This window comes from Asinibacterium sp. OR53, from assembly GCF_000515315.1.
Classification (GTDB): Bacteria; Bacteroidota; Bacteroidia; order Chitinophagales; family Chitinophagaceae; genus Sediminibacterium.
Genome location: NZ_KI911562.1, coordinates 1,153,430 through 1,268,031 on the forward strand (window position 1 = coordinate 1,153,430; position 114,602 = coordinate 1,268,031).

The 114,602-nt window shown below is 44.6% G+C and carries 114 protein-coding genes, 1 tRNA gene and 1 pseudogene (2 of these 116 running past the window's edge); 69 read left to right on the top strand and 47 right to left on the bottom strand.

Annotated elements, in window-relative coordinates; all coding sequences use genetic code 11:
- A protein-coding gene (locus SEDOR53_RS0105115; RefSeq protein ID WP_037360592.1) for a hypothetical protein crosses the window boundary here: on the bottom strand, positions 1-379 show its start. Its footprint begins 842 nt before the window's first position; 379 of the gene's 1,221 nt are visible here — the first part of the coding sequence; its start codon is at positions 377-379; the stop codon falls past the left edge of the window.
- A 164-nt stretch (positions 380-543) separates the two neighbouring features.
- On the opposite strand from SEDOR53_RS0105115, the gene ric reads away from it, so the two are divergent.
- The 5 genes from ric to SEDOR53_RS0105140 are packed head-to-tail and all read left to right on the top strand — an operon-like array spanning position 544 to position 4,319.
- Complete coding sequence (gene ric, locus SEDOR53_RS0105120; protein ID WP_026768756.1) at positions 544-1,524, top strand: iron-sulfur cluster repair di-iron protein; 981 nt, start codon at positions 544-546, stop codon at positions 1,522-1,524.
- Positions 1,502-2,296, top strand: a complete 795-nt coding sequence (locus SEDOR53_RS0105125; protein ID WP_026768757.1) for a DUF2249 domain-containing protein — start codon at positions 1,502-1,504, stop codon at positions 2,294-2,296. The genes ric and SEDOR53_RS0105125 overlap by 23 nt, the downstream gene beginning before the upstream one ends.
- Before the next feature lie 4 nt (positions 2,297-2,300).
- A complete protein-coding gene (locus SEDOR53_RS0105130) occupies positions 2,301-3,566 on the top strand; it encodes a hypothetical protein (protein WP_037360596.1) in 1,266 nt (421 codons plus the stop codon).
- Complete coding sequence (locus SEDOR53_RS0105135; RefSeq protein ID WP_026768759.1) at positions 3,563-3,886, top strand: metal-sulfur cluster assembly factor; 324 nt, start codon at positions 3,563-3,565, stop codon at positions 3,884-3,886. The genes SEDOR53_RS0105130 and SEDOR53_RS0105135 overlap by 4 nt, the downstream gene beginning before the upstream one ends.
- A gap of 4 nt (positions 3,887-3,890) precedes the next feature.
- A complete protein-coding gene (locus SEDOR53_RS0105140) occupies positions 3,891-4,319 on the top strand; it encodes an Rrf2 family transcriptional regulator (RefSeq protein ID WP_026768760.1) in 429 nt (142 codons plus the stop codon).
- A gap of 14 nt (positions 4,320-4,333) precedes the next feature.
- Here SEDOR53_RS0105140 and hemN read toward each other — a convergent pair whose 3' ends face one another.
- Positions 4,334-5,713 (bottom strand): oxygen-independent coproporphyrinogen III oxidase, encoded by a 1,380-nt coding sequence (gene hemN, locus SEDOR53_RS0105145; protein ID WP_026768761.1) that lies wholly within the window; start codon positions 5,711-5,713, stop codon positions 4,334-4,336.
- 199 nt (positions 5,714-5,912) lie between these two features.
- Between hemN and SEDOR53_RS19030 the strand changes: the two genes are divergently transcribed.
- The 5 genes from SEDOR53_RS19030 to SEDOR53_RS17190 are packed head-to-tail and all read left to right on the top strand — an operon-like array spanning position 5,913 to position 9,438.
- Entirely contained in the window at positions 5,913-6,035 is a 123-nt protein-coding gene (locus tag SEDOR53_RS19030; RefSeq protein ID WP_139173863.1) for a cytochrome c oxidase subunit 2A, read from the top strand.
- 11 nt (positions 6,036-6,046) lie between these two features.
- A complete protein-coding gene (locus SEDOR53_RS0105155; RefSeq protein WP_051347954.1) occupies positions 6,047-6,505 on the top strand; it encodes a cytochrome c oxidase subunit II in 459 nt (152 codons plus the stop codon).
- 10 nt (positions 6,506-6,515) lie between these two features.
- A complete protein-coding gene (locus SEDOR53_RS17185) occupies positions 6,516-8,198 on the top strand; it encodes a cbb3-type cytochrome c oxidase subunit I (protein ID WP_037327595.1) in 1,683 nt (560 codons plus the stop codon).
- Entirely contained in the window at positions 8,195-8,836 is a 642-nt protein-coding gene (locus SEDOR53_RS0105165) for an SCO family protein (RefSeq protein WP_026768763.1), read from the top strand. Before SEDOR53_RS17185 ends, SEDOR53_RS0105165 begins: the two co-directional genes overlap by 4 nt.
- 11 nt (positions 8,837-8,847) lie before the next feature.
- Positions 8,848-9,438 carry a c-type cytochrome gene (locus tag SEDOR53_RS17190; RefSeq protein WP_026768764.1) on the top strand — a complete coding sequence of 197 codons (591 nt, stop codon included), beginning with the start codon at positions 8,848-8,850 and terminating at the stop codon, positions 9,436-9,438.
- Here the strand turns inward: SEDOR53_RS17190 and SEDOR53_RS0105175 are convergent.
- Positions 9,401-9,610, bottom strand: coding sequence for a hypothetical protein (locus SEDOR53_RS0105175; protein ID WP_037360599.1), 210 nt, complete (start codon positions 9,608-9,610; stop codon positions 9,401-9,403). The genes SEDOR53_RS17190 and SEDOR53_RS0105175 overlap by 38 nt on opposite strands.
- Entirely contained in the window at positions 9,610-10,050 is a 441-nt protein-coding gene (locus SEDOR53_RS0105180; protein ID WP_026768766.1) for a VOC family protein, read from the bottom strand. Before SEDOR53_RS0105180 ends, SEDOR53_RS0105175 begins: the two co-directional genes overlap by 1 nt.
- A gap of 126 nt (positions 10,051-10,176) precedes the next feature.
- Here SEDOR53_RS0105180 and SEDOR53_RS0105185 point away from each other — a divergent pair, with 126 nt between their 5' ends.
- On the top strand, positions 10,177-11,157 hold the full coding sequence (locus SEDOR53_RS0105185; protein WP_026768767.1) for a GlxA family transcriptional regulator: 981 nt from the start codon (positions 10,177-10,179) through the stop codon (positions 11,155-11,157).
- Here SEDOR53_RS0105185 and SEDOR53_RS0105190 read toward each other — a convergent pair.
- The 3 genes from SEDOR53_RS0105190 to SEDOR53_RS0105200 form a co-directional block, all read right to left on the bottom strand.
- Positions 11,154-11,528, bottom strand: a complete 375-nt coding sequence (locus SEDOR53_RS0105190) for a DoxX family protein (protein WP_026768768.1) — start codon at positions 11,526-11,528, stop codon at positions 11,154-11,156. The two genes, SEDOR53_RS0105185 and SEDOR53_RS0105190, sit on opposite strands and share 4 nt — an antisense overlap.
- 94 nt (positions 11,529-11,622) lie before the next feature.
- Positions 11,623-12,120 (bottom strand): hypothetical protein, encoded by a 498-nt coding sequence (locus SEDOR53_RS0105195; protein ID WP_026768769.1) that lies wholly within the window; start codon positions 12,118-12,120, stop codon positions 11,623-11,625.
- Positions 12,107-12,550, bottom strand: a complete 444-nt coding sequence (locus SEDOR53_RS0105200) for a hypothetical protein (protein ID WP_026768770.1) — start codon at positions 12,548-12,550, stop codon at positions 12,107-12,109. The genes SEDOR53_RS0105195 and SEDOR53_RS0105200 overlap by 14 nt, the downstream gene beginning before the upstream one ends.
- A gap of 65 nt (positions 12,551-12,615) precedes the next feature.
- Here SEDOR53_RS0105200 and SEDOR53_RS0105205 point away from each other — a divergent pair, with 65 nt between their 5' ends.
- Genes SEDOR53_RS0105205 through SEDOR53_RS0105215 form a run of 3 tightly spaced genes read left to right on the top strand, consistent with a single transcriptional unit; the run spans position 12,616 to position 13,955 of the window.
- Positions 12,616-13,299 carry a GNAT family N-acetyltransferase gene (locus tag SEDOR53_RS0105205; RefSeq protein WP_026768771.1) on the top strand — a complete coding sequence of 228 codons (684 nt, stop codon included), beginning with the start codon at positions 12,616-12,618 and terminating at the stop codon, positions 13,297-13,299.
- A gap of 37 nt (positions 13,300-13,336) precedes the next feature.
- The gene (locus SEDOR53_RS0105210) at positions 13,337-13,561 is read left to right on the top strand and encodes a hypothetical protein (RefSeq protein WP_026768772.1); all 225 of its coding nucleotides are present in this window, start codon (positions 13,337-13,339) and stop codon (positions 13,559-13,561) included.
- A complete protein-coding gene (locus SEDOR53_RS0105215) occupies positions 13,542-13,955 on the top strand; it encodes a putative toxin-antitoxin system toxin component, PIN family (RefSeq protein ID WP_026768773.1) in 414 nt (137 codons plus the stop codon). Before SEDOR53_RS0105210 ends, SEDOR53_RS0105215 begins: the two co-directional genes overlap by 20 nt.
- Positions 13,956-14,115: 160 nt before the next feature.
- On the opposite strand, the gene hisC is transcribed toward SEDOR53_RS0105215, so the two are convergent.
- The 3 genes from hisC to SEDOR53_RS0105235 form a co-directional block, all read right to left on the bottom strand.
- Entirely contained in the window at positions 14,116-15,237 is a 1,122-nt protein-coding gene (hisC, locus tag SEDOR53_RS0105225) for a histidinol-phosphate transaminase (RefSeq protein ID WP_037360603.1), read from the bottom strand.
- Positions 15,238-15,301: 64 nt separating this feature from the next.
- On the bottom strand, positions 15,302-15,799 hold the full coding sequence (locus SEDOR53_RS0105230) for an SRPBCC domain-containing protein (RefSeq protein ID WP_026768775.1): 498 nt from the start codon (positions 15,797-15,799) through the stop codon (positions 15,302-15,304).
- The gene (locus tag SEDOR53_RS0105235; protein ID WP_026768776.1) at positions 15,792-16,121 is read right to left on the bottom strand and encodes a helix-turn-helix transcriptional regulator; all 330 of its coding nucleotides are present in this window, start codon (positions 16,119-16,121) and stop codon (positions 15,792-15,794) included. Before SEDOR53_RS0105235 ends, SEDOR53_RS0105230 begins: the two co-directional genes overlap by 8 nt.
- Positions 16,122-16,317: 196 nt before the next feature.
- On the opposite strand from SEDOR53_RS0105235, the gene SEDOR53_RS0105240 reads away from it, so the two are divergent.
- From SEDOR53_RS0105240 to SEDOR53_RS0105255, 4 genes are all read left to right on the top strand, one after another.
- Positions 16,318-17,361: a sensor histidine kinase gene (locus tag SEDOR53_RS0105240; RefSeq protein WP_026768777.1), complete on the top strand. Its 1,044-nt coding sequence runs from the start codon at positions 16,318-16,320 to the stop codon at positions 17,359-17,361.
- The gene (locus tag SEDOR53_RS0105245) at positions 17,361-18,071 is read left to right on the top strand and encodes a LytTR family DNA-binding domain-containing protein (RefSeq protein ID WP_037360606.1); all 711 of its coding nucleotides are present in this window, start codon (positions 17,361-17,363) and stop codon (positions 18,069-18,071) included. The genes SEDOR53_RS0105240 and SEDOR53_RS0105245 overlap by 1 nt, the downstream gene beginning before the upstream one ends.
- Positions 18,072-18,187: 116 nt before the next feature.
- Positions 18,188-20,809: a TonB-dependent receptor gene (locus tag SEDOR53_RS0105250; RefSeq protein ID WP_026768779.1), complete on the top strand. Its 2,622-nt coding sequence runs from the start codon at positions 18,188-18,190 to the stop codon at positions 20,807-20,809.
- An 88-nt stretch (positions 20,810-20,897) separates the two neighbouring features.
- Positions 20,898-21,476, top strand: a complete 579-nt coding sequence (locus tag SEDOR53_RS0105255; protein WP_026768780.1) for an O-methyltransferase — start codon at positions 20,898-20,900, stop codon at positions 21,474-21,476.
- 116 nt (positions 21,477-21,592) lie between these two features.
- Here the strand turns inward: SEDOR53_RS0105255 and SEDOR53_RS0105260 are convergent, their stop codons facing one another.
- The 5 genes from SEDOR53_RS0105260 to SEDOR53_RS0105280 form a co-directional block, all read right to left on the bottom strand.
- Positions 21,593-21,838, bottom strand: coding sequence for a helix-turn-helix domain-containing protein (locus tag SEDOR53_RS0105260; RefSeq protein WP_026768781.1), 246 nt, complete (start codon positions 21,836-21,838; stop codon positions 21,593-21,595).
- A 519-nt stretch (positions 21,839-22,357) separates the two neighbouring features.
- Positions 22,358-23,665 (bottom strand): hypothetical protein, encoded by a 1,308-nt coding sequence (locus SEDOR53_RS0105265; protein ID WP_157576711.1) that lies wholly within the window; start codon positions 23,663-23,665, stop codon positions 22,358-22,360.
- Between the two features lie 58 nt (positions 23,666-23,723).
- The gene (locus SEDOR53_RS0105270) at positions 23,724-24,818 is read right to left on the bottom strand and encodes a hypothetical protein (protein WP_026768783.1); all 1,095 of its coding nucleotides are present in this window, start codon (positions 24,816-24,818) and stop codon (positions 23,724-23,726) included.
- Complete coding sequence (locus SEDOR53_RS0105275; protein ID WP_026768784.1) at positions 24,815-25,189, bottom strand: hypothetical protein; 375 nt, start codon at positions 25,187-25,189, stop codon at positions 24,815-24,817. Before SEDOR53_RS0105275 ends, SEDOR53_RS0105270 begins: the two co-directional genes overlap by 4 nt.
- A 143-nt stretch (positions 25,190-25,332) precedes the next feature.
- A protein-coding gene (locus SEDOR53_RS0105280; RefSeq protein ID WP_369751278.1) for an IS3 family transposase occupies positions 25,333-26,453 on the bottom strand; the annotation gives its coding sequence in 2 pieces (ribosomal slippage) (positions 25,333-26,192 and positions 26,192-26,453; 1,122 coding nt in all).
- 262 nt (positions 26,454-26,715) lie between these two features.
- Here SEDOR53_RS0105280 and SEDOR53_RS0105290 point away from each other — a divergent pair.
- Positions 26,716-26,994, top strand: a complete 279-nt coding sequence (locus SEDOR53_RS0105290) for a hypothetical protein (protein ID WP_026768786.1) — start codon at positions 26,716-26,718, stop codon at positions 26,992-26,994.
- A gap of 113 nt (positions 26,995-27,107) precedes the next feature.
- Here SEDOR53_RS0105290 and SEDOR53_RS0105295 read toward each other — a convergent pair whose 3' ends face one another.
- Positions 27,108-27,422 carry a helix-turn-helix domain-containing protein gene (locus SEDOR53_RS0105295; RefSeq protein WP_051416502.1) on the bottom strand — a complete coding sequence of 105 codons (315 nt, stop codon included), beginning with the start codon at positions 27,420-27,422 and terminating at the stop codon, positions 27,108-27,110.
- Positions 27,423-28,123: 701 nt separating this feature from the next.
- Here SEDOR53_RS0105295 and SEDOR53_RS0105310 point away from each other — a divergent pair.
- The 3 genes from SEDOR53_RS0105310 to SEDOR53_RS0105320 are packed head-to-tail and all read left to right on the top strand — an operon-like array spanning position 28,124 to position 34,132.
- Complete coding sequence (locus SEDOR53_RS0105310; protein WP_198018810.1) at positions 28,124-31,186, top strand: SusC/RagA family TonB-linked outer membrane protein; 3,063 nt, start codon at positions 28,124-28,126, stop codon at positions 31,184-31,186.
- A gap of 17 nt (positions 31,187-31,203) precedes the next feature.
- The gene (locus SEDOR53_RS0105315) at positions 31,204-32,586 is read left to right on the top strand and encodes a RagB/SusD family nutrient uptake outer membrane protein (protein WP_026768790.1); all 1,383 of its coding nucleotides are present in this window, start codon (positions 31,204-31,206) and stop codon (positions 32,584-32,586) included.
- 22 nt (positions 32,587-32,608) lie between these two features.
- On the top strand, positions 32,609-34,132 hold the full coding sequence (locus SEDOR53_RS0105320) for a TlpA disulfide reductase family protein (protein ID WP_026768791.1): 1,524 nt from the start codon (positions 32,609-32,611) through the stop codon (positions 34,130-34,132).
- A 47-nt stretch (positions 34,133-34,179) separates the two neighbouring features.
- On the opposite strand, the gene SEDOR53_RS0105325 is transcribed toward SEDOR53_RS0105320, so the two are convergent.
- From SEDOR53_RS0105325 to SEDOR53_RS0105335, 3 genes are all read right to left on the bottom strand, one after another.
- Positions 34,180-34,434, bottom strand: a complete 255-nt coding sequence (locus SEDOR53_RS0105325; protein WP_026768792.1) for a DUF6520 family protein — start codon at positions 34,432-34,434, stop codon at positions 34,180-34,182.
- 47 nt (positions 34,435-34,481) lie between these two features.
- Positions 34,482-34,913, bottom strand: a complete 432-nt coding sequence (locus tag SEDOR53_RS17195; protein WP_051416504.1) for a MauE/DoxX family redox-associated membrane protein — start codon at positions 34,911-34,913, stop codon at positions 34,482-34,484.
- A gap of 111 nt (positions 34,914-35,024) precedes the next feature.
- Entirely contained in the window at positions 35,025-35,990 is a 966-nt protein-coding gene (locus tag SEDOR53_RS0105335) for an AraC family transcriptional regulator (protein WP_026768793.1), read from the bottom strand.
- 327 nt (positions 35,991-36,317) lie between these two features.
- On the opposite strand from SEDOR53_RS0105335, the gene SEDOR53_RS0105340 reads away from it, so the two are divergent.
- From SEDOR53_RS0105340 to SEDOR53_RS0105370, 7 genes are all read left to right on the top strand, one after another.
- The gene (locus tag SEDOR53_RS0105340) at positions 36,318-36,542 is read left to right on the top strand and encodes a hypothetical protein (RefSeq protein ID WP_037360611.1); all 225 of its coding nucleotides are present in this window, start codon (positions 36,318-36,320) and stop codon (positions 36,540-36,542) included.
- A 173-nt stretch (positions 36,543-36,715) separates the two neighbouring features.
- The gene (locus tag SEDOR53_RS17200) at positions 36,716-37,297 is read left to right on the top strand and encodes an RNA polymerase sigma factor (RefSeq protein WP_051416505.1); all 582 of its coding nucleotides are present in this window, start codon (positions 36,716-36,718) and stop codon (positions 37,295-37,297) included.
- Between the two features lie 77 nt (positions 37,298-37,374).
- Positions 37,375-38,565, top strand: coding sequence for a FecR family protein (locus SEDOR53_RS0105350; RefSeq protein WP_037360614.1), 1,191 nt, complete (start codon positions 37,375-37,377; stop codon positions 38,563-38,565).
- 201 nt (positions 38,566-38,766) lie between these two features.
- Positions 38,767-42,201 (top strand): TonB-dependent receptor, encoded by a 3,435-nt coding sequence (locus tag SEDOR53_RS0105355; RefSeq protein WP_198018811.1) that lies wholly within the window; start codon positions 38,767-38,769, stop codon positions 42,199-42,201.
- Between the two features lie 18 nt (positions 42,202-42,219).
- A complete protein-coding gene (locus tag SEDOR53_RS0105360) occupies positions 42,220-44,010 on the top strand; it encodes a RagB/SusD family nutrient uptake outer membrane protein (RefSeq protein ID WP_037360617.1) in 1,791 nt (596 codons plus the stop codon).
- 66 nt (positions 44,011-44,076) lie between these two features.
- Positions 44,077-44,985 (top strand): metallophosphoesterase, encoded by a 909-nt coding sequence (locus SEDOR53_RS0105365; RefSeq protein WP_026768798.1) that lies wholly within the window; start codon positions 44,077-44,079, stop codon positions 44,983-44,985.
- A gap of 65 nt (positions 44,986-45,050) precedes the next feature.
- Positions 45,051-45,998: a DUF1259 domain-containing protein gene (locus tag SEDOR53_RS0105370; protein ID WP_026768799.1), complete on the top strand. Its 948-nt coding sequence runs from the start codon at positions 45,051-45,053 to the stop codon at positions 45,996-45,998.
- A gap of 31 nt (positions 45,999-46,029) precedes the next feature.
- On the opposite strand, the gene SEDOR53_RS0105375 is transcribed toward SEDOR53_RS0105370, so the two are convergent.
- From SEDOR53_RS0105375 to SEDOR53_RS0105395, 5 genes are all read right to left on the bottom strand, one after another.
- Positions 46,030-46,638, bottom strand: a complete 609-nt coding sequence (locus tag SEDOR53_RS0105375; RefSeq protein WP_198018813.1) for an NTP transferase domain-containing protein — start codon at positions 46,636-46,638, stop codon at positions 46,030-46,032.
- Between the two features lie 11 nt (positions 46,639-46,649).
- The gene (locus tag SEDOR53_RS0105380; protein ID WP_037360619.1) at positions 46,650-47,807 is read right to left on the bottom strand and encodes an XdhC family protein; all 1,158 of its coding nucleotides are present in this window, start codon (positions 47,805-47,807) and stop codon (positions 46,650-46,652) included.
- Between the two features lie 16 nt (positions 47,808-47,823).
- Complete coding sequence (locus SEDOR53_RS0105385) at positions 47,824-49,986, bottom strand: molybdopterin cofactor-binding domain-containing protein (protein ID WP_026768802.1); 2,163 nt, start codon at positions 49,984-49,986, stop codon at positions 47,824-47,826.
- A gap of 32 nt (positions 49,987-50,018) precedes the next feature.
- Positions 50,019-50,651 carry a hypothetical protein gene (locus SEDOR53_RS0105390; protein ID WP_026768803.1) on the bottom strand — a complete coding sequence of 211 codons (633 nt, stop codon included), beginning with the start codon at positions 50,649-50,651 and terminating at the stop codon, positions 50,019-50,021.
- A 65-nt stretch (positions 50,652-50,716) separates the two neighbouring features.
- Entirely contained in the window at positions 50,717-51,181 is a 465-nt protein-coding gene (locus tag SEDOR53_RS0105395; RefSeq protein ID WP_026768804.1) for a (2Fe-2S)-binding protein, read from the bottom strand.
- A gap of 100 nt (positions 51,182-51,281) precedes the next feature.
- Here SEDOR53_RS0105395 and SEDOR53_RS0105400 point away from each other — a divergent pair, with 100 nt between their 5' ends.
- The gene (locus tag SEDOR53_RS0105400; protein ID WP_026768805.1) at positions 51,282-52,466 is read left to right on the top strand and encodes an acyltransferase; all 1,185 of its coding nucleotides are present in this window, start codon (positions 51,282-51,284) and stop codon (positions 52,464-52,466) included.
- Between the two features lie 69 nt (positions 52,467-52,535).
- On the opposite strand, the gene SEDOR53_RS0105405 is transcribed toward SEDOR53_RS0105400, so the two are convergent.
- Positions 52,536-52,841: a type II toxin-antitoxin system RelE/ParE family toxin gene (locus SEDOR53_RS0105405; protein ID WP_026768806.1), complete on the bottom strand. Its 306-nt coding sequence runs from the start codon at positions 52,839-52,841 to the stop codon at positions 52,536-52,538.
- Positions 52,834-53,085, bottom strand: coding sequence for a type II toxin-antitoxin system ParD family antitoxin (locus SEDOR53_RS0105410; RefSeq protein ID WP_026768807.1), 252 nt, complete (start codon positions 53,083-53,085; stop codon positions 52,834-52,836). The genes SEDOR53_RS0105405 and SEDOR53_RS0105410 overlap by 8 nt, the downstream gene beginning before the upstream one ends.
- Before the next feature lie 132 nt (positions 53,086-53,217).
- Here SEDOR53_RS0105410 and SEDOR53_RS0105415 point away from each other — a divergent pair, with 132 nt between their 5' ends.
- The 9 genes and pseudogenes from SEDOR53_RS0105415 (at position 53,218) to SEDOR53_RS0105455 (ending at position 60,628) form a co-directional block, all read left to right on the top strand.
- A complete protein-coding gene (locus tag SEDOR53_RS0105415; protein ID WP_026768808.1) occupies positions 53,218-54,030 on the top strand; it encodes a helix-turn-helix transcriptional regulator in 813 nt (270 codons plus the stop codon).
- A 65-nt stretch (positions 54,031-54,095) separates the two neighbouring features.
- Positions 54,096-54,869: an isocitrate lyase/phosphoenolpyruvate mutase family protein gene (locus SEDOR53_RS0105420; protein ID WP_037360621.1), complete on the top strand. Its 774-nt coding sequence runs from the start codon at positions 54,096-54,098 to the stop codon at positions 54,867-54,869.
- A gap of 20 nt (positions 54,870-54,889) precedes the next feature.
- Complete coding sequence (locus SEDOR53_RS0105425; RefSeq protein WP_026768810.1) at positions 54,890-55,270, top strand: nuclear transport factor 2 family protein; 381 nt, start codon at positions 54,890-54,892, stop codon at positions 55,268-55,270.
- A gap of 154 nt (positions 55,271-55,424) precedes the next feature.
- The gene (locus SEDOR53_RS0105430; protein ID WP_037360623.1) at positions 55,425-55,856 is read left to right on the top strand and encodes a DoxX family protein; all 432 of its coding nucleotides are present in this window, start codon (positions 55,425-55,427) and stop codon (positions 55,854-55,856) included.
- 338 nt (positions 55,857-56,194) lie between these two features.
- Positions 56,195-57,379 (top strand): ATP-binding protein, encoded by a 1,185-nt coding sequence (locus tag SEDOR53_RS0105440; RefSeq protein ID WP_026768812.1) that lies wholly within the window; start codon positions 56,195-56,197, stop codon positions 57,377-57,379.
- A 243-nt stretch (positions 57,380-57,622) separates the two neighbouring features.
- Positions 57,623-58,060, top strand: coding sequence for a VOC family protein (locus SEDOR53_RS0105445; protein ID WP_026768813.1), 438 nt, complete (start codon positions 57,623-57,625; stop codon positions 58,058-58,060).
- 619 nt (positions 58,061-58,679) lie between these two features.
- A pseudogene (locus SEDOR53_RS19445) lies at positions 58,680-58,838 on the top strand (hypothetical protein); the annotation flags it as partial.
- Positions 58,839-58,922: 84 nt separating this feature from the next.
- A complete protein-coding gene (locus SEDOR53_RS0105450; protein ID WP_232214723.1) occupies positions 58,923-59,783 on the top strand; it encodes a DUF488 domain-containing protein in 861 nt (286 codons plus the stop codon).
- Positions 59,783-60,628 (top strand): hypothetical protein, encoded by an 846-nt coding sequence (locus tag SEDOR53_RS0105455; RefSeq protein WP_026768815.1) that lies wholly within the window; start codon positions 59,783-59,785, stop codon positions 60,626-60,628. Before SEDOR53_RS0105450 ends, SEDOR53_RS0105455 begins: the two co-directional genes overlap by 1 nt.
- A gap of 134 nt (positions 60,629-60,762) precedes the next feature.
- On the opposite strand, the gene SEDOR53_RS0105460 is transcribed toward SEDOR53_RS0105455, so the two are convergent.
- Positions 60,763-60,966 (bottom strand): helix-turn-helix transcriptional regulator, encoded by a 204-nt coding sequence (locus SEDOR53_RS0105460; RefSeq protein WP_026768816.1) that lies wholly within the window; start codon positions 60,964-60,966, stop codon positions 60,763-60,765.
- A gap of 161 nt (positions 60,967-61,127) precedes the next feature.
- On the opposite strand from SEDOR53_RS0105460, the gene SEDOR53_RS0105465 reads away from it, so the two are divergent.
- Entirely contained in the window at positions 61,128-61,442 is a 315-nt protein-coding gene (locus SEDOR53_RS0105465) for a hypothetical protein (protein ID WP_026768817.1), read from the top strand.
- 168 nt (positions 61,443-61,610) lie between these two features.
- Here SEDOR53_RS0105465 and SEDOR53_RS17205 read toward each other — a convergent pair whose 3' ends face one another.
- Genes SEDOR53_RS17205 through SEDOR53_RS17210 form a run of 4 tightly spaced genes read right to left on the bottom strand, consistent with a single transcriptional unit; the run spans position 61,611 to position 65,158 of the window.
- Positions 61,611-61,793, bottom strand: coding sequence for a hypothetical protein (locus SEDOR53_RS17205; protein WP_037360626.1), 183 nt, complete (start codon positions 61,791-61,793; stop codon positions 61,611-61,613).
- Between the two features lie 31 nt (positions 61,794-61,824).
- Positions 61,825-63,648 carry an AAA family ATPase gene (locus tag SEDOR53_RS0105475; protein WP_026768818.1) on the bottom strand — a complete coding sequence of 608 codons (1,824 nt, stop codon included), beginning with the start codon at positions 63,646-63,648 and terminating at the stop codon, positions 61,825-61,827.
- The gene (locus SEDOR53_RS19450) at positions 63,648-64,118 is read right to left on the bottom strand and encodes an ABC-three component system middle component 2 (RefSeq protein ID WP_026768819.1); all 471 of its coding nucleotides are present in this window, start codon (positions 64,116-64,118) and stop codon (positions 63,648-63,650) included. Before SEDOR53_RS19450 ends, SEDOR53_RS0105475 begins: the two co-directional genes overlap by 1 nt.
- Positions 64,106-65,158 carry an ABC-three component system protein gene (locus tag SEDOR53_RS17210; protein ID WP_051416506.1) on the bottom strand — a complete coding sequence of 351 codons (1,053 nt, stop codon included), beginning with the start codon at positions 65,156-65,158 and terminating at the stop codon, positions 64,106-64,108. Before SEDOR53_RS17210 ends, SEDOR53_RS19450 begins: the two co-directional genes overlap by 13 nt.
- 229 nt (positions 65,159-65,387) lie before the next feature.
- Here SEDOR53_RS17210 and SEDOR53_RS17215 point away from each other — a divergent pair, with 229 nt between their 5' ends.
- Positions 65,388-66,983: an anti-phage dCTP deaminase gene (locus tag SEDOR53_RS17215; protein ID WP_084220356.1), complete on the top strand. Its 1,596-nt coding sequence runs from the start codon at positions 65,388-65,390 to the stop codon at positions 66,981-66,983.
- Positions 66,984-67,269: 286 nt separating this feature from the next.
- Here SEDOR53_RS17215 and SEDOR53_RS0105500 read toward each other — a convergent pair.
- A tRNA-Arg gene (locus SEDOR53_RS0105500) sits at positions 67,270-67,341 on the bottom strand.
- Between the two features lie 125 nt (positions 67,342-67,466).
- Here SEDOR53_RS0105500 and SEDOR53_RS0105505 point away from each other — a divergent pair.
- From SEDOR53_RS0105505 to SEDOR53_RS0105530, 6 genes are all read left to right on the top strand, one after another.
- On the top strand, positions 67,467-67,937 hold the full coding sequence (locus SEDOR53_RS0105505) for a VOC family protein (protein ID WP_026768820.1): 471 nt from the start codon (positions 67,467-67,469) through the stop codon (positions 67,935-67,937).
- Between the two features lie 119 nt (positions 67,938-68,056).
- Positions 68,057-68,710 (top strand): M48 family metallopeptidase, encoded by a 654-nt coding sequence (locus SEDOR53_RS0105510; RefSeq protein ID WP_026768821.1) that lies wholly within the window; start codon positions 68,057-68,059, stop codon positions 68,708-68,710.
- A gap of 24 nt (positions 68,711-68,734) precedes the next feature.
- The gene (locus SEDOR53_RS0105515) at positions 68,735-69,136 is read left to right on the top strand and encodes a hypothetical protein (protein WP_026768822.1); all 402 of its coding nucleotides are present in this window, start codon (positions 68,735-68,737) and stop codon (positions 69,134-69,136) included.
- A 105-nt stretch (positions 69,137-69,241) separates the two neighbouring features.
- Positions 69,242-69,649, top strand: coding sequence for a PepSY-like domain-containing protein (locus SEDOR53_RS0105520; RefSeq protein WP_037360629.1), 408 nt, complete (start codon positions 69,242-69,244; stop codon positions 69,647-69,649).
- Positions 69,650-69,714: 65 nt separating this feature from the next.
- Entirely contained in the window at positions 69,715-71,772 is a 2,058-nt protein-coding gene (locus tag SEDOR53_RS17220) for a TonB-dependent siderophore receptor (RefSeq protein ID WP_051416507.1), read from the top strand.
- Between the two features lie 196 nt (positions 71,773-71,968).
- On the top strand, positions 71,969-73,342 hold the full coding sequence (locus tag SEDOR53_RS0105530) for a Fic family protein (protein WP_026768824.1): 1,374 nt from the start codon (positions 71,969-71,971) through the stop codon (positions 73,340-73,342).
- Here the strand turns inward: SEDOR53_RS0105530 and SEDOR53_RS0105535 are convergent.
- The gene (locus tag SEDOR53_RS0105535; RefSeq protein WP_026768825.1) at positions 73,339-74,634 is read right to left on the bottom strand and encodes a serine hydrolase; all 1,296 of its coding nucleotides are present in this window, start codon (positions 74,632-74,634) and stop codon (positions 73,339-73,341) included. The two genes, SEDOR53_RS0105530 and SEDOR53_RS0105535, sit on opposite strands and share 4 nt — an antisense overlap.
- A 17-nt stretch (positions 74,635-74,651) precedes the next feature.
- Entirely contained in the window at positions 74,652-75,242 is a 591-nt protein-coding gene (gene purN, locus SEDOR53_RS0105540) for a phosphoribosylglycinamide formyltransferase (RefSeq protein WP_026768826.1), read from the bottom strand.
- A gap of 304 nt (positions 75,243-75,546) precedes the next feature.
- Here purN and SEDOR53_RS0105545 point away from each other — a divergent pair, with 304 nt between their 5' ends.
- The 14 genes from SEDOR53_RS0105545 to SEDOR53_RS0105610 all read left to right on the top strand — a co-directional run bounded on the left by SEDOR53_RS0105545 (position 75,547) and on the right by SEDOR53_RS0105610 (position 91,213).
- Positions 75,547-76,797, top strand: a complete 1,251-nt coding sequence (locus SEDOR53_RS0105545) for a c-type cytochrome (RefSeq protein WP_037360632.1) — start codon at positions 75,547-75,549, stop codon at positions 76,795-76,797.
- A 76-nt stretch (positions 76,798-76,873) separates the two neighbouring features.
- A complete protein-coding gene (locus SEDOR53_RS17225) occupies positions 76,874-79,966 on the top strand; it encodes a TAT-variant-translocated molybdopterin oxidoreductase (RefSeq protein ID WP_037360635.1) in 3,093 nt (1,030 codons plus the stop codon).
- A 50-nt stretch (positions 79,967-80,016) separates the two neighbouring features.
- Positions 80,017-81,459, top strand: coding sequence for an NrfD/PsrC family molybdoenzyme membrane anchor subunit (gene nrfD, locus SEDOR53_RS0105555; RefSeq protein WP_026768828.1), 1,443 nt, complete (start codon positions 80,017-80,019; stop codon positions 81,457-81,459).
- Between the two features lie 24 nt (positions 81,460-81,483).
- Positions 81,484-82,074, top strand: a complete 591-nt coding sequence (locus tag SEDOR53_RS0105560) for a DUF3341 domain-containing protein (protein WP_026768829.1) — start codon at positions 81,484-81,486, stop codon at positions 82,072-82,074.
- A gap of 18 nt (positions 82,075-82,092) precedes the next feature.
- Positions 82,093-82,722 (top strand): cytochrome c, encoded by a 630-nt coding sequence (locus SEDOR53_RS0105565; RefSeq protein ID WP_026768830.1) that lies wholly within the window; start codon positions 82,093-82,095, stop codon positions 82,720-82,722.
- 31 nt (positions 82,723-82,753) lie between these two features.
- Positions 82,754-83,983 (top strand): hypothetical protein, encoded by a 1,230-nt coding sequence (locus SEDOR53_RS0105570; RefSeq protein WP_037327264.1) that lies wholly within the window; start codon positions 82,754-82,756, stop codon positions 83,981-83,983.
- A gap of 48 nt (positions 83,984-84,031) precedes the next feature.
- Complete coding sequence (locus SEDOR53_RS0105575) at positions 84,032-85,108, top strand: cytochrome c oxidase subunit II (RefSeq protein ID WP_026768832.1); 1,077 nt, start codon at positions 84,032-84,034, stop codon at positions 85,106-85,108.
- A gap of 31 nt (positions 85,109-85,139) precedes the next feature.
- Positions 85,140-86,954, top strand: coding sequence for a cbb3-type cytochrome c oxidase subunit I (locus tag SEDOR53_RS0105580; RefSeq protein ID WP_026768833.1), 1,815 nt, complete (start codon positions 85,140-85,142; stop codon positions 86,952-86,954).
- 4 nt (positions 86,955-86,958) lie between these two features.
- Positions 86,959-87,858, top strand: a complete 900-nt coding sequence (gene cyoE, locus SEDOR53_RS0105585) for a heme o synthase (RefSeq protein ID WP_026768834.1) — start codon at positions 86,959-86,961, stop codon at positions 87,856-87,858.
- 20 nt (positions 87,859-87,878) lie between these two features.
- Positions 87,879-88,463: a cytochrome c oxidase subunit 3 gene (locus tag SEDOR53_RS0105590; protein WP_037360638.1), complete on the top strand. Its 585-nt coding sequence runs from the start codon at positions 87,879-87,881 to the stop codon at positions 88,461-88,463.
- Between the two features lie 77 nt (positions 88,464-88,540).
- Positions 88,541-89,221, top strand: coding sequence for a cytochrome c oxidase subunit 3 (locus SEDOR53_RS0105595; protein ID WP_026768836.1), 681 nt, complete (start codon positions 88,541-88,543; stop codon positions 89,219-89,221).
- Between the two features lie 45 nt (positions 89,222-89,266).
- Positions 89,267-89,722, top strand: a complete 456-nt coding sequence (locus SEDOR53_RS17230) for a cytochrome C oxidase subunit IV family protein (RefSeq protein ID WP_051416508.1) — start codon at positions 89,267-89,269, stop codon at positions 89,720-89,722.
- Between the two features lie 73 nt (positions 89,723-89,795).
- The gene (locus SEDOR53_RS0105605) at positions 89,796-90,608 is read left to right on the top strand and encodes an SCO family protein (protein WP_026768837.1); all 813 of its coding nucleotides are present in this window, start codon (positions 89,796-89,798) and stop codon (positions 90,606-90,608) included.
- 17 nt (positions 90,609-90,625) lie between these two features.
- Complete coding sequence (locus tag SEDOR53_RS0105610; protein ID WP_026768838.1) at positions 90,626-91,213, top strand: DUF420 domain-containing protein; 588 nt, start codon at positions 90,626-90,628, stop codon at positions 91,211-91,213.
- A gap of 3 nt (positions 91,214-91,216) precedes the next feature.
- Here the strand turns inward: SEDOR53_RS0105610 and SEDOR53_RS0105615 are convergent, their stop codons facing one another.
- From SEDOR53_RS0105615 to trmB, 3 genes are all read right to left on the bottom strand, one after another.
- A complete protein-coding gene (locus SEDOR53_RS0105615; protein ID WP_051416509.1) occupies positions 91,217-91,600 on the bottom strand; it encodes an MGMT family protein in 384 nt (127 codons plus the stop codon).
- Positions 91,601-91,695: 95 nt separating this feature from the next.
- On the bottom strand, positions 91,696-91,848 hold the full coding sequence (locus SEDOR53_RS19220) for a DUF5522 domain-containing protein (RefSeq protein ID WP_232214805.1): 153 nt from the start codon (positions 91,846-91,848) through the stop codon (positions 91,696-91,698).
- 31 nt (positions 91,849-91,879) lie between these two features.
- Positions 91,880-92,584, bottom strand: coding sequence for a tRNA (guanosine(46)-N7)-methyltransferase TrmB (gene trmB / locus SEDOR53_RS0105620; RefSeq protein ID WP_026768840.1), 705 nt, complete (start codon positions 92,582-92,584; stop codon positions 91,880-91,882).
- A gap of 133 nt (positions 92,585-92,717) precedes the next feature.
- Here trmB and SEDOR53_RS19035 point away from each other — a divergent pair, with 133 nt between their 5' ends.
- From SEDOR53_RS19035 to SEDOR53_RS0105635, 3 genes are read left to right on the top strand one after another with little or no spacing between them, the layout of a single operon-like run.
- The gene (locus SEDOR53_RS19035; RefSeq protein WP_157576715.1) at positions 92,718-92,894 is read left to right on the top strand and encodes a hypothetical protein; all 177 of its coding nucleotides are present in this window, start codon (positions 92,718-92,720) and stop codon (positions 92,892-92,894) included.
- Complete coding sequence (locus SEDOR53_RS0105630) at positions 92,894-94,267, top strand: hypothetical protein (RefSeq protein WP_026768841.1); 1,374 nt, start codon at positions 92,894-92,896, stop codon at positions 94,265-94,267. The genes SEDOR53_RS19035 and SEDOR53_RS0105630 overlap by 1 nt, the downstream gene beginning before the upstream one ends.
- Entirely contained in the window at positions 94,252-95,625 is a 1,374-nt protein-coding gene (locus SEDOR53_RS0105635) for a sulfatase-like hydrolase/transferase (RefSeq protein ID WP_026768842.1), read from the top strand. Before SEDOR53_RS0105630 ends, SEDOR53_RS0105635 begins: the two co-directional genes overlap by 16 nt.
- A gap of 322 nt (positions 95,626-95,947) precedes the next feature.
- Here SEDOR53_RS0105635 and SEDOR53_RS0105640 read toward each other — a convergent pair whose 3' ends face one another.
- The 7 genes from SEDOR53_RS0105640 to SEDOR53_RS0105670 are packed head-to-tail and all read right to left on the bottom strand — an operon-like array spanning position 95,948 to position 104,568.
- Positions 95,948-96,961 carry a 5'-methylthioadenosine/S-adenosylhomocysteine nucleosidase gene (locus SEDOR53_RS0105640; RefSeq protein ID WP_037360641.1) on the bottom strand — a complete coding sequence of 338 codons (1,014 nt, stop codon included), beginning with the start codon at positions 96,959-96,961 and terminating at the stop codon, positions 95,948-95,950.
- Positions 96,958-99,498, bottom strand: a complete 2,541-nt coding sequence (locus SEDOR53_RS0105645) for an effector-associated domain EAD1-containing protein (RefSeq protein ID WP_026768844.1) — start codon at positions 99,496-99,498, stop codon at positions 96,958-96,960. Before SEDOR53_RS0105645 ends, SEDOR53_RS0105640 begins: the two co-directional genes overlap by 4 nt.
- On the bottom strand, positions 99,488-100,339 hold the full coding sequence (locus SEDOR53_RS0105650) for a hypothetical protein (protein ID WP_026768845.1): 852 nt from the start codon (positions 100,337-100,339) through the stop codon (positions 99,488-99,490). Before SEDOR53_RS0105650 ends, SEDOR53_RS0105645 begins: the two co-directional genes overlap by 11 nt.
- The gene (locus SEDOR53_RS17235; RefSeq protein WP_051416510.1) at positions 100,336-101,304 is read right to left on the bottom strand and encodes a hypothetical protein; all 969 of its coding nucleotides are present in this window, start codon (positions 101,302-101,304) and stop codon (positions 100,336-100,338) included. Before SEDOR53_RS17235 ends, SEDOR53_RS0105650 begins: the two co-directional genes overlap by 4 nt.
- Position 101,305: 1 nt before the next feature.
- Positions 101,306-102,574, bottom strand: coding sequence for a GTPase-associated system all-helical protein GASH (locus tag SEDOR53_RS0105660; RefSeq protein ID WP_026768846.1), 1,269 nt, complete (start codon positions 102,572-102,574; stop codon positions 101,306-101,308).
- 9 nt (positions 102,575-102,583) lie between these two features.
- Positions 102,584-103,285: an RloB family protein gene (locus tag SEDOR53_RS0105665; RefSeq protein ID WP_026768847.1), complete on the bottom strand. Its 702-nt coding sequence runs from the start codon at positions 103,283-103,285 to the stop codon at positions 102,584-102,586.
- The gene (locus SEDOR53_RS0105670; RefSeq protein WP_026768848.1) at positions 103,270-104,568 is read right to left on the bottom strand and encodes an ATP/GTP-binding protein; all 1,299 of its coding nucleotides are present in this window, start codon (positions 104,566-104,568) and stop codon (positions 103,270-103,272) included. Before SEDOR53_RS0105670 ends, SEDOR53_RS0105665 begins: the two co-directional genes overlap by 16 nt.
- Before the next feature lie 897 nt (positions 104,569-105,465).
- Here SEDOR53_RS0105670 and SEDOR53_RS0105675 point away from each other — a divergent pair.
- The gene (locus tag SEDOR53_RS0105675; RefSeq protein ID WP_026768849.1) at positions 105,466-105,939 is read left to right on the top strand and encodes an Lrp/AsnC ligand binding domain-containing protein; all 474 of its coding nucleotides are present in this window, start codon (positions 105,466-105,468) and stop codon (positions 105,937-105,939) included.
- Here SEDOR53_RS0105675 and SEDOR53_RS0105680 read toward each other — a convergent pair.
- Positions 105,936-107,006, bottom strand: a complete 1,071-nt coding sequence (locus SEDOR53_RS0105680; protein WP_037360648.1) for an ABC transporter permease — start codon at positions 107,004-107,006, stop codon at positions 105,936-105,938. The two genes, SEDOR53_RS0105675 and SEDOR53_RS0105680, sit on opposite strands and share 4 nt — an antisense overlap.
- A gap of 233 nt (positions 107,007-107,239) precedes the next feature.
- On the bottom strand, positions 107,240-108,391 hold the full coding sequence (locus SEDOR53_RS0105690) for a glycosyltransferase (RefSeq protein WP_026768851.1): 1,152 nt from the start codon (positions 108,389-108,391) through the stop codon (positions 107,240-107,242).
- Positions 108,392-108,463: 72 nt separating this feature from the next.
- Here SEDOR53_RS0105690 and SEDOR53_RS0105695 point away from each other — a divergent pair, with 72 nt between their 5' ends.
- From SEDOR53_RS0105695 to SEDOR53_RS0105705, 3 genes are all read left to right on the top strand, one after another.
- A complete protein-coding gene (locus SEDOR53_RS0105695) occupies positions 108,464-108,910 on the top strand; it encodes a MarR family winged helix-turn-helix transcriptional regulator (RefSeq protein WP_026768852.1) in 447 nt (148 codons plus the stop codon).
- Positions 108,911-108,942: 32 nt separating this feature from the next.
- The gene (locus tag SEDOR53_RS0105700) at positions 108,943-110,730 is read left to right on the top strand and encodes an acyl-CoA dehydrogenase family protein (RefSeq protein WP_026768853.1); all 1,788 of its coding nucleotides are present in this window, start codon (positions 108,943-108,945) and stop codon (positions 110,728-110,730) included.
- Between the two features lie 145 nt (positions 110,731-110,875).
- Complete coding sequence (locus tag SEDOR53_RS0105705) at positions 110,876-112,045, top strand: N-acetylmuramoyl-L-alanine amidase (protein ID WP_026768854.1); 1,170 nt, start codon at positions 110,876-110,878, stop codon at positions 112,043-112,045.
- A gap of 9 nt (positions 112,046-112,054) precedes the next feature.
- On the opposite strand, the gene SEDOR53_RS0105710 is transcribed toward SEDOR53_RS0105705, so the two are convergent.
- Complete coding sequence (locus tag SEDOR53_RS0105710; protein WP_026768855.1) at positions 112,055-114,208, bottom strand: S9 family peptidase; 2,154 nt, start codon at positions 114,206-114,208, stop codon at positions 112,055-112,057.
- A gap of 86 nt (positions 114,209-114,294) precedes the next feature.
- Between SEDOR53_RS0105710 and SEDOR53_RS0105715 the strand changes: the two genes are divergently transcribed.
- Positions 114,295-114,602 carry the 5' portion of a 2-oxoacid:ferredoxin oxidoreductase subunit beta gene (locus SEDOR53_RS0105715; RefSeq protein ID WP_026768856.1) on the top strand. The gene runs 727 nt beyond the window's last position, so only the first 308 of its 1,035 coding nucleotides appear in the window; it begins with the start codon at positions 114,295-114,297; its stop codon lies beyond the right edge, outside the window.

The following is a 114,602-nucleotide window of genomic DNA, read 5'->3' on the forward strand; positions in this document are numbered from 1 at the left end:
TAGACAATGTAGAAAAGCAAATACTGACCGGACCATATCCCTGGAAGGGGAAACTGCCCAGCATGCCATATGCGGCTATCAGTAGCAGTACCGAGAGATTCCTCCAATGCTTGTATGCAATAGTGTTGGCCAGTTCAGGAAAGAACCGGATGATCAAGGCTACCAGCGCAGGCATGATCCACCCGCCAAATGCGAAATGAGAATGGGCGTGTAATATATTTTTATACGACCCGGCCCAGATACTTGCTACCGGGGCAGAACGAAGGTACAAGCCAATAAGTGAAACAAGAAAAAGATTGAATAAGGAGATCCGGTATAAACGCTTTTCCAACACGGGTAAAGAAGGGTGTTGTATAGATGTTCCGATTTGCACATGCAAAGAAATAAAAGTGATGATTTTTTTATTATGATACAAATACCATGCCTCCTGATCTTAATCAGGTGCCTCCATGATTCTGTTTCGTTTTATGTAAAATAAAAGTAAGTAAATACTTTTATTTTGACAAAAGTCTAATTTTGTGCTATCATCAAAAAATAAACACGATGGAAATAATCAATCAGAATATCCTGGATGTGACAATGCTGGAGCCACGCCAGAAGCACCCAACCATTTTCGACCGTTTTGATCAACTCAACGACGGAGAAACATTGACTATTCATAACGATCATGACCCCAAGCCCCTGTATTACCAGCTATTGGGGGAGAGAGGAAATATTTTTAAATGGGAATACACTGAACAAGGCCCCAGGTGGTGGAAAGTGAATATTATCAAGCGTTCCAGCGAGGAAAACGGCGAAACGATTGGCGAAATAGCGGCAAAAGACCTGCGCAAAGCAGAAGTGTTTAAAAAAAATGGACTTGATTTCTGTTGCGGGGGAAAGAAAACGGTGAAAGAAGCTTGTTTGGAAAAAGGATTGGATATAGTGAAGATCGAACAGGAGCTGCAACAAGCTAACGAGGCGCCCGTGTCTGCTTCACTTCCTTATAACGAATGGGAGCCCGGCTTTTTGGCCGATTACATCGTTAATGTTCACCATGCTTATACACGGAAAAACCTTCCTGAGATCAGGGGATATGCATTGAAAGTGTTAAGGGTACATGGAAAAGAGCACCCTGAATTAGCAGAGATACAGCGGCAGGTGGAAGTAATTTACGAAGAGATGATGGCACATATGACGAAGGAGGAAAAAGTATTATTCCCTTACATAAAAGACCTGGCGGCGGCTCGTAACCAGTCTCAATTACACCAGGCAGCGCATTTCGGAACAGTAAAAAACCCTATCAATATGATGGAAATGGAACACGAGCTGGTAGGGGGTGCCATGCATAAGATCAGGACGCTCAGCGGAGGTTTTGCCATTCCGGAAGATGCTTGTGCCAGCTATAGCCTGCTGTATAAAATGTTAGCGGCATTTGAAACAGACCTGTATACGCATATCCACCTGGAGAATAATATCTTATTCCCTAAAGCAGTGGAAAGGGAAAAACAAATCACGGATAATGGAAGTTCATGCAAATACTAAGATCAGCAATATACTCAAGGAGCATCCGGGAGCATTGGATGCTATAATGGGCATTAGTACACATTTTGAGAAATTACGCAATCCCCTGATCCGTAAGCTGATGGCGGCAAGAACCAGCGTTGCCATGGCTTGTAAAGTTGCCGGTTGTACCATTGATGATTTTCGCAATAAGCTGGAACCGCTTGGTTTTAAGGTGGATACGGATACGGCAGCGGATCCGGTAAAAACATTACCTCATTCGGAAGCACGGATATACCCGGACAACTTCATTGAACTGGATGTGCGACCCATCATTGCTGCAGGAAGAGATCCACTTCCCGATATTCTTGAACGAGTGAAACAATTACAGGATCAACAGGCATTGAAGATCATCAATAGTTTTGAACCTACTCCTTTAATGCTGTTGTTAAAAAAACAGGGATTTGCCTCCTATGCAACAGCATTGCACAACGGAGTAGTAGAAGCCTTTTTTTATAAGGAAGGAACTACCACTATACCGGAAGATAAACCTGATATGCATGATGACTGGTACCGGTTAATGACGGATTTTGAACACCGGTTACGTGAATTGGATGTGCGGATGCTTGCGATGCCTTTACCTATGATGAAGATCCTGGAAACATTGGATCAATTGGAACCTGGCGAGGCGTTATTGGTTCATCACAAAAGAGTACCAGTGTTCCTGTTACCCGAACTGGAACAGCGACGCTTTAGTTATCGCATCAGGGAGTTGGGAAATGAAGGTGTGCAACTATTGATCTATAAAAGCTGATCTAATGATCGCGAAAACAACACCCCATACAATAGTATTGCCTTTCTATGGGTATGCAGCCGTATCGCTATGCGTGGCGATGTCATTGCTTTGCTTCTCGGTTCAGGCATTTACGGGACATTATTTTCATCCCCATATATTGGCTGTTACACACAGTATGGCCCTGGGTTGGGGCACGATGATGATCCTGGGCGCCAGTTATCAATTGATGCCCGTTATTACCGAAAGTGATCTGTTCAGCGAAACGTTGGCGTATGTTTCGTTTTTTGCAGCGGCTGCCGGCATTCCGCTCCTGGTATATGCTTTTTACATTTTCGATATGGGTATACCCGCACAGGCGGGTGCTATACTGATCAATGTATCTGTTGCTTGTTATGTGATTAACCAGGTGGGTAGTTATACCAGGAGCCGGCATCAAAACATGCATGGACTTTTCATGGTTGCTGCTGCCTGCTGGTTGTTACTGACCACATTGGTGGGTTTGCTGCTGGTATTCAATTTCAGTAACAATGTACTTTCAAAAGATTCCCTGTATTATCTTTCTCTTCATGCACACATGGGTATTGCCGGTTGGTTCTTGTTGATGATAGTAGGCGTGGGAACCAGGCTGATACCTATGTTCCTGTTATCGAAATATGAAAGTGTTCACTTATTGAAAATCATTTACTGGTTCATCAATGCAAGCCTTATTGCTTTTGTTATTTTGTTCCTGGGACAGGCGCCCCCGGACTGGTATTTTGTACCTCTTACCGGCTTGTTAACGGCGATACTGCAATTTGGTTACTACTGCCGGCGGGCATACCAGGAACGTATTCGCAAAACAACCGATACACCGGTGAAAATATCCCTTCTGTCTATTGTGATGACTTTTTTACCTGTATTGCTTCTCTTGTCACTATTGGCTGCGCCGGGAGTATCATCAGGTAAACTGGCGCTATTCAAAGCGTATGGCTTTGTGATCTTTTTTGGCTGGATCACCACCCTGATATTGGGCATGACATTTAAAACGCTGCCTTTTATCATCTGGAACAAAAGGCGCTATGATGCGGTGGTTTCAGATAAGAAGCAGGGTCCGGGCAACCTATACAATCATAAATGGTTTGTGGTGATGGCATTGGTTTACATGACCGGGTTCAGCGTTTTTCTGGCAGGCATTTTTACGGAACAGATCCCATTTCTGCAAACGGGTTCGATACTGCTGTTAATTGCTTCTTTGCTTTTTAACCTGAATGTGGCTAAACTATTCATGCATCAACCGGTTCACACATGAATGTAATGACCAACAATAATATTAAGTGTACTATTGCACTGGCGGCGCTGCAACAAGTGATAGACCCGGAAATCGGATTGAATATTGTTGACCTGGGCCTGGTTTACCGGTTGGATTTTGATGACGCCTGCCAGAAAATAGAAGTTACCATGACCCTGACCACCCCTTTTTGTCCCATGGGAGCTTCTATTACCCATGCTGTTGAAAAGGTGTTGTCCGCTACTTTTGCCGGCGAACAGATTGCAGTCAACCTGAGTTTCGATCCGCCATGGAAGCACGACAGGATATCGGAGGCAGGCAAACTTTTTTTAAACCGTTGATACTATGCTCAACCAGATGAGTCAGACAGCCATTAAAGCCGTTATTTACCTGGCTTCTCAAAAGGATGGTAACGATAACGCCGGTATCCGGGAAATTGCCGGCTATATAGATGCCAGCGAACATACAGTGGGCAAGGTATTGCAAACGCTGGCAAGAGCGGGGATCATCAACAGTGTGAAAGGGCCCTCGGGCGGATTTCATATTTCCAGAGAGCAGTTGAAACGCCCTATTATTCATATAGTCGATGCCATTGAAGGGAAGGAGTTGTTTACACAATGCGGACTGGGTTTGAAAAAATGTTCAGCATCGCGCCCCTGTCCCATACACTATGAGTATAAAGCGGCGCGTGAACTGACGTATAAAATATTTGCCAGCAAGAAGATCGCTGACCTGTGCAACCCGGTAAACAACGGCCTGGCATATTTGATCTGAACAACAAATGGCTTTTATATTGCTTTGCTGAATAATGTTCTGCTATCTGCCACCGAGCTCCTTTGCAGGTACAGGTCGAAAGCGCTACAGACATTGCGGATAAAATAATGACCGATAGCTGTAAGCGAAGCACCTTTCAGATCATAATCGACCAGTCCATCTTTTTGCAATTGAGCCAGTATCGGAAAAGAATAAGTCTCCAATGGCTCCCTATCTTCTTTATTGAATGATGTAGAGCCCTTACAGGCAATCTCTTTGATATAACGCCTGAAATGAAGGTCTTCTTTATTGAGGAAATACCCCTTTTTTACTGCCAGCATGCCATTGCTGATAGCATGATAATAATCATGCAGGCTCTTTTCGTTCTGGGCGAAAGCATTACCGATATCGCTGATAGCGGATACACCGAGTCCCACCAGGAACTCATTATTTTGCGTAGTATATCCCATAAAATTACGGTGCAGCTTGCCTTTTTCTTTGGCCAGGAACAGGGAGTCGTTGGGCAATGCAAAATGGTCCATGCCAATATCATGGTAGCCATTATTTATCAATAAAGACCTGCCTTCCAGGTACAGTTGCATTTTCTCTTCCGGAGCCGGCAGTTGCGATTCGTTGAATAGCCGCTGCATTTTACTGGTCCAGGGAACATGCGCATAACTATAGAAAGCGATCCTGTCGGGTTTCAGGGCCAGTACCTGGTTGAAAGTGTTTCGCAGTCCTGCCACTGTTTGCAGCGGCAAGCCATAAATGAGATCAAAATTCACAGAACTAAAACCTGCTTTTCTCGCCTCCTCTGTTGCATGTTGCACGTTTGCAAACGGTTGTATCCGGTTGATAACGCGTTGCACTTCCGGGTCCATGTCCTGCACGCCATAGCTGATGCGTTTGAATCCCAAAGACGCGAGTACTTTCAAATGCTCCGGTGTGGTATTATTCGGGTGACCTTCAATGCTGAATTCATGCATGGGGTGTACGATGCTGTTCTTTAGTATAGTGTTAATTAGCCTGCGCAGGTTCAGCGGAGAAAAGAAAGTGGGCGTGCCACCGCCCAGGTGTAGTTCCCTTATCACCGGTGTTTGCTGCATCAGCCCCCTGTACAGTTTCCATTCTTTTTCTATGGTCTGCAAATAGGGCTCTTCCACCGCATGATTGGAAGTTATTTTTTTATTGCAACCACAATAAGTACACAGTGATTCGCAGAAAGGAAGGTGTATGTATATGCTGATTCCGTTGCGCACATTTTCGAGTGAGAACTCTTGCTGGAACCGGTCGGTCCATTGAGGCCGGGAAATACTATCCTGCCAGAAAGGAACGGTTGGATAACTGGTGTAACGCGGAACAGGCTGGTTGTATTTCTTGATCAAAAAAGAAGGTATGGTTATTTCATTCATCATGCCCAAAACTAACATTGACTTTTTGTGCAGCAGGTGACGGATGTTAGTAATGCAACAGATATTCATCAGCCCGGGATAAAACTGACCCATCTCAAGATGCCAACTGATTAAAATCAGGTGTTCTAAATCCCCCAGGTCATGCTTAAGGCAGCGGGGTCTCAATAGTTTTGTGCAATCATTTTCAGCAATACTTCAATTTATGGATGCATCGAACGAAAAACCCTTCTTCCCTTCCGGCGCCATCGCATTTTTCATTGCGCTCGTAGTGCTGGCCCTGCTCTTCTGGTACAGTATTTATTTTTTAATGATTAACAGAACTTAAAATCAATAGCCATGGCCATAGACAAAATAGAAAAGCGCATCATCTTCTCTTCCATGGCAGTCATGGGCCTCTTTGTTTTTTCATTGCTCTATGCCATGAAAAAATACAAGAGTAATGTACCCGAATGCCTGCCTTATGATAAAGCGTATGCAGAACCCAAAGTGAATAAGCTGGACGATAAGACCTACCAGGTTTTCAGCGTGGCTTCCATGTGGCAGTTCCAGCCGGCTGAGATATACATTCCTGTGGGCAGTGAAGTGGATTTTTATGTAACGTCCAAAGACGTAGTGCATGGATTCAATATTGCACAGAAGAATGTGAACATGATGGCAGTATACGGATCCATCAATAAAACAACTGTCAAATTTGATAAACCCGGCGTGTATGATATCGTATGCCATGAATATTGTGGCGTAGGACACCAAAACATGCACGCACAGGTATACGTGAATTATCCCGATGCTAAGTAAAACCAACGTCATGCAAGTATCAAAGACTTTTAAACGAATCATTTTCCTGGAATTGTCCATCCCCGTTGCGCTGCTGATCATTGGTATCTACCACGGATTGATGCAAACCATTTACCGTGCTGGTGTTTTGCAGGACACTTCTTTTGCCAAACTGAGTTATTACCAGGGTCTGACCCTGCATGGTGTGATCAACGCCATTGTGCTTACTACTTTTTTTGCAGTGGCGTTCGGTCACGCCACCATGACCTATTACCTCAAACAGGAGCCTAATAAAAAATTAATGTGGTTCAGCTTTGCACTGATGCTGGGCGGAACGTTGATGGCATCATGGGCCATGCTGGCCGGAAAAGCATCGGTATTATATACTTTTTACCCGCCATTGAAAGCGCATCCTTTGTTTTATATCGGAACGGCATTGCTCATTGTGGGGTCGTGGGTACCCTTTTTTAACTGGGCCGTGATGTACACGCAATGGAAGAAAGTTCATGCCGAAACCAAGACGCCGTTGGCTGTTATCGGTACATTGATAAATTTCACCATTTGGTTTGTGTGCACCCTGGCAGTGGCATATGAGGTATTGGTATTACTGGTACCCTGGTCGCTGGGCTGGACAACCACTGTAAATGTGGCCCTCGCCAGGACCCTGTTCTGGTTCTTTGGCCACGCACTGGTGTATTTCTGGTTGTTACCGGCTTATATCATGTTCTATACCATTTTGCCTAAAGTGGCGGGCGGAAAGCTCTACTCTGATCTGGCCGGCAGAATGGCGCTGTTCCTGTTCCTGCTCTTCTCTGTTCCGGTAGGTGTGCATCACCAATACAGTGATCCTTCCATCACACAAGGAGTTAAATTTTTCCAGGGAATGCTTACCTATGGGGTAACCATCCCCAGTTTCATCACCGCTTTTACATTAGCGGCATCACTGGAATATGCAGGAAGACAAAGAGGCGCGAAAGGATTGTTCGGATGGATGAAAAAACTACCCTGGTTCGATGAAAACAATTTCCTGTTCTCTTATTTTATATGCGGACTCATCCTTTTTATTTTCGGTGGCGTTACCGGTATCATCAACGCTTCTTATTCCCTGAATACGGTAGTACACAATACAGCATGGTTACCCGGGCATTTTCACATGACGGTAGCCGGACCGGTATTCCTTGCTATTGTGGGTATGAGCCTGTATCTCTATTCAGGTATGAGTGGAAAACCGGTATTCATGCGTAAGATCGTTACCATCGTTCCCTACTTATGGATGATGGGTATGCTGATCTTCTCTTTCGGGATGAGCTGGGGTGGCCTGCGTGGAGAACCAAGAAGGACCAACCTGGGCATCAGTTATCTCAACCCTAAGAGCGAATTGTTCCGCAGCGACTGGGTTCCTACGACCACACTGGCCATGCTGGGAGGCATTGTAATGTTCACTGCTGGTATGTTGTTTATTATAGCTTTCTTCGGAACCATTCTGCGGAAGAGAAAAGCAGCAGGCTCGCTGGAAATTCCGGTAAGCGAAGCTTATCATGATGAAAAAAGAGTGCCTTTGTTCGACCAGTTCAAACCCTGGATCATTGCCATGATCATCATATTGGTACTGGCTTATACGCCTGCTTTGATCAATGTTAATAAGAACAGCGGACCGGGCGCTCCCCGATTCAATATCGATAACCCCACACCGCTTGCAAGTGACAACAAATGAGAACCAAAAAGACGATATGGTTTTTTGTGATATTGGTCTTTGTAATACCGGCAATCGCCTGGGTGGGAATGGATTGGTATGAGAACAGGGTTCAGGCTTTGCCGGTACTGGGACCGGTAACAGACAGCGCAGGCAGGCAATGGCAGCACACTATTGCAGACTTCAGGATGATGAACCAGGAAGGAGATATGGTGTCGGCCGGTGAGTGGAAAGACAAAGTTGTGGTAGTGGATTTTTTCTTCACGCATTGTCCGGCTATTTGCCCCAAACTAACCGCCAGTTTAAAAAAAATACAGGAACAATATCGCTCCAGTAACCGGTTATTGTTTTGCTCTTTTACAGTTGATCCGGAACGCGACAGCGCGACAGCGTTGAAACAGTACGCTGTCCGCTTCGGTCTGGATACCCGTAACTGGCAATTGCTAACAGGGCGTAAAAAAGATATCTATAAACTGGCCCGTAACAGTTTCATGGTGGTGGCAACAGATGGCGATGGCGGGCCAACAGATTTTATTCATACAGAAAAGCTGGTACTCATTGATCAGCAGAAAAGGATCCGGGGATATTATACCGGAACAGATGATGCAGCAATACAACAGCTGATTGCGGATATAAGAAAATTGAATGTTCAAGATTAAAAGTTCTAAAAGTGAAAAGACTAACTTTCTTTTTATGGTGCTGTCTTGCCGGATGGCTGCAACAAGCACAAGCCGGTGACACCGATCATGGTAAAACGATCTTCAATACACGCTGTGGCGCCTGCCATGCAGTGAATAAGGTAGTGGTTGGCCCTGCTCTCGGGGGAGTAGAACAGCGTCACCCGATCGAGTGGATCATTGGCTTCGTACACTCTTCACAGGGGATGATCCGTAAAGGAGATAAAGACGCAACGGCCTTATTTGAAAAGTTCAATAAAGTAACCATGCCCGATCATCCCGATCTGAGTGAAGAAGATATCAAGCATGTTGTTGCTTATATCAAATTGGAAAGCGCTAAGTCGGAAGGGGAAGCCAAGGCGCCGTTTGCCAAACCCGGACGTAAAAGAGCAGCTTATACGCCCCCTTCTTCGCAGGATAGTACTTTCTTCATCATTTACATCGGTGCTGTGCTGGTGTTGGTGAGGGCGTTGGTGTATGCAGTACAGATTCGCTCCTATGCCCGTAAAATGAAAGCCGGTACCGTAAATATTGTATCAGATGAGCTTAATCCAACACCGAGCAGGCAAAACCTTCCTTCCTGACCAGGCGCATCACATCATCAACGATGAAATCGGGCCCCTCCAGGCGCAGTATCTTATCGCAATCCTCCAGGTCGAAATTGATCTTGCTTGAAGGAAAACGTTGCAGGAGCAAGCCCAGCAATTGACTGGCCTGCTCCTGCTTCACAACATTCGTTTTAAAGACTTCCACCATTATCCATTGACTTTAGGATCGAAGTTGAGCATCCATTGGATACCGAACTTGTCTATAAACATGCCAAAATAAGCGCCCCAGAACATATCGCTCATAGGTACGATCACCTGTCCGCCTGCAGAAAGACCGCTGAAAACCTTATCGGCTTCTGCTTTGCTATCCGGACTCAACGCAATAGAAATATGATTGCCTGAAACCTCCGGCTGGCCCATTGAAGTAAGCACATCTGTTGCCATGAGCATACCGGTTTTACCGATGGGCAGTGCGATGTGCATGATCTTGTTCATGTCCTGCTCCGGAACGTTGGAGCAGCCGGGCTGGTCTTTCACGTCTTTGAAACGCTGCACGAAGGCGAATTCGCCGCCAAAAACAGATTTATAAAAATTGAAGGCTTCTTCGGTATTGCCGTTGAAGTTGATGTAGGGATTCATGTGTTGCATGGCCAATGATTTTTGTTTTAAGGATTGATTGTTTCACAAAGCTAAAGGGCTTTCTCCGGGGAAAAGTGGTGGTAATACGGCAATCTACGGGGTTGATTGCGACATCCATTTTTGTATCTTTATGAGATGAAGCATATATCCATTATCGTACCTCGCGGAGCTGTACTTGGCAGTGTCGACGACCCCAGGCACCTGTTTCAATCTTTGAATGATTTTCTCCTGTCGGCCCGGCAACCGTCTATGTACAAGATACAATTGGTGGGTCTCGACCGCAAGGTTCCCCTGCATGATGGTTCTTTTACAGTAAACACCGATGCCTTGTTGGATGAAGTGAAAAAGACAGACCTTGTCATTATCCCGGCGCTGAGTGGTGATATGAAAAACGCCATTGAGATCAACAAGGATTTCATACCCTGGATTGTGCAGCAACACCGTGGAGGTGCCGAAGTAGCCAGTCTCTGTATAGGCGCTTTCCTGCTGGCTGCCACCGGTTTGCTGGATGGGAAAAAATGCTCCACGCATTGGATGTACGCCAACGAGTTCAGGAATATGTTTCCGCAGGTGAACCTGGTGGATGATAAAATTGTGACCGACGAAAATGGCATCTACTCCAGCGGCGGCGCCAAATCTTACTGGAACCTGTTGATCTATCTGACAGAAAAATATGCCAGCAGACAGATGGCGGTGATGGCTTCCAAATATTTCCTCATAGAGATATACCAGAATACACAATCGCCTTTTACAGTGTTCAGAGGTCAGAAAGAACACGAAGACGAGCCCATCAAAAAAGCGCAGGAGTTCATTGAGGCCAATTTCCAGGAAAAAATAACGGTAGACCAATTGGCTGGCATGCTTTTATTAGGCCGCCGCAGTTTTGAACGACGGTTCAAGAAAGCCACCTGCAATACGGTTGCCGAATACATCCAGCGTGTGAAAGTAGAAGCGGCCAAGAAAGATTTTGAGCTCAGCCGCAAAAACATCAACGAAGTCATGTACGAAGTAGGCTATTCCGATACCAAGGCTTTCAGGACCATTTTCCGTAAGGTAACAGGCCTTTCGCCGGTGGCTTATCGCAACCGGTACAATAAAGAAATGATCGCCGTTTAACTGGCAGGTACCGCTTTCTTCTTGTGATATAAAATATAAGACGCGAATACCAACAGGTGGCCGATCAATATGAAGCTCCATTGCGATGCGGGATCACCTACGGAAATCGATGAGTAAAGCGCTCCGGTAAGGTCAATGATCAAGCCGGCATAAGCCCACTCTTTGAGTCGCGGAAAGCCTGGAAACAAGATGGCAACTACTGCCAGCAATTTGGCAATACCCAGGAAGGGAATGAGGTAGTTGGGATAGCCGAGGTGTTTGAATAATGTAATTGATTCAGGTGTACTCATGGCATTCACTATGCCGCTGAAAGTCATCATCAGGCACAGGATGCCGGTTACAATCCAGTAAGCGATTTTTACTTTTTTCATAGCGATGGTTTAGGAATGAATATACCGATTTTATTCATGAAGCCCAGGTGATGACGGTAGTATTATTTTGATGGATTATTCAAGGCTCTGATGATCAGTTGACTACACAAGGGCTAGGGCAATTCTTACACCAACCTCCGGTAACATAGCCATTTATCTTATAGGCAATATCGGAATAGAGTTTTTCCAGTGTCACATAATCGGTATTGATGGTAAAGTTAAAATCACCATCGTACACATAAGCGGTTACGGAAGCACCATAGTGACCGTAGTTATCATTGTTGAGTGTAATGTACAGGTTGAGGTTGGGTGTAACGCCATCGGCCAGTTTATACTTGGAATAATTTGCAATGTTGAGGTCGTCCAGTATAAGGGTGGGTCGTACGCGCTGCACTTCAGTCAAATCCTTCATGTTATAACTGCCGCTGATATTTACTTTTACCAACACGGGACTGTAATTAATGGGTTGGTGTTTGGTGCAGGGCTGGGGCTTGGAATGATAAGTTTGGCGAGGGGGCGCACTTGCAACCGCCATCAACAGGAAGGTCAATACAATGGTAAACGACAGCAGGTCTGCTTTATTTCTTTTCATACAGGGGGAATATTAGACTTGGGAAAAGGATAATGGATGCGCATTCCACTGATCCGTAAGTGAGGAGGTCGTACCAGTCAAATGTTCCTTTGAGTAATCCGAACCCCTGTGCTGCTTCTATGGCGAATGGCAATAGTAAGATAAGCAATTTATTCCTGAAATACAATAACCTGTGTTCGGAAAGTACAACGGTTACCAGCATCAGTGCACTGCACCATGCAGCATCGGAAAAATAGCCGATTAAAAAAAGCTGTAAAAACGAATGATCGTTCAATGACCTTCGAACAGGATGGAATGGTTCGAAGAACAGTATCTGGGGTTGAAAAAGATAATAATTGATCAACCCGGCCAACAGCAAGCCTATGGCCAGTAACAGTAAAGTTTTGTGCCTGACCGATAACCTGGTGAACCAATGATAAACGCCGGACATACAATGGTAAAGTTAATAAGGGATTCATGCAATTTTGAAAATGTGCTAACTTGTTATCTGAATAGATGAGCAAGGAATACCATAAGCTAGATAACCCTGCCTGGTATGCGCTTACAGAAACGCATGCAACATTTGCGATAGGCAATACAGTCGTGAAAAGATATCGGCCAGATGTGGTTGCCTTTGCAGCGTATCAGGCTGGAAATGAAAGTGTGCAAGATCAGTTTGATCAACTCATACAACCGGGAGAGTCTTTTTTTATTATCGGTGATCTGCCGCAGCTACCTGCGCATTACTCATTACTGACAAGATTGGTGTGCGAACAAATGGTTTGTAGTGCCCTTATCCCTACGTCTATTACTGAAACCATAATACCTTTAGGCGAAGCCAATGAAGATGAGGTGTACGAACTGATCAACTTAGTGCAACCAGGTTACTATAAACATAACACCCGCCTGATGGGAGATTATTTTGGTATCCGGATCGAAGGCCGCCTGGTTGCAGTTACCGGTGAACGGATGCGGATGGATGGATTTACAGAAATCAGTGCTGTTGTTACACATCCCGATTTTGCCGGCCGCGGTTTTGCAAAGCAACTGGTAGCATTTGTATCTAATAAAAACCTGGAACAAGGCATCATTCCTTTCTTGCATGTAGCCCAAAGCAATGAAAGAGCCATCCGCCTGTATCAATACTTAGGGTTCAGTCGCAGAAGGAGCATTGATTTTACCAAATTTTGCAGACAATAGCGTAAGATGAACGGATAAAATACATTAAATTTGAACTATGAGCACAGTGCAAGTGGACATATTGAACCCGAAAGCAGGCAAACTTTTACAAGATCTTGCTGATATGAAATTGATTTCGATCAAGGAAATGTCAGACGATGGTTTTTTAGCTATTGTAAAAAAGATACGCAAAAAAGCACATAAAACCGTTCCATCACTGGAAGATATTACGAAAGAAGTAGAATCGGTTAGAGCCAAGCAATATGCCAAGCAAAAGAGATAAAATTATTCTCGATACCAATCTGTGGATAAGCTTTTTGCTAACTAGTAATTTTTCCAAACTCGATAAATTAATCGCTAATAAATCTATCATTATTCTATTCAGTCAAACGCTGCTGAATGAGTTTATTGAGGTTGCTCAACGGCCTAAATTCAAAAAATATTTTACTTTATCTGACCTGGAAGAACTGTTGTTCAGAATACATACAGAAGTATTGTTTGTGCATGTTGTTAGTGATGTTGCAATTTGCCGTGATCCCAAAGACAATTTTCTGCTTTCCCTCGCTAAGGATGGAAAAGCTACTCATTTGATTACAGGAGACAAAGACCTGTTGGATATCAAAGTATTTGGGAAAACAAAGATTGTTACAATTGCTGACTATCTAACCAAGAAATAAATAGGTATTGTAGAGTTGTCAATAATATCTTACGGGTAATGATGGTTCGAAAAATTTATCGTATTTAATAATATGAAAATTGCATTGGCTTCGCCTCCGTTTCCTGCTTCTATTGCAGATATAGATCCTGCAAAAGCAACTGCTTTATTGGCCAGGCGGTTTAAGCATGTGCTGTATCAATAGCGCTGATCAGTTTCTGCATTTCCGGTAAAGTGCCCACAGTAATGCGCGACCATTTTCCCTGCTCTTCATAGATGCCGGTTCCCAGGATATTATTTTGTTTTAATTGCTCAAAGAAATCGGGTTGATGATTTGCCAGCGAGAAATAAATAAAGTTGGTATGTGAAGGGATACAAGGGATGTTCAGACGCTCCATTTGTTCAATGGTATACCTTCTTGCGTGTTGGTTCAAAGCATGGGTTTCTTTCACAAATTTTTCATCTTTTAATGAAGCGATAGCAGCGGCGGTAGATACCACGCTGATATCGCCATTGGGCCATGATTGCATACGGCTGAGCTGCTCAATAGTAGCAGGATGGGCCATGGCGTATCCTATCCTGGCGCCGGCCAGTCCGTATATTTTGGAAAAAGTTCTTGCAATTACCAGCTTCTTGTTTTCATTAACGAGAGAAGATAAAGAACGTTCACTGGTAAAATCGATATAGGCTTCATCTACTAATACCCATGCTTTTTTGGATGCTTCCTCTACAAAGTGCACCAGTTCCTCATGATTACAAATGGTTCCTGTAGGGTTGTTGGGATTGCATAGATAAACGAGTTGCGTATCTGGTTGAATGGCTTTCAATATGGCTGACAAGTCGTTCTTTTTATCAGCTGTTAACGGAACACTGATCTTTTTCATTCCCAGGTTCTCCAGTGTTGCCGACCAGTAAGGATAAGTGGGAAACGACATCACAAAACTACCTTTGTTCAACGCTGCCAATCTTGAAGCAAGATCAAGTACCTGGGTAGAACCTGCTCCTAATATTATGTGATCGGCAGTAAGGTTGTTTTTTTGCGCTAATGCCGTAATGAGATCCGGACCCAATTGCCAGCTATAGCGGTTGCTGGCAGTAATGTATTCGCTCATGGCCGCTCGTGCCATGGGTGAGGGGCCGTAGGGATTTTCATTTGAACTGAGCCGTACGGACTGGCCATCGGCAAGGTTATATCGAGGTATGTATGCCGGTGGTGCAGAAGCGAAACCGTTCAACCGGGAGACACTGATGCTTAAAGCGCCCAGGCCCATTTGCTTCAGCCAATTTCTTCTGTTGGATAGCATAAGGATTGGTTTTATGCTATTAAAATTAAGCGTTTGCATGGGGCCAGGGCTGTTAAAAATGCATTTAATATTTCGTCAGCAATTCGTCGAGATTGCCATGCGCCATGGTGAATCCTTGCTGGAAGCCCATCTCCACAATCTTTTCCAGGTCGGCTGCACTGTCAAAACTCACTTCCACCGTTACCAGCGTGCCATCGCCTGCAGTCTGGAAGCGTGTGTACCAATGCATGGAAGGCGCGATGCCGCTGTCGTTTCCGTTCTCATCACAAAAACTGTCTATCGCAGTGAAACTTTTTTGAGGCTCGATGCTTTTGAAACTCACTTTGCAAAAGTGTTGTTCGCCTTGCGGACTCACCATCACATAGAGCCAACGTCCGCCTGCTTTGAAGTCCATAGATTTGGTTTCGGTTTTGTAAGGCCTGGGCGCCCACCATTCATCGAGCAAGCTGCTTTCCGTCCACGCCCTCCATACTTTTTCGATCGGAGCATTAAACTCCCTCGTCACAATCAGTTTTTTACCCGAAGGATCTCTCGTGATCTTGGTTTCAAGTGTGTTAATCATTGTTATTGTTTTTAAGTTTATCAAGTAAAGTGTCTAATTGATCAAAGCGCCCTTCCCACAGTTTGCGGAAAGGCTCGAGCCATGCATCGATCTCTTTCATTTTCTGTGTATTTAAGTGATAATAAATTTCGCGGCCTGATTGCTCCTGACGTACCAGGCCACAATCGGCCAGCACGCTCACATGTTTCGACACAGCCTGCCGGCTGCTGTTAAAATGTTCGGCCAGTGCATTGGGTGTCATGGCCTGTGCCAACAGGAGGCTTAAGATCGTTCTGCGGGTAGGGTCGGCGATGGCCTGGAAGACATCGCGACGGGCTATCATAACCATAATATGCAACTTTATGGTTGCAAATATAAATACGCAACCATAAAGTTGCAAGTGTTTTCTCAGAAATATTTTACCCCCTGGTACAATATTGCGGAAACCGTTGGTACCATTGGTAGCAGAAAAGGCGTGTTTCGTCGCAGAAAGGCCCGGACTACCTGCCGGGTGTGCAATAAATGTCTACTTTGCCACCATGAAAAAGCCATGGTACCAGCAAAAATGGGCGGTGTTCTCTCTACACGTGATTACCTGGCTATTCCTGTTTTCTTTACCCTACCTGTTGCGCTCTTCTTATAAAAATGAAGGGCCTAAAAAACCGACAGACGAATCCGGGACTTTTTTCCTTTTTGGTCTTATCATGAATGCCATTTGGGTATCGGCTTTTTATTTCAATGCTTTCTGGCTGGTGCCGCGTTTTATTTACAGGAAACGTTACTGGTGGTTTGCATTTGCCCAGTTGCTGTTATTGTTCTTATTGATGTTCACCAGTGCTTCGCTGTTCCGCTTGCTGGTTAGCGCCAAGGCTTTCAGCGTGGGACCGCACCTGCTGATCAATTTCTTCATTTACCTGCTCATTTTCTCTGCTAGCACCACTTATCGTATGGTGAGTGATAAAATTGGAGAAGACAGGCGCCTGTCTGAAAAAGAAAACGAGAACCTGAAAACAGAACTGGCTTTGCTGCGCTCGCAGGTGAGTCCGCATTTCATGTTCAACGTACTGAACAATATGGTAGCGTTGGCCCGCAAAAAATCTGACCTGCTCGAGCCCTCGCTGATCAAACTATCCTCCCTCATGCGTTATATGTTGTATGAGGCCGATGAAGAAAAAGTATCACTCGATAAAGAAATAGAATACCTGGAAAGTTATATCGACCTGCAGCGGCAGCGCTTTGGCAATAAAGTAAGGGTTGAGGTAAACCTGCATGCCGATAATGAGCATTACCAGATTGAACCCATGCTGCTGATACCCTTTGTGGAGAACGCTTTCAAGCACGGCACCACGCTGCTTGAAGACCCGATGATCAACATCAACCTGCAGGCAGAAAAGAACCTGCTGAACTTTTCCGTAGAGAATCGCTACAATGGAATGACTGTTGAAGAGAAAGACAAAACTTCAGGCATCGGCCTCGCCAACGTGAAAAGAAGACTACAGTTGTTGTACAATGATGCCTATCAACTCAATATTTCCAACCACGATCACCTGTTTACCATTACCCTGCAAATACAACTTTCCTGATGTTAAAATGCATAGCCATAGACGATGAGCCGCTGGCGCTGGAACTGCTGGTAGATAATATTGGCAAAGTGCCTTTCCTGCAATTGGTGGCAGCCTGCGACGATCCCATCAAAGCACTGCAACTGTTGCAGACAGAAGAGATCGACCTGGTGTTTGTAGACATCCAGATGCCCGGCCTCACAGGGTTGCAACTCATCCAGAGCCTCACCAGGAAACCCATGTTCATTCTCATTACTGCGTATGACAAATACGCGTTGGAAGGTTTTAACCTCGATGTGATCGATTACCTCGTGAAACCCGTTCCACTCGACCGCTTCATCAAGGCCTGTAACAAGGCACAGGAATGGCACCAGTTGAAATATGCAGTGCCGGTACAACAGGCAGCCGCCCCCGATTTTTTCTTTATCAAAGCCGATTACAGCCTGGTAAAAGTTGCGTATGCAGATGTGATATGGGTAGAAGGATTGAAAGATTATGTGGCCATCCACCTGCAAAGTACTGCCAAACCGCTGATAGCGAGGGTAAGCATGAAATCTGTTGAAGAGCAGTTGCCCCCGCCGCTCTTTCTTCGTATCCATAAGTCCTACCTGGTCTCCACCCGTTATATTACATCGGTGCGCAAACATGCTGTGTTCATTGGAACCCGGGAGCTGCCCGTTGGCGATGCTTACCGGGATGCGCTGGCGGCGCTGACCGGAAAAGCACTTTGAGCATGTCCGTTGGTATGGCATTGAGCCGTTTCGTCGCAATATTTTAACCACTCATCTCATTTACGGGATGCCGCCCCTTACCACAAGATATTTTTGTGCAAGCAAATGATAATGATATGAAAAAGTACCTGTACACATCTTTATTAGCGCTCTGCATGGCGTTTATGGCCGGCGCCCAAACGAAAGGCCCTATGAATGCCAATATCGGGCATGTATATGGTAAAGTGGTAGACAGTACCGGCAAAGGCATCAGCGATGTGTCGGTTGTGATTACCAGGAATGCTTATGACAGCGTTTCCAAAAAGAAGAAAGACGTGCCTGTAAAGGCTTTCATCACGAAGTCCAATGGTGAGTTCAGTTTCGAGGAGCTGTCAATTTTTATGCCCCTGCAATTGAAAGTTGCCGCCACCGGTTATAAGCCTTATAAGCAAATGCTCAGTTTTCAGATGAAAATGCCGGCAGGCGGAGGCGCAGCGGGCCAGGGCCAATCGGGCGGCAACGCCATGGCGGGATTGAGCGCAGCGCTCAATGCATTCGACAAAGACCTGGGCAATATCAAACTTGCCACAGATGTAACACAATTGCAGACCGTAACGGTTACCACTACTGCCAAGCCTTTGCTGAGAATGGATATTGATAAAAAGGTATTCAACGTAGAGAAGAACCTGGTGAGCAGCGGCGGAACGGCTGTGGATGTAATGCGCAACGTACCTTCCTTACAGGTAGACATCGACGGAAATGTAAAGCTGCGCAATGCCGCTCCGCAGATCTATGTAGATGGCCGACCCACTACACTTTCGCTCGACCAGATTCCGGCCGATGCCATTGAAAGTGTGGAAGTGATCACCAACCCTTCTGCCAAATACGATGCATCAGGCGGTACTGCAGGCATCCTCAACATCGTGCTCAAGAAAAATAAAAGAACGGGTTATAATGGAAACCTGATGGCAGGGGTGGACAGTCGCGGTGGTTTTAACGGAGGCGGTAACCTCAGCCTTCGCCAAAACAAATTCAACATCTCGCTGGCTACCATGACCAACCAGATGCGCAATCATACCAGCGGTACTACCAATCGTCTCAACTACGGCGATACGCTCACACACGTATTGCAGCAGAACGATAACAGAACCAAAGGCGGTTTTCTTTTTGGCAGATTAGGTGTGGATTATTTTGTTACCAACCGTACTACCATTTCACTGGCAGGCATCAAAGTACATGGTAAGTTCAAACCAGGAGAAACCATCGACATTCAAACAGATACTTTATTGACCGGTGGCAAACTGAGTGGATTGAGCCGGCGCACCACCACGGGCGACCGTGAGTTCAATGCCAGCGGTTTGCAGTTCGGCATCAAACATAATTTTCCGAAAGCTGGTGAAGAACTTACTGCCGACATGAACTATTTCTCAGGTAAGAACGAAGGTAATTCCTTGTATACTACACAGTATTACCAGGGCAATAACGTAGCGGGCACACAATTGCAGCAGGTAGTGAGTGATGGAAACAACCGGTTCATGACCATACAGACCGATTATGTGAAGCCCTTCAATGATAAAACAAAATTGGAGACCGGGTTGCGCGCGCAATTGAATCACCTGGTCAATAACAACGAAACCTTTTTGCAAAGACCGGGTTCGCCTGATATGGTTAAGTTGGGTTCTGCCACCAACAATTACCAGAACGACAACAATGTATATGCAGCGTATGTTTCGGTAACCAGCAAGATCAAGAATTTCGGTTACCAGGTGGGTTTGCGTGCAGAGCGCTCCGATTATACCGGTGAGCTTACCAATACAGGCGAGCAGTTCAGCAACAAGTATCCCATCAGCCTGTTCCCTTCATTGTTCCTGAGCCAGAAACTGAAGAAGCAGCAAGAGTTGCAGTTGAGCATTACCAGGCGCATCAACCGGCCGAATTTTTTCCAGCTCATACCTTATGTAGATTATACAGACAGCCTGAACATTACCAGGGGTAACCCGGCGCTTGCACCGGAGTTCACCTACTCGGGTGAAATGTCTTACGGCAAAACTTTCAAGGGCAACAACAGTCTCCTGTTTTCGGTATATTACAAATACACCGATCACCTGATTACGCGTTATCTTGATAAATCTACGAACCCGCTTACCGGTAAGCAAGACCTGATCAATACATTCATCAATGCGAACTCGGCTTATTCTGCGGGAGCGGAACTTACTTCCGTGAACAGCGTAACCAAATTCTGGGACCTTACCACCAATGTGAACCTGTACAATTCAAAGATCAACACCACTAATATAGGTAGCAGCCAGGATGCTTTGTGGAGCTGGTTTGGTAAACTGAACAGTACATTCAAACTGCCTTCAAATGTGAGCATACAGCTTACGGCCGATTACCAATCCAAAACCAACCTGCCGGTGAACAATGGTCCTGGTGGTTTTGGTCCGCCCATGCAACAGGCACAATCGGCTTCACAAGGATATGTAAGACCTTTCTGGGGCATGGATCTTGCGGTGAAGAAGAGTTTTCTCAAGAACAATGCAGCTACGGTTACTTTGTCTGTGAATGATATTTTCCGCACGCGTAAATCAGACCAACATTCAGAGAGCGCTTATTTCTCACAGGATTATTATCGATTGAACAACCCGCAGATGGTGAGATTGAATTTCACTTACCGTTTTGGCAAGATGGATCTGTCGCTCTTCAAACGCCAGAATACCAAGAACCAGGGCGGGGGCATGGAAGGAGTGAACATGCAATAACTAAACGTATCTTTAGCAAATGCAGGGCTGGTTATGTAAATAACCGGTCCTGCATTAATTATTGTTGAACGTTTAAACAGCTATATCATTGACAGAAGAGATCAACCAGCCGTTTCCCAGCGCATATCATAACATTGTTACGGCCACGCAATTATCGGGGTTTACCATGGCATCCGATGTGTTAACCTGTTCTTTGTTGAGAACCCTTGCTGCTTCCAGGCCATCGGGTAAATTGCTGGAATTAGGAACAGGTACGGGCCTGTCCACCTCATGGATACTCGACGGGATGGATGCGGCAGCTACATTGATTTCTATAGACAACGACCCTTCTTTTCTGAAGATCGCCAAAGAAAATCTTGAACCTGATGATCGCCTGAACCTGGTTGAGGCCGATGGTGGTGAATGGATAGCAAGCAATAGACATCAGCGGTTTGATTTTATTTTTGCCGATACCTGGCATGGAAAATACCTGCTCCTGGACGAAGTGTTGGCGATGCTGAACAAGGGTGGTCTCTATATTGTAGACGATATGCTGCCGCAAGCCAATTGGCCGGAGGGGCACCAGGATAAAGCAACAAAACTGGTCGCATGCCTTGAAGCAAGAGAAGACCTGGTGCTGACAAAACAAGCCTGGGCAAGCGGGATCATTATTGCAGTGAAAAAATAAAACAGCAAAACAGGTTTGATCTGTCAAGAATATTGAAGCTGGCTACACATAACCTGCTTCCATTAGATGATAAGGGTAATGCTGTTTTTTAAAATGCTTTTCTTTTAAGAATATAATTATAAGGGCTTCTTCGGCAGGAAATCCTGGAGGCTGCATTTCAGTATTTTCGCAAGATCATTGAGATGTTTAATATTGTAATGGGTAGGGTAATTAGGGCTTTCAATCTTACCAATAAAGCCAACAGATACGTCAAGAGCATAAGCCAGATCGGCCTGGGACATACCCACTTTGAGCCTTCTCTCCTTGACCTTTCTAATCACATAGAGGTCGATTTTTGTTTTTTCCACTTGCTTATCGGTCATATATAAAAATGAGCAAAACTTTCATAATAAACAATCACCTATAAGGAAGTCTGAATACTGAATATGAAATAAAGAGAAGATTTCTTTATTAAACCGAATTAATCAGGTAGTTCTACCTAATCAGGCACTGGGTTGTAATAGATATTTTTGTTCTAAATATCTCAAAACTTTAAACCATGATACAAACAACTGTTACAACCCCTCGAACTAAATTGTACAATCTATCGAACGATGAACTCATTAACCCACATTTGGTAATTGCCGATTTGTTTTCTTCCTACCCCCACGAAAAAATAAAAGAGTTAATGTGGGAATGGTAAAAAAGTACATTTTGCGAAAATTTCGCCAGTGAATTAGATGCTCAGGAAAAGCTATGATCGCTATATTGTATGAGAAAATCGGGAAGCTTATCGATGCTGTTCATATCATTTATAATAATGAGAGGCGGAGCTGAAAGAAGCTGCAACACAGAAGGTTGTATCAGTTTTGGCGTGGAACTTCTGTAACAGTCATAATAAATTATTCTGTGGCTTTTTGTTTCTTCGGCTCTGTTTTAAAAAAATAGAGTATCATTTCTTTCTTTAGCTGAAAGATAATACCCATTTCACCTACACGCCATTCTCTTCCTTTCCAGTTGCCGTTCTCCAGTTCTTTTCGGTCAAACTTATTATTTTTTAATTCATCTGTCCCAAAATATTCAACGAGTATATTTACCATGCGTTCTAGCTCAACAGTCAGAATCGGGGAACCGATTTTCGGAAAGTTCTGAATGAAATAGTTATAGGTATGTCCGCCCGCGGTAGCGATGGTAAGAGTATTGAAATAACCTAAATAAGTACCAGGAAGCGCTTTTTGTATAAAAGCCTCATCCAAATCATACTTTTCATAGAAGGTAGGAAGTTTTGGAGCATGATTGAACTGTGCGAATAACTCTGCAACAGAATTAAATTCCGGTTTCTTTTTAGCGAGATGCTCCCCAAACTGCTGGGGGGTCATAACCATTGTGGCAATGTCCCATATCTTATACATCAATTCTGTTTTAGCAATCATATCCGTATCCCGAGTAACAAGTATATGCGCATGTCCAGCATAATAAGCATGTTTACCATCATTGAGCAAACTCATGAACTTTTGCTTTTTCGGTTTTCCTTTGACAATTCCGAAAAAATCAAGCGAGTGCTGCATTTCAATGAACAGATTGTAGAGGTCCTTTTGTGTACTTCGTTCGTAAACCATTTTCTTGAAAGACTCCGCAAAAGCTTCAAAGTCGGTAATCTCTTTTCCATTATATCCATAAATGCCCATTTTTTCAAACAGTGCATATTCACCCATCGAACGATGCAAGTATTGCAACAACTGTTTAAACCGGAGTTGTTCCACAGAAAGGGCTTCAGACATATTAAGCATAGCTTCCATAAAGTCTAACATGGTAAATGGTTCCAGGATGACGGCTCGCATGTCTTCTGGAAAGTCAGCGGGAAGCTGTGAAGTGTCAAGGAATTGATTCCAATTCAGAGGAATCGTGCGAAAGGCTTCCCGGATGGTCGTAGAAATGGCATCATCAGAAGTCATTATATCTGTGCCGACATTCCAATGGAAATCCCTGTAATATTGATTTGGTGTCCTGAAACGTACATCCATACTTTCTTTATCATGTGTCCAGCAATTGTTAGCTACAATGGTTTCCATAAAAGCCATATCGGCTAGTTTATGATCTGTTTTATCTTGCACCAAATCTTGAATATGGGCTTCTGAGAAACAGTAGTAGTTATCTTCAGTATCAGCAAGGATCAAATCATAGAGGCCCTTGTTTTCTGGCTTTTCCAAGTATTGAAAAACATTTGTGTCAAGATATATGCGCATACTTACAAAATACTAGAAGCCGTCACTTTTGTTCGGGATTAGCTAACGCTATACTGAAGCCCGGACGGTAGGATAATTTGCCATTACCATCAACGACAATATTTATAGAGAAATCACCCCAAATACCATTAAGAATATTGAATTGACAACCAATACTACCTGTAAAATTATTCATATTGTTTTTATACTCATATTGAGTCTGCAAAAAAGCTCTTACACTATTACTTCCATAAAAGATACGCTCTCCTAGTGATACGTTGGTATTCCACTGAACACTATCTATGATACCTAACTTGGCTCCAAACAATAATTGCCCTTTCTTCCCCAAGGGGAACCCAGCCGTACTCCAAAATCCCACCTGTGAGAGGTGAAGGTTCTTGACGAGGGAATCTGAAGAGGTCTGTAAAGCAGCCGCTCCTACTTCCCAAATACTAGCATTCCACAATTCTTGCTTTCGACGTGCCCGGTACGCACTTAAAGCAGATGGATCCGTAGATCTGTCAGATAGAAATTGAAGCGAAATTTTTTTTATTCTATTCTGCAAAACCGTATCCGGATGTTCTTCATCTCCAAGCTTACGAAATACATCATTGGTATTGATATCGTTTTGTGCTGCATACAATGCTATTGCTTTGCTCTTTGCTTCTGCATCTTTTTGTAAGTATTGCCCAAAAAAAACATCCAGCTCCTTGTCTGTTCGAAGATCACTTCTATCTACGATGGTGAATCTAATGCCTTCCGCCACACCATAGCCACCATTACTTAAAGTACTAGTCCCTAACGAAAAACGAAATCGGTACCAGAATTTATTTTTATTATAATCGTATAGGCTAATATTTCTATTAAACAGTAAAGGTGAAATTTCAACAGCTAAGCTTTTAGGAATAGTACTACCTGAGGATAAAAAATAATTACCTACACTCAAAGCCACCGTCCTCACGGATGTTGGTTTGAGAATATTATCTGGATTACTTCCTAGTAATTTAAAAGCAGGTGATTCGGGAATCGCATAATCCAATGTGCCCCAACCGACTTTTATGACATGTGAACTGTCTATCTGTGCAGCGATGTGATTACATAAAATAAGCAGGGCCAAAATGAGAGAGAATCTTTTCACAGCGGGATATTTATATGAAATTGCGGGTACCTGGTTACCGTTTCGTCCTGGGTTTTTCCTTGCATACTAATAATGGGCGTTAGCTCACTACTATTCTGCACGACTGAAAAATTGATCTTATAGGTATTACCCTCACCATTAGGATCTGCTATATCGATAATTCCGTTAATAAAGCATCCTCCATATTTACCTGCTTTTGATTTGAGAGGAATAATAGCTGTATCCTGATTCTGTCCCAAATTACCACTATAAGTTTCCAACTGCTTTCCTTTAGCATCATTTATGGAAATGGAGTATCCCACATTCTGCTGGGAATTTACTTTGGTTTTCACTGCTAGGTCTTGCGAAGGGTCCAAATAAATATCAGGCATAGGACGTTTTTATTTATTCTGTTTTCAGTTAATTTATATATAAATGATTGCGCCTCAGAACCATGTTCTGATTACATCTATATTCAATAAAAGTGGGTGGGGGTAAGGAACTAGTGTCGGCTCCCCTTTATTTTTACCCACGCTTAGTTAGAGTTTTCTAAGATAAGGTTTTTTCGTTCTTCCATCATTTGCGCATACCTGATCGGTGAGAGATAACCTAACGATTTGTGTGGTCGTTCAGTGTTATAGTCGATCCTCCACTCTTCGGTCTGTTCTCTCACTTCTGACAAACGATAAAACAGGTAAGCATTCAATACTTCTCTTCTGATGCTTCCATTCTTCCTTTCTATGTATGCATTTTGTGTGGGTTTCCCCGGTTGAATAAATTGTATCGTAATCTGTCTTTGCTCATCATTGCACCACTCTTCCAGTTTGTGGCTGATAAACTCTGGGCCATTGTCGCAACGGATATTGGCAGGCTTGCCTCGCTGAACAATCAGTCTTTCCAGTACCCTGATCACCCTGAGTGCCGGAAGTGAGGTGTCAACCTCTATCGCCAGCGATTCACGGTTAAAATCATCCATCACATTGAACAATCGGAACCTTCTGCCATCTACGAGCGTGTCGGTCATAAAATCAATGCTCCATACCTGGTTAGGTGCTGTTGGAACGTTTAAGGGTTGCTTTATCCGCTCTGGGAGCCGTTTCTTGCCTCTGCGACGGATATTCAGCTTCATATCTGTGTATACCCGATAGATCCGTTTATGATTCCATTCATGCCCTTTATTCCAAAGACGATAGCAACACTGCCAAAATCCAATGGCAACATGTTTGGTTGTTAAAACCGTCAGTGCATCCTGAACTTCACTGTCATCCTTAGGTTTTGGTTGATACCGGTAGGTGTTGCGGGATATACCTGCCAGTTCGCACGCCTTACGGTTACTTAACTGCTCTTCTTCCATCAGATGATGAACAGTTTCCCGTTTCGCTTCAGGCGTTAAAACTTTTTTGCGATCAGGTTCTTCATTGCCCGGTTCTCCAGGCTTAACTCCGCCACGATCTTCTTGTACTCACTGATCTCAGCTTCCATCTGCTTCATTTTTACAACATCACTCACTTCCATGCCTCCATACTTAGCCTTCCAATTGTAAAACGTTGCTTCGCTGATACCCATCTCTCGGGCAATCTCTTTAACAGCAATTCCTGATTCCTGTTTCTTCATTGCAGATACAATCTGCGCTTCGGTAAATCTTCCTTTTTTCATGTGTTTCAAAGTTTAAAGTTAACAAGCTTTTGGTCGTTAACTCTAACCTCACATGGGTAACATTCAGGGGAAGCTTACAAAGCGCCATAAGCTAGTAGTTTATGCAAGTGATAAATGATCGGAGAAAGGTTCACTATCTTGTGAAATTAAGGGAAATTTTGAAGCCTTACACAAAAGGTACTTTCAAAAATGCGTATTTCTACCTAATCATAGAGTGAAATGAAAAAGGATCTTTGCTATTCATCCTTAAACCTTATGTATTATGGTAACTGCTATTGTGCCAAATATTCGAATTTCGACACACAAACTTTCAGAAGAAGAATGTCAAAACCCTAATTTGGTAATTAAAGACCTATTTTATACATTCTCTTATGATGAAATAAAAGTGCTTATATGGGAATGGTTAGTAAGTACATTTTGCGAAAATTTCAGTACAGGATTTGATTCAGACGAGAAAGTGATGATTACGGTTTTGTATGAAAAAATCGAAAGACTCATAGATGCAGCTCATATTCTTTATAGTAATGAAAAGCAATTATGATGCTTTTCTTAACGAAAAGTCAAGGATGAAAATAGAGCAGTTATGATAAGATTTTATCTTCCTCTTGCTTAAGGGATATCATTCTCAATATCTTAGAGTCAGGTAGCATTTTTCTAAAGTTTTTCTACTCTTTTAATAAATTCAGAAAGAGAAATGTCAAAGAATTTGCATAGGGTTGATAATGTACTAATTGTAACATTCACCTTTGCAGTTTCAATTCGTCCTATATGAATATTAGTTTCATTAAAGATTTCTTCTTGAGTCAGACCTTTGGTTTCTCGTAACTGCTTTAATACAAGAGAAATTTTTTGCAAAAGTTTGGTATCTTTTATCTGCTTCACGTAATACCAAAGGGACCGAGAAAGATTTTTTCTAACAATGACGAATTTGTCATTATTTTTACTATCTTTATCATCTACACTTAGCATTTTATCAAATACTAAGTTGACATTTGCGATACTTCGATAGAATTAATTGAAGCTATTCGCTTTGAGTCTTGTCTTGAAACCTAGGAAATTTCAAAGCCACATGACAATAAGTGAAGGGCTCATGCTACGGCGTGGGCTCCCTTATTGTGGCTTGGCTTCCTAGGGCCTCAAGACAGTAAGTGGAGTTCCACGTCCTTTTTCTCCACAATACAGACTCTGGATCAATTGTAAACGGTTTAACCGCTAAAAAAAGCTGGGTATGACTTTATGGATTGATTTAGAAAAACTTATACAGAACCGTTTGATGATTCAAGCGACAATGGCTATCATTTTAGCCAATCTAATCAAAAGTCGATTCCTTTTCGGAAGAACAGACTTCTCCACTCTTTACAAGCATTTTAAAATCTGTAGCATCGCTAAATTTTTTCAAAAGGCACCTTGGATTCTCTTATTTCTCCATAGCGGTCTTCTTTCCCATCTGAAATCTCAGTACGCAAAAAAACCTAAAAATCCGGTGTGAGGTTAGGGTGCCCATTCATTTTTTTTCACCTGATTTTTTACAAACCTAACTGCAAAACATGCGCTACTTTTGCTTGCCGCTACTGCTTTGCCCATGGCTAAGCATCGCTCAACCTATCCCCCACAAGATACTTTCAGGAACCGTCCACTCAGCTGTGGCTCCCTTTCATCCCCTCGCTGATGTGAACCTATATTTGGTTCATTCCAGGCGCCCCAGTTCAAGTAACGAACTGGGGCAATTTAACCTAGCCATCGACAAGCTGCCCGATACGCTTGTTGTGAATCTAACCGGCTATCAGTCTCAGCAGATCGTTATTCGCGACCCATCACCGATCCATTTGTCTCTGATACCCATTTCTGCCACACTCACTGAGGTGATTGTCAATACAGGTTACCAGCAATTACCTAAAGAACGTTCAGCAGGCTCTTTTACGCAGGTCAGTACGGCACTGCTGAACAGAAGGGTTGGTGCCAATATTCTTGACCGCCTGGATGGTATTGCTAGCGGGCTCATCTTCAACCGGAACAAAACTCCGGCGGCCAACGAATCCGGCATTATGATTCGCGGGCGCAGTACCATCTTTGCCAATCCAGAGCCCCTGATTATTGTAGACAATTTCCCTTACCAGGGAGATATTAATTCCATTAATCCTAATGATGTAGAAACCATTACACTGCTCAAAGATGCAACAGCCTCTTCTATCTGGGGTGTACGTGCTGGTAACGGTGTAATCGTTATTACCACAAAAAAAGCGGGTCTAGACAAAAAAAACAACGTACAGGTGCTGGCAAACCTGACTATTGGCAGTAAGCCTGATTTGTTTTACCGCCCCACCATCAGTGCCGAAGATTACTTAGGGTTGGAAGCATTTTTATTCAACAAAGGGTATTATAACTATCGGATCAGTTCACGGTTTCAAAGCTTGCCCGCGGGCATCGAACTGCTGGCCCGGCAAAAGGCCGGAATAATTAGCCCAACCGAAGCAGCGGCCCAATTTGAACTGCTTTCCAGGCAGGATAGCAAGGCAGGGCTTCTCAAATATTTCTACCAACCTTCAATTGCTCAACAATATGCAGTTTCTCTAAGTGGTGGCAGTGCACAGCAATCCTATTACTTTTCTACAGGGTATGACCAGTCTAGCGGACCTGTAATCGGAGACTATCAGAACCGGCTCAGCATTCGTGGCGTTAATACTTACCAATTGCTTTCCGGAAAACTGTCGCTACAGTCGGAAGTGAACCTGACAACTTCAAGATCACAAAGCCCTTCCTCAGCTTATAGCTTATCATATCCCATTTACACCCTTTTTGTAGATAATAATGGTAATGCTCTGCCCGTATACAGAGATTACCGTAAGCAGTGGCTTGATACCATCGGGCAGCGTCAGTTGCTCGACTGGACATATGTACCACTACGGGAGCGCGATCTCATTAACAAGCAAACCAATCTCGTTGAATACCGGCTGGTGCAACACCTAAAGTTCAGGATCAACAGATCGATCGATGCTGCGCTATACTACCAGTTCCAGAAGGGTAATGCCGCCAGTAACAATTTACAAGCCCAGGATAGTTATTATACCAGGGATTTGATCAATCGCTACTCACAACCGAATTATATGAACAGCATTGTGGCAAGGGCAATTCCTCTAGGAGATATTTTTGATAGAACAATTACCGAGTATCATACACACCAAGCCAGAGCACAGGTCCATTTTCGTCAGCAATGGGGCGATAAGCATAAGCTGGATATTCTAACGGGGGCAGAGATAAGTGATTACAAAAACTTTAGTGAAAGTATTCGCAAATACGGATACAATGCTGACAATACTACCGATGTCGCGGTTAATCTGGTAACTCCCTTTTTCACATTGCCTTATGGATTTACCAGCCGCATTCCCCTGATGAATAGTCAAAAAGGGCTCACAGATCGTTACCTGTCTTACTTCTCTAATATTGGATACCAATTCAAAGACCGTTACCTGGTTAATATCAGCGCTCGCAAAGATGCTTCCAACCTCTTTGGTGTCAACGCCAACCAGCGAAGTATTCCGCTATGGTCTATTGGGGCCGGCTGGGTAGTTTCCAAAGAATCTTTTTTTAAAGCGCGAAATATTGACCACCTGAAAGTCAGATTGACTTATGGTTACAGCGGAAACGTAGATAAATCAACCACTGCAAAAACTACTGCCGGGGTTTTTTATACCAGTTTCTTTCAGCAGCCTACGGAATATCTTATCAATCCGCCTAACCCGGATTTGTCGTGGGAAAAAATCAGTACACTAAATACAGGAATAGATTTTTCATTCAAAAAAGACTTGTTATCGGGCAGCCTGGATGTTTTTGTGAAACAGGGCAGAGACCTGATGGGCAATAGCCCTGTTGCTTCACAGACTGGCGTAAGTCTGTTCAGACAAAATGTGGCTGATATGCATACGAAAGGGTTTGATGTCGTGCTCAACGCACATCCTGTGAAAGGCACCTGGGACTGGTCCATCAGTATGCTATATAGTTATGCGGCCGAGGAGATTACCCGTTATCTCGTTAAACCTGATCAAGCCAGCTATGTTGTTACGTCCATAGCCAACAATCCAGTACAAGGTAAACCCTGGAGTGCAGTGTTTGCCTATCCTTGGGCAGGGCTGAATAATGAAGCCGGTCATCCACAAGGGATAGTAGAAGGAAAAACCAGTACGGATTATTACCGGCTAATCAATCCTTTATCAATAGATGAACTGCTCTACAAGGGGCCGGGAAGACCCACCAGTTTTGGTGGACTGCGACATGAACTCGGCTGGCGAGGTTTCAAGTTTTCAGCAAATGTTACCTATGAATTCGGGTACTATTTCAGGAGAAATTCTATCCATTACTATAATCTTTTTGCCGCCACAGCTTCTACCGGTACGCTTGTGAATGCAGATTACAATTTACGCTGGCAAAAACCGGGAGATGAAATGCATACTATTGTGCCTTCTATGGTATATCCTGCAGGATATGCGAGAGATGAATTCTACCAGTACAGCGATCCGCTTATTGAAAGAGGAGATCATATCAGGCTCAAAGACATCCGGCTTTCTTATGATTGGGCACTGTCTACAAAGAGCGGCAAGATCACCTGTCAATTCTATGGTTATGCAAATAACCTGGGCATTCTTTGGCGAGCCAATAAAGCAGGAATGGACCCTAATACTGTTAACAGCTATCCCGTTCCTACTACTTATAGTGTTGGCGTTCATCTCAAATTCTAATCTTAATCTTTTACACCATGAAAAATATTTGTTTATACCTATTCGTGCTGTTTTCTATTCTGGCTGTACCAGGCTGCACCAAAACGAGCTTCCTGGATGCCAAGCCTAATACCAATATTGTGATTCCCAGTACCCTTACTGACTTAAGAGCGTTGTTGAACAATACATATGTATTCAGTTATTCACCTGGTATTGGAGAAGTTTCTGCTGATAATTATTACCTGGAGCCAGATGATTGGAATGCTCTTTCGGCATTGGAACACAATCTCTATATCTGGGAGAAAAATCTATATGGGGCCCAGCGGCAATTAGACGATTGGAGTATTCCTAATCAACAAATATTATATACCAATATAGTTTTGGAACAATGGGAAAAGATACACCCGTTGTCCAGAGATACCGTTGAGTGGAGGGACATCAAAGGTGCAGCTCTTTTTTTAAGAGCGTATGCTATGGCTCACCTGATTTTTCATTTTGCCCCCGCATACGATAGTACCAGTGCAGGAACACTTGATGGGATACCCATTCGTTTGTCAACAGATATCCATACTATCAAGCAGCGTAGTAAGCTGCAAGTATGTATAGATCAAACCATTGCCGACACCAGGGAATCACTTCAATGGCTACAAAATGCTATTCCGCTGAGGGAAAAGAACAGGCCTAGCCGAACAGCGGCCTATGCATTGCTTTCCCGTATCTATCTTGCCTGCCGCCAATATGATTTAGCCGGGAAAATGGCAGACAGCGCATTGATGCTCTATCATAAATTGATAGACTATAATACGATCGATACAAGAACAAACACTCCCTTCGACCGGTACAATGAGGAATCTATTTATTTTTCTCAAAGCATGCCAACATTAGAAGTGGCTGTTACTTATTCCAATGTAGTGTTTGCAGATACGAATGTCTATAAATCTTATTCAAGTAATGACCTTCGCCAACAGATTTATTTTCGATCTATTAGTGGTTCCCCTGGAAAAATTGGGTTCAAAAGTGGTTATAGCGGTACTATTCTACTTTTTACTGGCCTTACAACCGATGAACTGTATCTAAATAGGGCAGAAGCGTTTGCAAAAGTGGGTAATACATCCGCCGCTCTAAATGATTTAAATCATTTGCTCTCAAAAAGATGGAAAATGGGCTTTTATATTCCGTACCAGGCAAATTCAGTGCAGGAAACACTTCTGCTTATTCGGCAGGAGAGGCGGAAAGAGTTGATTTGGAGAGGGCTTAGATGGATTGATCTAAAAAGATATAACCAGGAAGGAGCCAATATTACCCTTACTCGTCAGTTAACCCCAAACAGTTATACGCTCTCTCCCAACGATCCCAGGTATATTTTTCCTTTTCCGGACGACGAAATTACCTTGAGCGGCATCGCCCAAAATCTCAGGTAGCTCGCACTTTAAAATAATAGACATGAAAAAATATTTTTTGATTTTAATACTTCTCGGCCTATTTCGTTGGGGATATTCCCAAAGATTTAAAAATGGGAGTAATAGTGCGTGTTTGAAGTTTCAATTCAATGACTTCAGAATTGACACGATGACGCTATTGATATATCCTCAAAAACTTGGGATAACCAGAGTAGCTTCCACAGCCTATCGAGTTCCTATCCATAACGGTAAAGGTGAAATCATCATTCCTTTAGCGAATAACCTTTGCTATTTTCAAGCTGAATCCAACCATTGGCCCAGGCTCTATCTGGATAACTATCTATTGGAACCTGGTGACCATGTATTGATAAGTGTAGACACTACAGGGATCAAACCATCTGAAAATATCATGAACCAAGGGCTTCGCTTTAATGGAAAAGGAGCAACCAAGTATGAGGTGAACTTTCGTTTAGATAGTTTAAGAGAGGTAATCAGGAAAGAAGCTTTTACATCAGGCCCGCCACGATTTTTGGAGCAGAAGAACCTGGAAGATCGGTGGAGATACCATGATAGTATTCTTGGAGACTCCAGAAGCAGGCTATTGAAAGAATTAGGCCTTTACAAAGGCAGAGTTTCTTCGACTGTCTTCGGTACTATGAAAGCTGATATTTATTACGTTATCCTGGAAGAACTAATGGGTGATTGGAGAACAGAATGGTCAATTGCAAAACGCTCTCCCGACTCTACAGCCCAATTGGAAAGGCTGAAAGTTATTTATCATCAAAGACTCTGGGATGAGATGGAAAGGTACACGACCAGTAAAGAAGGGAGGATTCATTCATCAGCTTATCTGGATTACCAGATAAGCAAAGTGCTTTCAAAAGCTAGAATGTTAAACCCTAATCATATTCAGTATTTGCCAAAAGCTATTGAATATCTGCCCATCATGAGAATGGTAGAACAGCGGCAATTTGCCAGATTAGCTACCGGCTTTATAGCTTACTTATTATCTTATACCATTCCGGTTGGTCGTTTGGATGAAATGCTTCTGCACGTAATGAATGACCAGAACAATATGATTTACCAGCACTTGTTGAAGGACATGTACGAACGCTATTTTTCAATAAAGGATTGTTATCCATTTACACTTACCAGTGTTGGGGGTAAGAAAGTGAGCCTAGAAGAGCTGAAAGGAAAGAAACTGCTGATTGATATTTGGTTCACTGGTTGTATGCCCTGCATTAAACTTGCAACGAAACTTAGCGAATTGGATGAACTGCTGAAACATGATGACTCCTTTGTATTGGTCAGCATTTGCATGGATCAGGAAGAATCAATCTGGAAGGAAAGTGTAGCTTCAGGTAAATACACGAGTAAAGACCATCTGAATCTTTATACAGATGGATGGGGCGTACAGCATCCTTTTTTGCAACATTATGGAATTGGAGGAGCGCCTAAGCTTCTGCTTGTAGATAGCAGGGGGCGACTTCATGATTCCAATGTTTTTATACCCATTACTAAAGAAGATGTTGATCGGCTAGCTACTCAAATTGCTGCTATACCGTAAAAATTAAAACAAGGCCATCAATTGATGGCCTTGTTTTAATGGCCGATTTACCTTAATGAGACAAACACTTTATTAGGTGTCTGACCTGGTAACGGATTAGCGAAAGAAGGGTCCTGGTAGAGGCAATAACTAGATCCAGCATTGCATTTGTAAGTGACATTGACATCCTCTACGTTGACCTGCTTCCACTCTGTTCCTGTATAACCGTAAGCGGTGGTCTGTATTACAGGTTTAGTGGCAGTGAAAGCGCTGGCAACCGCAATGACAAAGGCGCCCATCAATAAAAAACTGAACTTTTTCATAAATTAAGATTTGGATCAACAATTTGCCTACTCTTTTCTACAGGTTTTCAGCTACTCCTGTTATACATGTATAATTTTTGATTGGACGAACAAAACGACCAAAAACTCGCTATTGATAAGATAAGAGTGAAGAACAGGTGTTGCAGCCAGGTCATTTCACCAATGAATCCTCCGCAACTGCATGGTATCCTGCTAAAGCCGCCTATTATAACAGCATATGCATACAGTGTAAAAGATAATAACAGTACACTCGAAAGCAACAGAGCCATTTTTCTAAACTTTTCGGCAAGCAGCCCCAGTGCAATAGCCAGCTCAACAACAGGTAAAGTGTAAATCAATGATTCTGCAACCCAATGAGCAATCGGCTGGTTCATCATTTCGTTACGAAACTTTATAAAATCCGCCCACTTACTGGTAGCTGTATAGCTGTATAAGGCTACCAGCAATAGAACGATGAGTTGATAAAATAGTCTTTTCATAGGATTGAACTATCATTGAAGATGTGAAATTAGAAACGCCCTAAACGGAATACAATAGCCTTAAAGACATATTGCTTTTTTGGTACAAAAAATTGCTGATTTGTCATATCACTATAACCAGCAAGTATCCAATACATCAGAGGCAATGAGCATTTGTAAGAGACGCTGCAATTTCTTCCATGCAGTGAGGGTCATTTTTTCCTTTGTATAAAATAATCTGTGGAGGTTTTTATAGGTAATAAAACCGCAGCGTTCTGCGATGGCAGCAAGGCTGAGATCAGGTTCTTCAACAGCCATCTTTTTAGCAGCTTCCAGGCGCATTTCCAACAAATAGTTATAGGGCGTAACACCAAAAACCTGGTTGAACAAATATTTAAAAGTTGTAAGGTTCATTTGCGCCTGTGAAGCCCAGGCTTTCAATCCTGCTTTCTTGTGCAGGTCTAGTTTCATCTGTTCCTGCACATAGAAAAGATTATCTACCTGTCTTTCACTGATAGGCCATTCTTTGGCAGTATTGCCGGTAACTGTTCGTACAACCCATTCGAACAACTCTTTCGGCAGGCCATCCTTGTTAGGTGCCTTCATCACCTTTTCAAAGCTTTCCAGCATTTTGTAATGGCCCCATACAGGTTTACTAATCAGATGGCGGGCCTTTGCAAGGGGTAATAACCATTCAGGAGGTATTGGTATAGCAAGCATTTCATATACACACCCCGCTTTCAGGTAAAAACTATGTTCGGTAAGTTTTTTCTCACCCAGCAATACCTGCCCTTGCAAATACTTAAATGTTTTGCCATTAGATTTCCCGGTAAGATGGCTTTTATAGATCAATTGGCAAGACCAGTATTCGTCAACAGATTGTACACTTAACACACTGTCTTCATGTACATGAACAATACAATGAAATAAACTGAATGAATTATTTGAGAAGTACTGATAAAAAATATCAACAGCCATACTGGATGCTTCAAAAGCTTCTCCCTCTGGAATATAAAAGGCCGGATAAATTCTCCGTGTAGTTAGCCGTTGTTTGTGAAAATGCATTTTCCCATGCGCAAGCTCCGATACTATTACCATAGCAGAAGATGTTTACAGGTAAACAGTTGATGACGGGGGAACTGAAGCAACATATAAGGCAGGATCAACACCTGGATGGCCTCATATGGTAGTAAATACATGCATGGTGCTGTAAATGTAAACAACTCTTGTTTCAGAAGACGCAGTATGAGTCATTTATATTCAAATAAATAAAATGTGAAACAAGGTATGCCAAACAAAAAGGCCGCATCGAAATTGATGCTGCCCCATTCTTTTTACCCATTACAACTGTTTTCGCTGATAAAACAAAGGCTGATACGAGGCTTTATTCCTGATAATCAATAAATTGATAAAAAATTGGGAGTAATGACAACCATGAAAGAAAGAAATGAGAAAGAGTTCAAATTGGAAATTGGGCTCCGTCAGGGTAGGAAATGGAATAAGGATAAAATTGCTCGAATGCACAAATTTATTAAAGATAAGTCTGCCGAACGCTCGCAAGAGCAAAAACGAAAAAACGATTTGTTTGCTAACTTATATCAAACGGAAGAGAATGCTGAGAACAACTCTATTCGTGAAAACATTGGTTAAGAATAAGTAAGATTTTCATTCCGCAATCGGTTGTGTGATTTATTGCACTTACATCAATGTATAAAACAAGTCACTAGATTTGGTAATGCTAAGTTAATCTGACGGCGAACCATTGAATTTTCAGTGGTTTTACCTTTGCCTCCGATTAATCAAATCACTTAGGTGATACTGTTATGTGTAATGAGAAATACCTGCTTGAACAATTGATTGCCGGTGATGAAGCGGCATTTAAGCAGCTCTATTTTTTATACAGTGAAAGATTATACGGCAACTTATTAAAACTGCTTAAATCTGAATCGATAGCCCAGGAAATATTGCAGGATGTGTTCATGAAAATATGGGACCGCCGGCAGCATATCGATACAGAAAAATCTTTTCGCTCCTATCTTTTTCGCATTGCAGAGAACATGGTCTGCAACTTCTATAAAAAAGCCTCCCGCGAAAAAGCGCTGCTACAACAACTGGTATCCAAATCTTCCGAAGAATACGCACACGTAGAAGAAACCCTTTTTTCCAAAGAACAAAAGAGTTTCCTGCACAATGCCATAGAATCCTTGCCGCCCCAGCGCAAGCAGGTATTTGAGCTTTGTAAGGTAGAAGGCAAAAGTTACGATGAAGTCAGCGGTCTGCTGGGCATTTCCATCTCCACCATCAGCGACCATATTGTAAAAGCCAACCGCTTTCTCAGGGAATATTGTATCAAAAACAAAGAATTCATCATCCCTGCCTTGTTGGTTACCCTTTGGAGCTGTTAACAATAAGGAAACATAGTTTTTTAATTTCCGGGCAGAGGGATTTTTCCCCAGGATTGTATTAGCTATAAAGCAAAATTTTGTCTCCACACGAAAGACTGGAAGAATTGTTCGCCCGTTTCCTGAACAACGAATGCTCAAAGGAAGAAACCGAGTGGTTGATGAAGGAATTCGAGACAGGAAACGACCCCGAACTACTGAAAAGCCTGGTACAAAGGCAACTGGAATCCTTGCCCGACAGGGAATCGTACACTGCCGAAGTAAAACAAGTGTACCAAAGCTTGTCCGAACATATTCAGGCATCTGCTTTAAAGAAACAACCAACCGGTAAAGTGGTAACTGTTTTATGGAGAAGAATGGCAGTGGCCGCTTCTGTACTGGTGGCAGTAGCAATCGGTTATGGACTGTTCTTCAACAAGCAAGGAAAAAACATCCATGAAAAAAGCCCGCTTGCTGTTAAAGATTTCAAACCGGGTGGCGATAAAGCGATACTTACATTGGCCGATGGATCTACCATCCTGCTCGACAGCGCCCACAACGGTACCCTGGGCCAGGAAGGCAATACTAAAATATTGAAGCTGAACAACGGTGAGCTGGCTTATAACACAGCCAGCGGCAACACAGGAGAAATACGGTACAATACCATCGCCACACCCAAAGGCGGTCAGTACCAGGTTGTGCTTTCAGACGGAACAAAGGTTTGGCTCAACGCCGCTTCATCACTGCATTTTCCCACTGCTTTTGCAGGTAAAGAAAGAAGGGTGGAGATCACCGGCGAAGCCTATTTCGAAGTGGCGCACAATGCCGCCATGCCTTTCATTGTAAAGAATGGCGATAACGAAATACGTGTACTCGGTACCCATTTTAACGTGAATGCTTACAACGATGAAGCTGCTGTGAAAGTAACCCTGCTGCAGGGTAAAGTAAATGTTACCCAGCTCAACACCCATCGCTCACAACTGTTGGCGCCTGGTCAGCAGGCGAGTATGCATGCCAACAGCGACATCAAACTGAATAACGACGTGGACCTGGAAGCTGTGATGGCATGGAAGGATGGCCTCTTCGATTTCAGCAATGCCGATATCAAAACCATCATGCGCCAGATAGGAAGGTGGTACGATATTGAAGTGAGCTATGAAGGCAATACTCCCGAGCGCGAGTTCTCAGGAAAGATCAGCAGGAACACCAATGCTTCGAATGTGCTGAAGATACTGGAGCAAAGCAATATTCATTTCAAAATAGAAAACAAAAGAATTGTAGTAATGCCCTAGCATAAAAAACCGGATTCCGTTGGCCCGGAACCCGGAGAATGTCGGGCTAATCCATAAATACAATTGTTGACACTGCTTATTTTTTAACCCAAACCTGTTCCGAGGTCATCGGAACAAAACAAAGTTATGCATTTACCAGCTCTTTGCAGTTCCCCCTGCGGTAAAAAAAGGAGGAATTCAATTGCTCAAATGTTATTGGTCATGAGACTCGTTATTTTATTCTTCATCGTGGGCCTGCTGAAAGCGAACGCCAGCGGCTACTCGCAAACCGTTACCCTCTCGGAACGGAACGCCCGCCTGGAGCAAGTCTTCAAAAAGATCGAAAAACAGACCCGGTTTTTTTTCTGGTACGAGAACAAGACCCTGAAAGAATCCAGGAAAGTAAACATCGATGTACAGAACGCATCGCTGGAGCAGGCCCTGAATCAATGTTTTGCAAATCAACCGCTCAGCTATGTGATCATCGATAAGACGATCGTGGTAAAAGAGAAAAAGGAGGCCGTTGCTGTTGAGCATGCAGTGATTACACCTATACCAGCTCCCCCACCGCCACCCACCATCAAGGTGAAGGGAAGCGTAACTTCTGCCGAAGGACAACTGCTATCCGGCGCTTACATCAAACTGAAAGGAAGTAATAGAGGCACTACGGCAGCCAACGACGGCAGCTTTACCCTGGAGATACCCGAACAGGGCGGTACCCTGGTGATCTCTTATGTAGGTTACCAGTCCGTTGAGATACGTGTTACCAAAAACACCACGCTCAACATTGTAATGGAGCAGCAGAAATCCAATGTAGATGAAATCGTAGTAGTGGGTTATGCTTCACAGCGCAAGGCCAACCTTACCGGTGCTACCGATAAAGTGGGTGCTAAAGAATTCGAAAGCCGCCCCATCAATAATATTGGCTCCGGATTGCAAGGGTTGGTTGCCAACCTCAATATTACCAATGGCGATGGAAGACCTAACACCGCTGCTGCATTGAACATACGCGGCGCCGTTTCCATCAATGGCGGAGAGCCGCTGATACTGGTAGACAATATTCCCGCTACACAAGCCGAGCTCACTTACCTGAACCCTACCGATGTAGAAAGTGTAACTGTGCTGAAAGACGCCGCTTCCGCTGCTATATATGGCGCCAGGGCTTCTTTTGGTGTGATACTGGTTACTACCAAATCGGGCAAGAACAATAAACTCAACGTTAACGTCAATGCCTATTCTTCGTACAGAACCGTGGGCAAACTGCCTGAGATTGTTACCGATCCGTACACTGCGATCACCATCAAGAACCAGGCGGCCTTTCCCCTGTACAACCCGGCATGGCCTGCTTATATGGTAGACTATGCCAAGCAGCGTTCACAGAATCCATCACTGCCTGCAGTGATCGTGAATCCGAATAATCCCAACAAGTACCTGTACATGGGCAATACCAACTGGCTCGAAGAAGGGTACAATAAAACTGCTCCTTCACAGGACATCAACCTGAACCTTTCACAGAAGACAGATAAACTGGCGTATTACTTTTCTATGGATTATTATAACCAGGATGGTATCATACGTTACAACCCCGATACCTACAAGCGTTACAACATGCGCGCTAAGGTTGACTTCAATGTAACACCCTGGCTTACGTTCAGTAATAACACCAGCTTCGCCAACATACTGTATAATTCACCCACTTACCTCGACGGGAATTATTTCTGGAACCTCAACAGGCAATCTGCTTTCGATGTGCCCAAGAACCCCGATGGTAGCTGGACTTCGGCAGGCGCCAACCAGTTGGGATCTATACAGCAGGGCGGCCGCTCCGATTCAAGACTGAATGATTACCAGAGCACATTCTCTTTCAATGCTTCTATTCTGAAAAATTTGTGGAGCATCAAGGGAGACGCTACTTTCAAGAGAACATCCAGTCTCGAAAAAAGATATGAGAAACCTGTTCCATACATAGACGGACCCAATGGGCCTGTGAAATATGCGGGCGGACTTACCGGATCATCTACCAATAAAACGAACAACACCAGTTACAATGTGTACAATCTTTACACAGACGCGCATAAAAAATTCGGTGACCATTTCATAAGCGTACTGGCCGGTTTTAACCAGGAAGAACGCAGCAGTATTTCCAATTCAGCAGTAAGAAATGGATTGATCTCCTATAACCTGCCTACCGTAAACCTCAGTACGGGTTCCATGACAGAATCTGAAACCATTCGCGAATGGGCGGTGCAGGGCTTCTTCGGCAGGTTGAATTACAATTTCAAAGACCGTTACCTGCTGGAACTGGATGGCCGTTACGATGGTAGTTCACGTTTCCCTAAAAACGATCGCTGGGGCTTCTTCCCCTCTGCTTCTGCAGGATGGGTGATCTCTGAAGAATCTTTCTTTGCCGGTATTAAGAAAGCCACAAGTATCGACTTCCTGAAATTTAGGGCATCTTATGGTTCATTGGGTAACCAGGCATCTGTATCGGAATATGGTTATATACCTACTATGAGTTTTACGCCGCAGATAGGCCAGATACTCGGAAGCAGTCTGCCTTCTGCCGTAAATGTTCCCGGCGCCGTATCACCCAGCTATACCTGGGAGAAAGTGAATACCACCAACTTCGGAGTAGACATGTTGTTACTGGATAAACGCCTGGAACTGAACTTCGATAAATATTCCAGGGTAGTGAATGGCATGCTGGTACCTGGTAAAACATTACCTGCTGTTTTTGGTACTGGTGTACCTATGGTAAACGCAGGTGATATGCAAACCAAAGGATTTGAATTGAAATTATCATGGCATGATAAAGTGAAAGTTGGCGGCTCTGATTTTTATTACAACTTCACAGCTTCACTGGCCGACAGCAAGGCATTGATTACCCGGTTCGATAATCCTACCCTTTCACTCAATAACTATTATAAAGGACAGGAACTGGGAGAGATATGGGGTCTTGGTGTAGACGGTTTCTTCAAATCGCAGGATGAGATCAATGCCAAAGATTATTCTGCAGTGGGTGAAGACGATAACAACTACACTTTCTATGTAGGTGATCTCAAATTCACCGACAGGAACAAAGATGGCAAAGTGAATTTTGGAAAGTATACAGTCAATGATCCGGGCGATTTGTATAAGATCGGCAACGCTTCACCGCACCTTCCCTACAGTTTTGAATTTACTGGTTCCTGGAAGGGCTTTGATGCGCGCATCTTCATGCAGGGAATTGCAAAGAGAGATTGGTATCCGGAGCCCAGCAATATTTATTTCTGGGGAATTTACGCCCAGCCATGGACCAACGTTACCGTTCAGAACCTGGATCGGTGGACACCCACCAATCCCAATGGTTATTTCCCCAGGGTGAAATCTTATATAGCGGAAGACTGGATGCAGGAATTGGCTATACCTAATAACCGCTACCTGCAAAATGCCAGCTACCTGCGTTGTAAGAACCTGACCGTTGGTTATACGCTTCCACAATCGTTGTTGAGAAGGGCCGGGATCAGCAGGCTGCGTTTCTACGCCAGTGCTGAAAACCTGTTCGAGTTCACACATACCAAAGTAAGGCTCGACCCGGAATCACTGGGTGCTAAACGCGGCGGAGATATCTATCCTTTCCAGCGCACCTATTCGTTTGGCTTAAACCTTAACTTTTAATCCATCCAATCACTAATCATGAAACGATATATTAAATACATAACGCCGTTTTGTTTGATCGCTGCTTTAACGGGATGTACCAAAGATTTCCTGCAACGCGATCCTAAAACAGAGATCACAAGCGACCAGTTCTTCAAAAGCCCTGGCGACCTGGAAACCTATACCAATGGTTTCTATTCCATGATGGGCGCTGCTTACGGCGATCCTTCTGCCGATAATTTCTCCGATGACATATCCATTTATAACGGAGGTGCTGAACTGGATAACCTCATCAGGGGTAAACTCTCTCCCGATAATGTGGGAGGATGGAACAACTGGGATAAACTGCGTCGCATCAATTTCATGCTCGACAATGTGTCCAGGACCACCGGCGATCAGGCTGCTATCAACCATTATATTGGTATAGCCCGTTTCTACCGCGCACTCTTTTATTTCAATATGGTGAAAAGATATGGCGATGTGCCATGGTATTCACACGTGATGCAAACCTCAGATCAATCGCTCTACAAAGCCAGCGATCCGCGCGCTATGGTAATGGATTCCGTGATGAACGACCTGGAATTTGCTGCCACCAATGTGAGCGCTTCCATGAACAACGGAACCAATACCCGCGTTACCAAATGGGCAGCATACACTTTGCTGGCAAGGGTAGCACTTTTCGAAGGTACATTCAGGAAGTACCATACAGAGTTGAACTTGCAGAACACTGCCCCGCGGTTTTTGCAGCGGGCCGCTTCTGCAACAGATACGGTGATAGCGAATGGCGGTTTCTCCATTTACAACACCGGCGCGGGTGCAACGAATTTCCGTGCGATGTTTTCCAGCAACAACCTGTCGGGCAACAAAGAAGTCATCTTCCTGCAAAAGAACGATCAAAGCCTGGGTGTGGCCAATAACACACATGTGGTGCTCGACTGGCAGTGGGCATTGAGTCGTAGCCTGGCCAACGATTTTCTTATGAATGATGGTACGCCTTTCACATCTCAGGCTGGTTTCGATAAACAAGATTTTGTACAGATGTTCAAAAACCGCGACCCGCGCATGGCTGAGACCATCATGCCTCCGGGATTTTCTACCACGCCAGGCGGACAACCCTACCTGATCAAACCGGATTTTGGAGGAATGTTGCAAGTGAAATTTTATCCGCGCGATCCGAACCTTCGCCAGGGATGGGTAGCCGATTATACCGACTTGCCTATTTTCCGTTACGCCGAAATATTACTAACCAACGCAGAAGCCAAAGCAGAACTGGGAACACTGGGACAGGCAGACCTGGATAAAACCATCAACCTCTTACGCAGGCGGGTGGCGATGCCCGATCTGAATATGGCCGCCGCGAATGCCAGCCCCGATCCGGCGCAAATAGCCAGGTTTCCTTTAACCGGTGGAAACAACCAGGGCGTTTTATTGGAGATCAGGAGAGAGCGTCGCGTTGAAATGGCCTGTGAAGGACTGCGCTGGAACGACCTGCTGCGTTGGAAAGCAGGACCCGCATTGGCACAAGCTTCGCAAGGTATTTATGTAGCAGCTTTGGGTGGCATAGATGTAACCGGCGATGGCATACCGGATATTGCGATCTGGCAGAATGCACAATCTGCACAACCGGTTCCCGGTTTGCCGGCGAATGCACCGGTCTATTACCTCGATGGTAGCAGCTATTATTTGTCAAATGGAACATCGGGTAACATCATGTTCAGCAAAGACGTGAGTCAGCCCCGCAATTTCATCGACCCCAAGTATTATTATTTCCCAATACCCTTACAGCAAACCGTGCTGAACACGAATTTGAAACAGCCTTCCGGCTGGTAATGAAAAGCTATCAAAAAGGATCCCGACTCACCGGGGTCCTTTCATTTTGTATCAACCAGGTATTATATGAACAGAAGAAACCTTTTAAAGAACATAGGATTAACAGCAGGTACGCTGGCATTGAGTGGTGTTGGGGCTGTTACAGCCGAAGCGGCTGCACGGTCATCTAATAGAATATTGCGTATTGCACATATTACCGATGTGCATATGCGCCCCGAACTGGATGCGCCCAACCGTTTCAGGAAATGCATGGAGCTGATCAAGCAACACAAAGTGGATTTCTTTTTGAACGGTGGCGATACCATCTATGCTGCCGATTACGGCAATATCACCAGGGAGAGAGTGAACGAACAGTGGAATATATGGCACCGGCTGCGTAAGGAATTCAGTGAGTATGAAATGTACAGTTGCCTGGGCAACCACGATATGTGGTGGGCTGCGCCTGATAAAAGCGATGCCATGTATGGAAAAGATTATGTGGTGCAACAACTGAATATCCCGCATCGCTATTACAGTTTTGATAAAAAGGGATGGCACTTTATTGTGCTCGACAGCAATAATAAAAATGCCGGCTCACTCGATGATGAACAAAGGGACTGGCTGGAGAAAGACCTGGCTGCATTACCTGCCGGAACACCCACTTTGCTCATGAGCCACTATCCTTTGCTGGCAGCCTGTTGTTATATGGATGGAGGCGGCATGCATACCGATTATAAATACCTGGTGAACTTGTTTTATAAGCATAAGGGAAAAGTAAAGACCTGTATCAGCGGTCACATTCATTTGCTCGACAATGTTGTGTACAATAATGTGCAGTACTGTTGTAATGGCGCTTTAAGCGGTTTCTGGTGGGAGGATGGAGATAAAAATTCTGCTGGTAAAGGGTATTGCCAGCAGACCCCTCCCGGTTATGCCATCATCGATTTATTTGATGATGGAACGATGCATAATGCTTATCACCCGCATTCGTTTTAAATAGGAGCTGAGTCTTAAATTTCTCCCAATTTACTTGCTAAATTAGCCTCGCAAAATTATCACCCATGAAAACCCTCTTCATTTCAGCAGTAGTTTCCATTGTTTTAGCAAGTTGCAATAACCAGCCGGCAGGTGAGAGCGCTATGCATAGCGCTGGTCAAAAAGATACCATTGCTTGTCCGCCCGGCAGCAGCAAACTGGATGTGGCAAAAATAGAACAGCTCACCGGCATGAAAGGAATGGCCAAGAACGGCGAGTATAAAATAACCGTACCGCAAAACGACCTGAAGATTGTAGTGGATGGATTCAAGATCATTCCGCCGATGGGATTGGGTAGTTGGATCGCATTCACTTCCTGTGCCGACAGTGTAATGGCCATGGGTGATATTATTGTAACAGAGACCGATTTAAAACCGGTACAGGCTGAAGTAATTAAACAGGGTTTTCAAATTACCGCCATACACAACCATTTTGTGCGCAACCATCCCAACGTGATGTACATGCACGTAGATCGCAGAGGTAATATGGAAACTGTTTGCAGCGGTGCCAAAGCCATATTCGATAAAGTAAAGCAAGTGCGTGGCAAAGATCCTAAAGAAGGCAAACCCGATAGCGTAGTAAACAAATTGAATATTCCCGCGCTCGATTCTGTGATGGGTTATAAAGGTGAAATGGGTAAAGGCGTTTATAAGTACACCATTGGCCGGCCTGACATAACATTAACAGAGCACGGTATTGCGATAAGCACATTCATGGGATTCAATACCTGGGCGGCCTGGCAGGGTACCCCTGAGAGAGCGGCCGTAGCCGGCGATTTCACCATGCTGGAATCGGAAGTAGCGCCCGTAATAAAAGCATTGGTTGAAAATGGCATCGAAGTAGTGGCCGTACACAACCACATGGTACACGAGCAGCCGCGTATATTTTTCCTGCATTATTGGGGCGTGGGACCTGTTGAACAGTTGGCAAAAGGATTGAGACTGGCCCTGGATCAAACGAAGGCAAAAAAATAGTGGCTGTACTACACGCGGACTTTGCAATCAATCAGCCGATCAGTTTCCGGTAGTCTTCTGCAGTGTCTACATCTATATTCCCTTCAGGAAAGGGAATGAATGCACCCTCATTTAGGTGACGGCGTATGATGCTTTTGGCTCCTGCATCACCGGTCAATTGCAGTAGTTCAGGGAAAATGTTTTTGTGAAACAACGCAGGCGTGCCAAAGCTATCGCCGTACGCACTGGCAACAATGTGCTTGCCGGTTGCCTGGTAGGCGGCGATTAAATGCTTCAATGACGAAGTGGTTACATAAGGCTGGTCGGCCAACATCAGCACCACCGCTTCTGCAAGCGGGTTCAGTTCAGTGAATGTTTTTATTCCATAACGAATGGAAGATGCGATTCCTTCCTGCCATTCAGTATTGATGACTGTATGTGCCGCGTTGTTGTTAAGCGCTTCCTGGATAAGACCGGCATTGGCTCCTAAAACAACAATAACGGCACCTGCATTGGCATTGATGGCTGCTTCGCATGCATGTTGTACCAGTGTTTTGCCGGCATATAAGAGTAACTGTTTGGGAGTGCCCAATCGCGAAGAAGCTCCTGCGGCGAGTATGATAACTCCAATGTTGCCGGTATGCATTTTCTCTTCTGCCATTGATCTGGTGTTTAGTGTGCAGCACTTGCTTCCAGCAGCATGAATGCTGTGCGCGGGTGAATGCTCACCAACCTGTTACGCAGAAAGCCGCCTTCGCAATCTGCCAACACCGCTTTTATTTCTGCCAGCACCGATAAGGCGATCTCTTCTGCTGCCTCTGCACCGATATCAAGACCTGTTGGACCATGTATAACTGCACTTTGTTCATCGCCTATATGTATGCCCTGTTCCTGAAATGCAGCCATCATGCGCTCCAATCGTTTCTTTGGTCCCAGGGTACCTATGTACCTGCATTGCATGGGCAGGAGCAGTTCCAGCATGGCCAGGTCGTAATTATAATTGTGCGTCATCAACACAAAAACAGTTCTCAGATCTATTGTTATTTGTTTGATGATGGCTGCGGGCTCTCCAACAATGATCTTGTACACGTTGGGAAAACGCTGCGTATTGGCATGTGTAGCCCTTCCATCCACGATTGTTACCTGCCAGCCCAGAACAGCAGCCATTGCTGTCATTGGTAAAGCATCGTTGCCCGCTCCAACAAGGATCAATGAAACAGGCGGTTGTAACAGTTCAATGAAGGCGGTAAGGTTATTGCCTTCGGGGTATTGTTTGTGCAACGAAGTTTTGCTGGCCAGTACAGCCGCCGCATCTTCCTGTACAGCGCTTTTGAGATTGTTGTCGTTGATGGAGCTGTATGTGATTTCTCCGTTGAAAAAGAAACAGGTCCCGGGTTGGTGTCCATGATAGTCTTCTAATGAAAAGAGCGTAACCACCACGGCATCCTTCCGTTGTAAAAAACATTTTTCCAATATAGCAATGGGATGATTGGCTTGTAAGGGATCAATGGGTTCAAACAAAATATGAACAATGCCATTGCAGCCCAGTTGCACACCAAACTCTACATCATCTTCGTGCAGTGTATTATAAGTAACCAGTTTGTTTTGTTGCTGGTTGATGGCGAGTAGGGCTTTTTTCAAAGCATCTCCTTCAAGGCAGCCGCCGCTGATGGCGCCGGTGATCTTTCCGTTGTCTTCCACCAGCATGCGGGCGCCCGGTCTGCGGTAAGAAGAACCTTCCACATGCACAACCGTTGCAAGGGCCATCTGCCGGCCATTAGACTGCGCTTCTTTGAACGCGGTGAGGATATCGCTTATTTCTTTCGTCATAGTATAACGAATGATATTAAATCGCGGCCATACTGAAAGGGAGTTTTCTTATGCGCTTGCCTGTGAGATCATAAATAGCATTGGTAAGTGCGGGCGCAAAAGGAGGCAGTCCGGGTTCACCCACGCCACCTGCATCTGCATTATTCTCCATGATATGCACTTCAACAGGGGGTACATCGTTTATACGCGGCATATTGTATGCGTAAAAATTTTTTTGAACTACCATCCCATTGTCGAATGTGATCTCGTGTATGGTGGCAGCGCCCAGAGCCATCACAATACTGCCTTCCACCTGTGCTTTGATCGTATCGGGGTTTACATACCAGCCGCAATCGATCACGGCCCATACCTGGTCGATCTTTATTTTTCCATCGGCCTGCCGCGATATTTTTACCACCTGGCCCACGGTAGTGCCAAAACATTCGGTGATGGCTACACCATAGCCTTTTTTCCTGTTCTTCCAGCCCGATACTTCTTCCAGTTTGTTGATCAGTTGCTGGCAACGTTCTTCTTTTGCATATTGTCTCCTGAACGTCAACGGATCTTTCCCTGCTGCAATGGCCAGTTCATCCATAAAACTTTCATACGCAAATCCATTGGTGGAAGCATACACCGAACGCCACCAGAGCGGAGGGATGGGTGTTTCAAAAGGCACATCTGCGAAACTGATGTTTTGAATGTTATCGTAGTAAGCTTTGAGAAATCCTTCGGTGGTGCTTCCGTTGGGTTTATCCTTCGGCGCTCCCTGCCAATGCCCGATATTTTGTCCGGCAAACCGCACTTTGAAAGCATCGATCCCGCCATTGGTAACCACGCCTTCGCAGCGGTAACAGATGCCCGGCCGATATGGGCCCTGGGTCATATCATCTTCGCGTGTCCACACTACTTGCACAGGTCCTTTTATTTCTTTTGAAATAACGGCCGCCTCGTGGGGATAGTCCATGAAAGCTTTCCGCCCGAATCCTCCGCCCAGGAAAGTCATGTTAACAATCACTTTTTCTTTTGGCAGTCCCAGGTCTTTGCTCACATAATCCTGTATCCAGTCGGGCGCCTGTATCGGCCCCCAGATCTCGATCTGATCTCCCTGGTAGTGCGCTACACAGTTCAAAGGTTCCAGGCAACTGTGCGATTGGTAAGGTGTTTCATACACAACATCAATTTTCTTTTGTGCCTGTTCAATGATAGGAGTCGGGTCTCCTTTTTTGCGGAACGACAAACCTTCCTGTGTGTTCAAAATGGTTTTCATGCGGCTATAGAGATCTTCTGTGCCTACATGCTCAAACCCACTGTCATCCCATTCTACTTTCAACGCTCTTTTTCCCTGCAAAGCAGCCCATGTAGAATCGGCCACTACTGCTACGCCTTCGCGAAAAGTATTGTGAACACCCATGCGTACTTTGAAAACATGTTTAACACCTGGTATTTTACGGGTATCCGTATCGTCGAAGCTTTTTACTTTCCCAAGGAAGCGTGGATTGCGCTCTACCATGGCATAGAGCATACCCGGAATTTTTTTATCCAGTCCGAACACCGCTGTTCCGTTTGTTTTCAAAGCAGTGTCCTGCCGGTGCAGCGGTTTACGGATCAGCTTATATTCCGAAGTTTTTTTGAGTAGTACATTTTTTGGCGCGGGTAATTTCGATGCATCCACCACCAGTTCACCATAATTTAATTTCCTGCCCGAAGACTTGTGTATAACGAACCCGGCTTCTGCATGGCATTCCGAAGCAGGCACATCCCATTTGGCTGCCGCCGCTGCTATCAACATTTCGCGTGCCGTTGCGCTGAGGTTCAATAAATGCTTATAAGAACCGCGGATGGTAGAGCTGCCGCCTGTTATTTGGTTGCCGTATTTTTCTTTGTTGCCTTTGGCGAATATGATGTTGACATCGTTGAGGTTCACTTCCAGTTCTTCTGCAATGATCTGGGGTATCGATTGATAAACACCCTGTCCCATTTCTGCACGATGACTTACGAGCGTCACTTTTCCGGAAGTATCTATGTATATCCAGGAATTCATCTCAATACCGAATTGCTCCGCTTCCGCCTGGTTAATGATCTTTGGCGCTTCAGCGCTTGCCGGGAAATAAAAACCCAGGCAGAGCGCGGCTCCGGTGAGGCCGGATGATCTGAGAAAATCCCTTCTCGATATGTTTTTAGGACTGGCTGGCACAGACATATACAATATCTTTTAGTGGATGAAGGTTATTATCATTGTTTGGGAGCATAGGCTCCTTTTTTGATCCAGGTGGTCCATGCTTTGGCAAACTCTTCATGGCTCATCGGCGGCAGCGCGCGGCCCTCACCGGGACTCCATGCTGCTACCACCAAACCATCATGGGCATGTTCCAATAACTGGTTGAGGTTTTTATTACCGTTTTGTTTTGGATCTATGAGTTGTTTGGCCAATTGATGCGCCGATCTTCCCTGGAATACCATCTTCATATTAGCGGGGGGCAGGTGCCAGCTCGGATTACCGGGCGGCGTATGTACCCCGGCTGTGTTCTCTGGTTGATGGCAATTCGCGCATTTCATGGCATAAAGACCTTTGCCATCGGCTCCTCTCTTGGGGAACATGGTATGCAGGTGACTGTCATCGCCCTGCAACGGAACATCTCCCGAGGGATGGCAGTTCATACAACGGGGACTCATGAGCACTTTATATACCTGCATAAAAGCTTTCACCGATTCAACGCTATCCCTATTGCCGTACTTGCTATTTGTTGCACTGTAGTTATTGAACCCGGAACTTACCACTGCAATAACCGAAAGCATGATCAATAAAACAGTAGCCGTTTTTACCGGCTGGAAATAACGCGCTTTATGTTCCGAATGCTGTTTCATAATGTATAAATGAATTTCACAGTATCCAATTTGTATTCAAAACTGTACCAGTCGATGTTCATGCACTAGCTTCCTTTTTGCTGCATCTCTGCTGCCAGGTGAATGGCTTTGCGGATGCGCAGGTAGGTGCCGCACCGGCATATATTGCCCGCCATGGCATCGTCGATATCCTTGTCGGTAGGATGGGGATTTTCCCTGAGCAGCACCGCTGCCGACATCAACTGGCCTGAATGGCAATACCCGCATTGCGGCACATCAATTTCTGCCCAGGCCTGTTGCAATGGATGGTTATTGGTTTCCGATAAACCTTCGATGGTGATTATTTTTTGGCCTTCGGCCCGCTTAACTTTTGTAACACAGGAGCGAACGGCTTCTCCATTCAGGTGAACGGTGCAGGCACCGCACTGGGCTACGCCGCAGCCATATTTGGTGCCGGTAAGACCCAGCACATCCCTTATGACCCATAGTAATGGCATATCCGGATCTACATCTACCTCATAGTTGTGCCGGTTTACATTTAATGAAATCATATGTGATGAATATTACTGTAAGAGATGACTATAAAGATATTTTTTCTTTGCCACTCTTTTATTATAAATTTCAAAGAATTTATTGCGAAAATCAAGCACGATGCAGGTAAGTTCTTCCGCGTTTACAGACAGCAAAAGACATTATGGTATACTGGATGGATTAAGGGGTGTGGCAGCCGTAACGGTTGTCATTTTTCACATCCTGGAAACATTTACAGATGGAAATCACGCAAAACAACTGATCAATCATGGCTACATGGCGGTGGATTTTTTCTTTCTGTTGTCGGGCTTTGTTATCGGGTATGCTTACGACGACCGTTGGGGTAGAATGCGATTGGGTGCTTTTTTCAAGCGACGCCTGATCCGGCTGCATCCTATGATCATCGTTGGTATGTTGATAGGGGGTATTACTTTTTATTATCAAGCTTCTGCCATCTGGCCGCAGATCAGCAGCGTACCGGTTGGTAAATTGTTGCTGGTTATGTTCGTTGGGTTTACGCTATTGCCCGTTCCGCTCTCGCTTGACATCAGGGGCTGGCAGGAGATGCACCCGCTCGACGGACCCGCCTGGTCTTTGTTCTTTGAATATGTTGGCAATATCCTGTATGCCCTTTTTATTCGCAAATGTTCTAACCGGTTGCTTTCCGTGCTCGTGCTGATCGCCGGTGTGGCCCTTGTTCATCTTGCAGTAACCAGTCCTAATGGAGACCTAATTGGCGGATGGTCTGTTGAGCCGGCCCAGTTCCGGATCGGAATTACGCGTTTGCTGTATCCGTTTTTAGCTGGCCTTTTGCTGAACCGTGTGGCGAAACTTACGCATGTAAAAAACGCTTTTACCTGGTGCAGTTTGCTCCTGCTCGTTGTGCTGGCCGTACCAAGAGTGGGCGGGAGCAATCAGTTGTGGCAGAACGGACTGTACGATGCGCTTTGTGTAGTAATTGCTTTTCCGCTCATCGTTTACCTGGGTGCAAGCGGTGAGTTGAAAGAAGGGATTGCTGCAAAGGTCTGCAAGTTCTTCGGTGATATTTCTTATCCTTTATACATCATACACTACCCATTTATTTATATGTTCATGGCCTGGGTATCGAATCATAAATCGATATTGGCCGGCACATCCGGAGGCTCTTTTCAATTGGTGGCTGTAGCTGTTGGGGTGCTTGTTATAACAGTAGCGTTAGCCTATGCCTGCTTAAAATTGTACGATGAGCCGGTGAGGAAATGGTTGACAAAGCGTTTTATCACATCAAATAATAAGGCAGAGAAGGCTGCGCCGCAGTATGTTTAAATGTTAGTAAGATGATCAGGAAATAGCCCTTTTTGACTTATATTCCTGTTATAGAGTGTATTGGTATGGTTAACTGGTTTCCGATAACCTCTTTCTGAGATCCATTCTGGCATGCAAGATTCTGATGATCTCGATTTTGTACTTTGTCGAAGACCTGTAAAAAATAATATGCTGACCTGCTCTGCACCCAAATATATCTTTGCTTATTTCAGGATAGTGCTTCCCGGATATGGTTGAATCTGCCAAGTCCTGGCAATAATCTAATACCATCTGGTAATACCTGTCCGCTTGTGTTTCTGACCAAACTTCAAAGGTGTAATCCCAAATTTTAGAAAGGTCTTCTACGGCTTTATTAGTGAGAATATAATTAGCCATTTTTTCTTTTGCCAGCTTTTAGCTTTTGAAGATGCTTTTTCGCGTCAAAGTTTTTGGCTAATCCACTTTCAATCCCGTCTTCAATTGCTCGTTTCAACGCAATGATTTTATTTTCTTCTTCTTCTAAAAGGCGAAGCCCTGCTCTAACTACTTCACTGGCATTTTTGAATCTACCGGTTGAGACCCTGTTGTCAACAAAATGCTCAAAATGATCTCCCAGCGATATTGATGTATTACGGCTCATCATACTAGTTTGCGTAAAGTTACCAATTTTTGGTAACTTTCAATGATCAATTTGTTCCGATTTTTACAATGTGCACTTTGCCCCATGGCATAACTTTGCTAATGATTTGCTGATAGACTGATATACTACCGGTTGCATTACAAGGAATACATACCTTCTGAAGCATTGAAGAAATATGTTCAATGCTATTACATTTACGAATCTGACACAGATACTGTAATGGAGGATAAGGCTTTTGCCACTGGCTGTGTTGAAGTGATGTTTAATCTAAGCGGTATTCAGTGGGAAACAAAGGCAAATGGTGCATTTGCAGCTACTCCGAAAGTTGAACTATGGGGACAGGTCCTGGACCCGCTTTCTTTTAGAACGGTTGGTAAAAACTGCATGCTGGGTATCCGGTTCTACCCCTTTTCGGCTGCTGTTTTTTTACAAGAAGATATTCAGTTGTTCAACGACAAGATCCTGAACCTTACAGATGTACTGGGGAAACCCATTGAAGAACTGCACTTACAACTGCTCGAAGCAGAATCGTTAGCGAAAAGAATTGATTGCGTGGAAGCTTTTCTGTTGAACAAGTTGTTAATGGGCGGGAAGATCGATAAAATAACCCTTGTGAAGCAAGTGATGCATGAATTGAAGCAGGAGGATTTTTTTGATAACATTGAAAATGTGGCCTCCAGGTATGGAATTAGTTCCAGGTATCTTCAAAAAATATTTTTGCAATACACAGGGCTTACACCCAAACTATATAGTAAGATCAACCGTTTTCAGAACAGTCTTTTACTCCTATCGAAAGGAAACCAATCCCTTACTTCTATTGCGTACGAATGTGGTTATTTCGATCAATCGCATTTCATAAAAGAGTTCAGGCGTTTTACCGGTGCGGTACCGTCTGGATACGATTTTGCCAATACTACGGCTGTACTCGCTTCTCCCAATAAATAAGCTGTTCCGTTTTGTACAATTTTTCTTTTTTATGCTTGTCCAACTTTGTGCATAAATAGAAAATCATGTCATCAAATTTTGAACAATTCAAGAAACTGCACCAGGCGAATCATTTATTCGTACTCCCGAACGCCTGGGATGCCAGGAGTGCACAGCTTTTCCAGGAAAATGCATTTCCTGCCATTGGTACATCCAGCGCGGCTGTAGCTGCCAGCCTGGGCTATGAAGATGGAGAAGGAATGTTGTTTTCAGACTACCTGCTGATCATTAAACGGATACTGGCTTCTGTACATGTTCCGGTAACCGTTGATATGGAAATGGGGTATGGGAAAACCAATGAGCAGATTTTTGCAAACATGCAGCAGTTGGCTGAGCTGGGCGTAGCCGGCGTTAATATCGAAGATTCTGAGATCATTCAATCAAAGCGTTCTTTGAAAAAAGCAGCTGCATTTGCAAAAACGATTGAATTCATTAAGGACGGGCTGTCTGCTAAAAACCTGTCTCTTTTCATCAATGTCCGTTGCGACACTTATATCCTCCATGTAAAAGATGCGCCCAAGGAAACGATCAGCCGGTTAAAGATGTATGAAGCAACCGGGGCCGACGGCGTTTTCCTGCCATGCATCAGCCGGGAAGAGGATATCAATGAAGCAGTGAGCAATACCCAATTACCCATCAACGTTATGTGCATACCAGGCCTTCCCGATTTTGATACACTGAATAAGCTTGGCGTGAAACGTGCCAGCATGGGGCCTTTCCTGTTCAATAAAACATATAAGAAAGCGGGAGAGCTGTCACAAAAGGTTATTGAAAAAGCAAACTTTTCTTCTATTCTTTAATTCATTTAAAAACTATCATTATGATTGTATCTAAAAAAGCAACAGACACGCATGCCATGCTGGCGGCAGCCTATAACACGGGCGACATCGATACGGTGTTAAGCATGTACGATGTAAACGGAATTATCGTAGCTGCACCCGGCAGTCCGGTATCGGGGAAAGCGCAATTCACCGATGCAGTAAAAGCTATCCTCGCCATTAAGGGGAAGATGGAAATTAAAACTGTGTATTGCCTTCAATCCGGCGATGTTGCAGTAGGCAGATCGGAGTGGAGCATCACAGAAGGAGATGAAACGAAGGTGAGCGCCAAAGGAGTGGAAGTGATGAAGCAACAGGAAGATGGCACCTGGAAGGTTTTGATTGACCATGCGTTTGGTGCAGAAGCGGGGCTTACGGTATAAGATTTTATCGATTGATCAAACAGGCCTGCGTTTCAAGCAGGCCTGTTTGTATATTATTTATTCTAGTTGAATCTGGGCCACTAAGGTATGCCAGGGTAGTATTACTTTTATTGCAGGAATCAGAAAGAATATTTATCAACGAATAAAACCTGCTATGAAAAAATCTGCTCAAATCAGCCAACTGTATTTACGTATTGCCATTGGTATTGGCTACCTGGTACCGGGTCTGGACCGCCTCGGCGTGTGGGGCCCGCCGGGCGGCAAGCATATTTCATGGGGCAATTGGGAAACCTTCTTAAAGTATGCGACCGAAGTAATGGGTTTCTTACCAACGTCTATTGCCTCTGTATTCGCAGTGCTGGCAACTATTGGAGAAATTGCTTTCGGCGTGTTACTCCTTTTGGGAAAGTGGACACGGCTGGCTGCGCTGGGTAGCGGTGTACTTTCCTTGTTGTTTGCTGTTTCCATGACCATTTCTTTTGGGATCGTTTCTCCTCTTAGTTACTCTGTTTTTACACTGAGTGCCGGAAGTTTCCTTTTATCAACGCTGAACGATTACAGATGGAGTCTTGATGCGCGCTCTTAAAATTATCGATATGAAACAACCAGGAAGCCGCTTCCTATGACCTGCCAAACGGATTGTACAGCTTAACCGGGAACCCCAGTAAAACACAAATTTTATGGAAGCAATTACAGTAAGGAAAGCTACGGAAGCAGATGAAAAAACAGGGTTCGCCAAACACATGGCGGAAATGCGTTTCAACCTGGGATAGCCAATCGAGGCGCTTTTGAAGGGGGGTACTGTCAGTCTCTGCCATACCCATCATTTCTGAATCAGATAAGTCAACTTTATTTCACCCGTTTCACGGGAGTTTTCCAAACTATTGAGTAATTTTACTCATTGTATTGAGTAAATTGTCGATTATGTTTGAAAGACCTCATTTACAGGTACTTATAAGGCGTATTCAGGAAGAAAGGAAGTTTATCCAGGTGCTCACTGGGCCGAGACAAGTAGGCAAAACCACACTGGTGACTCAATTAGTGAAGAAAATGGCGCTGCCTGATTTGTTTGAATCTGCCGATGCCATCCCTTCTGCAAATACCACCTGGATTGAGCAGATTTGGGAAACCGCCCGGTTGAAAATGCAGCAAGCCAACTCTCCGGCATTTCTTTTGGTGATTGATGAGATTCAGAAGATAGATAACTGGAGTGAAGTGGTGAAACGTTTATGGGATGAAGATACCCGGAAAGCGGTCAATATTAAAGTGATTTTGCTGGGCTCATCACGTTTGCTAATGCAGCGGGGTTTATCAGAATCATTGGCTGGCCGCTTTGAAAGTACTTACCTGGGACATTGGAGCTTTCCCGAAATGCAGGCTGCGTTTGGATGGAGCGCCGATCAATATGCATGGTTTGGAGGCTACCCGGGTTCTGCAACACTGATTGAAGATGAAGAAAGGTGGAAACAATACATCAGCCATTCTTTGATAGAAACAAGTATATCTAAAGATATACTGATGCTTACCAGGGTAGATAAGCCGGCGTTATTGAAACGTTTATTTGAAATAGGATGCCTGTATTCGGGTCAAATACTTTCTTATACAAAGATGCAGGGCCAGTTGCAAGACGCGGGCAACACTACCACCCTTTCACATTACCTCGATTTGCTGAATACCGCAGGCTTGCTCGGAGGCATAGAAGCTTATGCAGCAGATATTGTACGCAAACGGGCTTCAAGTCCCAAATTCCAGGTGCATAATACTGCATTGATCAGTGCTCAACGGGCAGAACTATTCAGGGAAATCCGTGGGGATGCAACTATGTGGGGAAGAATAGTAGAATCTTCTGCAGGTGCACACCTTGTTAATCATGCACTTACAGAAAATTTCAATGTGCATTATTGGCGGCACCGCGATGCGGAGGTCGATTTTGTGATCGAGAAACGTGGTAAGGTGATAGGTATCGAAATTAAAAGTGGGGGGGACGTAGCCACTTCAGGGATGGAACAGTTTAAAAAACAGTTCCATCCTCATAAGATACTGTTAGTTGGCAAAGCTGGGTTGCCATGGGAGGAATTTTTATCTATTAACCCCGCCTCATTATTTTAACCTTAATGCGTCCAACAATTAAGGGGTTGATATACTCATAATTTTTATCATCCAAATCCTGGACAAAGTGAGCATCTAAGTGGCACTTATAAATTTATACAAGTTTGGCAAAAGGCAGAAAATGGTTGGAAACTTTCAAGAGTTATTAGCTACTCTCATGCTAAAATGAATAATAATTAAAAAAGGAGTCGATATACAAATTGAATAGATTATCCCATTCATAAAAAGAGAAAAATAAAAATCATGGCACTCATCAATCCACACATTAACTTTAATGGCAATGCTGAAGAAGCATTCAATTTTTATAGATCAGTATTTGGCGGAGATTTCGCAAAAATTATCCGTTTCAAAGATCTGTCAAGTCCTGAATTTCCAATACCAGAACATGAGGCAAACAAAATAATGCACATTGCTTTGCCCATCGGTAAAAGTGTTTTAATGGCCAATGATGTTCCGGAAAGTATGGGACGGACAAATGAAAGAGAAAACAGAAGTAAAATTGTTATCAGTGCAGAAAGCAAAGCCGAAGCTGACAAGCTATTTAATGGGCTTTCAGCGGGTGGGGAAATTGAAATGCCAATTTCAGATAGTCCCTGGGGCTCCTATTTTGGCATGTTTAGAGACAAATATGGGATTGAATGGATGGTAGATTTTGATCCCCAAAATAATGGGCAGGTTTAGTTACGTAGCCATATCCTGCACCGATATCAACCAGTGTGTCTCCGCTTTTTAAATTGATCAATTCAATGACGTTTAAACATTCTCAGATAACTTTATTCTTCTACCCACTCACTTGAATTGTAAATCAATGCTTAAGTTGCTCCATTGTGTTCAAATGGCCAACTCCACCACACTGTGCATGTGATACTCTATACTCCAGTACGGCGTCCACAGTGTGGTGGATGCGGTACTCTATACTCCAGTAGGGCGTCCACAGTGTGGTGGATGTGGTACTCTATACTCCAGTACGGCGTCCACAGTGTGGTGAATGCGGTACTCTATACCCCAGTACGGCGTCCACAGTGTGGTGGATGCGGTACTCTATACTCCAGTACGGCGTCCACAGTGTGGTGGATGTGGTACTCTATACTCCAGTACGGTGCCCACAGTGTGGTGGATGTGGTGCACTATGCTCCAGTACGGCGCCCACGGTGTGGTGGATGTGATGCACTATACTCCAGTAGGGCGTCCACAGTGTGGTGGATGTGGTGCACTATGCTACAGTACGGCACCCATAGTGCTGAGATATTGGCGAATAAGTTAGTTCCGTTGCTTCGCCAGTAGTGCCAACAGCCTTTGCCATACCATAGAGTTACCCTGGAGAGATAATCAGCGCAACCGCTCCTGTATCCCGGAGGCTCGGTACAGGATGGTGATCCGCCGCCAGATACATGGCAGTAGCGGGAACGGTAGTAGATACAGTATTAATACGTGTTACCGTCTTTATGTTATTCTATAATTTTCCATTTGAAGCGTTATAAGTTATGAGGACTGGTCTAATCCGGGTAACTTTGTCTATATGTTTTATCGCAGAAAGTTGATAATGAGCATTTTGGAGGTTTTCGGAGGTAACCTGGGAAAAATCAACCTACAGAAGATTCTTTTCCTGGTAACCAACCGGCAAGCAAAACCAGTTTACGGGTTTATTCCGTATAAATATGGATCGTATTCCTATTCTGCTAACGCAGACCTGACCGCGATGGTCAAACATGGGTTTATTTCCGAGGATACAACAAGCTTTACAAAAAAAGACCAGCTGTCTTATCTCAAATCGCTGACTGAGGTTGACCAGAATCTTGTAAAGCAAGTATATGGGTTGTATAAAGATACGGATGCAGATGGATTGATGAAACATACTTATTTGCATTACCCTTACTACGCAATTAATAGCTTAAAGGCGAAAGAGCTACTCAGTACTGAGGAGATGGAGAAAGTAAGTGCATCATCTCCGAAGGGAAATGATACAATTCTTTTCACTATTGGGTACGAAGGCATTAGCCTCGAAGCTTACCTGAACAGGTTAATTAAAAACGATGTAAAAGTACTGGTAGATGTACGGAATAATCCGCTGAGCCAGAAATACGGTTTCTCAAAAAGTCAGTTGATACGTTTTTGTGAAAGCCTGAACATTGAATACAGGCATTTCCCGGAAGTGGGCATCCAGTCTGCCGAAAGAAAAGAACTGAAAGATCAGCACGATTATGACGAACTGTTTTGTGGCTATCGTGAGCGTACGCTTGCAGCAACTGGTTCAACGCAACAGCTGATACTCGACTTGCTTAAGGAGAAAAAAAGAATAGCATTAACATGCTTTGAAGCCAATATATGCCAATGTCATCGTAAACACCTGGCAGAATCTATTACCCATCTTGCCGGATGGCATTATTCACTAAAACACATTTGATGGCCAAAACCAGGGTACTGATTGCTGTAAAAACTTATCCAACCATTTCTACTAAATATGATGAATTGGTTTGCACGGCAGGTTTCCTGGAGGATGGGAGTTGGATCAGGATCTATCCGGTTCAGTTCAGAAAAAAAGCCTATTCGCAACAATACAGTAAGTATCAATGGATAGAGCTGGACCTTGTTAAGAATACCAGCGATTTCAGGCCCGAAAGTTACCGTCCGTATTCGCATGATTCAGAAATTGATATTGTTGGTCATATAGAAGCGGATGGGGGAAGTTGGGATGAACGCAGAAAGTTCGTGATGAAAAAGGTGTATACCAACCTTACCCAACTCATTGCTGAAGCGAAGGATAAAAGCATAGGCACTTCACTTGCAGTGTTTAAACCAAAGGAGGTGCTTGATATGAAAGTGAAGTCATGTACTAGAGAATGGGATAAGGAAAAGCTGGCTTCATTACAGCAATTGAGCATTTTTGAATCTGCTATTGAGGACCGACCTAAAGTTGTTCGAAAACTCCCGTATGAATTTTCCTATGTGTTTACTGATGAAAAAGGAAAGCAGGCTACCCTGATGATTGAAGATTGGGAATTGGGTCAACTCTACTGGAAGTGTTATGACAAATATGTGCTTCAAGAGTTGCCAGATGCAGAAGCTAGAGCCATTGCCGATGTCCGCCACAAATACATAAATGATTTTGCCCGTACCAAGGACCTCTATTTGTATTTAGGTACAGCTAAGAATTTTCAAATGGTATCTCCTAATCCATTTCTAATCATCGGCACTTTTCACGCCAAATTTCCTCAGGCTACTGCGACGGTGCAAGGGAGCTTGTTTTAGTATTTGCAGGTTACCATCAAAGAATGCACTTTGTTGAAACAGTTAAAGTCATATTATAGTCTGACAAAACAACAATGAAAGTAAGAGTATAATATGCCGATAGGCCAACTTTTACTTTCACTGATTTCAGGGTACTATTTTGTACTTACTAGTAGCTCACGCACATTTATATCAAGCACTTTCGCAATTTCAAATAAGCGTTCAACGGTTGGTTGCATGTTATTCGTGCACCACTTCGAAACAGTATTAATATTCACGTTTAATTGTTCAGCCAGCCAATTATTATTCCGCCCCTTTTCAGCTAAAACGGCTTTGATTCTATTGTATCCTTGCCCCATAAAACAGCTTTATAAGTATATTTCTGTGTAAAATAGGGATAATGTAGATTATGTATTTATACCTAAAATACCCTTTTAAGGGTGTATTTTATAAAATAAAAGCATTTATTTATACTTATAAAGCATATTTACTTTATTTTTGAGTATTAAAACATTGAATCATGAAGACTTGTTCCACAGCCCAAGTATCTTATTCCCAACCCTTCCGTCTGGAGAGGGAAATATTGCAATGCCCGCATAAGGTGTTTACCTGTTTCTTTGAAAAGTATACGCTTGCAACTGCCAAGCAATATTTAAAAGAATGGGTGGAGTTAGCTTGTGTTACCAACAGTACATTATATACCAGTTCTGAGGATAGGGTGGATTTGTTGCATTTCTGTCATTTTATGGAAGAAATGTTAGAGGCTGCATTTATTACAAAGATGCAGAATCATGAAGCTTCACACCTTATATCTATTACCGGTATGAGTAAATAGTATGCACAGCAGAGTTTACCAAAGAGGTTGGCAGTAAATGTGACCTACAGAATGACGCTTGCTTAACCAGAATTTCCACACCAACCAAAACTGGAAGGCATATCCGTATGTATACCCCAGCTCCATGATGGTGAATAATAACAGGAAAATTAGTCGAGGAATTAATACCTAACCTGACAGAATAAAAGTAAAAAAGTTGGCCAGCTTGATATCTAAAGGAACAATCGCAGGATAACCAGCTTCATGCAGTATGTACTGACACAGCAGAGCAATGGTTACCAGATGCGCAACTGTCAGCAATAATCGTAGCGGGTTGTTGTATTTAGTGAAATAGAAATTTAATAATTCCATCTGACCTTTTTTTAACTAACCTCTCGTTGTATTAAGTGGGTATAAAACCATATCGACCATCATTTGACTGGGTAAAAATGATGTGATTTATTTTTTGTTCGATGTCTGTGGGAGGCTCTTCGTTTTCCATGATGATCACCTGTTCAATTTCACTGGCCACAATATAGCGATAGAAATCCATTGCCATATCTATCGGAATGTCTTCGTTGTCTGCATCGGGTTTCCGGTATGTCACCAATGGTGAGTCAATTATGGAAACAGGCATACCGTGTCTTTCCGTTACGAGTTGGTGAAGCGCTATTACAAACGCTGCGTATACTATGGCACGAAAACCTTTGCCGCTTAATTCTCTGTCCTGCCCAGCTATCAGGAAGTCAAGTGTGGATTCATTGAAAGAGACATTCGTTAGCCCCGGATATTTTAAGGCACCCAAAACTTTCTTAACCTGTTCACATAACGGATAGATAAATGATGATAACGATTCTGCGTTGCCATCTTTTGAAGACTTCCTTCGTTTTGAAATAGTGCTTGCAATGGCATCCCTTGAGCTAAGTAGTTCTAACTTTCGCTGCTGTAGCGACTCATATTTTTTAAGTCGATTGCTAGTGATTTGAAGCTGTGCTATCTGTGCCAGGTTGTTGTTGATCTTGCTTGTTACAACTTCTTCCAACTCTTTATCGGTTTCTACGATTTGTGCCTGATAACCTTTAATGTTATTGTCACATTCTGCAATCTCACCTGAAAGCAATGCCTGTGATTCGGTTAGCTCACGGCGCAAAAAGTCAAGTTTCTGTAGCTCAATCGAACATGCATTCAGGACTTCAGACAAGTCGATTTCACTACCTTTGTCATCCAGCACCGAGTTGCATACCGGGCAATGCTTCTCGCCGCCGTTTGTTTCATTCAACATCTGGCACGCTTCAATAGTGCCTTGTAAACGAAGTGCATCTGATTCATACTGGGCAGCCAGAATTGTACTTCGTGCCTGTGTCAGTTGAAAATCGCTTTTGATATTGGACTCTTTGATAGAGGTTGCTTCCAGTACATTCTTTTTTTGAGTAAGCTGATCATTGATGCTGGAGAGATTTTTTAACTCCTCATTCAACGAACTGATAGATTGCTCGATCTTTTTTAGCTGATCATCTTCATAATCTGTTATTCCAATGGCATTAATTTGACGATCTGATTCATCAATCAACTCTTGTAGCATTTCGATTTTCCCTTTGCGGTGTTTGATCTCGTCTTTGGAAAGTGCTTCGATCAATGCTTCATCGTCATTGCCAGTAACCAAGAACTTGATTACGCTTTTTTCTGCAGTCTCGGTTGTATATTGACCCGTTACCAACGGAGACTTGTCCGTGATGATGCGAACCTCGTCGATCAGTTGAAGTTTGCGTAAATCGCTGAAAGAAAGCCCTCTTTTTTTGCCGGTGGCGTTGATCTTGATCTGCTTATTCGAGATGCCGCAAAGATTCAGCAAGAAAGCTGAAATATTCTCTGTGTTTTTGTCATCGTGCTTCCTATGCAATGCCTGGTGCTGACGATTATTTCCTATGGCATCTATGGCACATTCAAACAAATGAAAATCCCCGCCTCGCAGATCTGATTTCAATGTCAGGATGCGATCGTCGTGAGTTAGAATTTCCAGATAGCAGTGCGAATAGTTGGAAGCAACGGGGATACTTTTTGGGCGTTGAGAGCTACCTAGCATGTAATTAATGCACTGGAAGATATACGTCTTTCCAGTATTGGAAGGCCCTGAAATTACATTGAGCCCTCTGCTGAATTTAACAAAGGCAGGAGGCATCATTGGCCCCATCAATCTCAGTTCTGTAATTATGAATCCGTTTTTCATTAGCGCAATACTTGAAAAAGAAAATCGGTTGCCTGTTGTTTTATCATTTTTTCAAGTTCCGTTTTTGAGTTGGAACTAATTGTGTGTTTAATCCACGTGGAACGTACATGTAGTCTTTTGCAGTATTCAGAACCCATGCTGTCAATAAACGGCGCGGACTCTTCCGTTGCACTATACTCGATGCCGGTCTGTAGGTAGCATTTGTGAACCAGATGTTTTGCATACAGTAGATTCAAACCCTCTTCTATAATCGCCCGATGTACATAAATTTCACCTCCGCGATTGGGTGTTGCAGCATGCAGGCTAGGCATGTTCTTGTCAAAATCGCCGCTGTGCACGCAGAGGTAATCGAGGCATACGAGATAATCCAGATCGAACGTCCTAGGATAGCAATAGGTAAGGATAAACAGGGAACGTAATCCGGTTTCTATTCTATTATTGAAAGGGTATATGGCTGTCATTTTATCCATTGGTATTTGCTCTCATTGCATAATTGGTGGCAGATACCGATTTTGTCTTTTTGTATACTTACGTCTTTTAACGGGTTCGAACTGATCTGTACCAAACTCGCCTGCAACTCTACCGCTTTTACTTTTGCATAACCGTTAGAATGGATTTCTTCAAAAATATTAACGGTGCCATCGTAAATCTCGGTTTGAAAACATTCGAAAGTCCCAGGTGGCAAACTGTCTCTATACAGGTTGCGGAGTTGCTCTGCGTGGTGGAAAGAAATCCTGGCCCGCTTAAAATGAGATGCATAGTTATAAGGTAGCTCTGTAACATCGTTGAACTGGCCTGAACAATCTGATTCATAAGCTTTTAACAGCTGGTTGACATATGTGGACTCAGTCTTTTGAATAGTAGCAGGAATATCTTTTTCGTCAATGACTGGTCGTGGGGGCAATCCCCCACCAAATCTTGTTAGGTGGTTTGCGTGTTTTTTGTGCTCTTCAATGATATCCTTTATTAAGGCTTTTGTAAAGATGGAAAAGTCGAACGTGTTAAAATAGGCCAACAGCTCACCATTGAGTTCTACCTTTTCTGTTACGGTGATATTTTCCTCGCATTTATCTTTCCAAGCAGCGGCAAACTGCTTTTTTAATTCAGCCGGATCATTTAAGAGGGACGATAGCTTGGTGCCACAACCTTTTGGGGCAGTGAAATAATATTTTCTGGGAACAGAATAGTCTTTCTTAAAAGTGTAATAAATGAGTTTACCCATTTCAACCCAAACATCAGAAGGGGTCAATGGATTCTTGTAGTGCTTGCATTGGTAACAATCCCAGGTATGATCCGCAGTAATGTCATCAGCAGTTTTGGCAACTACGTCCCTTCCTTTGTCGCCTGCCCCGGCTAATCGTTCGACCGATTTGTAAGTGGTTTTTTTTACATCTAGCCACTCTTCAATAAATGATTCCCACTCATCTGGAGTGAAAATCTCAACTCTTTTGACCGGCAAAATGTGCTGACCAAAGTTTATGTTTTGAGATGTGGCAAGCGGACTACTCAAACAGTTGGTTTTAAGGGCAAAATATGTAAAATTACTATTATTTCATAATTCGTTAGCAGCATTTAAATTTTAAATGATTGGTTATTATGCTCCCAAGGGGCTGTCAATAGGAGGGAGATTTCGATACTGCTTTGAAATACAAAACAAAGTATTATTTTCATATATCCCCTACGTGTCTGTTAAAGAGTTTTACAAATTAACCTCAATTTCTTAATAACTATTTTCTGTTATGCTTGCTAAAAAACTAACTCAAGCATCAGTAGATGATGCGAAACGAACTGAAATAACAATAAGCACCAAGGCAAAAATCCGAAATACTTATACGGAAGAGTTAATATTTGCTGTATGTGCTCCCATAGGCTCTTTGCGTGAGCCTGTCATTGCTAAAATTGAGTCTCTTCTCAAAGACAATTATGGTTATGAGGTAAAGCGTTTAAAGCTCAGTAACTATATAAATACTTATTTCCGAGATATGCCACAAGAGAAAGCAGGAGAGACAAAAGCTTATACTATGTTGATGAACAAGATACAAGGCGGTAATGAACTTAGACGAAAGTTTGGGGCACAAATAATGGCAGAACTTGCAATCAACGATATACATCTTAGCCGACATGATGAACAGGAGCCTAAGCCCATCGAACAATTGAGAAGTAGGCGATGGTGCTTCATTATCGATTCAATAAAGAATAAGGAAGAGTTAGAATTATTGCGAGAGTTGTATCGAGATATATTTTATTTCTTCAGCATCTTTTCTCCATTAGACGAGAGAAAGAAAAACCTGCTTCAGAAAAACCTATCAAACGACGAAGTAAACAACATTATAAATACAGATCAATATGAAAATATTCAATATGGTCAAAACGTAAGAAATACCTTTGTTGAAGGAGACTTTTTTATGCGTGTGTCTTCTGAAAATATTGACAATTTAAGCGACAAGGTATCGCGTTATCTAAATATAATTTTCGAGAGTCAGATAATAACCCCAACGCCAGATGAAATCGCAATGTATGAAGCTCAATCCGCAGCGGGAAATTCGGCGTGTCTATCACGTCAGGTTGGTGCTTCAATAACAAACCAAAAGGGTGAGGTAATCTCAAGAGGTTGGAATGACGTTCCAAAGTATGGCGGCAACCTTTATTCAGAGAGTGATTTGCATGATAATCGATGCAAATTGTGGGGGTATTGTAGTAATGATCGTACAAAAGATATTCTCGCCGATGATATACTAGATGCAATAGTATTAAATGAGGAGGTAGTTGGATCTCTACTTAATGGAGTAAAAATAGGCAAAGAACACCAAATATATCAGCTTCTAAGAAAAATCATTCGCAAGAATACCAAGGTGAAAGATTTGATCGAGTTTTCACGAGCTGTGCACGCAGAAATGCATGCCATAATAATTGGCAGTCAATTGGCAGGAAGCAAAATGATCGGCGGAAAGCTCTTTTGCACAACTTATCCATGTCATAATTGTGCTCGTCATATTGTTGTTGCAGGCATACAGGAAATTTACTACATTGAACCTTATATAAAAAGTTTGTCGATGCCATTGCATTATGATTCGTTGACAGAGAGTGAGGGTGTTCAAGAGAACGGAAAAGAAAAAGTTAAGATTTTAATGTATGATGGCGTTGCTCCCCGTAGGTATTTGGAATTCTTTTTAATGAACAGACCTCGGAAAGATGTGGACGGTAAGCTGATCAGTGAATTTGGAGACTATTATAATCCAAAATCTCAATTATCTTTGCAAGCCTTACCAACTTTAGAACAACAAGCAATACATTCTTTAACAGAGAAAAATTTTTTTGGCAATGAAGCAAAATGAAAACAACAGCAAACATTCATCTTTGGCTCATGCAAAAGAACAGGATAGGTCAAGGCATGTTCATGTTGGTGAAGCCAAGGTTGTTAATCTCGAGTTGTACAAACAAGATAAGAAGCTTAAATTAATGGATAAAATCGTTAAAACTACAAGATCGTTTTAAACACTAACCATATTTTGATATAAGAAGATGGCGTTGAATAGAATCGTAGCTATCTTGTTAATAGCTGCTCATTATTGGAATTAAAGAATTCTGTTAAATAAAAAGCCCACTATTAGTGGGCTTTTGTAGTCCCGACAAGAATCGAACTTGTATCTAAAGTTTAGGAAACTTCTATTCTATCCATTGAACTACGGGACCAAACCTGCTGAAACACAATACCATCCGGTTTCAGCGGCTGCAAAAATAATGGATTATCTTATTCACAGGGAGATAATGTACGAATTAACCGACGATTACGTAATTTGAGGTCTAAACCTATGGGAATGAACCGTAACTATCTGCTCACTATGCTCCTGGCATTACTGGTTGCAGGCTGCTGCACGCAATCCGCCACCGCCCAGGACAATCGCGCTAAAGCCAATATCAACCACCTGGCCATTTTCGTGGTAGACCTGCAAAAATCAGGCAACTTCTACCAGAACATCATTGGCCTCGACACCATCTCCGAACCCTTCCACGATGGCAAACACATCTGGATGCGCATTGGTCCGCACAGCGCCCTCCACATCATCCAGGGAGCGGATGCGCCCATCAAACATTTTAAGAACAACCATATCTGCTTCAGCGTGCCCTCGGTAAGGGCTTTTACTGCCAAGCTGAAAGAATACCATATTAAATGGGAAGATGTGTCGGGAAAAGAGGAAGGCATTACCCGCAGGCCCGATGGCATCCTGCAGATCTGGCTGCAAGACCCAGATGGGTACTGGATCGAGATCAATGATGATAGATCATAAATTAATTGCTGAAAATTTAATGAGATCCCTCGGCTACCCCTTCGACTCACTTCGTTCGCTCAGGATGACGTTGCTCGGGATGACGGAAGTATTATATCTTTGCAGCCTCAAAATGGACTATGAAGTTTTATAATATCATCATCAAATACCGTTTCTGGCTGAGTTTGTTGCTATTGGTAGTGGCTGTAGTGCTCAATGTTACCGGAACCGGATTCTGGCCCACTTTCCCCTTGTATTTCGTAGCCGTAATAGGCCTGTTCAGCCATTTCTTCATTGGTCCGCTGCGCCTCATACAGGAACCCATGGAACAAGGCAATATTGAAGAAGTAGAAAGAATACTCAATACCATCTGGTTTCCCGGCCTGCTGTTCAAACCCGTACGCTCTACCTATTACACCATCAAGGGTAACCTGGCCATGATGAAGCAGGACTTCGACACCGCCGAAAAACACCTGAAGAAAAGTACCGAGCTCGGCGCACCCATGCCCGAAGCCGAAGGCGCCAATAAACTGCAACTGGGCATGATGGCCATGCAACGTGGCGACCTGAAACAAGGCGAATCCTATATCCGCGCCGCCATCCGCGCCGGTATACCCGATAAAGAAAGCGAAGCAGTAGCTTACCTGAGCATGTGCCAGATATTCATGAACAAGCGTGAGTTCCGCGCCGCCAAAGATTTCTTCCGCAAAGCCAAAGCCTGCAAACCCACCACCAAACAGGTGCTCGACCAAATTAAAGAAATTGAAAAGTATATTTCCAGGATGCCTGGCTAAAAGATAAGGCTTACCTTTCCATCAGTGAAAAAAGCGCTCATCATAATCACCCTGGTATTGTTCTCATTATCCACCCTGGTAATGCCCTATGCCAATTACGATGATGTAACATCCCTCCAGGCAGTCTATCACAACTGCCTCAACATGGATGGCGACACCAATTTTGTGGAATTTATAGCCGAAAACTTTTTATCGGCCGGCATGGCACTGGAAAATGACAAGGAAGACCAACCGCCACAGCCCAAACACCCGGATGATACCAACCTGGTCGTTCAAATACAAACCGGCACCCTTTACCAACAGCCGGTTACCGAGATCACCCTGGAACAACCCCTTGTTCCTGCAACGCTGGTACCCGTTACCAACACAGATTACATTCCCCAGGATTATCGCCCCGGTATATTTCATCCCCCGGCTCACGCATAAGTAAGTCCCTTTACTCGTATTAAAAATGCCACCGGCAACATCGCCGTGCGGTAGCTTATTATTTATTTCAACTAATACAATCAGATCATGAAAAATATTTTTTCAATGATGCTCATATACATGGGCCTCATTACCGTTGCGTTTGCACAAAACACCAAACCAACCGAAGCGGCGGAGAAAGCATTCCGCCAGCAATTCCCCAACGCCAAAGAAGTGAAGTGGGATAAAGAAAACAAGCACGAATATGAGGCATCATTTGTGCTGGATAGCAAAAAAGGATCAGCCAATTTCTCCGCTTCGGGAGAATGGCTGGAAACCGAAATGGCCATCCCGCAAAGCGCCGCACCACAAGCTGTACTGGATGGGTTTAAAAAAGCGCACACTGACGCCACCATTGCAGCAATCTATAAAATAGAAACCAAAAATGGACAACACTATTTTGAGATCGAATACAAGGTGAAAGGCGGAAAAACCAAAGAAGCCAAACTGGCTTCCGATGGTAAACTGATGTAAATAAACGGCCCTCGCTTGTAACGAACAAGCCGTGACAGCGGGGGCCTTATCAAATTGAATGAGCAATGAAAAAAGCAATCGTAATACTATACTTACTCCTTCCCACAACAATCATTCTTGCGCAGGAAAAAACCGATACCGTTAAAACAGTCCCTGTCCCAGTAAAAAAAGATACTATTCTTCCTCAACCCAGAAAAGACACAACCCTCACTCCCTCGAAAAAACCATTCGAAGGCGAATCGGAAGTAATCGTTGTTTCTTCCTCACGCACCAACTCGCGCATTGAAGACCTGCCTACCAAAGTAGAAGTACTGGGCGCCGAAGAAATGCACGAAGAGAATGGCATCAAGCCAGGCAATATTGTTAGCTTATTGGGCGATATCGCAGGCATACAAATACAGCAAACCAATGCCGCCACCGGCAATGCCGATATGCGCATACAAGGATTGCAGGGAAAATATACGCAGCTACTGCGCGATGGTATTCCGCTGTTCGGAGGCTACTCGGGCAGCTTTAGCATTTTGCAGATACCACCGCTCGATCTGCAACAAGTAGAACTGGTAAAAGGTTCGAGCTCTACTTTGTATGGTGGCGGTGCCATCGCCGGTATGCTCAACCTGGTATCTAAAAAACCTAAGCTGGGTGCACCGGAGAGAAGTTTCACACTTAACCGTTCTACGCTGAAAGAAAATAACCTGAACTTTTTCTTCTCGGGAAGGAATCAAAAAGCCGGTTATACCCTTTTTGCAGGTAGTACAAATCAAAAAGCAGTTGACGTAAACAATGATGGCTTTTCAGATGTACCCCAGGTAAGAAGCGTATTCATTCACCCTCGCGTGTTTTTATACGGGGGAGAAAAGTCCACCGTGATATTGGGTTACACACTCAACTACGAAGACCGCAAAGGCGGCGATATGAAAGTGCTCGACAAAACAGCCGGTCCGCAAAATCAATTCTTCATACAAAACAAAAGCCTGCGCAATGTGGCCGATATTATCTGGGAGCAGCAACTGCCCAACAGCGCACAACTCACGGCCAAAGCGAGTGCCAGTTTTTTCAACCGCGATGTAACCACCAATGTTTTTGGCATGAAGGGCAACCAGTTGAGCTGGTACAGTGAAGTAGCTTATTCGCAGCGAAAAGGACAACACAACTATGTAATGGGCATCAACTTCAACGGCGATGATTTTAAAAAACAACAGCCCGACAGTAGCCTCATACCCAACGAATCATCCAATACCCTTGGCTTTTTTGCACAAGACGACTGGAAGTTCGCCAACGCTTTCACCTTACAAAGCGGGATAAGGGTAGATGCCAATAACAGCTACGGTACTTTCATGCTCCCCCGCTTATCGCTCATGTATAAAATGAACCGGAACATTACCATGCGTTTAGGAGGCGGCCTGGGTTACAAAACGCCCACACTTTTCAATACAGAACTCGATGAGAGAGATTATCATTATCTCTCCGGTTATGCTACAGGTATTAAAGCAGAGCGGTCTGCCGGCGCGAATTTCGATATCAACTATAAACGCAACATGGGCGAATGGAACCTCACCATCAACCAATCATTCTTCTACAACCGCATCAACCAGCCGTTGCTGCTCGACAGCATGGGAACAACACCTGCGATACTCCGGTATCAAAATGCCGGCGCTCCTATTGAAACCACCGGTTTTGAAACCTATATACAAGCCAAGGAAGACGAACTGGAACTATACCTGGGTTATGTGTACACAGATGCCAGAAGAAAATACGATGCAGTAAATACAACACTGCCCCTGATTGCGCGACACAAACTGGCTACCATCATTGCCTATGAGTTCACTGAAAAATTCAAAGCAGGTTTTGAAACAGCCTATACCGGTGTGCAGCACCTCGACAATGGGCAAACCACTACACCCTACGTTTTCATGGCAGCGATGCTGGGATATAAAATAGGCAAAGCCTCCTTCGTGCTGAACTGCGAAAACCTGTTAGATTATCGCCAGAGCAAAAACAGCCCGGTAGTGTTCCCGCCCTATACCAATCCACGCTTCCCCGAAATATGGGCGCCATTGGAAGGAAGGGTGTTGAACCTTTCGATGTATGTGAAGTTTAATACGCGATCTCACGCCTTATAAATAGCTTAAAATTTAACTGATCTGTTGTAATGATTTTCTGTACTACCAATAATTAAGCCAGTTAGAGGTTTCCGCGACAAAAAATATACTTTCGTGACAAATATACCATTTGAGCGGCAAAATATTGTCTATTTTGTCGCTCAAATGGTATATTTGTCGTTCAAATCGGCTTAAGTACAATTAATCTGGAAATGATATGGACAAGATCACAACGACTCAAGAATTGGCTCGCATTGAAACCGCGCTTGCACAATTTTCCGAAGGGGCATCCATTGAGAACATTAAAAACGCCCTCAATCCGCCTATTGGGAAAAGAACTTTGCAAAGACGATTAGTAAAGCTGCAAGAGATCGGCGTTGTTTCAATATCCGGCCGGAATAAGGCAACCCGTTACCACCTTATTCGCGCCAAAGAAGAAAAAATAGAGAATATTTCAAAAGAGCATAGCATTCCTCTCTCGCCGGAAGCAGAAGAAATCATAAAGATTATTACGCAACCTGAAAACATGAGAGAGCCTGTTGCCTACAACATAGACTTTCTTATGTCGTATCGCCCGAATGTAGATTCGTATTTGAGCGATGCTGAAAAAAATAAACTCGCTGAACTTGGAAAGACAACGGGATTAGATCAACCCGCAGGAACTTACGCGAAAAATATCCTGCAGAGGCTTTTGATTGATCTCGCTTGGAACTCAAGCCGCCTTGAAGGGAATACATACAGCCTTCTTGAAACGCAACGCCTTCTCGCTTTGGGAAAAGCTGCCGAAGATAAAACGGCAGAAGAAGCCCAAATGATCCTGAATCACAAGGAAGCCATTGAGTTTATTGTTCGTTTTGCTGATGAAGTTCACTTTAGCCATTATTTTGTTTCAGGGTTACACGCGCTTCTGTCAAACAACCTGATGGCAGACCCAGACGCATCAGGTCGCCTTCGCACAATTGGGGTAGGCATTGGCCGCTCTGTTTATATGCCCTTGGAGATCCCTCAACAGATCGAAGAAATGTTCGGGATTATCCTGCATAAAGCAGACCAGATTGAAAACCCGTTTGAGCAATCGTTTTTCGTTTCTGTTCATCTGCCTTACTTGCAACCCTTCGAGGATGTAAACAAGCGTGTCTCGCGCCTTGCCGCGAATATCCCGCTTATCAAACATAATCTTTCACCTTTGTCCTTTGTTGGTGTTCCAAAGGGTGTTTATATCTATGGGCTTCTCGGCATTTATGAATTCAACAGAATAGAAGTTCTCAAAGACGTTTTTATGTGGGCTTACGCGCGTTCCGCCGCACGTTATGCAGCTTTGCGCCAAACCGTCGGCAAGCCCGACCCTTTCGTGTCAAAATACAGGCAGGAAATCAGAAGCCTCGTTTCAGAGATCGTTTTGAACGCTCTTCCTTATGAAGAAGCCATACAGAAAATAAAACAAGCGGCGGAACAACTGCCAGAAGAAGATCGTGTTCGATTTACCGAGATCATTGACACGGATTTGATGAATCTGAAAGAGAACAATATCGCGCGTTACTTTATCCGCCCTTCCGAGTTTAGGGTGTGGAAAGAGAAATGGGAACTTTAATCCGTTTGCAACGCCTGGTACACCAGCACCTTGAATTTTTCACCAATATCTCCATGAGAATTAGGAAACTGCTGCAACACAAACTGTGCCGTGATCTTTTCCTGCGGGTCTATCCAATAAGTAGAACTGAACATACCACCCCAACTGAAAGTACCGGGCGGGGAAGTGCTCCTGCCACTGGCGGCATCGGTAACAATTTCAAAACCCAACCCGAATTTGGTAAGGCGCGATCCGTTCACATACAGGTCGCCGATCTGGTTTTGCGTCATGAGCCGTATAGAATGCGCACTCAGTATCCTTTTGCCGTTAAGCATGCCGCCATTCATGAGGCTTTCCATGAAAAGGGTATAATCGTAAGCAGTAGATACCAGTCCGCCGCCACCGGAATAAAACTTCCCATCGGGGTCAAGCGGGTAATCGCGGTAAAACTCGCCATTGATACCTATTTTCGGTTCCATGTTCACCACATGCTTGCTCTTATCTTCCGAATGCAGCATGGCCAGGCGGTTGTACTTTTCTTTGGGCAGGTAGAAATAAGAGTCCTTCATACCCAGCGGCTCAAAAATATGTTCCCGGAAATACTCAGCGAGACTTTGTCCGCTCAGTACTTCTACCAGGTAACCGAGTACATCGGTGTTCAGTCCGTACGTGAAATGCTCTCCCGGCTGGTGCATCAACGGAAGATGTGCCAGCCGCTCAATGTTCTCGGCAGAAGTGCCGTTTAACAAACCGATGCCGCCCACCACGCCGGCTTTGGCATAGATGGCATTGCCAACGGGCGTACCGATTTGCGCATAAGAAATGCCCGAAGTATGGGTAAGCAGGTCGCGGATGGTAACCTCCCGTTTAGCAGGTACAGTAGTATAACTGGAATCGGTTTTATTGAACTGATTAAGTACCGTAGGGTTTTTAAACCCGGGAATGTATTTGGAGATGGGATCATCGAGCAGCAACCTGCCTTCTTCATATAATTGCATGATGGCCACGCTGGTAATAGCTTTGGTTTGCGAAGCGATACGGAAAATGGCGTCTTTCTCCAGTTTCTTGTGCTGCTCCTTATCGTCATAACCCAAGGCCTTATAATATATCGTATGTCCGTTATGGGTAACAAGCGCAACGGCGCCGGCGATCCATCCGCTATCGATGTATTGCTGGATCAGTTTGTCGATCCTTTGTAAACGTTCAGCAGAAAAGCTTTTGTTTTCGGGGATTGCTACGGATGCAGCAATTTGTGCTGATATGGTTTGATAAGAACAAACAACCAGCAACAGGCATGCAATGGCTTTTTTCATGGTATTAAGATAGACTTTTATTCTTCATACTGCCGTACCACTTCTTCCACCACCCGGGGAAAATGCCGGTGTTCCAGTACATGCACTTTTTGAGCCAGGCTTTCGGGCGTATCGCCTGGTTCAACAACACAAGTGGCCTGGAAAATAGGCGCTCCCTCATCAAAATGCTCATTTACATAATGTATGGTAATGCCGCTTTCTTTTTCACCGGCGGCGATTACCGCTTCGTGCACATGCCTGCCATACATGCCCTTACCCCCGTATTTGGGCAAAAGGGCCGGATGTATATTAATGATGCGGTTGGGATAAGCCTGAATGAGGGCCGCGGGGACCTTCCAGAGAAAACCGGCCAGCACAATGAACCCGATCTCCCGTTGTTTCAGGGCAGCTACATAGGCATCACCCCTGAAAAAAGGCTCTTTTTCAATCAATAATACCGGAACCTGGTGATGGGCGGCTATGTTTACCACTCCGGCATCAGGTTTGTTGCAAACTACCAGCGCCACTTTTACACGGGGATGACCGGTAAAATGTTCGATGATCTTTTCGGCATTGGAGCCGGCACCCGAAGCAAAAATGGCGATACGAATGGGAGAGGGATTGAACATGCATCAAAAATGCTATAAAACCTGCTTTCTGTAAAATAAAATCGAAAATGAAGCACAAAAAACCATCAATCGATTGATATACTATTGAATAACTGAATATGATTAGCGCTTCTTGCATCATTCTACACTAAAACGCCTGACATAAACATTCCGTAAAAAGAAATAAAAGCAGCCAAATTCGCTGAAACTCAAGCCAGATGCGAGTAAATAATTTTTTGAGAAGGTTTGGTTTTTGTCAGCTACGTGTCATATTTTTGCAGCCGTTCACGGATATTTTTCCACACCAAGAACCACGTTTGTGAATATGATATCTCTTAGTCGTATAGCCAAAACCAGTTTCCTCAGTGCAGTTCTTTTAATGGGCCTTTCTTTAGTGAATCCCGCCTCCGCACAGGATGGTAAGACCGTTTTTAATACCAATTGCGCCTCCTGTCACGCAGTAAATAAAAAACTGACCGGTCCTGCCCTGGCTGGTGTGGAAGATCGCTGGTCCGACAGGAAAAAGATACATGCATGGGTACACAATCCTGCAGGTTTTGCCAAAACCGACGCGTATGCGGCCAACCTGATGAAGGAGTACAGTCCTACTGTAATGACCGGCTTCCCGAACCTGTCTGACAAAGAGATCGACGCCGTACTGGATTATATCAAAACTGTTCCCGCTGCCGGCGCAGCAGGCGCCGCTAACCCGGCTGCCGATGCCAAAACCAGTGAAGGCGATAATAGCCTCCTTTTCGGCGTTCTCACCCTGATCCTGGCCGTTGTAGCCCTGATCTTATTACAGGTGAACTCGAACCTGAAAAAACTGGCCGATAAGCACGAAGGCCACGATACCGCCGAACCCATTCCTTTCTGGAAGAACAAGAGCTATATTGCCATGCTCACCGTGATCCTGTTCGTGATCGGTGGTTATTTTGTGTCGAAAGGCGCGATGGCACTGGGCCGCAGCAAAGATTACCAACCCGAACAACCTATTTTCTACTCGCATAAAGTACACGCAGGCATCAACCAGATCAACTGCCAGTATTGCCATATCGGTGTATACCAGGGCAAACAGGCCACCATTCCTTCGGTGAACATCTGTATGAACTGCCACAAAGCCATCAACGAATACAAAGGCGAAAAGATCTTCAACGAAGCCGGCGACGAAGTGAACGGAACAGCAGAGATCCAGAAATTATACAAATATGCAGGTTATGAGCCCGGCAAACCCTGGGACGAAACCAAAGCCAAACCCATTGAATGGGTGCGCATCCACAACCTGCCCGACCATGTTTATTTCAACCACTCACAGCACGTGAAAGCAGGCCAGGTAGCTTGTCAGACCTGCCACGGTGAGATCACCAAGATGGCCGAAGTGAAGCAGTTTGCCGACCTGAGCATGGGCTGGTGTATCAACTGCCACCGCGAAACACAGGTGCAGTTCAAAGACAACGGATTCTACAGCATTTATGAGAAATACCACCAGGACCTGAAGAGCGGAAAGATCGATAGCGCCAAAGGTATTACCGTAGAGAAGATCGGCGGTACAGAGTGTCAGAAATGTCACTACTAGAACAGTAACAAAAAACACACAAAGAACGAGGCAGGTAAGCCGGTAACGGCGGGCCGCCAACTGTCAACTAATAATTATGGAGCAAAAAAAGCACTGGCAAAGTTTTGGAGAGCTGAATCAGTCTGAAGCTTACAATAAAGACGTAAAAGACGAATTCAGGGAAGAACTGCCGTTTGTTGGCGATGAAAGCAAAAGCTTCCTTGACGCCAAAGCGCCACGCAGGGACTTTTTGAAATACCTGGGATTCAGCACCGCCGCTGCCGCTGTGGCCGCGAGTTGCGAAATGCCTGTAAAGAAAGCCATCCCGTTTGCGAATAAACCGGAAGACATTGTTCCCGGTGTTTCCAATTATTATGCTACCACTTATGTGCAGGATGGAGATGTAGTGAGTGTGCTGGCCAAAGTGCGCGACGGTCGCCCTATCAAGATCGAGGGCAACGAACTGAGTCCCATCACCCAGGGCGGTACTTCTGCCCGTGCACAGGCTTCGGTGCTCGACCTCTATGATACCGCGCGCCTGCGCTTCCCCACCATCGATGGTAAAGAAGTAACTTTTGAAGCGATTGATAAAGCGGTGGCCGCTTCTTTGAACGGTCCCGTAGTAGTACTTACCAGCACCGTGGTTTCTCCTTCCACCAAAGAAGCGATCAACCAGCTGCTGGCCAAATATCCCGGCAGCCGCCACGTTACTTATGATGCGGTTTCTTATTCAGCCCTGTTGCTGGCCAATGAGGCATCTTACGGTGTAAGAGGCATTCCTTCTTACCGCTTCGACAAAGCAAAAGCGATCGTAAGCCTCGATGCCGATTTCCTCGGCACCTGGTTGAGCCCGGTTGAATTTGCCAAACAATATGCTACCGGCAAAAAGATCAACGAGAAAAATCCGGAGATGAGCAAGCACATTCATTTTGAAAGCCTGGCCAGTCTCACCGGTTCCAACGCAGATGAAAAATATTTGCACCGCCCCTCTGAAACAGGTGCGGTAGCAGTAGCCCTGCTCAACGCCGTTAACGGCCAGGGTGCAACAGGCATCAGCGATGCCAAACTGAAAGCAGCTATTGAAAAAGCAGCCAAAGAACTGAACGCCAACAAAGGTGCAGCGCTGGTAGTCAGCGGCAGCAACGATGTGAACGTGCAAACAGTGGTGAACGCCATCAACAATGCGATCAACGCGAATGGTACCACCATCGACTGGTCGGTACTGAACAATACCCGCCAGGGCATCGACGCCGATTTTGTGAAACTGGTGGAAGACATGAATGCAGGTGCGGTAAACACCCTGCTGGTCTACGGCGCCAACCCCGCGTATAGCTGGTTTGATGCAGATAAGTTCAAAGCCGGACTGAAAAAAGTAAAAACGACTATTTCTTTCGCCGGTAAAGTAGATGAGACCGCAGAGCTCTGCAAATTCGTAGCGCCCGATCATCACTATTTGGAAAGCTGGGGCGATGCAGAAGCCAAGACCGGTCATTTCTCACTCATCCAGCCTACTATCTATCCTTTGTTCAAAACACGCCAGTGGCAAGACAGCCTGCTCAAATGGAGCGGCGCTTCTACCGATTACCTGGCTTACCTCAAAAATTACTGGAGCACCAAACTGGGTGGCACTACCGGATGGGATAAAGCACTGCAAGACGGTGTGATCAACCCCACTGGAGAAACAGCTGCTAAAGCTGCCAGCTATAACGGCGCTTCACTGGCCAATGCCGTATCGGCTATCGGTGCTGCTAAAAAAGGTGGAAAGGTAGAGTTGGTATTGTATGAAAAAATAGCCATCGGAGCCGGACAGGGCGCTTCCAACCCCTGGTTACAGGAAATGCCCGACCCCATTACCCGTGCTACCTGGGATAACTACGTGATTGTTTCACCTGCTATGGCCAGGACATTGCTCGACATCGACCTCAACAACGGCGGTCAGGCAGACAGCTACGAAGTGAACCCACCCAAGAAAGTGGTAAAAGTTACTGTTGGCAATAAGAGCATTGAATTACCCACCCTGATCATCCCCGGCACCCACCCCGATACCATCGGTATCGCAGTAGGTTATGGCCGCAGTGAGAAGATCGGTCTGTCTGCTGCCAATGTAGGTAAGAATGCATTCACCCTCGCTTCGCTCAGCAATGGCGTGGTGAACTTCGATAACAACGATGTTACGATCACTGTAACAGGCGAAAAATACCCGGTTGCGCTTACGCAAACACACAGCCGCTACGATACCACACAAGGTAACCGTACCGAAGTGATGAAAGAGCTGACGCTGGCTGAGTACAAAGCACATCCTGCAGAAATACGTGAAGACCGCGATAAAGAATTGCAACCGTTTGGCGGACTGGCCGAATATGAAAAGCAGGGTACCATCTATCCTGTATATGAAAGGCCGGGCATCAAATGGGGCATGAGCGTAGACCTCAACAGTTGTACCGGTTGCGGCGCCTGCGTGGTGGCTTGTACTGCCGAGAACAACGTAGCAGTAGTAGGTAAACCCGAAGTACTGCGCGGACATGAAATGCAGTGGCTGCGTATCGACCGCTACTACAGCGGCGACATGGACAACCCGAATGTGGTGTTCCAGCCGCTGATGTGTCAGCATTGCGATAACGCACCTTGTGAGAACGTTTGTCCGGTAGCCGCTACCAACCACAGCAGCGAAGGTTTGAACCAGATGGCTTATAACCGTTGCGTAGGTACCCGTTATTGCGCCAATAACTGTCCGTTTAAAGTACGCCGTTTCAACTGGGCCGATTATACCGGTGCCGACAGTTTCCCCGATAACCAAAAGGGTATTGTGAACGATGTGGTATTGAACATGAGCGACGACCTCACCCGCATGGTACTGAACCCCGATGTTACAGTACGTTCACGCGGTGTGATCGAAAAATGTTCCTTCTGCGTACAGCGTTTGCAGGAAGCCAAGCTGAAAGCCAAGCGCGAAAGCAGGCCGATGGTAGACAGCGATATCAAAGTGGCTTGTCAGCAGGCTTGTCCTACCAACGCCATCAACTTTGGTAACGCCAACGATAAGCACAGCGCTATTACCAAAGTGCGTATCGACAATCCGAACCGCCAGTTCTATTCGTTGGAGCAGTTGCACGTATTGCCGAACGTAACATACCTGGCCAAAGTGCGGAACAAAGAAGAAGAGAAAGAAGAGAAGAAAGAACACGCTTAATCAAAAAACTTTGCTCCAGGCTTAAGCCTGGAGATAAAAAATAAGATCAGATGCATTTAAAGTATGAATCACAGCTCAGGGAACCGTTAGTGAATGGTGATAAGAACTATCACCAGGTAACGGAAGACATTGTTCGCCCTATTGAAGCCAAACCGCCGAGGTTGTGGTATGTGGGGTTCTTCACTGCTGTTGCCTTACTGATGTTTGGGGTGTACAGTGTTTACCGGGATGTAACCTACGGTATCGGGCAGTGGAACCTGAATAAAACGATCGGTTGGGGCTGGGACATCACCAACTTCGTATGGTGGGTGGGTATCGGTCACGCCGGTACGCTGATCTCTGCGATCCTGTTGCTGTTCCGCCAGGGATGGAGAACAGGGGTGAACCGTGCGGCGGAAGCGATGACCATCTTTGCGGTAATGTGTGCCGGACAGTTCCCTATCTTCCACATGGGTCGTGTGTGGATGGCTTTCTTCGTATTACCTTATCCTAATACACGCGGACCGCTGTGGGTGAACTTCAACTCACCACTGTTGTGGGACGTGTTTGCGATCTCTACATACTTCACTGTATCGTTGTTGTTCTGGTATTCCGGTCTGATCCCCGACTTCGGTACCATCCGCGACCGCGCTTTTACCAAACTGCGCAAACGCTTATACGGTATCGCTTCATTCGGATGGAGCGGTTCTACCAAACACTGGCAGCGTCATGAAAGCTTATCACTGGTACTCGCCGGTTTGAGTACGCCGCTGGTACTTTCAGTACACACCATCGTATCGTTCGACTTCGCCACTTCAGTGATCCCCGGATGGCATACCACCATCTTCCCGCCCTACTTCGTTGCAGGTGCGATCTTCTCTGGTTTTGCGATGACACAAACTTTGTTGCTGGTGGTGCGTAAAGTGTTTGGCCTGCAGGATTACATTACCATGGGGCACATTGAAGCGATGAACAAAGTAATTGTGTTGACGGGTTCCATTGTGGGTGTGGCATACTTAACAGAATTGTTCATGGGCTGGTACAGCCAGAATAAATACGAAGGATATACCTTCTGGTACAGCCGTGCTTACCTGTTCAGTCCTTATGGCTGGAGCTACTGGGGCATGATGGCTTGTAACGTATTGAGTCCGCAGATATTCTGGTTCCGCAAAATGAGAAGGAACCTGTTCGTGACCTTCTTCATGAGTATCATCGTGAACATCGGTATGTGGTTCGAACGTTTCGTGATCATTGTAACCTCACTGTACCGCGACTACCTGCCTTCCAGCTGGTCTGTATACTACAGTCCGACTATTTGGGAGGTTGGCTTCTACGCCGGAACCTTCGGATTGTTCTTCACCTGCTTCTTCTTATTCGCTAAATATTTCCCTGTGATAGCCATTGCCGAGATCAAGTACGTGTTGAAGACAACGGGAGAAAATTATAAGGCGAAGATGACGCCTATAGAAGAACAGAGCCTGGAACATTTTGCGCACGAACAAGCGCATCACTAAGCATAAGAATGTAAACTGAAATACATGGCAAAAAAGAAATTCGTAGTAGGCTGTTTTGATGATGAAGCCGTTCTGTTTCCTGCAGTGAAAAAAGTACGCACCGCAGGTTACAAGATACACGATGTGTACACGCCCTTTGCTGTACATGGCCTGGACCATGCGTTGGGCATCAGGGAAACCAGTCTGCATACCGCCGGTTTTATTTATGGTATCACTGGTACCACCACGGCATTGAGCGGTATCTCCTGGATCCTGGCCAAGGACTGGCCTCTGAACTTCGGCGGTAAACCACACTTTGCTTTGCCGGCCTGGATTCCCATTACGTTCGAGTTGACGGTATTGTTCTCGGCTGTGGGCATGGTGATGACATTCTGCTATCTCTGTCAGATAGCGCCTTTTGTGAAGAAGCACCATTTCCACCCACGCGCTACAGACGATCTGTTTGTGATGGTGATCGAGTGTACCGAGAAGACCAATGTAGACGACCTGCGTTCATTCCTGCACAGCAACGGCGCTGTAGAGACCGATGTACAGGTAGCAGAAACCGGCTGGTGGCTGGGCAGGTACGATAAAGATGAAATGCCTTTTGAAACCAAGCAAGCAGTAGTTGCTTAATTACAATATAGAACGACGATGAATAAATTATCTATCATAGCTGTTTTGTCTGCCGCCACGGTGATTGTAAGCTGTAGCGATGTAAAACGCACACCGGGACATATTTATATGCCCGATATGGCTTATAGCCGCGCGTATGAAACCTATGCAGACCACAGTAACCTGGCAGAAAAGGGTATCAACTTCGACAACAGGCCAGTAGCAGGAACCATTGCACGTGAAGAGGAAATGCCTTTCCCTTATGCCAAAGACCAGGGTACCGATACTACCAACTATGTTGCATCTAAGCAGGTGAAGAGTCCTTTCGATTCGTTATCAACTACCGATGCAAAAGAGGCGGAGCGTTTGTACCAGATCAACTGCGGTATCTGCCATGGCACCAAACTGGATGGTAACGGACCGTTGTATAAAGGAGGTGAAGGACCTTATCCGGCTGCACCCAAGAATTTCATCGGAGACCCGGTGGTTTCAGTGATGCCGGAAGGACAGATGTTCTATTCAGTTTCTTACGGAAAGAACATGATGGGCTCTTATGCTTCACAACTGACTCGCAAACAGCGCTGGATGGTAATCAAATACATTAAGAACAAACAACTGGCGGCTAAAGCTGCAGCTGCTCCGGCAGCCGATGCAACCGCGAAAAAATAACTAATCAGAGGATCAAAATAAAAGATTAACGATGGCATCATCTATCAGAACGCAATTTGAGATTCCCGGAAAAATGAAAACCTGGTCACTGTCGCTCATCGGCATTGGGTTGGTTGCATTGGTGATCGGACTGGCTACCAAAGGTTTGAGCAGCGATGAACACGAGCAGGCGCATTTCTGGGGTACATTGATGTACAACACCATCTTCTGGACCATGATCTGCAATGCGAGCATGTTCTTTATCTGTGCTACCACATTGGCCATGGGCGGATGGGAGCAAACCTTCCGTCGCGTATGTGAGGCGATCTCTGCGATGGTGCCTATTTTCGGATCCATCACTTTCGTGGTATTGCTCTATGTTGTGTTGGGTAACAAACACCATATCTATCACTGGCTCGACAGCGATGCCGTTGCCAATGATCCTTTATTGAAAGGAAAATCAGGTTTCCTGAATCCTAAGTTTTTCATCATCTGGACCACCCTCACCCTGGGCTTCTGGAGCCTGCTGGGCTGGAGGATGCGCCAGTTGGGTAATGAGGCGGATGAACCCATGAATGCAGAACAGGGTGCCAGCTTCATCTGGAGAGGTACCATCCGTGCTGCGTTGTTCATCGTTTGGTTCGCCCTCACTGTAGGTTCTACCGTTCCCTGGTTGTGGATGATGAGTCTTGATGCACACTGGTATTCTACCATGTACAGCTGGTATACTTTCGCCAGTTCATTTGTATCGGGCCTGTCATTGATTGCACTGTGGGTGATCTACCTTAAAAACAAAGGTTACCTGGAGCTTACCAACCAGGAGCACCTGCAGGATATTGGTAAATTCATGTTTGCATTCTCTATCTTCTGGACCTACCTCTGGTTTGCACAGTATATGTTGATATGGTATGCAAACATCCCTGAAGAGACTGTTTACTTCAAACACCGTGTGCAGGGCGCTTACAAAGGTATTTTCTTCCTGAACCTGATCATCAATTTCGTGTGTCCGATATTGATACTGATGAAGCGTTCTGCAAAAAGAAATTATACGTTGATGACTTTCATGGCGGTATTGATCCTGTTCGGACACTGGATCGATTTTTACCAGATGGTAATGGGCAGTGTGTCTAAGGATCATGTAACCCTGGGTTGGCTGGATTTTGGTATCCTGAGTTTGTTTGTGGGCATGATGATATATTTTGTAGGGAAGTCACTGGCCAGCAAGCCGCTGGTGCAGAAACACCATCCCTTCATCAAAGAGAGTGTTATTCACGTGGTATAAACCGTATAGAAGCTTATTTGTTAGAATTAAGAAAATATTGATAGCGTTATGACAATGTTTTTAACCATAGCTGTGATCGTGCTGATTTTTGTTGTGATCTTCCAGATTGCCAAAGCCAGCGAATATGTAGCAGTATTGAAAGGTGCGGAAACCAGCCGCAAGCAGAACAACAAGATCAATGGCTTTCTCATGCTCGTCTTCCTGGTGCTGGGCCTCATAGGTGTGTGGTTCTGCAACAAGGAATTGTATGGTAAAACCTTACTGCCGCATGGCTCTGCCAGCGTTGAAGGGGAGCGTGTAGACTCTATGTTATGGGTTACATTGGCTTTAACCGGATTGGTATTCATCATTACCCAGGTACTACTTTTCGGGTTTGCATATAAATACCAGGAAAAAGAAAACCGTAAAGCGCATTTCTTCCCGCATAGCAATACCCTGGAGTTGATCTGGACCATCATCCCGGCCGTAACACTCACCATATTGGTGGTGATTGGCCTTCGTAACTGGTTCTTATTCACCGGAGAACCTCCTAAAAATGCCATGGTAGTGGAAGTAACCGGCCGCCAGTTCAACTGGATGTACCGTTATCCCGGAAAAGACGGCACTTTTGGTAAAAAATATTTCAGGAACATCGACGATGCGAACAATAACCCCCTTGGGTTGTTATGGGATGATGCAATGGGTCACGACGATGTGGTTGCGCAGACTATGTATCTCGTAAAAGGAAGACCGGTTAAATTGATCATAGGTTCAAGGGATGTAGTACACGATGTAGGTCTGCCCCAGTTCAGGATGAAAATGGATGCGGTACCCGGTACACCTACTACACTTTGGTTTACCCCCAAGTACACCACCAAAGAAATGCGTGAAATTACCGGCAACCCCAATTTCGTTTACGAGCTCAGTTGCGACCAGATGTGCGGTAATGGACATTACTCCATGAAAGGCTCCATAGAAGTGGTAGACCAGGAAGAGTTCGATGTGTGGATGGCTAAACAAAAATCAGCTTACCTGACCGCTTTCCCTGACAAAGACCCGGCCAATGCCAAACCGGCCGCAGACAGCACCAAAACAGCTGCTGCAAAAACAGAGGCAACTGCTGTGAAGAGCACAGCAAAGATGTAAAAACAGAAGTTAGAACTTAAAGAATATTTGTATGAGTAACGAAGCAGTAGTGCATGCACATCCGGGACTGGCGCATGAGGTTCATGGCGATCATCACGAGCATCATCATCATGAGACTTTCATCACCAAATATGTGTTCAGCCAGGATCATAAAATGATCGCGAAGCAGTTCCTGATCACCGGTATGGTTTGGGCTGTATTGGGTGGTTTGATGAGTGTGTTATTCCGTTTGCAACTGGGTTATCCCGATGCCACTTTCCCCTGGCTGGAAGATATCCTGGGTAAATGGGCCAAAGGCGGACGTATTTCTGACTCTGCATACTATGCACTGGTTACCACGCACGGTACCGTACTGGTGTTCTTTGTATTGACAGCAGGCTTGAGCGGAACCTTTGCCAACTTCCTCATTCCCCTGCAAGTAGGAGCTAGAGACATGGCTTCTCCTTTCATGAACATGCTCAGCTACTGGTTCTTCTTCATCGCCAGTGTGGTGATGTTGTCTTCCTTGTTTGTTGAAACAGGTCCTTTCAGCGGTGGCTGGACAGCTTATCCTCCGTTGAGCGCACTGGGGTCGGCTTCTCCCGGTTCTAAAACGGGTATGGATCTATGGTTGATAGCCATGGCACTCTTCGTGGTATCGTCGCTGCTTGGTGGTTTGAACTATATCGCTACCATCCTGAACATGCGTACCAAAGGCATGAGCATGACCCGTTTGCCGTTGACCATCTGGGCCCTGTTCTTCACTGCCGTACTGGGTGTGTTGTCATTCCCTGTATTGTTATCAGGTTTCATCCTGCTGATATTCGACCGTAACTTCGGAACGAGCTTCTATTTGTCAGATATCTTCGTCAGTGGTGTGGGTGCATTGCCTAATGAAGGCGGTAGCGCCATCCTGTACCAGCACTTGTTCTGGTTCCTGGGACACCCCGAAGTATATATCATCCTGCTGCCCGCGATGGGTATGGCATCAGAGATCATTGCCATCAATTCACGCAAACCCATCTTCGGTTATATGGCCATGGTGGGATCGCTGTTCGCCATTGCTATCCTGGCCTTCCTGGTATGGGCGCACCACATGTTCGTAACGGGATTGAACCCTTTCCTCGGATCGGTATTCGTATTGCTTACCTTGTTGATCGCGGTTCCTTCGGCCATCAAAGTATTTAACTGGCTCACTACACTGTGGCGCGGTAATATCCGCTTCACACCCGGTATGATGTTCGCTATCGGCTTTGTAAGCCTGTTCATCTCCGGTGGATTAACCGGTATCTGGCTGGGTAACTCAGCACTGGATATCCACCTGCACGATACGTATTTTGTGATCGCTCACTTCCATATTGTAATGGGTGTGGCTTCCATGTTCGGTATGTTTGCCGGTGTATACCATTGGTACCCCAAAATGTACGGACGTTACCTGAACAATACACTGGGTTATATCCACTTCTGGGTAACCATCGCCGGTGCTTACATGATTTTCTGGCCCATGCACTACCAGGGTCTGGCCGGTATGCCACGTCGTTACTACGACTACAGCAACTGGGAAAGCTTTAAACAATTCGTGGAACTGAACAGGTTCATCAGCACCGTGGCGATGATCGTATTCGCTGTGCAACTCCTGTTCCTGTTCAACTTCTTCTATTCTATTTTCAAAGGCAGAAAAGTGACTACACAGAACCCTTGGGGTGCTACCACACTCGAGTGGACAGCTCCTATCCGTCCTGGTCATGGTAACTGGACCGGCGAAATACCTGAAGTACACCGTTGGGCTTATGACTATGGTAAGGATGGAAAAGATTTCATTCCGCAAACCACCCCGATAGGATCTGACGAAAGCGAACACCACTGATGATATGGTTGCAACAGACGCATCAACACCTGCTCCTTTCTCCCTGTCTGCCAGGTTGAAAGATTACATGCAGCTGACCAAGTTCACACTGAGCTTGACAGTCGTGTTCTCCTGCGTTGTTTGCTACCTGCTGGCACCCAAAGTGGTGGAATACAACTGGTGGATGATATTGCTGCTTTTCATAGCCGGCATGCTCATCACCGGCAGTGCCAATGCCATTAACCAGGCCGTTGAAAAAGATACCGATGCAGTAATGAAGAGAACTGCCAAACGCCCTGTGGCCAGCGGCCGCATGTCGCAGCAGGAAGCCTATATTTTTGCGCTCATCGCAGGAGCACTGGGTGTGTTGATGATGTGGTATTTTTTCAACTTCTCTTCTGCCCTGTTATCTGCCTCCAGTTTATTCCTCTATGCATATATCTATACGCCGCTGAAAAAGATCAACTCCATTGCCGTGCTGATAGGAGCTTTTCCGGGCGCACTGCCCTGCCTGATCGGCTGGGTGGCGGGCAACGATGATTTCAGTGCAGGAGGATGGGCCTTGTTTGGCATACAGTTCCTCTGGCAATTCCCGCATTTCTGGGCCATTGCCTGGGTAGCGCATACCGATTACAGCAAGGCGGGGTTCAAACTGCTGCCTTCCGATAAAGGCCCAACGAGGTTCACCGCCATGCAAACAGTGATGTATGCCGTGCTGATGATACCCGTAGGCATATTACCTTATTATTTTGGCATAGCAGGAAAGACCAGTATGTGGATTGTACTTGTATGTAACCTGTTCATGGTGGTACAATGCCTGCGACTGTATAAGGGAATGGACGTGAAATCTGCCAGGCGCGTGATGTTCAGCAGTTATATCTACCTGCCGGTGGTACTGCTGGCGTTACTGGCGAATAAATTGTAAAGAGCGATAAAATAAATGTGATGATGATGACAGCGATACAACAACCCAATAGGCCGCAAAGGTTGCACCCGCACAAGTTTACTTTGTGGGTGGCCATTGGTAGTATTGTGATGATGTTTGCAGGGCTCACGAGTGCTTATATCGTGAAAAAGAACCAGAGCAACTGGCTCGAATTCCAGTTACCGGTTATATTCCGTTATTCCACTGCCGTGATCCTGTTAAGCAGCCTTTCTATGCACCTGGCGCTCAAAGCCTTCAAAGCAAGGGAAATGGGGCGTTACCGTATGCTCATCAGCACCACGGCCCTGCTGGGACTCCTGTTCATCACCTTGCAGTACCTGGGCTTCCGCAACCTGGAAGCACAGCATATTGCGCTGGTAGGGGAAAAAAGCAATTCATCTGCTTCTTTTCTCTTTGTGATCACCAGTTTGCACATGGTGCACGTACTGGGTGGAGTAATAGCCCTGCTGGTGATCTTTGCAAGGGCTTTCAGCACACGCATCAAGCAATACAACAGTATGCCGCTGGAAATAGCCGGCACTTACTGGCACTTTGTGGATGCGCTTTGGATATACTTGTTTGTTTTTTATAACTGGATCGGGTAGATCCCAAAAAAGTTGCGGTTTCTGCAGCTTTTTTAAACCGTACCCAATATTTTTGTAACGAAATTTTCAGTGTAATCATGTCAAGTACAACAACTGCAACAGCATCCAAAATGTGGGGCGGAGGGAAGAGTCCCTTCAACGTAGAGTATGGAAAATTGATGATGTGGTATTTTTTAATGAGCGATGCCTTCACATTTGGTGCATTCCTGATCTCTTATGGTACCATCCGTTTTTCTACCAACGGCTGGCCTGACCCCAACGAAGTGTTCAGAAGCTACCCCTTCGCTCCCGAAGGAGTGCATGCGCCGCTGGTGTTTGTGAGTATCATGACATTCATTTTGATCATCAGTTCGGTTACCATGGTACTGGCTGTGAAAGCCGGGCATGAAATGGATAAGAAAGGAGTGGTGAGAAACCTGATCCTGACCATCCTGGGCGGACTGGCCTTCCTGAGCTGCCAGGCATGGGAGTGGAACCACCTGTTTCATGAAGGTGCCTGGTGGGGACGCAATCCTTTCATCAACCATGATGGTACCGCTTCTTCTACCAACTTTACCAATTTCTTCTTTACCATTACCGGGTTCCATGGATTCCACGTGTTTTCAGGTGTGATCATCAACATTGTGATGCTGACCATGACCCTGATGGATAAATTTGAAAAGCGCGGGCATTACCTGATGATTGAAAAAGCCGGGTTGTACTGGCACTTTGTAGACCTGGTATGGGTATTCGTATTCACTTGCTTTTACCTGATCTAACAACAAACAACTAAAAACATTCTTCACACCGATTAAGATATTATTATGGCACATTCAGAAGAGCACAGCGGAGGAAGCACCAAAGAGATTTTAAGGGTAACGCTGATCCTTACGGTTTTAACCATCATTGAACTGGCCCTTGGTTTCTGGATGATGGGCATGCCGCTGGAAAGCACATCAAGGCTGGCTACTAAAATAACCATCATTGTGCTGATGCTGGCAAAAGCTTTTTATATCGTAGGTTATTTCATGCACCTGAAACACGAGATCAGGAACATGATCATGACCATTGTGGTGCCTTTGGCCCTGTTTATATGGTTTATCACCGCCTTCCTTTACGACGGTAATTCATTCCGTCACCTGCGTAATACGTACGACCCCCATTTCAAAGAGCAGGCTACCATTAAAGTAGAGAAGAAGGAAGGAGAGCATGCTGCGGAAGGCAAAGAAGCCAGGCCAGCCGAAGAGAAAGGCGCTGCAGTGGAACAACCAAAACATTGATGGAAGCATCATCATACTGAATTGACAAGAACCACCGGCGCTATGGCGGTGGTTCTTTTGTAAATGAGCTGACATGAATAGAAAAGCGCTGTTGGGTTTATGTGTAGCGGTATTGTTGCCGGTATTTTGTTACCTGGTATTGAGATACGCCAGCGAGCGAGCGGTTGACATGCCCCGCCGTTATTTGCTCGATACTGTCATAACACGAATAGAAAAAGGGAAAGAGGTTAATGACAGCATCTGGCACAGATCAAAAAACATCCGCCTGGTTAACCAGCTTGGTGATACGGTTAGTCTATACGACAATCCCGGTAAGATCATCGTAGCCGATTTTTTCTTCACCAGTTGCAGAAGTATTTGTCCCATATTAACGCATAATATGGCCAGGTTGCAGCAGTCGTTCATCAAGGGCGGCGATGTGCGCAACAAGATCGATACTTCCATTGTTCAATTCCTTTCATTTACTGTTGATCCCGATCGCGATTCTGTTCCGGTGCTGAAAAAATATGCCGATCATTTTGGTGTGCAGCACGATAACTGGTGGATGCTTACCGGCAGCAGGGATTCGATCTATCGGTTTGCATTCGAGGAATTGAAAGTAGACAAGTTCAGCGAGGAGCCGGTATCACCCGATTTTGTGCATACCAGCCGCTATGTGTTGCTCGATAAAGACCGTGTGGTGCGGGGATATTACAACGGACTCGATTCGGTATCGATAGGTAAGCTGGCGAGAGATATAGGATTGCTGATGCTTGAGAAAGATGCACGGCAACCCAGTACGGTATTCAGGGAGATCATTGATCTGGGATGGTTATGGTTGTTGGCGGCGTTGATGATCACTTTCTTTATCTTGTATCTCAGGAAGAAGAGAAAAGGGAACGATTAACTAAACTAATACATACTATGCTGGAACCTGTTATTGTTAAGAACGATAAGAAGGCCCGATGGCTCATTGCTATTTTCTCATTCGTGGTATTCAGTGCAGTGGTGATCATGGGCAGGGTAAAGCTGAATGTGCACCCAGGATTTAACGTGCATATTTTTGCCGCGATCAATGCTGCGATCAATAGCGTTGTGGCCTTGTTGCTGGTAGCGGCCCTGATAGCCGTAAAAAATAAAAAATACCTGCTGCACAAAAGGATCATGCTAACGGCCCTGGCCTTATCGGTGATTTTCCTGGTTTCTTATATAACGCATCACTTACTGGCCGGGGAAGCCAGGTTCGGCGATATCAACCATGACGGCATATTGAGTGATGAAGAGAAAGAAGCGGTGGGCATCAAATTACGCCTGATCTATTACCTGATCCTTTCTACGCATATTTTCCTGGCCGCCATTATACTGCCCTTTATTTTATTTACAGCTTACAGGGGATTGACGGCGGAGTTTTCACTGCACAAAGACATTGCAAGGGTTACCTGGCCTATGTGGCTGTATGTTGCTATCACGGGGCCTGTGGTATATTGGATGATCAGTCCGTATTACCGGTAAAGATCAGAGCGCCAGTTCAACAGCGGGATCCCAGAATTTTTTTCCAAAGTCAACGATGGTATCATCCTTGACTTTTGTTTTTTCTTTGGCGAGTAATTCTTCCATTAAAGTAGGTGTGGCGAATGCGGCTTTGCCGCTGAGCATGCCATTGCGGTTCACTACACGATGGGCCGGCACTTTGGGCTTAACAGCGCCTGCTCCGTTCATAGCCCATCCTACCATGCGTGCACTCATGCGGGTGCCCAGGTAAGCGGCGATGGCGCCATAAGAAGTGACCCTGCCCCTGGGGATTTGCCTGACCACTTCATATACCTGTTCAAAAAAAGAAATGTCCTTGCCGCCGCTGGGTAAGACTGTTTTCAATTTGTCTGCACTTTTCTTAGCCATACAACAATTTAATGATAATTATGTACTGACCGTCATCCCGAGGTCGTCACCCTGAGCGAGCGAAGCGAGTCGAAGGGCGCAGCCGAGGGATCTGCTCAAGTATTCGGCGGCTCCTTCGACTCGCTTCGCTCGCCCAGGATGACGGTCCGTCTTGGCTCAGGTACGGCTTCATAATTGTAAGGGCAGTGCCTGCAGCCATTGCCACAGCAATAACCTTTCTCTAAATGGTATTTTTCTGTCAGTACCATATAGGGGCCTTCGTAGTAGAAGTCAACGCCTTCAATCAGTTGCTTGCTCACCGATGAGTTGTTTTAATGCTTCGTCTTTCTCAACCGGCAGTTCTTTATTCAGGCGGAAACAGAGGTAGTGAATGCGGTTGCTTTGTGCGATATCCAATCCTTCGTAATGCGTTTTTATTTGCAGCTCTTGTTTAATGTCTGTGTTGGCATAAACATCGCCGGACTGGTCAATAACCTCGAGGCCAAATAAGTTAATCACTGTTAGGGTGAATTCATACAGGTCGGGACTATCGGTTTTGAGGTGAACCAGTCCGTTGGATTGCAGAAACCGTTGATAAAGCCGCAGGAACCTGGGATGGGTAAGTCTTTTTTTGGCACGGGAAGTACGGAGTTGGGGGTCGGGGAAAGTGATCCATATTTCGGCCACTTCGCCGGGCTGGAAATAGTCGGTCACCTTATCGATCTGCGAACGCAGGAACGCCACATTATTCAACCCTTCATCCAATGCCGTTTTGGCCCCCCGCCAGATGCGGTTGCCTTTGATATCGATGCCAATAAAGTTGCGGCTGGGGTAGAGACGGCCCAGTCCTACTGCGTATTCCCCCTTACCACAAGCAAGCTCCAGTGTAATAGGGTGTTCATTCTTAAAGAACTGTTTCCATTGACCAGGCATATCCTTTGGATATTCCAGCACATTGTCAAAATGCCTGATAGCTTCGAAACGGATCAACTTTTTTTGTCCCATGAGGCTGCAAAATTAAATAGTTTGCGCCTCTTACTGGTGGAATCCTAAAAGCAGAACAAAAAAGCTTTGTTTTTTGATATAAATTAAACATTAAGCTTTTTTAACAGTCTATCATTTAAACCCTACCTAAGCAATGAGCATTTCAATCCTGTATATTGACCCGGGATCGGGCAGTTTACTATTTCAAATACTCGTATCCGGACTTCTTACCGTAATGGTATTTTTCAAAAAAGGTGTCCATTTTCTGAAAACGATTTTCTCTTTGAAAAAAGCGCGTCCTGCACTTAAAGAGGAAGAAGAGGGCGGGTAATGCAGCAGGCTATTTCATACCGTGATAAGCATGGTTTTGTAAGAATTGCAGACGATTGCACTGTGTTCCGCTTTGTAACGTATTCATACGCAAAGGAATACGATCTACTGATGCAATCGGGTTTGTACAAAGAACTGGTAACCAGGGGGTGGATGATTGCCCACAAGGAATCTACCATGACCCCGGAGCAGATGCCGCACTATTACAAGATATTGGAACCGGAATGGATTCCTGTGATCAGCTATCCATCGGAATGGTCGGTAAGCCAGTGGAAAGATGTTATAGTGCGTTTTTTATCCATCAACCTGCTTGCCATCAGGCATGGCATGATACTGAAGGATGCCACTCCTTACAATTTCACTTTCCACGACGGGAAATGCCTGCTTTTCGACACTACTTCTTTTGCGATATATGAAGATGGTCAGCCCTGGATGGCCTACCGCCAGTTTTGCGAGCTCATGTTGGGGCCTTTTGCACTGATGTGTTTCAGTGATAAGCATTGGGGCAGGTTGCTGAATGCTTTTATAGACGGCTGGGATTTGCCTTTTGTAAGCCGGAACCTTCCCGTCAAAACCTGGCTGAATCCCACTTTGCTCATACATATTCATTTGCATGCCAGGTATAAAAGGAAAGGAGTTGTACAGGCAGGTACTACCAGCGGTTTCAACAGGCAGAAGCTGGAACTGTGGTGGCAAATGCTTCAACGGGCCATACAGCGATGGCAGCCTCGTAAGTATCGCCGCCAACAATGGTTGCATTATTATGATGAGGATATATTATCGACAGACTATATCAACGATAAAACCAATAAGGTGACTGAATGGATCAGCGCGGGTTCTTCGAACTGTGTGATCGATGCAGGAGCCAACAACGGTTATTTTTCATTGATCGCCGCCCGGTATGCAAAAAAAGTGATGGCCATTGAAATGGATCATGACTGCGTTGATCAATTGTATGGGCAAATCAAAGAACAGCAAATCAACAACCTTACTGCCATCATTGCCGATCTTACCCAGCCTACACCGGGAACCGGTTGGAAGAACGAAGAGAAGATAGCGTTGATAAAAAGGGTGGAGCAAAAAGCTGATATGATACTGGGACTCGCACTGGTACATCATTTATGTATCTCAAAAAATATTCCCCTGGCTTTTGTGGCAAAACTTTTTGCAGACATTACCACCAAACATGCGATCGTGGAATTTATTCCGAAAACGGATGAAAAAGTACAGGCCATGCTTCGCAACCGGGAAGATATTTTTGATGATTATACGGAAGCCAATTTCATTGCTTCTTTCAGCACTTATTTTACTATGCAGGATCAGCATAGCTGCAACGCTTCTCAAAGGAAACTGTTCTTATGGACCAGAAAATAGAGAACTTTTTCCGCAGGCAATGGTATCCGTATTTATACGGACTGGCCTTTTTACTGTTCAAAACGGTTCGTTATACGCCTTCTTTTTCATGGCCAGTTGCCATCAACCTGTATGTCCTTTACATTGCCATTACATGGCTCTTGCTCGAAACGTTTAAAAAAGCAGCAACAGTTGCGTATGCAGGAATATTTGTGATCATTTGCTGGGCTTCTTTACTGCATGTAGTAGGAATAGCACAGTTGCTTGGGTTTGAATATGCCTATATACCCGCCAATTTTTATTATGCTTTCTATGTGTTCGTTTTGTGCTGTTTAATAGCGGCCCGGTACCTACTCAGGAAATGTAAAAAAGACTATGCGCCTTACCTGAATTCATTATTGAATACTTTTTTGCTGATCATCTGCCTGGTGTTTGCAGTGAATGGCTCGGTAACAGTGGAACAAGGGAAGAAAGATATCGTCAAAACAGAATCGGCTGCCATTGATATTCCCGCCAGTGAAACGAAAAGAGATATTGTATGGATATTGATGGATGAATACGGATCTTCCGAAGTATTGCAAAAAGTATTTGCGTTCAGGAATCCATTCGATACCATTTTGCAGCAGCATGATTTTTGTTTGCTTCCTTCTATTCAAACAAGGTTTCCCAATACGCTGCTTTCTCTGAATGCGCTTTTCAATGAAGACGACAGCATACGACCTACGAACTTTTATGCAGGGATTGATGCATTGAAGAAAGCAAGCTGGATACAACGGATCGAAAGAGATGGATACCGGTTCGTGAATCTCAGCTCGTTCGACATAGGCGGTGAAAATAAACTGGAAGACAGAAGCGGCTATCCTGGTACCTACCTGGATCAATTGATCTCGGGAACCCTCTTTGGCATGATGATCGAGAAAGCAAAATTCACCGCTGCCAAATGCGATGCATACAATCACCGGTTATATGAAAAATTAAAGGCAACGCTTTTGGAGCAATCTCCATACCCGCGTTTTATTTGGGCGCATCTCGCCATTCCGCATGAGCCATTCTCCAGGGACCGTGCAGGCAGTCTGGTGTCTTTGTCAACCTACACTGGCAGGGACAGTGTGCCGATCAAAAAATATTATACCGGTTACCTGGAATATGGCAATCACTTGCTGCAACAATTACTGGATACACAACAAACATGGAAGGATAAAATTGTGATCATTACGGGCGATCATGGTCCCCGCTATTCTTTTATTAAAGAGCCGGGAGCTTCCAGCCACCCCTATGCCGCCGTGTACATCCCAGAAAAATATGATACGGCCGCGCTGCAACAGCTTCGTTATATTTCAAACCTGCCTTCGTTCCTGCAGCAACACGGTTTACCTTGAACCGCAATAAGGTGCAATAAAAAAGCCGCAAGACATTGATAAACAGTATACTTGCAGCTTTCATAGGCTGTAGGGGGAGAATGTCCATGTCTTACCAAAGGCTTACGCTTTTTAATACAACTGCTTGAAAAGCAGGTACTTTAAGACTGATATATGTTCACAGATGTTAGCGAGTGTAAACAGTTGTAGACCTTCTTTTTGCCCCAATTTTTCTGAACTTTCTACTGTCAATATCAATTCGCCTACGACCGCTCTTTCAAGATTCTCCTACAAAAAAGATTCGTAAAGCCGCTTTGACGCCGGCCTTTTATCGAAAGACGAACTACTTCGCAATAAAAACGGAAATCCAATTCGGATAGTCAAGTACAATCTCGTCGAGCAGAGACTTTACTGTTATAGCCTTCCCTCCTCCTCCGAGAGACAATGCTTCAATGGCTCCAAACCACTGAGATTTTCGCGAACTGGCATTTGAGAGCATTGAAACATCACCGCCAGCTCTTTTCCAGATATCATTCTGCTCCGGCCCCTGAGGATACAGTTTAACCAACTCACCCACAAACTGTTTTCGGAATGCAAGCGTTGTTGTATCAGGCAATTGGTTGGTAACAGGTTCTAACTGATCAATCATTTCAAAACAAAATGCCGCAGCATTCCGCGCAGCCAAAGGCTGTGAACCGGTCGCATCTGCTTCAGACTTTTTATCTATCAAATCCGAAATCCCGCGCACCTCTATCGCATGGGTGTGATAAGGTCTGGCAGCGACAAGAAAGCCATTGCCTTCCATATCCACCGCTACCGCATCGCTGCAAAACTGCTTCAAGTATTTGTATGTAACCGATCGCGTTGATGCTACAACTTTTTCACCCGCAGCAATTGGCTGAACAAAAGCTTCAGGAAGTCGGTCTCCGGGCTCGTTCAATCGCTTTATCCAAACATTCTGACGTTTAACATGTTTTGCCAGCTGCTCTAAAACGTAAGACGCTGGCATCGTATCGAATCTTGGCTTAAACTCATCTTCATCCTTACCCATTTCATAACCAATAACTTTTGACGAAGCAACAACATCAGCCAAGCCAACGTCTTTCACACCGCCAGCCACACCCACAAAGAACACATAATCAGGCTGAAAAAAAGAAATCGCTCTTCCCGTTTCGTCCGAAGCACGAATATTCCCGGCACCGGTTTCAACAAGCAATATTTCGTATGCGTCATACATTCCCTTTTTATATATTGACCCTGTCTCCGGATGTCTGATAACAGCGGTGTTCTGAAGATATTTTTCCACTTCCTGAAATTCCAGGCTTAAAGCTGTTTGTATTAGTATCTTTTTACTCATTGATTCGATTTTAAATATTTTTCCATTTCATGCAACTTAGCGTGTTGCGGATAGTCTTCCAGCATCGTTTGAACAAGAGATTGAATATTGATGTGTTTCCCTCCGCTGCCGTGCTGTAAAAGGCCGATTGCCTGTCGCCAGTTTTCTTCGCGACTGCTGTGGTGATGTAGAAGATTTATCTTACCCCCCGCCCGTTTCCATATTTCTCGGTCTTCGGGACCTTTATCATATAATTCCAGCGCAAGATCTAACACAGCTTGGTAAAGACCGGCATTTGATGAACTACCAGAAAACAACCAGCCCCACATAAATTTATCCCACTTGCTTAAATCACACAATGATGAACAACCCACCAGCGCATGTCTGAAATCCTTGTTGTGCTTTGCCTTTTCGAATATTTGCTTGGCAGTAAGACGAAGTTGCTTGCGTGCAACCATTTCGCCTAGTCTTCGAGACAGCTGATCATTAACCTCACGGCTGTAATAATTAACATAATCAGCGAAATATGCATCCTTTAAACCATCAACCAACTCATACACGTCAATGACCACCTCAATATTATCCTGATACTTTTCCAACAAGGTGCTTAAAAACTTGTCTGTTGCCATATAGGAAGACAATTCTGTTTCTATCGATTCGTCGATCTCATTACCACTTACTATACATGACAATAATTTTTTAGCAGTAGCATCCAAGAAGAGGTTCTTATCTGATACCGGCAACTTTTTCCAAATCTCTTTCCGTTTTTTGTAGTGATAGATATCTGCGAATTTGCTTTGCCCGATAAAACGAAATAATGCTGCCGGCACATCCTTATCTAAAACAACTTCATTTAGCACTCCTTCGACAATATCAGCAATTTTGGGTATACCATGTTCGATATCACCTTTGACCTGTAGGCTAGATAGCCATATTTTCAGCCAGTTTGGAGAAGTCACATCAAGCCTCTTCAAAAGAGAACCGTTCGTAGCAGCGTTTCGACCATAACTATCGACTAGAAACGAATGTCCCGTTTTCAAAGTCACCTTCAAAAAATCTGCATCATCTACTTTTTGTAATAATAAATGTGTTCCTTTTCTCTCTGAATCTTCCACTTTATCTTCCAGCTCAAGCTGCCTCCTAATACCATCTCCGATCGGCTCAAACAGTATTAGGAGATTTGCATGCAACACTAGCCAGGATTTTTTAGCACTTAACTCGCAAAGCTGTTTGGCAACTTGTGATGAAAGATTCTTTGGAAAATCTCGCAGTAGAGATGTTTCATATCTCTTATCATTCGAAAAGAAATCTGTAATGGCTTTCGGTAACACGGTATATTTTGCAAACACCTTCCAGAGATTATGATAGGCATTCACATTGAAAGAGTCAATTACTTTTTGTAAAGCCACTTCAAACGAATTATGCCACCAGTTTTTAATATCTCCATCCTGTAACGCTTGTATTAGATCAGAAATTATTACTTGATCAAAAGCACTTGTTTTTGCAAATTCATTTTCTACACTCTCTTCAAAAGCATTCCCGATCTCTTTTATGCCTTCCTGAAACGCTGTAATAGGAAAATTCTTAAAAGCTTTATAGTTTCGATCAACACCTGAAACAATATTTTCGTGTAGTCTGGCAATAATTTTCGTCTTGATTGACTTCCCGTCAATGGGATTGGGCGATAATTTTGCGACTTGTCGCAACAACTGCCGAAGTGCATCGGCGGTTAAGTGTTGTATTTTCTCAAAAGCGTCATAAGCTTTTATACACAATTGAAGCTCTTCCCAGTTTTGAAGTTCTACGTTTAAGGATTTTACAAAATCATTTAGTCCGCTTAAAGGGGCTGGCCTTATAATATATTTTTCAAGCGTTGAAGCGGGTTCTACAATTTCCTCTCGCTCGCCTGAAATGTAATCGTGATTTTTGATAGATTGCTCCAAGCCTGGCTGGAAGTATATAACCGTTTTTGTTTGGTCAATAGCTACATAAGAGAAGCCTGCAGTAAAAGAAATCTGCTTGCGAAAAGCGATTGGAAGCCCGTTCCATACTACCCCAATAGCCTCTGCGAAACTTTTTAAAGACCCACAATACAGAATCGGATGTTTGCCTATCTCAAGTTGAGTTATGAGATTTTGGGTGTAAGCCTTATGTGCAACATGCGAATTAGGAACTGAAAAATCTGAAGCATCGGTGTGAATTGCTAGCAGTGCTGTCTTATCCTGCGGAATATGCGAGATAAAATAATGAAGCAACTTATCGAAATCATTTAGGTACTGAAGATCAGCAAGTTTCAAGATCAACGCATGCGTAAACACCATACCACCACGTTGCGCTGATGTATCGGGAAACGTCAACGTAACAATGTAATATTCTTTAAACGCAACCGCGGAATAATAGGGAGACAACTCTAAGCCTGCAGGCAGCGAACTCGGCCGGTCGGTAAATCCAACCAGGAATGAATTAAGTTCGGCATCCTCAAAACTCGCAGATATTTTTCCGTGAGAACGCTGGACCTCGCCATAATACGCTTGTTGTATGGTGATATTAATGCTCAAGGAATGTTGCAATTATTTGTGTTAAATCTGACTCTTTTTCTCCTTTCGATGTGATTAAATACCCAAAACTCTCCGGCCCTTTTTTAACGTAGTCCATATCAGGTTCCGTCAATGACAATGATTTTTCAGTGGAAGAAAGCCCAATTACTTCCCAATAACCCTCACGCCAATTAGAACTGATAAAGCTCCATAAACCAGGCAGTCTCTTGCGCAAGACATTCCGCGGCATCATACCCTGCTCATCTTGGTCCAGCAAATCCCAACAAGAAATCACAAATGATAACTTTGGAAATTCAACCTGATGTCTGGTTGGCATTTTTTTTGCGAACAGCAGTATCTGTAATAGTTCGATATAAAAAGCGGTCGCCGATAATTTCATTGGCTCGGTCTCTGCTTGCCTTGTTTTCAAAACCTCCTGCTCTGGAAGACCTCTACTAACTACATCCTCTACCGGTAAAATTTTATCCAATCTTACCATCAGCAACCAACCCGTACTTTCATCAACTTGTTTTTTCCATTCTTTATCAATCCGTCGATCCCCAACCATACTCCTGATCTGTTCTCCACCATAATCCGGAAAACTGAAAACAAATTTTTCCCCAGCTGTACGTTCTATTTCCAAATCCAAATTGTTATGCGTTGAAACAGAGGTGTGGCCAGCAGATTTTCCCTCGTTAAGACTATCCAAGACCTCTTTAAAAATTGTTAGGTTTTCAGGTGGCGAAACAATTTTATAGCGGTCTTTTTTTGTATTCAATCTACCATACAACTGACCACCAAAATGCGTTTTGCCAGCATCCGGGCCACCGATTATCATGATTCTTGTTGAATGATTTGTCATACACTACGTTTTGATAGGAAAAGGTCTTCAGTATTATGTCGGCTAACCATAAGCGGCGGGTTGGTCTCCCCACCAGTGACCTGCATGATCCATTCTATACTTGAAAGTATATTGGAATGAAAACCTTCTTGCTCACCCTCCCTAACACTTGTCTGAAACTCCCGGTAATTTTCCAAGGGGGAGTTCTGGATATGCCCCGAAATCTGCTCGCGAATCAGTTCGTCTACTTCTATATCTGCTTTCGACCAAATGAGACCGAAGGGTCTTTTGCCCAATAAATATTTCAGCCTATCAGCGACGAGTTTTGTTTGCTGACGGGCCTTACCGAGCTCATTGCCACTAAGCATTTCACAATCTGCAAAAAGTAGAAATGCATCGGCATTACGATGGATCCACACTGCCCCCTCTGCATTTGGGTCGTTTTTGTTGGCGATCCAGTGTTCAAACCACTCACCCGGCGCATCAGTAAACACCAATTCCTTCCTTTCTCCAGTCGTATTTCTTAACGACAAATGCAACAACCCCGGTGCTCGCCCGGCATTAATACTGGTATGTGGCGGAAACTGGATACTATTGTGTTGCTTCCAGCTCAAATACCACGCAATGCTCTCCCACCCACCTAATGTAAGTGATCCCGCAAACGAATAATCACCAATCGAAGCGCCTTGCCTTAACAGGCAATACAACGTAGCTAGAAACGTTGTCTTACCAGCACTCGCTGCACCGGTAATACCAATTAGGTTAACTTTTGAATTCGATGATAGAATATTAAGATCCTGTAGCCCCATTGTGTTTCCCGTCCACGGCACGCGTACAAAAAAGTCCTCTTCAGCTTTGTTTACATCATCTGTCTTGGCAGCTACATCTTTACCGTAAAACTTGCAGTCGGTTAGTACATCGCAACCTTCATGATTGCAGCCTGTTTCATGTGGATGACAATCCTCTTTTGAACAATTACCCGCCATATTAGTCTTCGTTTGGTATTAAATAATTCGCCATCTTATTATGCAGTATAGCAACTGCTATATCACAAAGCGATACTGTTTCGGATGGATCAATCCCTGTGTATTTTTTTAAAGAAGTAGCCTTCTCTTTGCCGTAAGCCGCTAGTGAAATAAAATCCGTTATTGGAATTCTTCCGTCAGCATGGTCAGTGTCATCCAGGCATCCCTGAAGCAACGCCTCGTTATCTTTTGTAATAAGAGATGTAAGCAAATCCGAATAAGGGATTTTTTTATCTGCCGATGAATTGATCATTAGCAAAGTGTCACGCAATAAAAAATCAACACTCACCGGCACGAGCTTTGGCAACAACTGATAAAGATCAGCTGCCATAACTATAGGCTGCATAACATCGCTTACAGTGCGATAACTATTTTTTAAAATCGACGAGTATAATGTTTCCTTCCACCATAACAACTTGCTCCTTCGCTCAACGGCCGTGATCGACTGAAATGATTCTTGCAAAACTCCGTCAAGATTTTTCTTAAACTCCGTCAAAAATTTATTGATTGAAGTTTCTATTCCTGATGCCGACAATGTCTTATCAAGCTGCCCGAACGCATTTACGATCGCGTCCGTAATTCCGAGTGCAGCAGTATTGGAAAAATGTGTGGCCCATTCATTGGGATGGTTATAGGGATCGTGACCCTGTGGTGATCTGGCTGCTGCTGTTTTTAATTTTGCTTTTAAAGCATCCTGATCAACATTGACAGCTTCTACTTTTAAACCTGTTACTTTCAAAGCACCGAGCTTTAACGCTGGAGATTTCTCTTCCAAAGACCATTCACTCGAAGCATTCTTTTCGGCTGCTTCTCCAAGCTCTGTAACGATCTCTTCCACGATCTGCTTTTCTCTTCCCAATTTGGCGTATGGATAGAAGTTGCTCGCTGTGAGATAAATAATCGCCGCTACGACCGGGTCTGTTTTCCCAGCGTCATGAAGCGCGTGAAGTATAACCGCACGCAAAATTGAAACCGGTCGATCTGAAAATTTAGACCGCAGCGCTTTCCAATGCGCGGTAACAATTTTTTCAACCTTAATTAGCACAGGGTCTTCACCACTAACATTAGGATCAAGGCCAACAAGCGTGTATGCAGGCAAAAGATCTTGTTCATCAGCAAGTTTTTTTCCCAAATCTGCAATTGACCTTTCGATGTGCTCCAAGCGCTCATCGCTATCACCGATATTAAGCAGGTCGGCCTGCAATAAGGATTGCAACAATGTATTTTCCATATTTTAGCTTTAGATGTTTTGTTTTAAGTTTAATAATTCCTCTACCAACAGATGGACCGTCGTGCAGGAGTTATGCTCTGCAAAGTCTTGCCTACCATTGTAGTTACTCATCAACTGTTTACCCCTTTTTATAGCCAAAAGCACATCGCCGTGCTCCTTTAGTAAGATGTACATGTCTTCACTATTTTTTTCATACACGTAAGTATCATCTAAAAATGCTTTCAAGTTCTGCTCTATCAACCTCTGATGCTGTTCTCGGCTCATCGCATTTTGATAGTAATGAAAATGTAACAGATACCAGAGCTCAAACGCTTCATTACTCCACGCGCAATAAATGACCGGCTGAGAATTTGTACATCGCTGAATAGCGGAGTTAAAATCATCTGCCTCAAAACTGTCTTTATCAAACACCACCCAAAGTTTATCTACTTCTCGCGTTGACTCTGATTCGTATTTTTCTTTCAACCGCAGCGCCTCGTCAACAAGCGACTGCGTGTTTCGGCCCGTACCTTCTATATCGATCCTGTATGCAGTAAGAACCCCTTTGGGTAGATCGTGTTTGAGCGCCTCAAAGTAATTAGGCTCCGTCTTCTCTCCCTCGCATACAATCAGGTAATAACTACGCTTAGCCCGGATCTCTTGGCTTCGTTTCTGCTCTTCTCTCGCATAACGCTTTAACCGCTCGTTTGGGATTTTTATTTTCCGGGCCATCCTTTAAGGATATTTGAAAGATCACCGATAAAAGGAATAGCGCCATAACGGCCCTGGATATAATCTTTTTCAAAAGACCTATCCTTACGCACGGCCTTGTCCGCACCTTCTTCCTTGTATTCGATGAGCGAATACAGATCAGAGGCGCCATACTCATCCTTCTCTACAAAATAAATCTGGTCTCTACGGTAGTTACCGTTAGAAAGCAAGTTTGTATCATGCGTTGCAAAAATCAATTGTGCATTTTTTGGGTTATGCTCTTGCGAATTAAACAACCTCGTAATAGCCAGTGTCAAAAGAGGGTGCAGGCTTGCATCCAGTTCATCAACCACCAATACACCGCCATCATGCAGCACATCGAATACTGGCCCCGACATATTGAAAATCTTATTTGTTCCAGCAGACTCCTGCGAATCCATCGAGAACTCAACCGCACCCACCTCCTTGTTTTTGCTGTCGTATTTTTTATGCAGTGTCATAGCATCTACCATTGTTTTGCCCTGTAGCTTTCTGCTAAACTCCTGCATCACAGACTCAGGCATATCCTTTGGCAACCGCGATGCATCAAATTCTTTTTTATACAATTTGACTGAATCAAAACCCAGATCAGCGTTGTTAAAAAAAGATTGCAGAGAGGGGTTGGTCTCATCGTTTTCCAGCAGCGAAAAAGTAACACCTGTATATCTCTCATGACTTAACCCGGAAATGGTTACTATATTTTTAAACCAATTCATAATCCCCTTAGCAGTCTTGCCGTTGAACTGATCGACAACTGTAAGGAAGAGCGCATTATTCCTTGTCTTTTCCTCCAGATCTTTTCCTTCCGCGAATCCGCGCATCACCTCAATACCATCATTTTCACGAATGAACAGAGGCTTCTCCGCCTGCTTCTTTGAAAAAAACAACCATTCGGATTTTACGGATAGATTATCGACCTCAAACCCGTATCGATACCGAACCTTATCCAGCAGGAAGATCATTTCAAAAAACGAAGGCTGATCCTCTGTTTCTGTATTCAATAAAAACGGAATGGTTTTCAACTCTGCTGCGGAAGACTGTTCAAAGGACTGAACGACTAACCTGTGCATGGTTGAGATAGCCCGGATAAGATTAGTCTTACCGCTAGAGTTAGCGCCATAAATAACAGCACCTTTCAAAAAGTCACAGCGTTCTGTTTGAATGACGTTGGTATCAGCGTAATCCTTGATCGCAGTGGCAGCAAGACTTAGCGTTTTCTTGTCTTTAAATGATAAAAAATTTCCAACTGTAAATTCTAATAACATAATCACCCTCTTTTATAAACTCATTGTAAAGATAAAAACAATTATGTAAAAAGTGAGAAATTTTCTCATTTTTTACATAAAAATATGAATATATTAGAGGGGTTTTAAGGAGAGGAGTCTCTCAAACACCTGATAATCAAATTTTTACTAAATTTATTAGGCTAACATCTCGCTTCCTCACCGCTCTTCAATTCCATACCCTACTAACCAAAAAAACTGTCCATTCTGGTAACCGTCGTCTCCACCAACTGATCCGACACACTCTGCGAAATACAGGTAGTTGTCTGCAACATTGCTTCCTCTAAACGAGGTTTGTATTGCGCATTAAAGTCCCCACTTTAGGACCTGACCGAAGAAGAAAAACTGGTGGGCTTGGGATACAGCGGCAAAGATATTTTAGGACTAGACAAGACCCATTTTTGATGGATCTTCTAGTTACCAAGATGGCCGAATGAGACTAAATAATCTCCAAATCTTTGCCTCAATGTTTGCCCCAAAAGAAAAATGGCCTTGTAATCAATTGATTATCAAGGCCATTTTACGGTGTTGTGCTGTAGGGGGAGGGCTCGAACCTCCACGAGGCAGTTAGCAATAGCGCAAAGTTCAGTGGTCGACCCTGGTCGCCCGGGTATTGCTACCCGCGCGGCTCTACACTACGTTTGTCCTGTGATCCTCACCCCCGAGACAAGAGGGCATGTCTGCCAAAGATTTCATCACCCCACAGTATTGATAAGAACTCGTTTGCCCACCGTTTAAAGATGGTTGTCATTGTTTGACAGCACAATGTTAGATAAAATACCTGATTTGTTGCAAATATTTCAATGAATATTTTGTATTTATCGAAAATGTTCAATAATTTGCATATTATAATTGATTTTATCAAAAAAATAAAGGAAAATGTCTTCAAAATTGAATCTTGACAAACTCGATTTCCAGATCATCCAGGAAATGATGGAGGATGCTGAGATTTCCTATGCCGACCTGGGAAAGAAGCTGTTCGTGTCGGGTGGTACCATCCATGTGCGGATCAAGAAACTGGAAGAACTAAATATAGTTAAAGGTAAAAGATTATCGGTTGACCTCAAAGCCCTCGGATACGATGTGATCGCATTCATTGGTATTTACCTCGAAAAAAGTTCTTTATACGATACCGTTGCCAAAGAGCTGAAAAAAATACCGCAGATCGTGCGGCTCAACTACACCACGGGTAACTACAGCATGTTTGCAGAGATCGTTTGTAAAGATATCCAGCAGCTGCGTTTTGTGTTGCACGATGAATTGCAGAAGATCAAGGGTATTGAAAGAACAGAAACTTTTATTTCGCTGGAAGAGAGTTTTTGCAGGAATGTAATAGTGATACAGGAAAATTAATTTTTGTTCCGCACACTCAAGGCATCCCTTAAACCATTGCCCAATAAATTAAATGCCAGCACGAGCAACATGATGGCAATACCCGGCGCCAGCGCCAGCATAGGGTTATGCGTGATGATGAAATTGTAATTCTCTTTGATCATCAATCCCCAACTGGGTTGTGGTGGTTGCACACCCACGCCCAGGAAACTCAATCCCGCTTCTATTACAATGGCCGAAGCAAAATTGCTGGCGGCGATCACCATAACCGGACCAAGTATATTGGGTAATACATGCCTGAAAATGATCCTTGCATCTGAGTAGCCCAATGCTTTCGCAGCTTGTATATATTCCAATTCGCGAACAGCCAGTACCTGTCCGCGTACCAGTCGCGCTACGTTTACCCACATGGTGAGTCCCACTGCTACAAATACCTGCCAGAACCCTTTCCCCAACATCAGTGTAATCGCAAACACCAGCAAGAGTGTAGGTATACTCCAGGTTACATTGATGAGCCACATGATCAATTCATCTGCCCATCCCCTGAAATAGCCTGCCAGCGCGCCCAGCAGGATACCAACGGTGAGTGAGATGAGCACTGCGATCAATCCCACGCCCAGGCTCACCCGTACGCCGATGATGAGCCGGCTGAGCAAGTCCCTGCCGAACTTATCGGTACCCAACAGATAATGCACGCGTATAACCGGTGATGTAGCATCAACGCGCGACAATGCAATCGATTTGCGTTCGGTGATGCCGTCGTCTACAAATTGTTCATACACCATACTATCTCCTTTCACTGCAACAGCAGTTACAGGAACATATTGCCATTCATCTTCCGCACCATTGATCAGTCGTTGCCAAAAACCGGTGCGCACCCATTCTTTGTCGCGCCGGATTTTTAAAAGATCTATGGTGAATCCCGGCTTTTTACTGCCGATCTCAGGTATCATGCGATTGGCATTGGGTGAATGGTCGGGCGCAATAAAAAAAGCGAACAGTGCAAGCAACAAACTGCCAGCAATAAGGATCATACCAAAGCGGGCGCCTTTATTCTTTAACAACTTTTTAATAAACGGTCCGGGCATAAGGATTAACGTAGAAAAAGGAAAATTAAGGAAGAATGACCGATGCAGGGATTTGTTTCGCCGAAAAAGAATAAAGCTGGTTAAACATTTGCAGTTATATTTTGTCTATCATCTGATAAATCCTAAGCACTATGAAAAGTATTTTTGCGTTTATTCTATCACTACTGGCCTTGGTTTCCATGATCGTGTATGCCTGGTGGCCCGAATCGAAAAAAGTGCATGAACTGAAATAATCATTGCACTTTCCTCCCTTTCCATTGGTAAGAGCCGAATTTGCCTAACCATCCGGCCACAACGGTATAAGTAATATGGAAGGGCTGCATGGGAAGGAACCAGTACATGGCAGGCAAATGACCATAAAATTTGCTTACCGGTATCATAAAGCTCAATTCTACGAGTGTCTTGATTGCGATGAAGATCAGCCAGGGCACCCATCCCCCCCCCGTAAAGAATAAGCTACCGACAAGCCACAGGAACAGGCAGGCATTCAGGGCGTATACCAGCGCCAGGGTACGAAATATGCCCCGGTCCTGGTAAGCATCTGCTTTGCTGGCCCAACGTATGCGTTGGTTGATGAAACTCCGCCAGTCGGCCATAGGCGCCGTGGCCATGATGGCCCCTTGTGCAAAAAGGTATCCCATCCGGTCCGGGTATAACTGCTTGATCTTGTGCATGAGGAACATATCGTCTCCACTGGCCAGGCCATCGATCCCTTTAAAACCATCCACCGCATAAAATACATCCTTCCGATAAGCCAGGTTGGCGCCATTGCACATGGTATGAAAACCGGCCGATACTGCCGCCGCAGTAATGCCCTGCAGACTGATAAAATCCAGCAACTGAAACGTATCGAGGAAACTGCCTTTTGTTGTGAACATCACAGGCGCCGCCACAAATACCGGTTGGTATTGCCTGATATATGCATCTAAGAGGGAGAGCCAGCCGGGTTTTGCCTGGCAGTCGGCATCGGTGGTCACCACCCATTCCCCGCTACTCGTTGCGATAGCCAGCTCCAGGGCCTTTTTTTTATAAGAGTTCAAAGCATTGGGCTCCACATGGTCGGCCATATTGATGAGGTACAGGTTGGCATGTTGCTCCTGCCATGCTTTTATAACAGCTTCTGTACGGTCTGTAGAATAGTCGTTCACTATAATGACCTCAAAATGGGTACCTGGATATGATTGTCCGAATATGGAAGCCAGACAGTTACCAATCTGCCCTTCTTCGTTCCGCGCCGGTATGATGATGGAAAAACGTGTGGGTGTGCCGGGTGCCGGGGCCGGTTCAAACGGCCGCAGCCGTAAAAACCAGCTGCGGTATTGGAGAATAAGGACAGCGTAGACAGCCAATAACAGCGTTGTAACAATGATTATGGCGGTGTACATCGAACAAAGAAACTTATTCTTGGAGATATCACAAAAACAGCCGTACTTTGAATTAGTTGCATAACTAACTATATGTCAAACAACCAATTTAAAAGAGGGGAGTTATACAGCGTCATCAACAATATGGCGTCTACCGCTGTGGCACGCCGTATGCAGAAGAACTTCAGGCAGGCGGGGCTCGATATCACCATCGAGCAGTGGAGTATATTGTATCATTTGTGGAAGGAAGACTGCCTGAGCCAGCAGGAGTTGTGCAACAGAACATTTCGCGACAAACCCAGTATTACGCGTCTCATCGATAACCTTGAAAAACAGAAACTGGTAAAGCGTATGCCTTCCAAAGAAGACCGTCGTATTAACCTGGTTTGCTTAACAGAGACAGCCAAAGAATTGCAGGATCGTACGATTGAACTGGCCAACCAAACGATGAGCGAGGCATTGGTGGGCGTGAACAAGGAAGAGATTGAAACGGTGAAAACTGTTTTACAAAGGGTATACGATAACCTTACGGGCAATTAGCATGATCTTCTTTAACGCATAAATTTCATTTCATGGAAACCAAACAAACAACCGCATTACATGGCGGCGAATGGCTGATCAAAGAAAGCAATCCGTTCGATACTTTCATTACGGAAGATTTTAATGAAGAGCAAAATATGGTGATGGATATGTGTCACCAGTTCCTGGATGCCGATGTGATACCGGTGCTGGATAAGATCGATAAAATGGAACCGGGCCTGATGCCTTCGCTGCTGGAAAAAGCTGGTGAGCAGGGATTGTTGTCCACTTCCTTACCCGAGCAGTATGGTGGTTTAGGTAAAGATTTCATTACTTCTACCATTGTGAACGAAGGATTGGGCGGCGGCCATTCTTTTTCGGTTGCACTCGCAGCACATACGGGAATTGGTTCATTACCCATATTGTATTTTGGTACAGAAGCGCAGAAACAAAAATACATCCCCAAACTGGGCAGCGGTGAATGGAAGGGCTCTTATGGTTTAACAGAACCCAATAGTGGCAGTGATGCACTGGGTGCCAAGACCACCGCCAGGTTAAGCGAAGACGGAAAATATTATTTGCTGAACGGACAAAAATGCTGGATCACGAATGGCGGTTTTGCCGATGTGTACACTGTGTTTGCCAAGATCGATGGCGATAAGTTTACGGCCTTCATTGTAGAGAGGGGATTTGAGGGATTCACACAAGGACCCGAAGAACACAAAATGGGCATCAAAGGTTCTTCTACTGTGCAGTTGTATTTCCAGGATTGTAAAGTGCCTGTGGAGAACCTGCTGGGTGAAATTGGCCGCGGTCATATCATTGCATTCAACATCCTCAATATCGGCCGCCTGAAACTCTGTGCAGCCGCATTGGGCGGCGCGAAGCGTGCCGCGGATATTTCCATTCAATATGCCAAAACAAGGGAACAGTTCAAATTGCCTATTGCGAAGTTCGGAGCCATCCGCCACAAGATGGCAGAAATGGCTATCCGCATGTGGGTTTGTGAAAGCGCTTTATACCGCACCTCCAAATGGATCGATGACAAAGAACGGGAGCTGGAAGCCAGTGGTAAAACTTTTGCCGAAGCGTTGCTGGGTGCAGCCGAAGAATATGCCATCGAGTGCGCCATGCTGAAAGTATATGGCAGCGAGATGCTGGATTATGTGGTGGACGAAGGCGTGCAGATACACGGAGGTAATGGTTTCAGTGATGAATACGTGATTTCTAAAGCCTATCGCGACAGCCGTATCAACCGCATTTATGAAGGCACCAACGAGATCAATCGACTGCTTACGGTAGATATGGTATTGAAGCGTGCCATGAAAGGCAAGCTCGACCTGATGGGTCCTGCCCTGGCCGTACAGAAAGAACTGATGAGCATCCCTGATTTCGGAGCCGAAGAAGAAGGCGCATTTGCCAAAGAGCGCAAATACATCGTCAATTTCAAGAAAGCCATCCTGATGGTGGCGGGAGCCGCTGTGCAGAAGCTGATGATGCAACTCGATAAAGAACAGGAAATACTTATGAATATCGCCGATATGGCCATTGAGACCTTCAATGCCGAAAGCGCCCTGCTGCGCCTGACAAAACTGGCCGACAGCAAGGGAACGGAAGCAGTTGCCCTGCAGGCCGATATTGTACGCACTTACCTCTACGATGCGGCTGACCGCATCAACAAGGCCGGTAAAGATGCGTTGAACGGCTTTGCCGATGGCGATGAACTGCGGATGATGCATATTGGCCTCAAACGCTTTACCAAACTGGAGCCATTCAATACCAAAGATGCCCGCAGGAGGATATCCGACAGGCTGGTGGCTGATAACGGCTATCATATCTGAGAAAAGGACCAAAAAAATTCTTGGGTTTCATAAATTTTGTTAATATTTGTTTTGTTTTACGGTTGCTTGCTCAAACAGTGGCCTCATCACCAAATGGTAGTGAGGCCATTAATTTTTATCACCCCATCTTTCCTACCTTCAACAGATGAAACGATTTTTTCTTTTTGTCTGCCTGGTGATGAGTATTTGCAGTCTCAAGGCGCAGACTAATACTTCTTATGTGGCCGGACTTGCTACCGGCAAATTGCCTGCGCTGGTATATGGCCTGGGTGAAGACAGGCTGGGCGGCGCCAAACTGGGCTATATCGATTCAAATGTTGTACTGCGCGTGATAGACTCTACTAAAGACCTTTATAAAGTACAGTTGTCAAAGGCCCACACTGCCTATATTGAGAAACCTTATGTTCGCTTCGATACCATTGTGCAGGTGAAACCTTATTACCTCACCAATTCTTTCATGGCCAAAGGCGATTCGCTGTTCGATTATGTAAGCATTCATGTAGACGGGAAATTGCCTTACAAGAGCTGGATGGAAATTGATCCGGCCAGGATCATGGTGGACATATATGGTGTGCAAAGCAATACCAACTGGATCACCCAACTTCGCTCGCTGAAAGAAGTGAAGAATGTGTATTACAACCAGGTAGAAGATGATGTGGTGCGTGTAACTATTGAGCTGCAACACAAACAACATTGGGGTTACAATATTGGTTACAAACGGAACGTACTCACGGTGAGGATCAAAAGACAGCCGGCAGTGCTCGACATACGCAAGCTGAAAATAGCCATCGATGCAGGACATGGAGGAACCAATACAGGCGCATCGGGCGTTAGAACAGGCGCTGAAGAAAAAACATACACCCTGCTTTTTGCCAAAGCATTCGAAAAATACCTGAAGCTCCGGGGCGTTCATAAAATCATCATGACGCGCAGAACCGATACCACTTTCGATAACAAAGACAGGGTATTGTTCTTACAACAGGAGAACCCCGATCTGCTCATCAGCTTTCACCTCAATTCCAGTAATAACGAAGAAGTGAAAGGCGTTAGCACGTATTATAAGCATATCGGTTTTCGTCCGCTTACAACGGCTATTTTACGCAATATGCTTACACTGGGACTGGATGAATTCGGTAACGTAGGCAATTTCAATTTTGCATTGAATGGCCCTACCGATTTTCCCAACAGTCTTGTTGAAATAGCATTCCTGAGCAATGCATCCGATGAAAAGCGTGTGCTGAACGCCAAGTTCCGCGACGATGTAGCTAAAAAAGTATACTTAGGAATTACGCAGTGGTTGCTATCACTGAAATAAATTGCCTAATTAATGCTTTATGAATCTTTCGAAAAATTCCATCGTGCGTAACATCTGATCGATGCGCTGGCGGTTGTTGCCACTGCGGGTAAGTTCATGAGTGCCACCGGGATGCCTTACGTATTCAACGGTGCGGCCTAATACTTTCAGGCTCTTGTACAACATTTCACTTTGTATGACACCCGTGCGTAAATCGTTTTCGCCATGGAAGATGAGATAAGGTGTATGGATGTTCTTCACATAGTTGATGGGCGACTCGTGTTCAATCACTGCTTTCGCTTTTTCTTCCCAGGGATAGCCGCCGAAATAATTCGGTACCAATCGCCATGCATTGCCTTCGCCGAAGAAAGTACCCAACTCATATACGCCGCGTTGTGAACAGGCTGCTTTGAATCGCTGGTCGTGCGAAACGATCCAGGCAACAAGATAGCCGGCATAAGAGCCGCCGGTCACTGCCATACGCGCTGTGTCGATGAAGCCTTCCTCCACTGCTTTGTCCAATGAAGTGAGCACATCGGAAGTAGGACCTGTACCCCAATCGTTGATATTATCCCGCAGGAATGCGGCGCCATAACCACCTGATCCACGGGGATTGCAATACACCACTGCATATCCTTTGGCGCAATAATACTGGAACTCATGCCACATAGAAGCTTCGCCAGGGCCCCACATTGCAGAAGGTCCGCCGTGAATATTTAAAATGGTTGGATATTTTTTACCGGCTTCATAGTTGTATGGTTTCATCATCCAATATTCAACCGTCATGCCCTTGCTGTTCACAAAAGTTTTTTTCTCAGGGAAGCTCAGGTGCTTGTCTTTGATCCAGGCAGTATTGAAGTTGCTGAGCCTTTTTTCATTTTTACCATTGCTATCTGCTACATACAATTCGGATGGATCGGCCACTTCTGTTTTGGCAAATACAATGGCGTTCGGTTTCAACGCATAGCTGTTGAGGCCCACGTTGAAGTCGAACAACGCTTCTACTTTGCGTGTTTGCATGTCAACTCTGTAGAGAGGTGCACCTCCATTGCTTTGGGCAATGAAGTACAAATATTTTTCATCCTTACTCCAGCCGAGTGCGCCCTTGCTGCGATCGAAGGGGATGTTGATGATGTCATTGGCGGTTCCATGCAGCGGCATAACGGCCAGCGTGGGCACATCCACGAAAGAAGTGTTACCGTATTGGAAGGCCAGCCACTTGCCGGAGGGAGAAACAGTTGGACTGTTATAATTCTTTCCGGCCTCACCCAGTATTTTGCGGAGTTGGTGACTGTTCAGGTCAATCAGGTAAATTTCACTTTCCAGCACACGGTCGGGATGCCGCACAGAATCTACATTGCCGCTGATGATAAGCTGTTTGCCATCGGGCGTGAATTCGGCATTGTTGAAACGGTGAAACCCATGCGTTACGGCTACGGGTTGCGCGTCCGGCTGCAGGCCAATCAAAAAGAAATGGGTGAAATACATTTCAGGTGAAGTGGTAGACTCTTCCTGGAAGTTGAGCTTGTTGAATACTTTGGCCTTTTTATCAACGGTGTTGAGATCGAGATAAGCCCTGATCTCCTCGAGGTTGCCATCGGGATCGGGTCTGGCATTGGAGGTTTTGAGTTGTTCATTGCCGGCAAACCCCGGCTTTTCATAAGGCCATTGGGGGATGGCTTTACCTGGATTGAGCAGGGAATCTTTCAGTAATTCCCGCAGGGAGATGCTTGAAGAGAACAGGATCTGATGTCCATCGGGACTCCATTTGGGAGAGGCGGCCCCATATTTCGAATGTGTCAATTGTTGGGGTTCGCCGCCATCGAAAGAGAGTAAAAATACCTGGGGCTTGCCCTCGACCGCCCTGGTGAAAGCCAGTTGTTTTCCATCCGGACTCCAGGTAGGCTGGGTAGCGTTCTCTTTGGAACTGAGCAGGCGCGGGGCCGCTGAGCCGTCAACGGGTACCAGGTATAACTGGTTCACATACTTGTATTCCCATTTGGCATCGCCATCGGGCTCAATGGCAGTAACGCTGAAAACGGCTTTGGAACCATCCGGATTCAACGTAATAGCACCTACCTGCCTGATCTTGAGCATATCGGTTACCTTCACGGGCTCCTGGCCTTTTTGCGCATAGAGCAGGCTGCAGTAACAGCAGCTCAATAGAAGTATGATTTTTTTCATATGTTAGTTTGATGCCGTTAAAATACAAAGAAATGACAGTACAAGCCTGATGGTTTTGTAACTTAGCGGACTCAAATTGGTTTAAGATGTCAGCAGCAGCAACGAGCGCTCCGCTCACCGCGAAAGATTTTGCAACAGACCAGGAAGTAAGGTGGTGTCCGGGTTGTGGTGATTATTCTATACTCGCACAGGTACAGAAAATAATGCCTGGGATAGGCGTACCCAAAGAAAATATTGTTATCATCAGTGGAATTGGCTGCAGCAGCCGTTTCCCTTATTACATGAATACTTTTGGCATGCACTCCATCCACGGACGTGCAACAGCCATCGCCAGTGGGTTAAAAGCCACCAGGCCCGAATTGAGTGTTTGGATCGTAACCGGTGATGGGGATAG

Excerpts from the sequence above, each read along its gene's own strand:
- ric (WP_026768756.1), top strand. The coding sequence starts at position 544 with ATGGAAATAATCAATCAGAATATCCTGGATGTGACAATGCTGGAGCCA.
- SEDOR53_RS0105125 (WP_026768757.1), top strand. The coding sequence starts at position 1,502 with ATGGAAGTTCATGCAAATACTAAGATCAGCAATATACTCAAGGAGCAT.
- SEDOR53_RS0105130 (WP_037360596.1), top strand. The coding sequence starts at position 2,301 with ATGATCGCGAAAACAACACCCCATACAATAGTATTGCCTTTCTATGGG.
- SEDOR53_RS0105135 (WP_026768759.1), top strand. The coding sequence starts at position 3,563 with ATGAATGTAATGACCAACAATAATATTAAGTGTACTATTGCACTGGCG.
- SEDOR53_RS0105140 (WP_026768760.1), top strand. The coding sequence starts at position 3,891 with ATGCTCAACCAGATGAGTCAGACAGCCATTAAAGCCGTTATTTACCTG.
- hemN (WP_026768761.1), bottom strand. The coding sequence starts at position 5,713 with ATGATGAATGAAATAACCATACCTTCTTTTTTGATCAAGAAATACAAC.
- SEDOR53_RS19030 (WP_139173863.1), top strand. The coding sequence starts at position 5,913 with ATGGATGCATCGAACGAAAAACCCTTCTTCCCTTCCGGCGCCATCGCA.
- SEDOR53_RS0105155 (WP_051347954.1), top strand. The coding sequence starts at position 6,047 with ATGGCCATAGACAAAATAGAAAAGCGCATCATCTTCTCTTCCATGGCA.
- SEDOR53_RS17185 (WP_037327595.1), top strand. The coding sequence starts at position 6,516 with ATGCAAGTATCAAAGACTTTTAAACGAATCATTTTCCTGGAATTGTCC.
- SEDOR53_RS0105165 (WP_026768763.1), top strand. The coding sequence starts at position 8,195 with ATGAGAACCAAAAAGACGATATGGTTTTTTGTGATATTGGTCTTTGTA.
- SEDOR53_RS0105175 (WP_037360599.1), bottom strand. The coding sequence starts at position 9,610 with ATGGTGGAAGTCTTTAAAACGAATGTTGTGAAGCAGGAGCAGGCCAGT.
- SEDOR53_RS0105180 (WP_026768766.1), bottom strand. The coding sequence starts at position 10,050 with ATGCAACACATGAATCCCTACATCAACTTCAACGGCAATACCGAAGAA.
- SEDOR53_RS0105185 (WP_026768767.1), top strand. The coding sequence starts at position 10,177 with ATGAAGCATATATCCATTATCGTACCTCGCGGAGCTGTACTTGGCAGT.
- SEDOR53_RS0105190 (WP_026768768.1), bottom strand. The coding sequence starts at position 11,528 with ATGAAAAAAGTAAAAATCGCTTACTGGATTGTAACCGGCATCCTGTGC.
- SEDOR53_RS0105195 (WP_026768769.1), bottom strand. The coding sequence starts at position 12,120 with ATGAAAAGAAATAAAGCAGACCTGCTGTCGTTTACCATTGTATTGACC.
- SEDOR53_RS0105200 (WP_026768770.1), bottom strand. The coding sequence starts at position 12,550 with ATGTCCGGCGTTTATCATTGGTTCACCAGGTTATCGGTCAGGCACAAA.
- SEDOR53_RS0105205 (WP_026768771.1), top strand. The coding sequence starts at position 12,616 with ATGAGCAAGGAATACCATAAGCTAGATAACCCTGCCTGGTATGCGCTT.
- SEDOR53_RS0105210 (WP_026768772.1), top strand. The coding sequence starts at position 13,337 with ATGAGCACAGTGCAAGTGGACATATTGAACCCGAAAGCAGGCAAACTT.
- SEDOR53_RS0105215 (WP_026768773.1), top strand. The coding sequence starts at position 13,542 with ATGCCAAGCAAAAGAGATAAAATTATTCTCGATACCAATCTGTGGATA.
- hisC (WP_037360603.1), bottom strand. The coding sequence starts at position 15,237 with ATGCTATCCAACAGAAGAAATTGGCTGAAGCAAATGGGCCTGGGCGCT.
- SEDOR53_RS0105230 (WP_026768775.1), bottom strand. The coding sequence starts at position 15,799 with ATGATTAACACACTTGAAACCAAGATCACGAGAGATCCTTCGGGTAAA.
- SEDOR53_RS0105235 (WP_026768776.1), bottom strand. The coding sequence starts at position 16,121 with ATGATAGCCCGTCGCGATGTCTTCCAGGCCATCGCCGACCCTACCCGC.
- SEDOR53_RS0105240 (WP_026768777.1), top strand. The coding sequence starts at position 16,318 with ATGAAAAAGCCATGGTACCAGCAAAAATGGGCGGTGTTCTCTCTACAC.
- SEDOR53_RS0105245 (WP_037360606.1), top strand. The coding sequence starts at position 17,361 with ATGTTAAAATGCATAGCCATAGACGATGAGCCGCTGGCGCTGGAACTG.
- SEDOR53_RS0105250 (WP_026768779.1), top strand. The coding sequence starts at position 18,188 with ATGAAAAAGTACCTGTACACATCTTTATTAGCGCTCTGCATGGCGTTT.
- SEDOR53_RS0105260 (WP_026768781.1), bottom strand. The coding sequence starts at position 21,838 with ATGACCGATAAGCAAGTGGAAAAAACAAAAATCGACCTCTATGTGATT.
- SEDOR53_RS0105275 (WP_026768784.1), bottom strand. The coding sequence starts at position 25,189 with ATGCCTGATATTTATTTGGACCCTTCGCAAGACCTAGCAGTGAAAACC.
- SEDOR53_RS0105290 (WP_026768786.1), top strand. The coding sequence starts at position 26,716 with ATGGTAACTGCTATTGTGCCAAATATTCGAATTTCGACACACAAACTT.
- SEDOR53_RS0105295 (WP_051416502.1), bottom strand. The coding sequence starts at position 27,422 with ATGCTAAGTGTAGATGATAAAGATAGTAAAAATAATGACAAATTCGTC.
- SEDOR53_RS0105315 (WP_026768790.1), top strand. The coding sequence starts at position 31,204 with ATGAAAAATATTTGTTTATACCTATTCGTGCTGTTTTCTATTCTGGCT.
- SEDOR53_RS0105320 (WP_026768791.1), top strand. The coding sequence starts at position 32,609 with ATGAAAAAATATTTTTTGATTTTAATACTTCTCGGCCTATTTCGTTGG.
- SEDOR53_RS0105325 (WP_026768792.1), bottom strand. The coding sequence starts at position 34,434 with ATGAAAAAGTTCAGTTTTTTATTGATGGGCGCCTTTGTCATTGCGGTT.
- SEDOR53_RS17195 (WP_051416504.1), bottom strand. The coding sequence starts at position 34,913 with ATGAAAAGACTATTTTATCAACTCATCGTTCTATTGCTGGTAGCCTTA.
- SEDOR53_RS0105335 (WP_026768793.1), bottom strand. The coding sequence starts at position 35,990 with ATGGTAATAGTATCGGAGCTTGCGCATGGGAAAATGCATTTTCACAAA.
- SEDOR53_RS0105340 (WP_037360611.1), top strand. The coding sequence starts at position 36,318 with ATGACAACCATGAAAGAAAGAAATGAGAAAGAGTTCAAATTGGAAATT.
- SEDOR53_RS17200 (WP_051416505.1), top strand. The coding sequence starts at position 36,716 with ATGTGTAATGAGAAATACCTGCTTGAACAATTGATTGCCGGTGATGAA.
- SEDOR53_RS0105355 (WP_198018811.1), top strand. The coding sequence starts at position 38,767 with ATGAGACTCGTTATTTTATTCTTCATCGTGGGCCTGCTGAAAGCGAAC.
- SEDOR53_RS0105360 (WP_037360617.1), top strand. The coding sequence starts at position 42,220 with ATGAAACGATATATTAAATACATAACGCCGTTTTGTTTGATCGCTGCT.
- SEDOR53_RS0105365 (WP_026768798.1), top strand. The coding sequence starts at position 44,077 with ATGAACAGAAGAAACCTTTTAAAGAACATAGGATTAACAGCAGGTACG.
- SEDOR53_RS0105370 (WP_026768799.1), top strand. The coding sequence starts at position 45,051 with ATGAAAACCCTCTTCATTTCAGCAGTAGTTTCCATTGTTTTAGCAAGT.
- SEDOR53_RS0105375 (WP_198018813.1), bottom strand. The coding sequence starts at position 46,638 with ATGGCAGAAGAGAAAATGCATACCGGCAACATTGGAGTTATCATACTC.
- SEDOR53_RS0105380 (WP_037360619.1), bottom strand. The coding sequence starts at position 47,807 with ATGACGAAAGAAATAAGCGATATCCTCACCGCGTTCAAAGAAGCGCAG.
- SEDOR53_RS0105385 (WP_026768802.1), bottom strand. The coding sequence starts at position 49,986 with ATGTCTGTGCCAGCCAGTCCTAAAAACATATCGAGAAGGGATTTTCTC.
- SEDOR53_RS0105390 (WP_026768803.1), bottom strand. The coding sequence starts at position 50,651 with ATGAAACAGCATTCGGAACATAAAGCGCGTTATTTCCAGCCGGTAAAA.
- SEDOR53_RS0105395 (WP_026768804.1), bottom strand. The coding sequence starts at position 51,181 with ATGATTTCATTAAATGTAAACCGGCACAACTATGAGGTAGATGTAGAT.
- SEDOR53_RS0105400 (WP_026768805.1), top strand. The coding sequence starts at position 51,282 with ATGCAGGTAAGTTCTTCCGCGTTTACAGACAGCAAAAGACATTATGGT.
- SEDOR53_RS0105405 (WP_026768806.1), bottom strand. The coding sequence starts at position 52,841 with ATGGCTAATTATATTCTCACTAATAAAGCCGTAGAAGACCTTTCTAAA.
- SEDOR53_RS0105410 (WP_026768807.1), bottom strand. The coding sequence starts at position 53,085 with ATGAGCCGTAATACATCAATATCGCTGGGAGATCATTTTGAGCATTTT.
- SEDOR53_RS0105420 (WP_037360621.1), top strand. The coding sequence starts at position 54,096 with ATGTCATCAAATTTTGAACAATTCAAGAAACTGCACCAGGCGAATCAT.
- SEDOR53_RS0105425 (WP_026768810.1), top strand. The coding sequence starts at position 54,890 with ATGATTGTATCTAAAAAAGCAACAGACACGCATGCCATGCTGGCGGCA.
- SEDOR53_RS0105430 (WP_037360623.1), top strand. The coding sequence starts at position 55,425 with ATGAAAAAATCTGCTCAAATCAGCCAACTGTATTTACGTATTGCCATT.
- SEDOR53_RS0105440 (WP_026768812.1), top strand. The coding sequence starts at position 56,195 with ATGTTTGAAAGACCTCATTTACAGGTACTTATAAGGCGTATTCAGGAA.
- SEDOR53_RS0105445 (WP_026768813.1), top strand. The coding sequence starts at position 57,623 with ATGGCACTCATCAATCCACACATTAACTTTAATGGCAATGCTGAAGAA.
- SEDOR53_RS0105450 (WP_232214723.1), top strand. The coding sequence starts at position 58,923 with ATGAGCATTTTGGAGGTTTTCGGAGGTAACCTGGGAAAAATCAACCTA.
- SEDOR53_RS0105455 (WP_026768815.1), top strand. The coding sequence starts at position 59,783 with ATGGCCAAAACCAGGGTACTGATTGCTGTAAAAACTTATCCAACCATT.
- SEDOR53_RS0105460 (WP_026768816.1), bottom strand. The coding sequence starts at position 60,966 with ATGGGGCAAGGATACAATAGAATCAAAGCCGTTTTAGCTGAAAAGGGG.
- SEDOR53_RS0105465 (WP_026768817.1), top strand. The coding sequence starts at position 61,128 with ATGAAGACTTGTTCCACAGCCCAAGTATCTTATTCCCAACCCTTCCGT.
- SEDOR53_RS17205 (WP_037360626.1), bottom strand. The coding sequence starts at position 61,793 with ATGGAATTATTAAATTTCTATTTCACTAAATACAACAACCCGCTACGA.
- SEDOR53_RS0105475 (WP_026768818.1), bottom strand. The coding sequence starts at position 63,648 with ATGAAAAACGGATTCATAATTACAGAACTGAGATTGATGGGGCCAATG.
- SEDOR53_RS19450 (WP_026768819.1), bottom strand. The coding sequence starts at position 64,118 with ATGGATAAAATGACAGCCATATACCCTTTCAATAATAGAATAGAAACC.
- SEDOR53_RS17215 (WP_084220356.1), top strand. The coding sequence starts at position 65,388 with ATGCTTGCTAAAAAACTAACTCAAGCATCAGTAGATGATGCGAAACGA.
- SEDOR53_RS0105505 (WP_026768820.1), top strand. The coding sequence starts at position 67,467 with ATGAACCGTAACTATCTGCTCACTATGCTCCTGGCATTACTGGTTGCA.
- SEDOR53_RS0105510 (WP_026768821.1), top strand. The coding sequence starts at position 68,057 with ATGAAGTTTTATAATATCATCATCAAATACCGTTTCTGGCTGAGTTTG.
- SEDOR53_RS0105520 (WP_037360629.1), top strand. The coding sequence starts at position 69,242 with ATGATGCTCATATACATGGGCCTCATTACCGTTGCGTTTGCACAAAAC.
- SEDOR53_RS17220 (WP_051416507.1), top strand. The coding sequence starts at position 69,715 with ATGAAAAAAGCAATCGTAATACTATACTTACTCCTTCCCACAACAATC.
- SEDOR53_RS0105530 (WP_026768824.1), top strand. The coding sequence starts at position 71,969 with ATGGACAAGATCACAACGACTCAAGAATTGGCTCGCATTGAAACCGCG.
- SEDOR53_RS0105535 (WP_026768825.1), bottom strand. The coding sequence starts at position 74,634 with ATGAAAAAAGCCATTGCATGCCTGTTGCTGGTTGTTTGTTCTTATCAA.
- purN (WP_026768826.1), bottom strand. The coding sequence starts at position 75,242 with ATGTTCAATCCCTCTCCCATTCGTATCGCCATTTTTGCTTCGGGTGCC.
- SEDOR53_RS0105545 (WP_037360632.1), top strand. The coding sequence starts at position 75,547 with ATGATATCTCTTAGTCGTATAGCCAAAACCAGTTTCCTCAGTGCAGTT.
- SEDOR53_RS17225 (WP_037360635.1), top strand. The coding sequence starts at position 76,874 with ATGGAGCAAAAAAAGCACTGGCAAAGTTTTGGAGAGCTGAATCAGTCT.
- nrfD (WP_026768828.1), top strand. The coding sequence starts at position 80,017 with ATGCATTTAAAGTATGAATCACAGCTCAGGGAACCGTTAGTGAATGGT.
- SEDOR53_RS0105560 (WP_026768829.1), top strand. The coding sequence starts at position 81,484 with ATGGCAAAAAAGAAATTCGTAGTAGGCTGTTTTGATGATGAAGCCGTT.
- SEDOR53_RS0105565 (WP_026768830.1), top strand. The coding sequence starts at position 82,093 with ATGAATAAATTATCTATCATAGCTGTTTTGTCTGCCGCCACGGTGATT.
- SEDOR53_RS0105570 (WP_037327264.1), top strand. The coding sequence starts at position 82,754 with ATGGCATCATCTATCAGAACGCAATTTGAGATTCCCGGAAAAATGAAA.
- SEDOR53_RS0105575 (WP_026768832.1), top strand. The coding sequence starts at position 84,032 with ATGACAATGTTTTTAACCATAGCTGTGATCGTGCTGATTTTTGTTGTG.
- SEDOR53_RS0105580 (WP_026768833.1), top strand. The coding sequence starts at position 85,140 with ATGAGTAACGAAGCAGTAGTGCATGCACATCCGGGACTGGCGCATGAG.
- cyoE (WP_026768834.1), top strand. The coding sequence starts at position 86,959 with ATGGTTGCAACAGACGCATCAACACCTGCTCCTTTCTCCCTGTCTGCC.
- SEDOR53_RS0105590 (WP_037360638.1), top strand. The coding sequence starts at position 87,879 with ATGATGATGACAGCGATACAACAACCCAATAGGCCGCAAAGGTTGCAC.
- SEDOR53_RS0105595 (WP_026768836.1), top strand. The coding sequence starts at position 88,541 with ATGTCAAGTACAACAACTGCAACAGCATCCAAAATGTGGGGCGGAGGG.
- SEDOR53_RS17230 (WP_051416508.1), top strand. The coding sequence starts at position 89,267 with ATGGCACATTCAGAAGAGCACAGCGGAGGAAGCACCAAAGAGATTTTA.
- SEDOR53_RS0105605 (WP_026768837.1), top strand. The coding sequence starts at position 89,796 with ATGAATAGAAAAGCGCTGTTGGGTTTATGTGTAGCGGTATTGTTGCCG.
- SEDOR53_RS0105610 (WP_026768838.1), top strand. The coding sequence starts at position 90,626 with ATGCTGGAACCTGTTATTGTTAAGAACGATAAGAAGGCCCGATGGCTC.
- SEDOR53_RS0105615 (WP_051416509.1), bottom strand. The coding sequence starts at position 91,600 with ATGGCTAAGAAAAGTGCAGACAAATTGAAAACAGTCTTACCCAGCGGC.
- SEDOR53_RS19220 (WP_232214805.1), bottom strand. The coding sequence starts at position 91,848 with ATGGTACTGACAGAAAAATACCATTTAGAGAAAGGTTATTGCTGTGGC.
- trmB (WP_026768840.1), bottom strand. The coding sequence starts at position 92,584 with ATGGGACAAAAAAAGTTGATCCGTTTCGAAGCTATCAGGCATTTTGAC.
- SEDOR53_RS19035 (WP_157576715.1), top strand. The coding sequence starts at position 92,718 with ATGAGCATTTCAATCCTGTATATTGACCCGGGATCGGGCAGTTTACTA.
- SEDOR53_RS0105630 (WP_026768841.1), top strand. The coding sequence starts at position 92,894 with ATGCAGCAGGCTATTTCATACCGTGATAAGCATGGTTTTGTAAGAATT.
- SEDOR53_RS0105635 (WP_026768842.1), top strand. The coding sequence starts at position 94,252 with ATGGACCAGAAAATAGAGAACTTTTTCCGCAGGCAATGGTATCCGTAT.
- SEDOR53_RS0105640 (WP_037360641.1), bottom strand. The coding sequence starts at position 96,961 with ATGAGTAAAAAGATACTAATACAAACAGCTTTAAGCCTGGAATTTCAG.
- SEDOR53_RS0105650 (WP_026768845.1), bottom strand. The coding sequence starts at position 100,339 with ATGACAAATCATTCAACAAGAATCATGATAATCGGTGGCCCGGATGCT.
- SEDOR53_RS17235 (WP_051416510.1), bottom strand. The coding sequence starts at position 101,304 with ATGGCGGGTAATTGTTCAAAAGAGGATTGTCATCCACATGAAACAGGC.
- SEDOR53_RS0105660 (WP_026768846.1), bottom strand. The coding sequence starts at position 102,574 with ATGGAAAATACATTGTTGCAATCCTTATTGCAGGCCGACCTGCTTAAT.
- SEDOR53_RS0105665 (WP_026768847.1), bottom strand. The coding sequence starts at position 103,285 with ATGGCCCGGAAAATAAAAATCCCAAACGAGCGGTTAAAGCGTTATGCG.
- SEDOR53_RS0105670 (WP_026768848.1), bottom strand. The coding sequence starts at position 104,568 with ATGTTATTAGAATTTACAGTTGGAAATTTTTTATCATTTAAAGACAAG.
- SEDOR53_RS0105675 (WP_026768849.1), top strand. The coding sequence starts at position 105,466 with ATGTCTTCAAAATTGAATCTTGACAAACTCGATTTCCAGATCATCCAG.
- SEDOR53_RS0105680 (WP_037360648.1), bottom strand. The coding sequence starts at position 107,006 with ATGCCCGGACCGTTTATTAAAAAGTTGTTAAAGAATAAAGGCGCCCGC.
- SEDOR53_RS0105690 (WP_026768851.1), bottom strand. The coding sequence starts at position 108,391 with ATGTACACCGCCATAATCATTGTTACAACGCTGTTATTGGCTGTCTAC.
- SEDOR53_RS0105695 (WP_026768852.1), top strand. The coding sequence starts at position 108,464 with ATGTCAAACAACCAATTTAAAAGAGGGGAGTTATACAGCGTCATCAAC.
- SEDOR53_RS0105700 (WP_026768853.1), top strand. The coding sequence starts at position 108,943 with ATGGAAACCAAACAAACAACCGCATTACATGGCGGCGAATGGCTGATC.
- SEDOR53_RS0105705 (WP_026768854.1), top strand. The coding sequence starts at position 110,876 with ATGAAACGATTTTTTCTTTTTGTCTGCCTGGTGATGAGTATTTGCAGT.
- SEDOR53_RS0105710 (WP_026768855.1), bottom strand. The coding sequence starts at position 114,208 with ATGAAAAAAATCATACTTCTATTGAGCTGCTGTTACTGCAGCCTGCTC.